85 protein-coding genes, 5 tRNA genes and 1 other annotated feature are annotated in these 92007 nt (G+C 51.4%); of the genes, 65 read left to right on the forward strand and 25 right to left on the reverse strand.

Going from position 1 to position 92007, the window contains the following annotated elements; genetic code table 11:
* Positions 1-11: 11 nt before the first annotated feature.
* Positions 12-131, forward strand: a complete 120-nt coding sequence (locus NR121_RS25375) for an integrase core domain-containing protein (RefSeq protein WP_375162530.1) — start codon at positions 12-14, stop codon at positions 129-131.
* Between the two features lie 273 nt (positions 132-404).
* Here NR121_RS25375 and NR121_RS17025 read toward each other — a convergent pair whose 3' ends face one another.
* Complete coding sequence (locus NR121_RS17025; protein ID WP_062409895.1) at positions 405-1937, reverse strand: family 43 glycosylhydrolase; 1533 nt, start codon at positions 1935-1937, stop codon at positions 405-407.
* 209 nt (positions 1938-2146) lie between these two features.
* Here NR121_RS17025 and NR121_RS17030 point away from each other — a divergent pair, with 209 nt between their 5' ends.
* The 5 genes from NR121_RS17030 to NR121_RS17050 all read left to right on the forward strand — a co-directional run bounded on the left by NR121_RS17030 (position 2147) and on the right by NR121_RS17050 (position 8052).
* Positions 2147-3283, forward strand: coding sequence for an outer membrane lipoprotein-sorting protein (locus NR121_RS17030; protein WP_054820301.1), 1137 nt, complete (start codon positions 2147-2149; stop codon positions 3281-3283).
* Positions 3284-3727: 444 nt separating this feature from the next.
* Complete coding sequence (gene alr, locus NR121_RS17035) at positions 3728-4915, forward strand: alanine racemase (RefSeq protein ID WP_054820303.1); 1188 nt, start codon at positions 3728-3730, stop codon at positions 4913-4915.
* Positions 4916-5117: 202 nt separating this feature from the next.
* A complete protein-coding gene (locus NR121_RS17040; protein WP_062411056.1) occupies positions 5118-5399 on the forward strand; it encodes a CopG family ribbon-helix-helix protein in 282 nt (93 codons plus the stop codon).
* Between the two features lie 3 nt (positions 5400-5402).
* Positions 5403-5753: a type II toxin-antitoxin system PemK/MazF family toxin gene (locus NR121_RS17045; protein ID WP_010494553.1), complete on the forward strand. Its 351-nt coding sequence runs from the start codon at positions 5403-5405 to the stop codon at positions 5751-5753.
* A gap of 73 nt (positions 5754-5826) precedes the next feature.
* Positions 5827-8052, forward strand: a complete 2226-nt coding sequence (locus NR121_RS17050; RefSeq protein ID WP_306274287.1) for a Tex family protein — start codon at positions 5827-5829, stop codon at positions 8050-8052.
* Positions 8053-8159: 107 nt separating this feature from the next.
* On the opposite strand, the gene cmpA is transcribed toward NR121_RS17050, so the two are convergent.
* A complete protein-coding gene (gene cmpA / locus NR121_RS17055) occupies positions 8160-8300 on the reverse strand; it encodes a cortex morphogenetic protein CmpA (protein ID WP_137670414.1) in 141 nt (46 codons plus the stop codon).
* 80 nt (positions 8301-8380) lie between these two features.
* A complete protein-coding gene (locus NR121_RS17060; protein ID WP_054818162.1) occupies positions 8381-8743 on the reverse strand; it encodes a hypothetical protein in 363 nt (120 codons plus the stop codon).
* 149 nt (positions 8744-8892) lie between these two features.
* On the opposite strand from NR121_RS17060, the gene NR121_RS17065 reads away from it, so the two are divergent.
* The 5 genes from NR121_RS17065 to NR121_RS17085 all read left to right on the forward strand — a co-directional run bounded on the left by NR121_RS17065 (position 8893) and on the right by NR121_RS17085 (position 10822).
* Positions 8893-9366, forward strand: a complete 474-nt coding sequence (locus tag NR121_RS17065; protein WP_137670413.1) for a SprT family protein — start codon at positions 8893-8895, stop codon at positions 9364-9366.
* A gap of 37 nt (positions 9367-9403) precedes the next feature.
* Positions 9404-9479 (forward strand) — tRNA-Asn (locus tag NR121_RS17070).
* 10 nt (positions 9480-9489) lie between these two features.
* Positions 9490-9577: transfer RNA gene (locus NR121_RS17075), tRNA-Ser, on the forward strand.
* Between the two features lie 969 nt (positions 9578-10546).
* A tRNA-Glu gene (locus tag NR121_RS17080) sits at positions 10547-10618 on the forward strand.
* A 121-nt stretch (positions 10619-10739) separates the two neighbouring features.
* Positions 10740-10822, forward strand: a tRNA-Leu gene (locus NR121_RS17085).
* 124 nt (positions 10823-10946) lie between these two features.
* Here NR121_RS17085 and NR121_RS17090 read toward each other — a convergent pair.
* The gene (locus NR121_RS17090; protein ID WP_054818165.1) at positions 10947-11339 is read right to left on the reverse strand and encodes a DUF2500 domain-containing protein; all 393 of its coding nucleotides are present in this window, start codon (positions 11337-11339) and stop codon (positions 10947-10949) included.
* Between the two features lie 183 nt (positions 11340-11522).
* Here NR121_RS17090 and NR121_RS17095 point away from each other — a divergent pair.
* A tRNA-Leu gene (locus tag NR121_RS17095) sits at positions 11523-11605 on the forward strand.
* Between the two features lie 145 nt (positions 11606-11750).
* Positions 11751-12344, forward strand: coding sequence for a YitT family protein (locus NR121_RS17100; protein ID WP_074729152.1), 594 nt, complete (start codon positions 11751-11753; stop codon positions 12342-12344).
* Positions 12345-12388: 44 nt separating this feature from the next.
* Here the strand turns inward: NR121_RS17100 and NR121_RS17105 are convergent, their stop codons facing one another.
* Complete coding sequence (locus NR121_RS17105; protein ID WP_054818166.1) at positions 12389-12661, reverse strand: hypothetical protein; 273 nt, start codon at positions 12659-12661, stop codon at positions 12389-12391.
* A 282-nt stretch (positions 12662-12943) separates the two neighbouring features.
* Between NR121_RS17105 and NR121_RS17110 the strand changes: the two genes are divergently transcribed.
* Positions 12944-14344, forward strand: coding sequence for an S-layer homology domain-containing protein (locus tag NR121_RS17110; RefSeq protein ID WP_062409888.1), 1401 nt, complete (start codon positions 12944-12946; stop codon positions 14342-14344).
* Between the two features lie 124 nt (positions 14345-14468).
* On the opposite strand, the gene NR121_RS17115 is transcribed toward NR121_RS17110, so the two are convergent.
* Positions 14469-14918, reverse strand: coding sequence for a DUF2621 domain-containing protein (locus NR121_RS17115; RefSeq protein ID WP_054818170.1), 450 nt, complete (start codon positions 14916-14918; stop codon positions 14469-14471).
* A gap of 166 nt (positions 14919-15084) precedes the next feature.
* On the opposite strand from NR121_RS17115, the gene NR121_RS17120 reads away from it, so the two are divergent.
* The 9 genes from NR121_RS17120 to NR121_RS17160 all read left to right on the forward strand — a co-directional run bounded on the left by NR121_RS17120 (position 15085) and on the right by NR121_RS17160 (position 26211).
* The gene (locus NR121_RS17120) at positions 15085-16212 is read left to right on the forward strand and encodes a deoxyribonuclease IV (RefSeq protein ID WP_062409887.1); all 1128 of its coding nucleotides are present in this window, start codon (positions 15085-15087) and stop codon (positions 16210-16212) included.
* A 31-nt stretch (positions 16213-16243) separates the two neighbouring features.
* On the forward strand, positions 16244-17137 hold the full coding sequence (gene purU, locus NR121_RS17125; RefSeq protein WP_054818171.1) for a formyltetrahydrofolate deformylase: 894 nt from the start codon (positions 16244-16246) through the stop codon (positions 17135-17137).
* 458 nt (positions 17138-17595) lie between these two features.
* The gene (gene nirB / locus NR121_RS17130; protein ID WP_054818172.1) at positions 17596-20031 is read left to right on the forward strand and encodes a nitrite reductase large subunit NirB; all 2436 of its coding nucleotides are present in this window, start codon (positions 17596-17598) and stop codon (positions 20029-20031) included.
* A 59-nt stretch (positions 20032-20090) separates the two neighbouring features.
* The gene (gene nirD, locus NR121_RS17135) at positions 20091-20420 is read left to right on the forward strand and encodes a nitrite reductase small subunit NirD (RefSeq protein ID WP_062409885.1); all 330 of its coding nucleotides are present in this window, start codon (positions 20091-20093) and stop codon (positions 20418-20420) included.
* Between the two features lie 388 nt (positions 20421-20808).
* Positions 20809-22812 (forward strand): transketolase, encoded by a 2004-nt coding sequence (gene tkt / locus NR121_RS17140; RefSeq protein WP_082660880.1) that lies wholly within the window; start codon positions 20809-20811, stop codon positions 22810-22812.
* A 26-nt stretch (positions 22813-22838) separates the two neighbouring features.
* Entirely contained in the window at positions 22839-23156 is a 318-nt protein-coding gene (ppnP, locus tag NR121_RS17145) for a pyrimidine/purine nucleoside phosphorylase (RefSeq protein WP_054818173.1), read from the forward strand.
* 281 nt (positions 23157-23437) lie between these two features.
* Positions 23438-24793, forward strand: a complete 1356-nt coding sequence (locus tag NR121_RS17150; RefSeq protein ID WP_054818174.1) for a glucose-6-phosphate isomerase — start codon at positions 23438-23440, stop codon at positions 24791-24793.
* Positions 24794-24914: 121 nt separating this feature from the next.
* Positions 24915-25553 carry a YigZ family protein gene (locus tag NR121_RS17155; protein WP_062409884.1) on the forward strand — a complete coding sequence of 213 codons (639 nt, stop codon included), beginning with the start codon at positions 24915-24917 and terminating at the stop codon, positions 25551-25553.
* Between the two features lie 70 nt (positions 25554-25623).
* On the forward strand, positions 25624-26211 hold the full coding sequence (locus tag NR121_RS17160; protein ID WP_054818175.1) for a TetR/AcrR family transcriptional regulator: 588 nt from the start codon (positions 25624-25626) through the stop codon (positions 26209-26211).
* A gap of 62 nt (positions 26212-26273) precedes the next feature.
* Here the strand turns inward: NR121_RS17160 and NR121_RS17165 are convergent, their stop codons facing one another.
* Positions 26274-26675 carry a secondary thiamine-phosphate synthase enzyme YjbQ gene (locus NR121_RS17165; protein WP_054818176.1) on the reverse strand — a complete coding sequence of 134 codons (402 nt, stop codon included), beginning with the start codon at positions 26673-26675 and terminating at the stop codon, positions 26274-26276.
* Positions 26676-26805: 130 nt separating this feature from the next.
* Between NR121_RS17165 and NR121_RS17170 the strand changes: the two genes are divergently transcribed.
* The 6 genes from NR121_RS17170 (at position 26806) to NR121_RS17195 (ending at position 33705) form a co-directional block, all read left to right on the forward strand.
* The gene (locus NR121_RS17170; protein ID WP_054818197.1) at positions 26806-27048 is read left to right on the forward strand and encodes a DUF1128 domain-containing protein; all 243 of its coding nucleotides are present in this window, start codon (positions 26806-26808) and stop codon (positions 27046-27048) included.
* Positions 27049-27181: 133 nt separating this feature from the next.
* On the forward strand, positions 27182-27466 hold the full coding sequence (locus NR121_RS17175; RefSeq protein ID WP_054818177.1) for a hypothetical protein: 285 nt from the start codon (positions 27182-27184) through the stop codon (positions 27464-27466).
* A gap of 314 nt (positions 27467-27780) precedes the next feature.
* Positions 27781-28068 (forward strand): heterocycloanthracin/sonorensin family bacteriocin, encoded by a 288-nt coding sequence (locus NR121_RS25380; protein WP_074729158.1) that lies wholly within the window; start codon positions 27781-27783, stop codon positions 28066-28068.
* 168 nt (positions 28069-28236) lie between these two features.
* Positions 28237-30153 carry a putative thiazole-containing bacteriocin maturation protein gene (locus tag NR121_RS17185; RefSeq protein WP_062409882.1) on the forward strand — a complete coding sequence of 639 codons (1917 nt, stop codon included), beginning with the start codon at positions 28237-28239 and terminating at the stop codon, positions 30151-30153.
* Positions 30150-32096, forward strand: coding sequence for a TOMM precursor leader peptide-binding protein (locus tag NR121_RS17190; RefSeq protein WP_256831545.1), 1947 nt, complete (start codon positions 30150-30152; stop codon positions 32094-32096). The genes NR121_RS17185 and NR121_RS17190 overlap by 4 nt, the downstream gene beginning before the upstream one ends.
* A 22-nt stretch (positions 32097-32118) precedes the next feature.
* The gene (locus NR121_RS17195; RefSeq protein WP_062409880.1) at positions 32119-33705 is read left to right on the forward strand and encodes a SagB family peptide dehydrogenase; all 1587 of its coding nucleotides are present in this window, start codon (positions 32119-32121) and stop codon (positions 33703-33705) included.
* Between the two features lie 67 nt (positions 33706-33772).
* Here the strand turns inward: NR121_RS17195 and NR121_RS17200 are convergent, their stop codons facing one another.
* Positions 33773-34081: a hypothetical protein gene (locus NR121_RS17200; protein ID WP_145862548.1), complete on the reverse strand. Its 309-nt coding sequence runs from the start codon at positions 34079-34081 to the stop codon at positions 33773-33775.
* A gap of 187 nt (positions 34082-34268) precedes the next feature.
* Positions 34269-35789 (reverse strand): acetamidase/formamidase family protein, encoded by a 1521-nt coding sequence (locus tag NR121_RS17205; RefSeq protein WP_137670406.1) that lies wholly within the window; start codon positions 35787-35789, stop codon positions 34269-34271.
* 358 nt (positions 35790-36147) lie between these two features.
* Here NR121_RS17205 and NR121_RS17210 point away from each other — a divergent pair, with 358 nt between their 5' ends.
* The 6 genes from NR121_RS17210 to NR121_RS17235 all read left to right on the forward strand — a co-directional run bounded on the left by NR121_RS17210 (position 36148) and on the right by NR121_RS17235 (position 43304).
* Positions 36148-37566 (forward strand): PTS mannitol transporter subunit IIBC, encoded by a 1419-nt coding sequence (locus NR121_RS17210; RefSeq protein WP_062409878.1) that lies wholly within the window; start codon positions 36148-36150, stop codon positions 37564-37566.
* A 74-nt stretch (positions 37567-37640) separates the two neighbouring features.
* Positions 37641-39713, forward strand: a complete 2073-nt coding sequence (locus NR121_RS17215; protein WP_062409877.1) for a BglG family transcription antiterminator — start codon at positions 37641-37643, stop codon at positions 39711-39713.
* Entirely contained in the window at positions 39713-40150 is a 438-nt protein-coding gene (locus tag NR121_RS17220; protein WP_062409876.1) for a PTS mannitol transporter subunit IIA, read from the forward strand. Before NR121_RS17215 ends, NR121_RS17220 begins: the two co-directional genes overlap by 1 nt.
* Entirely contained in the window at positions 40147-41304 is a 1158-nt protein-coding gene (locus NR121_RS17225) for a mannitol-1-phosphate 5-dehydrogenase (protein ID WP_062409875.1), read from the forward strand. The genes NR121_RS17220 and NR121_RS17225 overlap by 4 nt, the downstream gene beginning before the upstream one ends.
* 12 nt (positions 41305-41316) lie before the next feature.
* Entirely contained in the window at positions 41317-43044 is a 1728-nt protein-coding gene (gene ptsP / locus NR121_RS17230) for a phosphoenolpyruvate--protein phosphotransferase (protein WP_062409874.1), read from the forward strand.
* A complete protein-coding gene (locus NR121_RS17235) occupies positions 43041-43304 on the forward strand; it encodes an HPr family phosphocarrier protein (RefSeq protein WP_054818181.1) in 264 nt (87 codons plus the stop codon). Before ptsP ends, NR121_RS17235 begins: the two co-directional genes overlap by 4 nt.
* 75 nt (positions 43305-43379) lie before the next feature.
* On the opposite strand, the gene NR121_RS17240 is transcribed toward NR121_RS17235, so the two are convergent.
* Both NR121_RS17240 and NR121_RS17245 read right to left on the reverse strand, forming a co-directional pair.
* Positions 43380-43724 carry a spore coat protein gene (locus NR121_RS17240; RefSeq protein ID WP_062409873.1) on the reverse strand — a complete coding sequence of 115 codons (345 nt, stop codon included), beginning with the start codon at positions 43722-43724 and terminating at the stop codon, positions 43380-43382.
* Between the two features lie 15 nt (positions 43725-43739).
* Complete coding sequence (locus tag NR121_RS17245) at positions 43740-44030, reverse strand: ferritin-like domain-containing protein (RefSeq protein WP_062409872.1); 291 nt, start codon at positions 44028-44030, stop codon at positions 43740-43742.
* A 164-nt stretch (positions 44031-44194) separates the two neighbouring features.
* Here NR121_RS17245 and NR121_RS17250 point away from each other — a divergent pair, with 164 nt between their 5' ends.
* On the forward strand, positions 44195-45601 hold the full coding sequence (locus tag NR121_RS17250) for an MATE family efflux transporter (RefSeq protein WP_062409871.1): 1407 nt from the start codon (positions 44195-44197) through the stop codon (positions 45599-45601).
* 53 nt (positions 45602-45654) lie between these two features.
* Here NR121_RS17250 and gdhA read toward each other — a convergent pair whose 3' ends face one another.
* From gdhA to NR121_RS17285, 7 genes are all read right to left on the reverse strand, one after another.
* Entirely contained in the window at positions 45655-47031 is a 1377-nt protein-coding gene (gene gdhA / locus NR121_RS17255) for an NADP-specific glutamate dehydrogenase (protein WP_054818182.1), read from the reverse strand.
* Positions 47032-47420: 389 nt separating this feature from the next.
* A complete protein-coding gene (locus tag NR121_RS17260) occupies positions 47421-47864 on the reverse strand; it encodes a (2Fe-2S)-binding protein (RefSeq protein ID WP_062411053.1) in 444 nt (147 codons plus the stop codon).
* Between the two features lie 4 nt (positions 47865-47868).
* The gene (locus tag NR121_RS17265) at positions 47869-48726 is read right to left on the reverse strand and encodes an FAD binding domain-containing protein (RefSeq protein ID WP_062409870.1); all 858 of its coding nucleotides are present in this window, start codon (positions 48724-48726) and stop codon (positions 47869-47871) included.
* Positions 48713-51055: a xanthine dehydrogenase family protein molybdopterin-binding subunit gene (locus tag NR121_RS17270; protein WP_062409869.1), complete on the reverse strand. Its 2343-nt coding sequence runs from the start codon at positions 51053-51055 to the stop codon at positions 48713-48715. The genes NR121_RS17265 and NR121_RS17270 overlap by 14 nt, the downstream gene beginning before the upstream one ends.
* A gap of 253 nt (positions 51056-51308) precedes the next feature.
* Positions 51309-51611, reverse strand: coding sequence for a hypothetical protein (locus tag NR121_RS17275; protein ID WP_054818183.1), 303 nt, complete (start codon positions 51609-51611; stop codon positions 51309-51311).
* Positions 51612-51697: 86 nt separating this feature from the next.
* Positions 51698-52258 (reverse strand): GNAT family N-acetyltransferase, encoded by a 561-nt coding sequence (locus NR121_RS17280; RefSeq protein ID WP_062409867.1) that lies wholly within the window; start codon positions 52256-52258, stop codon positions 51698-51700.
* Positions 52259-52396: 138 nt separating this feature from the next.
* Positions 52397-54049 carry a glycerol-3-phosphate dehydrogenase/oxidase gene (locus NR121_RS17285; RefSeq protein WP_062409866.1) on the reverse strand — a complete coding sequence of 551 codons (1653 nt, stop codon included), beginning with the start codon at positions 54047-54049 and terminating at the stop codon, positions 52397-52399.
* A 311-nt stretch (positions 54050-54360) separates the two neighbouring features.
* On the opposite strand from NR121_RS17285, the gene glpK reads away from it, so the two are divergent.
* The 19 genes from glpK (at position 54361) to NR121_RS17385 (ending at position 74865) form a co-directional block, all read left to right on the forward strand.
* On the forward strand, positions 54361-55848 hold the full coding sequence (glpK, locus tag NR121_RS17290; RefSeq protein ID WP_062411052.1) for a glycerol kinase GlpK: 1488 nt from the start codon (positions 54361-54363) through the stop codon (positions 55846-55848).
* Between the two features lie 18 nt (positions 55849-55866).
* Positions 55867-56427 carry a glycerol-3-phosphate responsive antiterminator gene (locus NR121_RS17295; protein ID WP_062409865.1) on the forward strand — a complete coding sequence of 187 codons (561 nt, stop codon included), beginning with the start codon at positions 55867-55869 and terminating at the stop codon, positions 56425-56427.
* A gap of 193 nt (positions 56428-56620) precedes the next feature.
* Complete coding sequence (locus tag NR121_RS17300) at positions 56621-57553, forward strand: carbohydrate ABC transporter permease (protein ID WP_062409864.1); 933 nt, start codon at positions 56621-56623, stop codon at positions 57551-57553.
* On the forward strand, positions 57550-58371 hold the full coding sequence (locus tag NR121_RS17305) for a carbohydrate ABC transporter permease (RefSeq protein ID WP_082660878.1): 822 nt from the start codon (positions 57550-57552) through the stop codon (positions 58369-58371). Before NR121_RS17300 ends, NR121_RS17305 begins: the two co-directional genes overlap by 4 nt.
* A gap of 27 nt (positions 58372-58398) precedes the next feature.
* The gene (locus tag NR121_RS17310) at positions 58399-59730 is read left to right on the forward strand and encodes an ABC transporter substrate-binding protein (RefSeq protein WP_062409863.1); all 1332 of its coding nucleotides are present in this window, start codon (positions 58399-58401) and stop codon (positions 59728-59730) included.
* A gap of 62 nt (positions 59731-59792) precedes the next feature.
* Positions 59793-60503 (forward strand): glycerophosphodiester phosphodiesterase, encoded by a 711-nt coding sequence (locus NR121_RS17315; RefSeq protein ID WP_054818184.1) that lies wholly within the window; start codon positions 59793-59795, stop codon positions 60501-60503.
* A 16-nt stretch (positions 60504-60519) separates the two neighbouring features.
* Entirely contained in the window at positions 60520-61203 is a 684-nt protein-coding gene (locus tag NR121_RS17320; RefSeq protein ID WP_062409862.1) for an MgtC/SapB family protein, read from the forward strand.
* Between the two features lie 802 nt (positions 61204-62005).
* Positions 62006-62758, forward strand: a complete 753-nt coding sequence (locus NR121_RS17330; protein ID WP_062409861.1) for a DUF2680 domain-containing protein — start codon at positions 62006-62008, stop codon at positions 62756-62758.
* Positions 62759-62929: 171 nt separating this feature from the next.
* Positions 62930-64597 carry an efflux RND transporter periplasmic adaptor subunit gene (locus NR121_RS17335; RefSeq protein WP_062409860.1) on the forward strand — a complete coding sequence of 556 codons (1668 nt, stop codon included), beginning with the start codon at positions 62930-62932 and terminating at the stop codon, positions 64595-64597.
* Between the two features lie 30 nt (positions 64598-64627).
* Positions 64628-65344 carry an ABC transporter ATP-binding protein gene (locus tag NR121_RS17340; RefSeq protein WP_062409859.1) on the forward strand — a complete coding sequence of 239 codons (717 nt, stop codon included), beginning with the start codon at positions 64628-64630 and terminating at the stop codon, positions 65342-65344.
* Positions 65341-66519, forward strand: a complete 1179-nt coding sequence (locus NR121_RS17345) for an ABC transporter permease (protein ID WP_062409858.1) — start codon at positions 65341-65343, stop codon at positions 66517-66519. The genes NR121_RS17340 and NR121_RS17345 overlap by 4 nt, the downstream gene beginning before the upstream one ends.
* A 43-nt stretch (positions 66520-66562) precedes the next feature.
* Positions 66563-68779 (forward strand): hypothetical protein, encoded by a 2217-nt coding sequence (locus tag NR121_RS17350; protein WP_256831554.1) that lies wholly within the window; start codon positions 66563-66565, stop codon positions 68777-68779.
* Between the two features lie 266 nt (positions 68780-69045).
* Entirely contained in the window at positions 69046-69276 is a 231-nt protein-coding gene (locus tag NR121_RS17355) for a permease prefix domain 1-containing protein (RefSeq protein ID WP_062409856.1), read from the forward strand.
* 89 nt (positions 69277-69365) lie between these two features.
* On the forward strand, positions 69366-70313 hold the full coding sequence (locus NR121_RS17360) for an ABC transporter ATP-binding protein (RefSeq protein WP_137670453.1): 948 nt from the start codon (positions 69366-69368) through the stop codon (positions 70311-70313).
* Complete coding sequence (locus NR121_RS17365; protein ID WP_062409855.1) at positions 70310-71437, forward strand: ABC transporter permease; 1128 nt, start codon at positions 70310-70312, stop codon at positions 71435-71437. Before NR121_RS17360 ends, NR121_RS17365 begins: the two co-directional genes overlap by 4 nt.
* Before the next feature lie 168 nt (positions 71438-71605).
* A complete protein-coding gene (locus NR121_RS17370) occupies positions 71606-71836 on the forward strand; it encodes a hypothetical protein (protein ID WP_054818189.1) in 231 nt (76 codons plus the stop codon).
* Positions 71837-71952: 116 nt separating this feature from the next.
* On the forward strand, positions 71953-72669 hold the full coding sequence (locus NR121_RS17375) for an AzlC family ABC transporter permease (RefSeq protein WP_062409854.1): 717 nt from the start codon (positions 71953-71955) through the stop codon (positions 72667-72669).
* Positions 72660-72989: an AzlD domain-containing protein gene (locus NR121_RS17380; RefSeq protein WP_054818190.1), complete on the forward strand. Its 330-nt coding sequence runs from the start codon at positions 72660-72662 to the stop codon at positions 72987-72989. Before NR121_RS17375 ends, NR121_RS17380 begins: the two co-directional genes overlap by 10 nt.
* 109 nt (positions 72990-73098) lie before the next feature.
* Complete coding sequence (locus tag NR121_RS17385) at positions 73099-74865, forward strand: B12-binding domain-containing radical SAM protein (protein ID WP_074729192.1); 1767 nt, start codon at positions 73099-73101, stop codon at positions 74863-74865.
* A gap of 73 nt (positions 74866-74938) precedes the next feature.
* Here NR121_RS17385 and NR121_RS17390 read toward each other — a convergent pair whose 3' ends face one another.
* The 4 genes from NR121_RS17390 to mnmL all read right to left on the reverse strand — a co-directional run bounded on the left by NR121_RS17390 (position 74939) and on the right by mnmL (position 78325).
* Positions 74939-75904 (reverse strand): type I phosphomannose isomerase catalytic subunit, encoded by a 966-nt coding sequence (locus NR121_RS17390; RefSeq protein WP_074729193.1) that lies wholly within the window; start codon positions 75902-75904, stop codon positions 74939-74941.
* A gap of 123 nt (positions 75905-76027) precedes the next feature.
* Entirely contained in the window at positions 76028-76603 is a 576-nt protein-coding gene (gene mnmM, locus NR121_RS17395) for a tRNA 5-(aminomethyl)-2-thiouridylate-methyltransferase MnmM (RefSeq protein WP_062409851.1), read from the reverse strand.
* Positions 76604-76706: 103 nt separating this feature from the next.
* Entirely contained in the window at positions 76707-77300 is a 594-nt protein-coding gene (locus tag NR121_RS17400; protein WP_256831557.1) for a hypothetical protein, read from the reverse strand.
* A gap of 47 nt (positions 77301-77347) precedes the next feature.
* Positions 77348-78325 carry a tRNA modification radical SAM protein MnmL/YtqA gene (gene mnmL, locus NR121_RS17405; protein ID WP_137670396.1) on the reverse strand — a complete coding sequence of 326 codons (978 nt, stop codon included), beginning with the start codon at positions 78323-78325 and terminating at the stop codon, positions 77348-77350.
* A gap of 192 nt (positions 78326-78517) precedes the next feature.
* Here mnmL and NR121_RS17410 point away from each other — a divergent pair, with 192 nt between their 5' ends.
* Together NR121_RS17410 and trmB are read left to right on the forward strand one after the other, a co-directional pair.
* Entirely contained in the window at positions 78518-78982 is a 465-nt protein-coding gene (locus tag NR121_RS17410; RefSeq protein ID WP_256831559.1) for a WGxxGxxG family protein, read from the forward strand.
* A 178-nt stretch (positions 78983-79160) separates the two neighbouring features.
* The gene (gene trmB / locus NR121_RS17415; protein ID WP_256831560.1) at positions 79161-79877 is read left to right on the forward strand and encodes a tRNA (guanosine(46)-N7)-methyltransferase TrmB; all 717 of its coding nucleotides are present in this window, start codon (positions 79161-79163) and stop codon (positions 79875-79877) included.
* A 73-nt stretch (positions 79878-79950) separates the two neighbouring features.
* On the opposite strand, the gene NR121_RS17420 is transcribed toward trmB, so the two are convergent.
* Positions 79951-81069, reverse strand: a complete 1119-nt coding sequence (locus NR121_RS17420; protein WP_256831562.1) for an MGDG synthase family glycosyltransferase — start codon at positions 81067-81069, stop codon at positions 79951-79953.
* 57 nt (positions 81070-81126) lie between these two features.
* Positions 81127-81654, reverse strand: coding sequence for a phosphatase PAP2 family protein (locus NR121_RS17425; protein ID WP_062411050.1), 528 nt, complete (start codon positions 81652-81654; stop codon positions 81127-81129).
* Positions 81655-82348: 694 nt separating this feature from the next.
* Here NR121_RS17425 and NR121_RS17430 point away from each other — a divergent pair.
* The 4 genes from NR121_RS17430 (at position 82349) to rplT (ending at position 84968) form a co-directional block, all read left to right on the forward strand.
* Positions 82349-83584 carry a glycosyltransferase family 2 protein gene (locus tag NR121_RS17430; protein WP_062409845.1) on the forward strand — a complete coding sequence of 412 codons (1236 nt, stop codon included), beginning with the start codon at positions 82349-82351 and terminating at the stop codon, positions 83582-83584.
* Between the two features lie 62 nt (positions 83585-83646).
* Positions 83647-83804: a sequence feature (ribosomal protein L20 leader region), on the forward strand.
* A 36-nt stretch (positions 83805-83840) separates the two neighbouring features.
* The gene (gene infC / locus NR121_RS17435) at positions 83841-84341 is read left to right on the forward strand and encodes a translation initiation factor IF-3 (protein ID WP_062409844.1); all 501 of its coding nucleotides are present in this window, start codon (positions 83841-83843) and stop codon (positions 84339-84341) included.
* 26 nt (positions 84342-84367) lie between these two features.
* A complete protein-coding gene (gene rpmI, locus NR121_RS17440) occupies positions 84368-84568 on the forward strand; it encodes a 50S ribosomal protein L35 (protein ID WP_062409843.1) in 201 nt (66 codons plus the stop codon).
* 40 nt (positions 84569-84608) lie between these two features.
* The gene (gene rplT, locus NR121_RS17445) at positions 84609-84968 is read left to right on the forward strand and encodes a 50S ribosomal protein L20 (protein WP_025849278.1); all 360 of its coding nucleotides are present in this window, start codon (positions 84609-84611) and stop codon (positions 84966-84968) included.
* A gap of 127 nt (positions 84969-85095) precedes the next feature.
* Here rplT and NR121_RS17450 read toward each other — a convergent pair whose 3' ends face one another.
* Positions 85096-86100 (reverse strand): globin-coupled sensor protein, encoded by a 1005-nt coding sequence (locus NR121_RS17450; RefSeq protein WP_062409842.1) that lies wholly within the window; start codon positions 86098-86100, stop codon positions 85096-85098.
* A 661-nt stretch (positions 86101-86761) separates the two neighbouring features.
* Here NR121_RS17450 and ilvB point away from each other — a divergent pair.
* The 4 genes from ilvB to NR121_RS17470 all read left to right on the forward strand — a co-directional run bounded on the left by ilvB (position 86762) and on the right by NR121_RS17470 (position 91824).
* Complete coding sequence (gene ilvB, locus NR121_RS17455) at positions 86762-88501, forward strand: biosynthetic-type acetolactate synthase large subunit (protein ID WP_062409841.1); 1740 nt, start codon at positions 86762-86764, stop codon at positions 88499-88501.
* Entirely contained in the window at positions 88502-88990 is a 489-nt protein-coding gene (ilvN, locus tag NR121_RS17460; RefSeq protein ID WP_054818194.1) for an acetolactate synthase small subunit, read from the forward strand.
* A gap of 138 nt (positions 88991-89128) precedes the next feature.
* Positions 89129-90121, forward strand: coding sequence for a ketol-acid reductoisomerase (gene ilvC, locus NR121_RS17465; RefSeq protein WP_054818195.1), 993 nt, complete (start codon positions 89129-89131; stop codon positions 90119-90121).
* A 155-nt stretch (positions 90122-90276) separates the two neighbouring features.
* Complete coding sequence (locus NR121_RS17470; protein WP_054818196.1) at positions 90277-91824, forward strand: 2-isopropylmalate synthase; 1548 nt, start codon at positions 90277-90279, stop codon at positions 91822-91824.
* Positions 91825-92007 lie beyond the last annotated feature (183 nt).

Below are 92007 nucleotides of genomic sequence, written 5' to 3' on the forward strand. Positions count from 1 at the left end.
ACCCTCGCGCGTTGCGTAAAGGGCTGGCTCGCTATGTCCAATTTTACAATGAGGAACGCCCGCACCAGTCACTCGGCGAAGCGCGCCCCATTCAGTTCTACGCCCATGAAGTAAGGCAAATCGCATCCTAAATACCGGAAGGAGGACATAACTTATTTTCTAAAAAATCATGTCTTGACTTTGGGGAGCATTACAAACGTCCTCACCAGTCCCTCGGCGAAACAAGGCCCGTACAATTCTACGCCCACGAAGTAAAGCAAATCGCATCCTAATCAATGGAAGGAGAACATAACTTATTTCTCAAAAAATCGTGTCTTGACATTGGGGAGCATTACAGATTGTCAGCGAAATCGGCGTTAAATAAGTACTACTTTGTAAGGATATTAGAAAGATTTAATTGATTTTTATTGATTCGATGATATACAAATAAATTTATAAATCTTGCCTATAAATTGTGAAGGTTCTACTTCAGACATAGGTTGGTTACCCATCATGTTCGCTAAGGCAAACTCCTCTAAACCTTCAATGGATCCTGAAAGCTTAGCGGATGCCGCTAGATGGTCATCAATATAAAGTTCAATATTGTCCGCCTTTTTCTTCAAGGTTACTATGCTTCGTTTACCAGTGGGAAGGAGAGTATTGCTGTCCATGACAAACTTCGTCGCTTTGTCGTTTACTCTAATTTCAGCTTGGACCCTTTGGTCTGGTGTTATCCATAATCTAATGAACGGTCCTGTCTCCGGTTGCTGAGAGCTGATCCGTCCTAACAATTGAGAATGTTTAATTTTTTGGGAAGCAGGCAAAAAATCAATGGACATTTCAAAATCTGTTAGCTTTGTAAGACTTAAGTGGCCAAAAATCCCACCAAGACTTTCTTGAGTAGTCAAGCTGTCATTGTTGATCTTTGAACTCCCCCATAAATTAGGCGTAATCCCTGTTGCAATATCCTTATTATTTTTAGAGAAATCCAATCTTACGGCATCAAAAGCATTTCTGCCATCTTGCGGAGGTTTGCCGACTTCTAAATATCCCCACCCGGAAGGAACCGCTGTGTCTGAACCAGGGTCGGAGTTATGCGCATAATATATACGATCTTTCTCCGAAGCGATAGTTTGCTCTAGAAATACTGGGTTAAATATTTTGGCTTGTGAATTTCTGGTTTGCCAAGGTTCAATGGGCTCTACCAAAGCTATTGCGGGGGAGGCAGCTTTCATTGTGTTTGAATTCAGTTCCACCAAAGCAACTCTCTGCTTCTTGCCGTCCCAGCCAGCAAATGATACATATACGCGGGATTCATGAAAAAATATGGCAGCGTCTGCTTCCTCTAATGCATGCCAAGGTGCCTGTCCAAGCTCGCTAAAAATAGGACCTAAATCAGTCCATGGACCATACGGAGTATCGGCTCTAGCTATCCCGGCCATTTTCGTGTTGATATCTTTATAGGTGGCATAATATTTTTGATCCAAAGGACTTTTTCTCACATGCCAATCAGCTAGATTAGGGAGAGCAGCATCCCGATAGCTGTAAGGACCTGCTGCATTTGAAGAAGTAAAATGTTGAGTTGTTTTTGTTGGTGGATGATAAACCCAAACATGCCATACTCCCTTTTCGTCTTTATAAGCTGTTGGGTAACGTCCGTTAATTGTCATATCATCTGTTGAACTAGAAAGCTCTTCGATGGTCTTGGCGCTTCGATGCTTGGTAGAGGATTTATCATCGTAAAATAGGTGGTACATCCCGTCTTCATAAAGAAGGTCGAATTCGTTAATTCCTGTAGGAAGGGTAAATAATTCTGGACTAAGTGCTCCTCCTCTTAGGTGATCTGTCAAACTAGCATTTTCAGAAGGTTTATAAGGGTTAGAGAGTAAATAAACTCCCAAGCCGCATATAAAAGCTATAACAATGAAAAAAACAAGAACAACAGACCGATACTTCATCAAAATACTCTCCCATTATTGATAATATAATTTGCAAATATAAGTCGTATATTAATTCTTCCACTATAATTGGATGGACATTGTTATCATACAATAAAATCACTGGAAAACCTATATAAAGAACATCACCTTGTCTGCATAATTGTCCAACCCTCCACATAGACATGTTATCAAGATCAGTTTGATTATGTCGTGGAGGGGATGAAGCTATGCGGCGGTTCACGTGGGTGGTGGCCCTTGTGATGGTTTGCTTGAGCTTGGTGGTCAGCGGATGCGGCCTGATAGGGAAGAAGGATGCGGGATCGGTTGTTAAGGATTTGGATGGGGTAAGAAGCAAGCTGCAAAGTTACCACGGCAAGGGGAAGATGACGCTCAATACGGGGCAGGAGCCGCAGGAGTACGACGTTGAGGTTTGCTACCTGGAGCCTTCTTATTACCGGATTGTGTTGACGAATGCCAAGAAGGACATTACGCAGATTGTGCTTCGCAATGATGATGGGGTGTTCGTGCTGACGCCGCATTTGAACAAGAGCTTCCGCTTCCAGAGCGATTGGCCGGAAAATCAGGGACAAGTTTATTTGTACCAGTCGCTTGTGGACAGCATTCTGATGGATAATGAGCGCCAATTTACGTCCGATGAGAAGTCGTATGTATTTGATGTGGTGGCGAACTACCAGAACGGGTCGCTTGCGCGGCAGAAGGTGTGGCTTGATAAGAGAAATTATGCGCCGCAGCATGTGGAAGTGTCGGATGCGAATGCAAATGTTTTGGTGATCGTGAAGTTTGATGTATTTGAATTCGGTACGAAGTTTGAAAAGGATCATTTTGATATGCAGCGTAATATGACCGGTTGGAACCTGATGACGCAGCCGACGATAGTACATCATGACGATGCGAACGCCGGTGCGGCGGAAGAGGGAACGACAGGTGAGAGCAAAGGCGCCGCGGCGAACGGAACCGGGGCAAAAGGTACGGCTGCGGGTGAGAAAACGGATGCGGCCAAGCAGCAGTCGTTCGGTATTATTGAGCCGAACTATATGCCGAGCGGGGTGAAGAAGCAGGATGTGACGGAGCTGACGCTGGGTGATGATAAAGCTGTAATGCTTCGGTACTCGGGGACTTATAATTACACGCTGTTGGAATCGCGGCCTGTGACGAAAACGGTGACCAATATGCCGGGGGACATCCTGGACCTGGGCTTTACGCTCGGTGTTGTAACGGGGGATGCCAAAAAAACGCTGACCTGGACATATGATGGGGTAGAGTTCCGGTTGTCGACCGCAGATCTGCCAGAAACGGAAATGATTAAGATTGCGCAAGCCGTTCAAGGAGAAATGGGGAAATAACACCTCTATGGCCTATTGGAGTATGGCCCTGCAGGAAAAATTTCTGCGGGGCTATGATTGGCTATCGCCGCTAAAAGGGTAGAATGAGGCTTAAGCATTTGAATTTTCAGTCTCCAAGCGGAGTGGTGGTTTTCTAGGATATCCAATGTAAAATCGTGGAGTTGAGCTCTTGCTTGATTTCGGCGAAGCGATCGTTGATTCCGGCAGAACTCCCTTTTGGCAGCCTGTTAAAATTTGAAGCTCTACCTGTGTTTCTTTCCGAAGGTCTGGGGCGAGTAAACGGAAATTTTGTTTTTGGAATCTTTCCCAAACTGTTAAAAATCCGTGATATCGTTGACAGGACAAGGGTATACGGATTAACATAGTTCTAGTCATTAGGGAAGCTCTTCCCCAAATGGGGTGGCTTCCCTTGCTTTTGTGAGACTTGAGAAGAAGGTGGACCTAGTGGATTCGTTTTACCGGCCGACGCGGGTAGAAATTTCGCTTGATGCACTGCGTCACAACCTGGAGGAGTTTCGAAGAGTACTTCCTGAGCATGTAAGCATGATGGCTGTCGTCAAAGCGGACGCCTATGGCCACGGCGCCGTAGAGGTTTGCAGGGAGGCGCTTAGCAGCGGTGTGAAGTATATTGCTGTAGCTTTTTTGGACGAGGGCCTGGAGCTGAGGCAAGCGGGAATAACAGCGCCGATCCTGGTGTTGGGTTATACGCCGCCTGAAGGGCTGGAGACGGCCTGGGAGAACGATATTACGCTAAATGTTTACACGCATGAGCTGTTGGATGCTTGGGAGCGTTTGGGGCCCAGGGAGCGTCCGCTGAACATTCATATTAAGATTGACTCCGGCATGAACCGGCTCGGGTTGACTGAAGAGCATGAAGCGATTGAACTGATTGAACGGGCGATGCGGATACCCGGGCTGCGGGTGGAAGGGCTGTTCACCCATTATGCTTGCGCAGACGAGACGGATAAAAGCTATACGCTGGAGCAGTACGGTCGCTTTGAACGGGTGGTGGAGCATTTTCACCGTCAAGGAATCCGGTTCCCCTGGGTGCATGCGGGCAACAGTGCCGCGGCGATCGATACGCCGAATTTGACGTATAATATGGTACGGCTCGGGATCAGCATGTACGGCTTGTACCCTTCGGAGGAGGTCAATCAGCAAATCATTGAGCTTCAGCCGGTACTAAGCATCAAATCGGCCGTAGTCATGGTCAAAAAGGTGCCTCCCGGCGCAGGTGTTAGCTATGGCGCGATTTACCGGACAGAGGGCGAAGAAACAATCGCTACGCTGCCGATCGGGTATGCGGATGGATTCTCGCGAATACTGACGGGCAAGGCGCAGGTGCTGATCAAAGGACAGCGTGTGCCGATCGTGGGCAGAATTTGTATGGATCAATGTATGATGAATGTGACGGGTCTTGCCGATATATCTGTCGAAGAAGAAGTCGTCATTCTGGGAAGCCAGGGAGAAGAGCGAATCACGGCGGAGGAGCATGCTCAGTGGCTTGGAACCATCAATTACGAAGTCATCTGCATGATCTCGCACCGCGTTCCGCGAGTTTATATCAAAGAGGGGCGCGTCTCGCATACGGTCAATCCGCTGCTCCGGCATAGGTGGGAGCGGACAGAGTAAGGGGTTCATTTTTCCAAAGGTTTTTTTCTCCGGGTTGAGAGGATTTTCATGTTTTTCCGCGAATATGTATACTAATAGTCTGTGGACGCCAAACGGTATAGCATATTTGCTATACCTTGTGCATATATTGATTTTGTATATTTTTACTGGGATGTTGCCATAATGGAAATAGGTGTTTGTATGTTTTTGGGGGTGTATGTTGGTGGCGGGTGCGCATAATACGAAGCGAATCATGATCAGCTTGCCGGATTACTTGCTGAAGGAAGTCGACCATCTGGTGGAAAAGGAAAATTCCAACCGCAGCGAGTTTATCCGTCAGGCAATGAAGCTGTATTTGATTGAGCGAAAAAAGAGGCATTTGCGCGATTCCATGCAGCGCGGCTATATGGAAATGGCTAAGATCAACCTACACATAGCCTCGGAAGCATTTCAGGCGGAGGAAGAAGCGGATGGCACGCTTGACCGTCTTGTAAGCGGGGTGTGACGATTGATTGTCAAACGTGGCGATGTCTTTTTCGCGGATCTCTCACCGGTCGTGGGTTCCGAGCAGGGCGGCATTCGTCCTGTTCTGATCATTCAGAATGATATTGGCAATCGCTTCAGCCCCACGGTGATCGTGGCAGCGATTACAGCACAGATTCAGAAGGCCAAGCTGCCGACGCACGTGGAGATTGACGCGGAAGCGCACGGTTTTGACAGGGATTCGGTCATTCTGCTAGAACAAATCCGGACCATTGACAAGCAGCGGTTAACGGATAAAATCACGCACTTGGATGAAGAAACCATGCGCAAGGTCGACGAGGCTTTGCAAATCAGCGTAGGACTAATTGAGTTTTAAAAGGTGCTGGCGAGGCGGGGGTGCGTGTGCCCTCGTTTTTTCGTTGTTGGCATATGGAGAGGAGAAACTTTGGATGGCACAAGAGCAAACGGTACAAGCGGAGAATGAACAATCTAAGGCAGAGCTGACCGCAGAGATGAAGTCGGCGATTCAGGAGCGGATTGTGAAGCAGATCGCTTCGGAGCTTCAAATTGCGGTAAGCCGGGTGAAAACGACCGTTGGGCTTTTGGATGAGGGGAATACCATTCCTTTTATCGCACGGTACCGTAAGGAAATGACGGGAGAGCTCGATGAAAATCAACTGCGTGACATTGAGGAGCGGCTGACGTATCTTCGCAATCTGGAGGACCGGAAGCTGGAGGTTGTCCGTTTGATCGACGAGCAGGGAAAGCTGACCGACGAGCTGCGGACTGCCATTGAACAGTCGGTGAAGCTGCAGGAGGTTGAAGATCTGTATCGGCCTTACCGTCAAAAACGCAAGACGCGGGCAAGCGTGGCCAAGGAGAAGGGCCTGGAACCGCTGGCGGAGTGGATTTTGGCTCAGCCCAAGCAGGGCGAGCTGCTGTCGGAAGCGGCGGGCTATATTAGTGAGGAGAAGGGCGTGCAGACGGCTGAGGAAGCCGTTCAGGGCGCTATGGATATCATTGCCGAGCAAATCGCGGATGACGCGAAAATCCGGGCTTGGGTACGCCGCTACACGTTTGAGCAGGGTGTGCTTCGTACGGAAGCGAAAGACGCTCAGCAGGAGTCCGTCTATGAGATGTACTACAGCTATCAGGAGCCGGTTCGCAAACTGCCGCCTCACCGTATTCTGGCGGTAAACCGCGGGGAGCGGGAGGAAGTGCTGAAGGTGACGCTGGATGTGCCTGTGGAGCGTATCCATGAATATATAGCGAAGCAAATCATCCAAGGACCTTCTGTGGTTCAGGATACGCTGCAGGCCGTCATTGAGGATGCGTATAAAAGGCTGATATCCTCATCGATTGAGCGGGAAGTGCGTAACGAGATGACGGAGAAAGCGGAGGAAAAAGCGATCGAGGTGTTCGCGGAGAACCTGCGCAACCTGCTTCTGCAGCCGCCGGTTAAAGGCAAGGTGGTGCTCGGCGTGGACCCCGCTTACCGGACAGGCTGTAAGCTTGCGGTAGTGGACGATACGGGCAAATTGCTCGAAATCGCCGTTACTTATCCGACACCTCCAAACAATAAGGTGGCGGAAGCGAAGGTCATCTTCGGGCGGCTGATCGACAAGTACGGTGTAGAATTGATCGTTATCGGCAACGGAACGGCTTCCCGTGAAACGGAGCAGTTCGTAGCCGAACTGATTGGCGAACTGAAGGGACGGAAGCTGCAGTATTTGATTGTCAGCGAGGCTGGGGCGAGCGTGTACTCGGCGTCGAAGCTGGCGCAGACGGAGTTCCCTGATCTGGACGTGGCGGAACGCAGTGCGATTTCGATTGCCCGGAGGGTCCAGGATCCGTTGGCGGAGCTTGTCAAAATCGAGCCGAAAGCGATCGGCGTTGGGCAGTACCAGCACGACGTTACGCAAAAAAGGCTTGATGAAAGCCTGACCTTCGTTGTCGAGTCCGTGGTGAACCATGTGGGAGTAGATGTGAATACGGCATCCCCGGCGCTGCTGTCCTATGTGTCGGGTGTGAACAGTACACTGGCCAAAAACATCGTGAAATACCGCGATGAGAACGGGAAATTCGAGAGCCGGAAGCAGCTGCAGAAGGTGCCGCGGCTTGGGGCGAAGGCATTCGAGCAGTGCGCGGGCTTTCTGCGTATCCCGGATGGCGCTAATCCGCTGGATAATACGCCGATCCATCCCGAGTCGTACGAGGTGGTGGATAAGCTGTTCCGCGAGCTGAAGCTGGAGCTGTCGCAGCTTGGCACCGCCGAACTGAAAGAAATTCTCGGCAGGCTGGAACCCGAGGAGTTGGCCTTAAAGCTGGATGTCGGGGTACCGACGCTTCGCGACATTCTCGATTCTCTGCAGCGGCCGGGACGCGACCCGCGGGAGGAGCTTCCTGCTCCGATTTTCCGCACCGATGTGCTGCAGATCGAGGATTTGGCTCCGGGCATGGAACTGAAGGGGACCGTCCGTAACGTGATCGATTTCGGCGCGTTCGTCGATATCGGAATTAAGAACGACGGGCTTGTTCACATTTCCCAGATGAGCGATTCCTTCGTAAAGCATCCGATGGATGTCGTTTCCGTAGGCGATGTAGTGACGGTGTGGGTGCTTAACGTGGATGTGAAAAAAGGCCGCGTCGGTTTGACGATGAAAAAGCCTTCTTAAGCAAATAATAGAGCATAGGCCGGAGGCAAGGGGCTTCGCTTGGTTGACATGGCGAGGCGAGTCCCTTTCGACTGGCATATGCTCTATTCGCATTGGTGTGGAGATGTTCAATGAAGCTGGGATTCCGTATAATGCGCGTCTTGTCTGCGTGTCCGGTAAAAGAACCAGCAATCGTTAAGTAAACGGATTTGCCGGTGGTTTTTGTTGTAAAAGGCGCGCATCAGTTGGTTGCATAGCCACTGTGGCAAGCCGATCAGCCCCTTCCCGTCATGCTTCGTACATCTTTAGCATATGGTGAAAGGGACCGTGGGGTGCAGGTCCTTATGAATTACGCAAGTTCTTCTTCCTCTTCGTACCACTGCTCAAGCTGTGCTTGAAGGGCGCGAATTTCCGTAAGAAGGGAAATGAGAGGGTACTCTTTTTCCTGTTCCCTAAGGGTGGAGAAGGCTTTCTCGAGTGCATTGATGTAATCCAGGCCGTGCTGCAGCTTGTATGCCGGATGGACGATCTCAAGCTGTTCGAATTCCGCAATAAATACCGGCAAGGCCGGTTTGGACGGGATGGTCAGCTTATCCAGCTCCTTGTGAAGTCTTTGATTGAGTGCGGCCAATTGGTACATATGCGTTGCCGGCATTTCGACAAATTCCAATTGATCGTTATGTTGAAGTAAAGCGTATTTCATTTTGGGCATTGGAAGGCGGCTCCTCTCATAAGATCAAACGTTAATTCGTGCGCAAGAATGATTTTCATGATTCCTACTTGACAGTTTAGCCTAACCTGCGGTTACAATTCAAGTGATGAAACTTGAGCTAGAAAACGAATAAAGGATGGGAAAAATCAATGGATGACCGGCAGCTTCAGCTGTGGGTGGAGCAAATATCATTGACGTCGTTTGGGCTGCCTTTTGAGCATCAGGCTCGATTTAACCGGCGGCTGCGTTCTACAGGGGGACGGTATTTTACCCGTACGCATGACATTGAAATCAGTTGGCTTCAGTACGAGCAATTTGGTGCCTCCGATGTGGAAAAAATCATTAAGCATGAGCTGTGCCATTACCATCTGCATATTCGGGGCAAAGGTTATCAGCATCGGGACAGTGACTTCAAGCAACTGCTCGCCAAAGTGGGCGGAACTCGATATTGCAGATCACTGCCTCAATCGCTGCGGCGCAAGGAGCCATACCGGTACAAGCTCGTATGTGTGAGCTGCAAGGCGGAGTATTTGCGTAAAAGGAAGGCAGACCCGCGCAAATACGTTTGTGGACATTGCAAAGGGAAATTGAGATTGCTCACAATTGAAATGGCACATGCTTGACTTGGAGCAGCAATCATGATAAATTAAAAATTGTTCTTCCCCGATAGCTCAGTCGGTAGAGCACTCGACTGTTAATCGAGTTGTCACAGGTTCGAGTCCTGTTCGGGGAGCCATTCTTATCTTGGAGAGATACCCAAGTGGCTCAAGGGGACCCTCTGCTAAGGGGTTAGACTGCGTAAGTGGTGCGAGGGTTCGAATCCCTCTCTCTCCGTATATATAGCAAAATAAACCGCCGGAAGGCGGTTTTTGCTATATATGGGAATATGAGAGGGTTCCAACCCGAGAAGAGGGGGCGGCGGAGCAGCGTAGGGAACGCTGCAGAGTCTCGCGGTCTCGTATTTCCAACGGTGAAACCGATCATTAAAATCCATACATTCAATAACCGAAAGGCCAATTCAGTTTGGGAATCCTTTTGAAGTTCATGCCTTAACAATTCGACAATAAAGGTCAGCGGCGGAAAAATGGAGCTAATGATCGTGAGCATTTTCATAATTTCGTTCATCCGATCCGATTAAAAGGCCTGTCAGCGATTCTCTATATATGTCGAGCGGGTCGATTACCCGGGAAATATGATCATCGATGTCGATGACATAAGCTTCTGCTTTCTTGCATAGAAGGTAAGTTTTTGATGTCTTATGGCGTCGAGAAGCGATTTTTCTCCACAAGATGACTCGCCGGAGTTGAACGTTTGAAATGGAAAATTTCATGCGATACGAGAACATAAGGATTGTGGCAAGTGTTCTGCTTCGTACACCTTTGGTAATATTTCTCGACAATGGCAAAAAACGTCAATACAATGTTCCTTATGGCGGTTCATTTTGAGACGCTATTTCAGCATGATGCGGACCTCCACCACCAAGGGCAGCAGTGAAACGGCTTTTCCAGGAATACTCGACCTGCGCCGGAACCGGGTCGGAGATATGTATTCAGTTGCTATCGTCTTGATCCGGAACGCGAATGTCTTGTTCGGTCATTCGGTCGGCGGTTCATCGGTAATTCAGCAGATAACTGGCACCTCATTAAAAGGCTTTATTTTTCCCTGACTGGCATAACGGAATTTCCGTTCCCAAAGCTTGCTTTTGTTCCCGAAAAACTGTCGAAAAAACATCTTGTCAACCTCGAAACATTCCGCTATAATAACTCTTGTCGCTTAAAAGGCAGTCGATTTTCATTATGGCATGGCCCGTTGGTCAAGGGGTTAAGACACCTCCCTTTCACGGAGGTAACAGGGGTTCGAATCCCCTACGGGTCATATTAAAGGGGATTTGAACCCCTGAGGGTTCGTCGGAGGATAAGCTTCGCTAGCATCGGCTTCGCAGTCTCGGAGCGCAGCGAGGAGTATCCCCTGCGGGTCGTTATAATCATTTTAACCTGCGGTTGTGGTGGAATGGCAGACACGCTATCTTGAGGGGGTAGTGAGCGTACGCTCGTGGAGGTTCGAGTCCTCTCAACCGCATTCAATAAGCCTGGTGATCCCAATAGGATCATCAGGCTTATTTTCTGTCGAATGTGGTAAGAGAGAGACGCTCTGGAGGCAAACGCTTGGATGGCGTCTCATCTTTTCCGACGTTGGAGCAGCCTCAATAAATGGATTGCTGCCGGGATCTCTCAAATTCCAGGAAGCGGGTGCCTTGATAGGAAAGCTGCCCCTGATCGCCTTCCGCCAACAGACCGTAATCGCCGGGGCGAACATGGAATTCGCGTCGTTCTCCCTGATCAAATTCAAACGTGACATAATATGAAGTATGGGCTGAAGTATGTTCGCCCCCGCTGACTCTTGTCCGTTTGGAAACGACAAAAGCCGGCTTGGTGATTCGTTCGCTGGCGTTATTGCTCATCCAGGTGTAAACCCCCCGGCCCAATATAAACAAAGCAGCCCCCACAATGAGCGTCGTAATAAGAGTAAACATCATTGAAAAAACAGGCGGCGGACCACCAAAAGAACCGCTAAACGGATCGCCAAAAGAGATCATTCCGTCCACTCCCCATATGGAAATTTGTTCATACGGTTTAAACGTATTTCCGTGCCGGGATGTTTCATGGTTTAAATTTTTAAACCGTTAAAAAGAAATATAGTAAAAAACATTCGGGTATGAAGTGCTGTCAAACGAGCGGGCTTTACTCTTGCTGGAGAACAAGATATAATTATATTATGCGCGGTTGTGGTGGAATGGCAGACACGCTATCTTGAGGGGGTAGTGGGCGTACGCCCGTGGAGGTTCGAGTCCTCTCAACCGCATTTTGGCTTAAATCCGGAAACCCTTGGTATTCAAGGGTTTTTTCTTTTGCGCTTTATCTCTTCGTTAAGAGTAAATAGGGATTAATGCACATTTTTGATGTGTTCAGCATATAAATCAGACATGCCTTAATGGGAGCTGGTTGGGTTGCTGTACCATAAAATCGTTGCAATCATAACGGGAAGCTTGCTAATCGCGATGGGTGTGAATTGTTTTTTGATGCCGTTTAAAGTTTTGGACGGCGGGATTATCGGCATAGCTCTCATTATTAATTATTTGTTCGAATTCAAAGTGGGACTTGTAGTCATCCTGTGCAGCATACCCATCTTTACATTGGCATGGATTTATTACCGGGAGTTGGTCTACAACAGTTTGCATGGCATGCTGCTTTCCTCCTATCTGATTGATATCTTGGAACCGTTCCATTATTATTTTCTCTATTATGTAAATTTGACGCCGGTCAGCAGCAGCGTAATCGGAGGCTTGATTATCGGCGCGGGAATCGGAATCATGCTGCGATATGATACCAGTACCGGGGGAACGGATTTGCTGGCTCAATTTCTTTCGAAGTATGTTACGTTTAATGTAGGGATCATCATTTTTATTCTGGATGCGGTCATTATCAGTTTGGGAGGCCTGCTGATCTCGGCGGAGACATTGGTGCTGTCTGTGATTACGATTACGGTTGGAGGCGTGACGACAACGCTCTGTACGCTTAAATCCGCTGGACGGACGCATTGAAAATGACAAAAACCTCCTTCTCGGGAGGGCTCCTTATGAGTAAGCTATAGGCGCAGCAGGGCCTGCCGTTCGGCTTGAGGACGGCATAATTTGCAGACACCGACCACTCTGCCGCGGCCGGAATAAAAGGTCAGTTCCTTTGGAGGGACTTTCTTTTTACAGTAAGAGCAGCTTTGCTTGGACAGAGGTCGTTTGCTTCGGCCAGAATGGATGTGCTGCGGGCGATTTCGTTTCTTCCTTAAGACGAGCCGGACGGCGGCGGCAGCAATCATAAGAATAAGCCCATACAGGAGTATCTTTTCTTGATCACCGAACATGATGTCCCTCCCTCGTTTTTGAACCGATGATGAATATGGCCTTACTACACCAATATTTCGTCAAACGGGCGTTGATTCCTTTTTTTCGGGTGGACTGTCTATTAACGGAGCATTGAATGCAGCGGCCGCCGGGGATGCCTTGAAACAAGCAATCGGTATTGCTCTCCTCGAAAAGGGAAGAATCTACAGGTCGTGCATTCCGGGACGAATTCAAGGTTTGCTGTAACAAAATATGCCCCTCCTACCGATAAAAAAGGAAAGAGATGGGAGGTATTGCGACTCATGAGAAATGCTAGCAGCCCGATGTGGCGCAAACTCGTGCTTCTGGTGTCATTCACTCTTTTGCTGTCGTTATTGCCGGTTCGGGCATTCAGTGCGGACACCGGCTTCCGGGACGTCGATCCGCAGCGCTACGCCTGGGCGATCAACGCCATACGGTTGATGACCGACAAGCAAGTATTAACCGGTTATCCCGACGGCCTGTTTCGTCCGGATCAAACGGTCAGCAAAGCGGAATGGACGGTGATGGTCCATCGTTTGTTTAATAAGTACCGTCCCAACCAGTATGCGGTGGGGATGGAGAAAATCAGCTATTTTACGGACGTGCCTCCGCTTCACTGGGCACATCGGCCGATTATGGATATGTATAACGCGTCCTTTCGCATCGGCGGATACGGCGTGAGCCGAACCGGGGATTTGGCCTTCCGGCCTGATCAAGCGTTGAACCGGCTTCAGCTGGCGCAGATGCTTTACGCATTCTTCGATCAGCGGCTGATGGACCGCAGGCTGAGTGAAAACGATGTGTGTGCCGTTATGATGGAGTTTAAGGATGTCCCTGTCAGGCTGTTTACGGATCCTGAGGAATATGCTGCCGCCAAGGCGGACGGAAGATACGAAGCGGGAGGGTTGATGGATATTGAAAGCAGCAATGTATATCCATCGCTCTTTATGGGCAACCATTCCAGCAACTGCAAGTTTGGAGACGATCCGCTCTCGAACGTGCAATCTACAGCGCTCGTCAGTCTGAAGGCCAACGGCATCATGACGCCGAACGACGATGGATACTTCCGGCCGAAGGATAGAGTGACACGCGCGGAAGCTGTGACTATTCTTAACCGGATTTACAGCTACCTTAAAAACAACAGCCTGCTCTCGGACTATACGTCTGTCGAGCTTGATGCATCCGGCTCCGGCGGTGGTTCTGCGGGAACAGGCGGAGGAGCGCCATCATCAGGCGGGGGTTCCTTCAATAACAATCCAGGCAGCAGTATCATCGTTCCGCCAAATTCGGGCGGCTCTGCCGGCGGGAATCATCAGAATCCGGAATGGTCGGATAAATCGGTGATTCGTGTAACGGATTATTTTAACGATCAGGGTGTCATTGTGAAAAATGTGAAGCTGTTCGGTGAGATCGAGACGGCGGTGCAGCCGAATGGGAAGAGATTTTTGACCATCGATATGAAATCGCAGGAGAAGGTGGATCTGTACGTTATTCTGGACGGTCGTGTGGGCTTCGTCAAGCAGGAGGAACTGCCGCTTACTCTGCCTTTGGACGGCATTGGGATGGTGGGTCTCCGTTCGCAGAAGCGGGATATGAAATCGCCGCGGACAACGGAGTATCAAACCACATTGAGCGTGGCCCTGTACGACGAGGATCCGGGAAACGGCAAAAAGCGGAAATAGACCGCCGTATGGGAGACCTCCGTTCCCTTTGAGGGACGGGGGTCTTTTTGTTGAACTCTGTCTATAACAGGGGTTCACGCAGCAAAAATCCCTCCCGGCGTATCGGAGAGGGATATCCAAGCTGCTACTGAAGCAGATGCTTATAAGCGGTATAGTCGATTTGCTTTTTGTCGAGAAAGGAGGTCAGACTCTTGTAATCGCGTTTTGGCGTTGCGAGAATGTAACCCTTGATGCAATGATCCTTTGTGATTTCAGTGGCGTTGTCCTCCAGGGCCACTTGTCCGATCCGGGCGGCGATGGAATGCCTGGCGATGTCACGGAAAGGCTTGGGGACCGGTTCAACGAGCATTTCAAGGAAGGCTTTGGATTCCTCCGTCCATAGATGCCGGGATGATTCGACATAATGATTTTGCCAGTCGAGCTTGGATTTGCCGTCATTTCCCATCGGAAGCACCTTCAAAAATTTGCGGAACATAAAATAGCCGCCGATCGACATAAAGAACAGCAGCACGAACACCCAAAACAGGATAAACCACATAAATCCCGAGGGCGGGACGGAACTGGATAAAAGCATCGTACATTTCACCTCGCTTCCATTATACCGTAAATCCGGGCTTCAGGAAAACGGCAGATTGGAGCAGGAGCGCCTTTTGGTTAGAGAAACATTTCCTATTCTAGATTTCCGGACGCAATCCTAGTAAAATAGAGAGATGTGATGTGAAAAGGAGTGAATTCCGGTCATGGTTAAAATTGGATCACACGTATCGTTTTCAGATAAAGGGCTGCTGAATGCTGCGAAAGAAGCTGTTTCGTACGGCTCCGGCACGTTTATGATTTATACGGGGGCGCCGCAAAATACGCGCCGCAAGCCGATTGAATCGCAGTATATCGAAGAAGGCAAAGAGCTGATGGACAAGCATGGCATCGATGAAATTATCGTACATGCTCCCTATATCATTAACCTGGGATCGTATAAAGAGGACACATTCGAGCTGGCGGTACGTTTTCTTCAGGAAGAAATTCGCCGTACGGATTATATAGGCGTAAAGCAGATTGTACTGCATCCGGGCGCTTACACGGACAAGGATGCCGAGTTCGGTATTGCGCGCATCGCTCAAGGCTTGAATGAGGTGCTGGCAGGCGTGAAGGATACGGATGTAAAAATTGCGCTGGAGACGATGGCTGGCAAGGGGACGGAAATCGGCCGCAGTTTCGAAGAACTGGCGCAGATTATCGAGAAGGTGGATGACAACGGCCGTCTGTCAGTGTGCTTTGATACGTGCCACGTGAATGATGCGGGTTACGATATCGTGAACGATCTGGATGGCGTGCTGGAGGAGTTTGATCGTGTGATCGGTCTGGACCGTATTGCGGTGGTTCATCTGAACGACAGCAAAAATCCGATTGGAGCGGGGAAAGACCGCCATGCCACTGTTGGCTCGGGCTGGATCGGTTTCGATGCGATGAACGGCGTGGTTCACCACGAGAAGCTGAAGCATCTGCCGTTTATACTGGAGACTCCGTGGATCGGTAAGCAGGATAGCTACCAGCGTCCGATGTATGAGGCGGAGATTGCTCTGTTGGGGGGCACCGTGAAAGAGCGGTTCGGCGAAGAGTTCCTCTCGGATGTAGAGCGATTGGCGCACTTTTTCTCGAAGCAGGAGCTGAATCCGAGAACGTATGTGCTTCAGACGTGGGAAGTTCTCAAGACGGATGCCAAAGCCAAAAAAGCGGATGGCCGCGAGCCGATGGAGCGACTTTATGACATGGTTGTTGCAGAAGGCTTGTTCCCCGAATTAACCGAAGAACAGATTAATCACCGTTTGACTGCGTGGTTTGCCGGTGAGCATTTGTTTGCCGCCGTATAATGGTCAGTTTAATGAAGGAGTAGAAAATGTAATGGTTCCAAAAATCACCCCTAAGAGAACAAGTACAGATTTACAAAATCGTGCCCGCATGCTGGTATCCTGTCCGGACAGGCCGGGTATCGTGGCCGCGGTTTCGCGGTTTTTATACGAGCATGGCGCCAATATCGTTCAATCCGATCAATATACGATGGATCCGGAGGGAGGCTTATTCTTTATCCGGATCGAATTCGATCTCGACAATCTGGATGCACGGATCGAACGGCTCAAAGCCGATTTCGACAACGTGGCGAAGGAATTTGAGATGGACTGGAGGATGACACGCGCAAGCCGCAGGAAGCGCCTCGCCATCTTCGTATCCAAGGAAGACCACTGCCTGCTGGAGCTGCTCTGGCACTGGCAGTCGGGGGATCTCGATGCGGACATTGCGATGGTCATCAGTAATCATGACCACATGCGGGAGCTTGTTGAGCCGCTCGGCATACCTTATCATTATATTCCCGTAACACCGGATACGAAGGCTGAAGCGGAGAAGCGTCAGCTTGAGCTGGTGGCCGGGAAGGTGGATGTGGTCATCCTGGCCCGCTACATGCAGATTATCTCGCCGAAGTTTATAGAGCATTTTCCGAACCGGATTATCAACATCCACCATTCGTTCCTTCCGGCTTTCATCGGCGGCAAGCCGTACGCTCAGGCATATAACCGCGGCGTAAAAATCATTGGAGCTACGGCGCATTACGTCACGGAGGAGCTGGATGGCGGGCCGATCATCGAGCAGGACGTGCAGCGGGTAAGCCACCGCGACAATGTGGATGACCTGAAGCGCATCGGGCGCCATATCGAAAGAACGGTGTTGGCGCGGGCCGTCGGTTGGCACGTGGAGGATCGCGTCATTGTGCATCAAAATAAAACGGTAGTGTTCAGTTAAAAAAACGTGAAAGGGTCAGGAGGCCCGGATGCGGTTGAATCATGAAGGTCGACACGTCTTCTTTGAAGTAAAGAAGCGGGTCGGCCTTATTTTTGTACTATGAAAGATGTTTATGGAGACTAGGGATATTGAAGTAACCTATCAGCTTTGATTTATATGTAATATAATATAACATAAAATTGAAGTTTATATATTCATTTGAAGGGAAATTTTTATAAAAAACGAACAATAAAATAAATTAAATCATTTAATATTCGGTTTTTTAAAAATAAATGCATAAAAAATCAATAAATTTCAGAAGAATATATTGTATGATACGGATTTATCGTGTATATTGGTTTTACATAAGTAAATGTAAATAAACATTACACAAAATAGGATTTCCGGATGAAAATATTCAATAATTTCTTAAATATAACGTTTTGTGTAATGAATTTTAGGATGAGGAGTGGAGAGGCATGAAACGGAAGCTGGTGCTGGTTGGCAATGGGATGGCGGGCGTACGGTGTGTAGAGCATATTTTAAAGCTGGCCCCTCAGATGTTCGATATTACGATTTTCGGGGCGGAGCCATATCCGAATTACAATCGGATTTTACTTTCGTCGGTGCTTGCCGGGGATTCCGGATTGAAGGACATCGTCCTGAACGACTGGGACTGGTATCGGGACAACAACATTACGTTCCATGCAGGGCATACCGTGACGAAGATCGATACGGCCAACCAGAAGGTTGTTTCCGATAAAGGCGTGACCGCAGCTTATGATGAGCTGATCCTGGCAACAGGCTCGCTGCCGTTCATGCTTCCGATTCCCGGGGCGGACAAGGAAGGGGTTATCGCTTTCCGGGATATCAAGGACTGCGAAACGATGATGGAGACGGCCAAGCAATATAAGAAAGCGGTCGTCATCGGCGGAGGTCTGCTCGGACTGGAAGCGGCGCGCGGACTGCTCAATCTGAATATGGAGGTATCGGTTGTCCATATTAACCATTATTTGATGGAGCGCCAGTTGGATGAAACGGCTTCGAGAATGCTGCAGGCCGAGCTGGAGCGTCAGGGCATGAAGTTTCTTTTGGAGAAGCAGACGGAACAAATCGTGGGCAAGAAGAGGGTAACCGGGGTCAAGTTCAAGGACGGCGGCTTTGAGGAAGCCGACCTCGTCGTGATGGCGGTTGGGATACGGCCGAACGTTGCGCTTGCCAAGGAAAGCGGGATTGAGCTGAATCGCGGCATCGTGGTAAACGATTACCTGCAAACCAGCGTCCCGAATATCTATGCGGTCGGGGAGTGCGCTGAGCACCGAGGCGTTGCTTACGGACTTGTAGCCCCGTTGTATGAACAGGGGGATGTGCTTGCCAAGAAGCTGTGCGGCCTTGAGTGCGAAGGGTACCGGGGATCGGTCACGTCCACCAAGCTCAAGGTGTCGGGCGTTGACGTCTTCTCCGGCGGTCAATATAACGAAGAGCCGGGAACGCGCGCCATTAGGATTCAAGATGAAATTGACGGCATTTACAAAAAGATTTTGATCCGGGATGGGAAAGTGGTCGGCGCCGTGATGTTTGGCGATACAAGCGACAGCTCCCGCATCTTCCAACTGATACGAACGGGGGAAGATATCAGCGGCCGGGAGAAGGAAATCGTGCTGGGCGAAGACTTTGGCAGCAGGAACGGTAACGGCGGGACGGCGGTCGGGGCGATGAGCGATAACGAGATCGTATGCGGATGCAACGGCGTGACCAAAGGAACCATAGTGAAAGCCATTCAAGAAAAGCGACTCACTTCGGTTGAGGAGATCAAGGCTTGTACGAATGCCTCGCGATCCTGCGGGGGATGTAAACCGCTCGTCGCCCAGGTACTGAACTGTACGCTGGGGGAGGATGCCGTCACCGCGGCCAAAGAGGGAATCTGCGGCTGTACGACATTGGACCGGGACGAGGTGGTAGCGGCTATTCGCTCGATGCATTTGACGACGAGCAAAGAGGTTATGCATGTGCTCGAATGGTCGAATCCGGAGGGCTGCTCCAAATGCCGTCCTGCGCTGAACTATTATCTCGGCATGGTTTGGCCTGTAGAGCACGCAGAAGAGCGGGAGTCGCGCTTTGTTAATGAACGGAATCACGCCAACATTCAGAAGGACGGCACTTACTCCGTCATACCGAGAATTTATGGCGGGGTGACTTCTCCCAAGGAATTGAAAAAAATCGCCGAAGTGGCGGAAAAATATGACGTGCCGATGGTCAAAATTACAGGCGGTCAGCGTATTGATCTGCTCGGCGTGAAGAAAGAAGATCTGCCGGGGATGTGGGAAGAGCTCGATATGCCGTCCGGCTATGGTTACGGCAAAGCTCTCCGTACAGTGAAAACTTGTGTCGGTTCGACCTTCTGCCGGTTCGGAACACAGGATTCGATCTCCATGGGTATTGAGCTGGAGCGGCGTTTTGAGCGGTTGAACACACCGGCCAAGGTGAAAATGGCCGTATCCGGATGTCCGCGCAACTGTGCGGAAGCGACAATCAAGGACTTCGGCGTTGTGGCCATCGACGGCGGCTGGGAGCTGTATATTGGCGGCAACGGCGGCGTCAAGGTCAGGGCGTCCGACTTGATGTGGAAGGTCAGGACAAAAGAGGAGGTGCTCGAATACTCGGCTGCATTCTTGCAGTATTACCGGGAGAACGCCAAATGGAACGAACGGACGAGCGAATGGGTACAGCGTGTCGGCCTGGACGTGATTCGGCAGGCTTTGGATACCGAGGAGAAGCGAAAGGCGCTTGTGGCGCGTATCGACGAGACGCTGAAGCTGATGAAGGACCCTTGGAAGGAAATCATTGAGACGCCCGAGCTGCGCGCCATGTTTGAATCGCTTCCGGCGAAGGATGCCGCCGCCGCGGCGGAATAAGAGGGAACCGGACGGGCGCCCGGATTGGGTCGACATTATTTTGAACGAGGTGAGCGCTGATGGAGCGTATTATGGTAGCCCGGGTATCGGATATCCCGGCGCTGCGGTCCAGAACGGTAAAGGTAGCCGGTACGGAGATTGCCGTCTTCAAGCTTTCGAGCGGGGAATTGCACGCCATCGAAAACCGCTGCCCCCATAAGAACGGGAAGCTGTCGGAAGGAATCGTTTGCGATCATCACGTTTTTTGTCCCCTGCACGACTGGAAGATCAATATGAAGGACGGTTTGGTGCAGGCTCCCGATGAAGGCTGTGTGATGACGTTTCCGGTTGAAGTGGATGCGGAAGGGAAAGTGTTTCTGCTGTTGAACAAAGACAGTCTGTCTGCGTAGCAACATATGCGGCAAAAGAAAGACGGTGCTGGCTATGGCTCAGTACCGTCTTGTTTATTTTCCTGCTGCAGCTTGCGCAGAGACCATGCGCCGCAGCGGGCGAGCAGCACAGAATACAAGAAGTGGCTGGCAAGCCACCAGGCCAGCGCCGCTGTGTCAGTGAACAACAATTTTGCAGTAGATTATTTGGTAGAATAGAAGTGTACGGGTTATGGAAAACTCATGCGGAGAATGGTACAATAGGGCAAGTACTTGAAGTGGCCGGAGAATGATGCACACGTGAACAGCTTACGCTGCATAAGGGTAGCTTGCTGTTTGTAATGAAGGCGATTCACGGCTTGACACACTGTTGCGATACAAGACAAAGAGTAGAAGTGGGAGGATAATAATGACGGTAACAAACAAATCGATTGAGCAACTTTCCGTGGATACCATCCGCACCCTTTCCATCGATGCGGTAGAGAAGGCGAAGTCCGGACATCCCGGCATGCCTATGGGAGCCGCGCCGATGGGATATGAGCTGTTCGCCAAGCTGATGAAGCATTATCCGGATCAGCCGAATTGGATCAACCGCGACCGGTTTGTGCTGTCGGCCGGACATGGTTCCATGCTGCTGTACAGCTTGCTGCATCTCTGCGGATATGATTTGCCGATGGAAGAGCTAAAGAATTTCCGGCAATGGGGCAGCAAAACGCCGGGTCACCCGGAAGTGGGCCACACGGTTGGCGTCGATGCGACTACAGGCCCGCTTGGACAAGGTTTCGGTATGGCGGTAGGTATGGCCATGGCGGAAGCTCATTTGTCTGCCGTATATAATCGTGATCAATACCGTGTGATCGACCATTATACTTATGTCATTTGCGGTGACGGCGACCTGATGGAAGGGATCTCTTCGGAGTCCGCATCGCTTGCCGGTCATCTGAAGCTTGGCAAATTGATCGTACTTTACGATTCTAACGATATCTCGCTGGACGGCGAGCTCAATCTGTCCTTCTCCGAGAATGTGGCCAAGCGCTTTGAAGGCTACGGCTGGCAGGTGCTTCGCGTAGAGGACGGCAACGATCTGCAGGCGATTCACAATGCGGTGCTGGAAGCGCAGGCCGATTATCGTCCGACCTTGATCGAGGTGAAGACGGTTATCGGTTACGGCAGCCCGAACAAAGCGGGCAAAGGCGGACATGCGGGCCCGCACGGATCGCCGCTGGGTGCGGAAGAAGTCGCGCTGACGAAGAAGGCTTACGGTTGGGACGATACGCAGCATTTCCACGTGCCGGATGAAGTGCGCAAGCATTTTGAAGACGTGAAAAAGCGCAACAGGGATATATACGAAGGATGGAACGCCATGTTTGCCGAATACGCCAAGGCGTATCCTGAGCTTGCAAAGCAGTTTGAAATTGCCGTGAAGGGCGATCTGCCGGAAGGCTGGGATAAAGACATCTCGATCGCTCCGCCTGCAGAGAAAGGAACCCGGACGGCATCGGGCATCGTGCTCAACGAAATTGCCAAGAATGTGCCGCATCTGATCGGCGGATCTGCGGATCTCGAATCGTCGACGATGACGCATATGAAAGACCTCGGCGTATTGTCGGCCAAGGATTACAGCGGCCGGAACGTTTACTTCGGCGTACGCGAGTTCGGAATGGGCGCGGCAGTGAACGGGATGCTGCTGCACGGCGGCCTGAAAGTATTCGGCGGAACGTTCTTCGTTTTCTCGGATTACCTGCGTCCGGCCATTCGTCTCGCAGCCATCATGAATGTACCGGCGATCTACGTCTTTACGCATGACAGCATCGGTGTTGGCGAAGACGGCCCGACGCATGAGCCGATCGAGCAGTTGGCGGCGCTTCGCGTCATTCCGGGCGTAACGGTGATCCGTCCGGCGGACGGCAGCGAAACTGCGGCGGCATGGCGTTATGCGGTAGAGAACAAGGGCGGTCCGGTCGCGCTGATTCTCTCCCGTCAAGCGGCTCCGAAGCTGGAGGGCTCGGAGAAGGGCGCGGTCGATCGCGGCGCATATGTGCTTGCCGATGCTCCGGATGGCAAGCCGCAAGCGCAAATTATCGCGACAGGTACGGAAGTGCAGCTGGCTGTTGAGGCTCAGAAGCAGCTTGCCGAAGAAGGCGTGGCTGTCCGGGTCATCAGCATGCCGAGCTGGGAGTTGTTCGATAAACAGACGCAAGAGTACAAGGATTCGGTTATTCTGCCGGATGTGAAAGCGCGTTTGGCAGTGGAAATGGGCCATGAGTTTGGCTGGGAGCGTTATGTCGGCGAGCAGGGCGACGTGCTCGGCATCAACAAGTTCGGCGCATCGGCTCCGGGTCCGGTCGTTATCCGTGAGTACGGATTTACCGTAGAGAACGTGGTTGCCCGCGTAAAGCAGCTGTTGAAATAAACCATTCAGAGGGGAACGTTGGCGCGATGTCGCAGTTTGAGAATGTAACGGTAGTAAAAAAAGCAAACGTCTATTTCGACGGGAAGGTCACAAGCCGCGCGGTTCTGTTCGCGGACGGCACGAGGAAGACGCTCGGCATCATGCTGCCCGGCGAGTACGAGTTCGGTACGGACGTGAAGGAAGTGATGGAAATATTGGCCGGTGAGCTGAAGGTGCTGCTCCCCGGTTCAACGGAATGGCTGGAGATTAACGGCACGGGAGAATTCACCGTTCCGGCCGGACAGAAGTTCAAGCTTGACGTCCGTACGGTGACGGATTACTGCTGCTCCTACATTAGCGAATAGTACGGCAAGTCAAACCCCGCTTGTCCGATCCATGATGACATAACGATGGCGGATGGGCGGGGTTTTTATTTTTTCGGCGGCCGGCCTTTCCGCTGCTGCCCTGCAAATCCGTCCGATCGTGTTGATCTCGTCATGGCTGCATGGATTTTTGTATTTTATGGGAGACTGTGAATGTTCTCTTGCGTTATGGACAGAAAGTAAAGTATTCTATGTGATAGGGATTTACGACATAGTCTTCATAAAGAGAGAACCAGATGAATGGATAGGAGGACATGTTTACGATGGGAGCAAAACTTCGTTTTGATTACAGTAAAGCACTGAATTTCATTGGACAACATGAAGTGGATTATTTGGCCGGAGCGGTAGCCGCGGCACATGACCAATTGCATAATAAAACCGGTGCAGGCAATGATTATCTCGGCTGGATCGATCTTCCGGTCAATTACGACAAGGATGAATTTGCCCGCATTCAGAAAGCGGCCCGGCAGATTCAATCGGATTCCGATGCGCTCGTGGTGATCGGTATCGGAGGCTCTTATCTGGGAGCCAGAGCGGCGATCGAGATGCTGTCGCACAGCTTCTATAACCTGCTGCCCAAGGACAAGCGCAAGACGCCTGAAATTTATTTTGTCGGCCAAAACATCAGCTCCACCTATGTTGCTCATCTGCTCCAGTTGCTCGAAGGCAAGGACATCTCGGTAAACGTGATCTCCAAATCCGGAACGACAACGGAGCCGGCGGTCGCCTTCCGCATTTTCCGCGAGCTGCTGGAAAAGAAATACGGCAAGGAAGCGGCGCGCAAGCGTATTTATGCGACAACCGATCAAGCCAGAGGGGCTTTGAAGAAACTGGCCACGGAGGAAGGGTACGAAAGCTTCGTGATTCCGGATGATGTGGGCGGCCGGTATTCGGTGCTGACAGCAGTAGGATTGCTGCCGATCGCAACGGCCGGCATCGATATCGAAGCCATGATGCGCGGCGCGGCGGATGCGCGTGAAGCTTACTCCAATCCGAATTTGAAGGAAAACGAAGCTTACCAGTATGCCGCGGTACGCAATGCGCTCTATCGCAAAGGCAAAACAACCGAAATTCTCGTCAACTACGAGCCATCCCTGCACTATGTGTCGGAATGGTGGAAGCAGCTGTACGGTGAGAGCGAAGGTAAGGATAACAAAGGAATTTACCCTTCCTCGGTCGATTTTTCAACGGACCTTCATTCCATGGGACAGTTTATCCAAGAAGGCTCGCGCAATTTGTTCGAGACCGTGATTCAAGTCGAGGAGGTTGCTGAGAAAATTGTGATCGGCAGCGATCCGCAGGATTTGGACGGACTCAACTTTCTCAGCGGCCAAACGATGGATTTTGTCAACAAGAAAGCGTTCGAAGGGACGATGCTCGCCCATACGGACGGAGGCGTACCGAATCTTATCGTTACCCTGCCGGATATGAGCCCGTACACGTTCGGTTACATGGTTTACTTCTTTGAAAAAGCGTGCGGAATCAGCGGATACTTGCTTGGAGTCAATCCGTTCGATCAGCCGGGCGTGGAAGCATATAAGAAAAACATGTTCGCGTTGCTTGGAAAACCGGGATACGAGAAACAAAAAGCTGAGCTAGAAGCCAGACTGAAACAGTAAGGCCGACGGACTCTGGCACACGCGACAAAGCGGCTCATCCCTTGGGAGAGCCGCTTTTTTTAGATCTAACACGAATCTACACGGGCAGGGCGGTTAGATATAAAGGAGGCACTGAAAGACCATGCTCACACAGTACAGAACGGTAAAGCGTTTCGGTTCGGCGGAGGTCGTCATCAAGAAATCGCGGTTTATCGGTTATGCCAAGCCGGTGGAGACGGAAGACGAGGCGATCGCTTTTATCGAAAGCATCAAGAAGGAGCATTGGAACGCTACGCATAATTGCTCGGCTTACATGATCGGGGAGCGGGATGAGATTCAGAGAGCGTCGGATGATGGAGAACCGAGCGGTACGGCGGGGAAACCGATTCTCGAAGTCATCAAGAACCAGGGGATGAAAAATGTTGCCGTAGTCGTCACCCGGTATTTTGGCGGGATCCTGCTTGGCGCAGGAGGCTTGGTTCGCGCGTATACCGATGGAGCGGTCATTGGACTCGCGGCGGCGGAGCCCGTGTATAAGGTATTGCACACCGAGGTATTGGTGGAAATCGACTACACATGGCACGGCAAAGTGGATAACGAGCTGAGGAACCGGGGGATGCTGATGGGCGATACCTCATTCACCGACAAAGTGACGCTGACCTGCTTGCCTCTGGCTGAAGAGACGGAGCGGTTCATCCATTGGATGACGGATATTACGCAAGGACAGGCAACGATTATTGAAGGGGAATCGCGTTATATAGATCATGACGAGCTTCCGTGAAGAGTGAAGTGGGGGCGCGGCTGATATAGAATAGTCCATGACAACAATGACACAGGGGGGTTGGGAAATTTTGGCCAGGAAGGCGGTTGCACAGGAGCTGAGTCGCGAGCGCATATTGGAGGAGGCGAGACAGCTTTTTATCCAGCACGGTTATCATGCATTAACGATGCGGAGCATCGCAAAGTCAATGGGTTACAGCCATGGGGCATTGTACTATCATTTTAGCGAGAAGGCGGAACTGTTCTATGCATTGGTTAGCGATGATTTCCGAATGCTGCTGGATCGGATGAAGGATATGCTGAGGCGCACCCGCTTAGGAGATCTTGGGCAGCTGGAGAAGCTGATGTTTGAATTTATCCGCTTCGGGTTGGAGAATCCGAACCATTACGAAATCATGTTTATGATCAAGGACCCCGAACTGCAGCGTTATTCACGGACGGAGCAGGCGGAGTGTTTGGAGCTGTTTGCAACTGTTGTGCGGTCAGTCGTCTCTAAGCGGACGGACGGCGATAAAAAGATGTACAGCCTGCCATGGAGCTTGTTCATGTCACTGCACGGATTTATTTCTTATAATATTCGTTATAATCAATCGTTCGAAGATGTCAAAAAGTTGGCGGAACAACATGTCAAATATTTGTGCGAAGGGCTGCAAGGATAGTGTCATCTCGGCATCCGGAGATGCTTTGCAGCCCCCTGCCACATGACGTTGAAACTCCAAAGTTACCCCCGCATAAACTTCACCATACAAGTCCTCTCGCGAGGACCATCGAATTCGCAAAAATAAATGCCCTGCCAACGGCCTAATACCAGACGAGAACCGGCTATGAGTACGGTTTGCGACGAACCGACGGTCATGGCCTTCAAATGGGAAGCCGTATTTCCTTCGGCATGCTTGTATTTCGGGTGCTGCCATGGATAGACTTCGGAAAGCCTCATCAGAACGTCGTGCTTAACATCAGGATCTGCGTTTTCCTGAATGGTGATACCTGCCGTGGTATGCGGGCAATAGATGACCGCAATTCCTTCCTCAAGTCCTTCCTGCTTTAAGAGATTGTACACCAGGTGGGTAATTTCAATCATTTCGTCCCGTTCTTTTGTTTGCAAGTGCAGCATATGTATCATCGAAGCTCTCCTTCCGGCCGGGGGATAAATACTTTTATTTCGTCATCATTATATTATAAGAAGCGTCTGTTCACAAAACATGGTACAATAAGGGCATATGCTAAAAGCGAAAATGGAAAGGGTGATCACGGTGAACTTGACAGCCAATACATTGGAAAATACGGAATTCATGATAGAAGAAATCAAGAAGAAGCTGCGTATGGCGAGCGGCGCCGCGCTCAAAGCATCCAGGCTGAACGATGAACAGTACGATGATCTGCGCGATATCTATGAAATGGTGGCCGGTAAAAGCCAGTTCAGCATCAGTGAGATTGAAGCGATCACGATGGAGCTCGGCCGATTGCGTAAGCCTCAAAGCGCCCCCAAGGCTTAGGATAGCGGCACATTTTGTCTGAAATACGGACAGGGATACAAGCAGGTAAGGGATGCGCCTCGTATGATATAGCGTTAACACCAATGTTGGAGGGCTTTTAAGCCCGACGCTAACGATATGGAGGTGCACGACTATGCAAAAAGCAGTCCGTAAGCAGGATGCAGCCAAGCTGATCGGCAAGCTGATTTATGCGGTGAAAAAAGACGGTACGGTTGTTCAGGGCAAGCTGGTGCGCATCAGTGGCGGCAAGCTGTTTGTTGCTCCGCAAAAAGGCAAACAAGTTCGAACGTCGGCTATTATCCCTCTCGTTCTTTTTGATCTGCTCGCTATTGGAACATCCCCCTTCGCCTTCGGTGGCGGCTTTGGTGGCGGCTTTGGTGGCGGCTTTGGCGGCGGCTTTGGCGGTGGCTTCTGGTGATCGGTTGAAACATGAAAAACCTGCGTTTTGCGCTTCTCCCGCAGAACGCGGGTTTTTATTCATGCCCTCGCATGATTGTGTTTTCTTGTTATAACAAGGATCTCAAGTCAACAGAAGAACGGCCTTGTCTCAAGCATGAACGGGACAAGGGCCGTTTTTTTTGGTTGCAAGTAGGCATTGGAAACAGTAACAAGAGAGGATGATCTAACATAAATTATTTTGTCAAGGGAGATCGGCCTAACTAAGCTTTGATGGATGTCTCCATCAAGGCCGGTGGTTTCCCTCATGAATAGAATTTAGCGGAGGGTGTTAACATGAATGATTTTAAAAAAGATATTCAAAATCTGCAGGTTGCCGAATTCAAGGCGGGCGAGGTAACACCCTGGGACAATCAGGCACAGTACGATAGTGCCCGCTTGTGTGTTGGCTTCGGCGGGTTTTGCGGCGGGTTTGGCCAATGCGGCGGATTTTGTGGCGGGTTTGGCCGATGCGGCGGATTTTGTGGCGGATTTGGCCGATGCGGTGGGTTTTGCGGCGGGTTTCGCTGCGGCGGATTTTGTGGAGGCTGCGCTCGCTGCGGAGGCTGTGCCCGCTGCTTCTAGTTACCTCAAGGAAACTGTCGCCGTTTAAGGAGAAATGGCCCCTGCAGCCGCTGCCCGGCTGGCAGGGGTTTTTCTCGACAAAATCAGGCATGAGGGACAAATAGCCATACATAAGATGAGAGTGAAAGTGACGGCTTTTAAGAGCAGCTTGCGGTAAGGAGGAGTGAAATGACAAAGCTGAATCCTTCTATGCGTCTGAAGGTAAAAGGGGATACCTTTTTTCTCCCCGCCTCGAACGGAAGCGTGTATTTTCGTAATAATTCAGGCTCGTTTCGAATGGAAGGCAGCGCGATTGATCAGTGGATTTCCAAGCTTCTGCCGGCATTAGACGGGCAGTACACCTTGGAGGAGCTGACGGACGGATTGCCGGACGAATACCGTAACCGGGTGGTGGAAATCGCAGAAAAGCTGTACCACAACGGCTTCGTACGCGTTGTAGAAGACCGTCCTCATCAATTACCGGATCCGATTCTGCAAAAGTATGCCTCTCAAATTGAATTTTTGAACAGCTTCGGCGGCTCGGGTGCGTACCGTTTTCAGTGCTACCGCCAGGCCAAAGTGTTGGCGGTAGGCTCGGGCTCATGGTTGGTCTCGTTGGCCGCGTCATTGCTCGAATCCGGGTTGCCCCGATTCCATGTCCTGATAACCGACTCGGTTTCGACCAACCGGCAGCGGTTGACGGAGCTTGCGGCTCACGCCCGCAAAACAGACCCTGAAGCGGCGGTAGAAGAAATTACCCTGCCGAAGGAGGGGGTGAGCTCTTGGCGGGAGGCTGTGCGGCCGTTTGATTCGGTTTTGTATGTATCGCAGGAGGGCGATCTGGAGGAGCTGCGGGCGCTTCATGCGGTTTGCAGAGAGGAGAAAAAAGGATTTCTCTCTGCCATTGGTCTGCAGCAGACAGGTCTGGCCGGTCCGCAGGTGCATCCGGACTCTGAAGCCTGCTGGGAATCGGCTTGGCGCCGCATCCACCGGTCTGCCTTGAACAAAGACCAATCGATTCACTTCCCCTCTCCTACAGCCGGAGCAATGCTTGTGAATGTGATCGTGTTTGAGTGGTTCAAAAAGGTGGCGGGCGTGGATGAACCGGAACGTAATAATAAGTTTTTTCTGCTTGATTTGGAGACATTGGAAGGCAGCTGGCATTCGTTCATCCCCCATCCGCTGGTGACCGGACATGCTGAGGCCCGGAGGATTTACGATCTTGAGCTGCGGTTGGACGAGAGCACGGATGAAGGAAATTCGACCGATTTGCTTACTTATTTCAGCTTGTTAACCTCGGAAGAGTCGGGAATTTTTCATCTTTGGGAGGAAGGGGACTTGAAGCAGCTTCCGCTCGCTCAGTGCCGGATTCAAACCGTTGATCCGCTGTCGGAAGGGCCGGCCGGGCTGCTGCCGGAAAAGATCTTTACGGGTCTGACGCATGAAGAGGCAAGGCGGGAAGCCGGATTGGCGGGAATTGAGGCCTATGTATCACGAATGGCAGGCCTGCTCGTACCCGATGAATTTATCGGCGTCGGAGCGGGGGAAACGATCGCGGAGGGCGTTTGCCGCGGGTTGCACCAATACTTGGCCGAGGAGCTGGGCAAGCGCCAAGGGAATCAGCCGCCTATTGTGGCCCTGGTAAGGCTGAGTGAGGTAGAAGATGAACGCTGCCGGTTTTACTTGCAGGCGTTAACCACAATGCAAGGTGCGCCCACGATCGGCTTGGGAGAGGCAGTGTCCGGTTTCCCCGCGGTTTGGGTCGGTACAGGCGGCCGCTGGTATGGCAGCACAGGCTTGAATGTGACCCTGGCGCTCAGGAAGGCGCTCCAGCGGGCGCTGCTGGATGCCCAACATCCCGAGGCCGGCTCTATCACGAGGGAGTTGGAAGCTTCGCCGGTGCTTCGGGAAGAAGCCGAGCCGCTAAGCCTTACGATCCCGGCGTGCGAACAGAGGGCGCAGCGGGAGACGCTTGAGTCCGCCCTGCAGCTTTTGACACGGAACGGCAAGCAGCTGGTGACCTTTGATCTAGCGGTTGAACCGTTTCTGAAAGAGAAATTGGCAGGCGTGTTCGGCGTGTCGTTACGAGAGGGGGAGTCCCGGTGAGCGGCGCTGTCGTGTTGGTTGTCGGAGAAGGGCTGTTGGCGGATTTCGTGTATTCCCAACTGTCTGCTCAATACGAGATTGTCCGTCAGTCCGATTTCAAAACAGGAGCACCCCAAGCGGCGGATTTGGTCCTGGTGCTGCACGACGGATGGCAGCCTTATGCTCATTACGAAGCGGAAGAGGTGATGCAATCGGCGGGCATCCCTTGGCTGCGCGGCTTCGTTTCCTTTGGCGAGGCCATGGTGGGACCGTTGGTTCGTCCGGGAAAGCCGGGATGCTCCCAATGTGCGGATTCGCGGTATCTGATGGCAGGACGCGACCGCAAGGAGATGTGGGGACTGCGGCAAATGCTGGCCGAGCATGGGGGAGTGCCGCGTGATGCGTGGGCATCCCGTACAGGGCTATTGCAGGCGGCGCACCTGCTTGCGGCGGAGGCGGACAGGGTGCTGCGGGGAGGCCGGGGAGGCCTGGAAGAGAACGTGGTGCTGCTTAATCTGCAAACGCTGAAGAGCTCGCGTCATTTCTTTTTACCCGATCCGCAGTGTGCGGTTTGCGGTCGATTGGCCGACGATACGCCGGAAGCGGCCCGAATACCGTTAAAGCCCAGTCCCAAAATCAACGCCGACAGCTACCGCTGCCGTCCGATCGATGACTTGAAGCCATTTCTGGCCGCGGACTACATTGATTACCGGATCGGTTTGTTGAATGGGAAAATGGTTGATTTCGTATCGCCCTTTGCCGATGTGAGCGTGAATCTGCCGCTGTTTTCGCAGGACGAAGCATGCGGAGGACGAACTCATTCCTATGCGGACAGTGAGCTGACCGGCATTATGGAGGGTTTGGAACGGTACTGCGGTGTGGCGCCTCGCGGCAAACGGACGGTGATCCGCGACAGCTTCCGCCGTCTCGAGGCTCAAGCCCTGGATCCCGTCAAGGTAGGCGTATATGATTTGCAGCAGTATGCGCGGCCCGGATTCCCGTTCAAACCGTTTGATCCGGATCGCCCGATCGATTGGGTATGGGGCTATTCGTTCAGGCAGGGGCGGCCGATCCTGGTTCCTGAGATGCTGGCTTATTACAGCCTGGGGTGCGGGGATAAATTTGTCCATGAAACGTCCAATGGATGCGCATTGGGAGGCAGTCTGGAGGAAGCTGTTTTCTACGGCATCATGGAAGTGGTGGAGCGCGATTCGTTCCTGTTGACCTGGTATGCACAGCTGCCTATTCCACATCTTGATCTTTCTTCCGCCGGCGACCGGGAATTGCAATTGATGATCGGACGTCTGCGGGCGGTGGCGGGTTATGATGTGGCTGTATTTAACGCTACGATGGAGAATGGAATTCCAAGCGTGTGGGCGCTCGCGAAAAACAGGAAACCCAACGGAGTCAATCTGATCTGTGCGGCCGGGGCTCATCCGGACCCGATCCGCGCGGTGAAAGGCGCGATTCACGAGCTCTCGGGCATGATGATGACGCTGGACGAGAAATTTGAAGCGAACCGGCAGGAAATTGAGCAAATGCTCCACGATCCGTTTCGGGTACGCCACATGGAGGACCATTCCATGCTGTACAGCTTACCCCAAGCGGAAGAACGTTTGCGGTTTTTACTGGATGAGAATCGTCCGTTGCGGACCTTTGACGAGGAGTTTAAGCCGAAGGCGGGATCTGCGGATTTGACCGATGATTTGAAGGACATTCTTCAGGTGTTTCACGACTTGAATCTTGATGTGATCGTGGTGGATCAGACTGCACCGGAGTTAAGGCGAAACGGATTGTACTGTGTGAAAGTATTGATTCCAGGGATGCTCCCTATGACGTTCGGTCATCATCTTACCCGTTTGACGGGACTGGAACGGGTATTCACCGTACCGGTGAAGCTGGGATATGCCAAGCAGCCGCTAAAGCCGGAACAGCTCAATCCGCATCCGCATCCGTTTCCATAATCCGTGAAGAGGAGTGAGGAGGATGAACCTGGATGCTTTTATACACCATCTGCATTATGACACGGATAGGGCGAGGCCTCCGGACTGGGAGACGGATTGGGAGGATGCGCCGCTTTCCTATAAGCTTTACCGCGGTTTGCCGGAGGTGCCCTTATCTCCGGAAGTGCCGCTGACGCTCGAAGGACGGCAAAAGCCAGGAAAGACAGGTCTTCGCGAAATCGGCCATTTTCTTTGGTATGCATTCGGGCTCACACAAGTGTGCCAGTCCATTCTGCCTTTCGATTCCGAGCATCAGGCGGTAAGCTCCATGCTGTTTAAGCGCCGGTTTATTCCCTCCGGCGGCGGGTTATATCCCAACGAATTATACATATATCTGAAGCTGGAAGACTTGCCTGCCGGGGTATATCACTACGATGCGGCACATCACCGTTTGGTGCTCCTGCGCGAAGGCCATTTCGATTCTTATCTGGCCAGGGCTCTTGGCAGCCGTTGTGACGTGTCGGCTTGTTTCGGTATGGTATTTGTTTCAACCCTGTTTTGGAAAAACTTCTTTAAATACCATAACTTTGGCTACAGGCTGCAGGGTCTGGATGCCGGCGTGCTGATCGGACAACTGCTGGAGGTGGCTAAACGGTTCGGTGTTTCCTCGGGGGTGTATTTCCAGTTTCTTGATCGGGCGGTGAACCATCTGCTCGGGCTATCCGAATGGGAGGAAAGTGTGTATGCGGTGATTCCTCTGTCGTCCGATCCTGACATCGCATGGTTTGCAAACCGCGGGGACGGAGACGCGATGGTTTCGGCGGCCGAACTGTGCCGGGAGCTGCCGGCAGTTTGGCATCGGCACTATGTCCGGTCACAGAGGATCAGGGGTTATCCGATGCTGGTCCGGATGAACGAAGCGTCCTTGATGGAGTCGCCCCGGTCGTTTCGGCGGATCGGAAAAGAGTGGACAGCTGACGATGCAGGTGAGGGCCCGACGGTAAAATTATCCCCTGTCCGGCGGCTTTCATATGATCTGGCAGCGGTCTGCAAAAAGCGCTATTCGCCGGAAATGGATTTTGTGACGGGACGGGTAAGCGAGCCGAATTTGGCCGCGCTGCTGCGGGAGGCGGCGGAATCTTACGGATATCGCAATGATTTGGATGGAAACTGTGAGGACCCCGCGCCTCGCGTCGTCCTGTATTGTTGTTTATACGGCGTTGAGGGCATCCCGGACGGCGCTTACCGCTATGACAGTGTTCGTCATGTGCTCAGTCAGGTTCGTCCCGGGGACCATCGGCTTTGGCTGCAGCAGGGGATGTCCCTGGACAATGTGAACCTGTACCAAGTCCCGTTATGCCTGCATGTGGCGGGAGACAAGGACCATCTTCATTCGGCACTGGGGTACCGGGGGTATCGTGTCCAACAGATGGAAGCGGGGATGCTCGTTCAGCGCCTGCTGCTCGCGGCGTTCGCCTTGGGGATGGGCGGGCATCCGCTTCTCGGATATGATGTAAGCTTGTGTGACGAGGTCTACCATATGGCTCGGCAAGGACGAACGAGCCTGATTCAAGTTCCGGTCGGCCCTTATCGTGATCGCCCCCGATTATCGGGCGGATTGCATGGTTGAGAGAGGCGGAAAAACATAAATTACAGCCCGAATGCACACGGCATTCGGGCTGTCCTTCTGTACGTGATTAATAATGAATCGGATAAGAGCAAGGATGATGTTGATGTTGGTGGTGATGCGGCCAAGGATGGTGATAGTACCAGGGATCGTAGTGACCGTGGTGTTGCCACGGACTGTACCAGCCAGGATGGAAGCCGTCAAAATAGCCATGATGAACATGAGCATGATGATAGTGGTGGTCGCGATTAGGGTAACCGTACTGATAGTAGTCATAATAAGGGGCATAAGCTTGCGCATCAATTTGAGCCTGCTGCGCAGGGTAATCGAATTCGGCTGCATCTGCCGGTTGTATTACGGATGGGTTTTCCTGAGTCATCTTTGTTCCTCCTTTGTTAACTTACTCTACAATATGCAGAAACGAAAAAAAGGGCACTTGTCTATATCCATTGGCTTGAAAAATTTTATTTTGAACAGCACAACAAAACAGACCTTCCGAAACAGAGGGTCTGTTTGTTATGTAACCGCCGTGCCGGCCTTTCAACGTGTCGGCACGCAGGGATGGTTTATTTACTGCTCAGCGCAACGGCTGCATGTAGTTCTTTGCCCGATGTTGTCCAATTGACGTAAGCCCCGAGAATGTCCCGGACCGTTTTCACGGGAATCATCGTTTTCTCATTGATGATGTGCGGTATTCCTTCATTATATATCTCTTTGCCGTCAACATGATATAGGTTGGAATCGTTCTTCACAGTTATGCTTTTACCCTGCAAAGTGACGACGGCCGATCTTGTCGCGCTGTCCCACGCTACCGTTCCGCCTAATTCTTCGACAATGTCGCGAAGAGGGACATAGAACTTATCGTTGTTAATTACAGTAGGGGAGATGTGTTTCCCGTTGACATTCACATGGATGCTTAGAGACTCCAGAAAATCAGTCTTACGAATGAGACCGTGTATTCCCTTGGTCCGGTCCACAACCTGAGATACTTCATAATCTGTGGCGGCGCTGAGATAAGCGTAAGCCACTTCGCGGCTCATGCCCAGTTTTTCCGACAGGAAGGCAATCGATTCGCGAACCGCTTCTTTCATGGCTTCATCCAGATCGGGATCGAGTCCGATCGGAATCCAGTAATCATCCGTTTCGGCAAAAGGCTGGGTGAATTCGCCGTTGCGGGGAATGGACGGATCTCCCTTTTTAAGTACGGTTAAACGCAAGGTTCCACGCAGGGAAGCTTCTAAAGCGGTTAAAGCGACTTCGCCGTCCCCTTGTGCAAAGTGAGGATCGCCGGTATAGAAAAGGGCGCCGTTGACTTTAACAGGCAGATAAAGCGTTGAGCCTACACCTAATTCATTAATATCGATGTTGCCCCCCGTTTCGGATGGAGGCACCGAATTTATTTTTTCACTCGAGTCGGGGGCCACACCCATGATACCCAGAAACGGGTTGATCGGAAACCGGACTTTTTGATTGTTTTCCGTAGGCAGAACACCGTACCATCTGCCATGGATCTCTTCAATAGGGGTGAAGATAGATACGTTATTATACCGTTCCGGATGTTCAGCGCCGGCCCCTTCTTGTCGCCCTTTATTTTCGGGGAATTCGCCAGGTAATGCTCCTTTGTAGTGACGATTGGAAATAACGCCATAGGGGACTCTTGTCTGCAATGAAAGAACTTCTACTTTTAATACATCTCCAGGCTCCGCCCCTTCGACTGCAACAGGTCCTGTAACGATGTGAGGACCGTCTTTATCGAAATCATGCTCGATGGAGGAGGCGGCAATCGCCTTGGCATCATCCAACACCTGATCCGCAGGAATACCATGAGCTCCAAAGTATTGAACTGGATTTCGTCCCTGGTCTTCGATAATGCCCTCATGAGAGACTGTATCGAATGTCACCGTACTTCCGGAAGGAACGGTGAGTACCGGTTTGCTGTCGCGATTAGGCAAATGCCCCCAACGAATATTTTCTACGGTTGACGGAACATAATATTCCCCTTCCACCTTCTCTAAAGTAGTAGGTTGAAGAGGCATGGCGCTTGCACTGGAAATACCGAAAGATGGTAAGGTTAGTATTGCTGTCATAAATAATAGGAATCCTGTCCGCGAAATCTTACTTTTTTGATCTTTCATCCCAATTTCACTCCCAATTATGTTATTTTATCTAACACATATGAGAGGATTATATAAGATAACTGATTTTTTGACAATATATTTAATTAAAATGTTATAAAACATTACATAAAAATGGGGCGGTATAACTGGAACAGAATCGTTTTCCAAGCGGCGATGTATAAATCTTCTTAAATGTTGTCAACAGTAATCATGACGAAATGAACTTTTCCTTTGGTTGAAACCATCAGTCATCCTGATTTACGATGAAACCATAAGCCTTTATCTGAACAGCGGCAAAGGCAAGTTACAATCAAAGGGGGCTTTTCTAGTGAATACAGCTGCGGCGCAGCAGTCATCGTCCGGCGGGGTTCGGGTAGCTGTACAACGTTTCGGCCGATTCCTGAGCGGCATGGTCATGCCGAATATGGGCGCTTTCATAGCATGGGGTTTGATTACGGCTTTATTTATTCCGACAGGATGGTTTCCTAACGAGTACCTGGCCAAGCTGGTAAATCCTATGATCACTTACCTGCTTCCCATTCTTATCGGGTATACCGGGGGACAGATCATTCACGGTTCCCGCGGCGGGGTCATCGGCGCTGTGGTAACGATGGGAGTCGTAGTAGGTGCGACCATTCCCATGTTTTTGGGGGCTATGATCGTCGGACCGGCTTCGGCGTGGGTTTTGAAGCAGTTTGACAAAGCGGTCGACGGCAAAATCCGTTCCGGTTTTGAAATGCTCGTCAATAACTTTTCAGCCGGGATTATCGGGGGCGCGTTAGCTCTGGTAGCGTATACGGGCGTAGGCCCGGTCGTTCAAGTGATCAGCAATACCTTGGCGGCAGGGGTCCAATTCCTGATCAATGCCGGGTTGCTTCCGCTGGCTAATATCCTGATTGAGCCGGGTAAAGTTCTTTTCCTGAATAACGCGATCAATCATGGCGTCTTGGGTCCGATTGCTTTGGATCAATCGGCCAAAACAGGGCAATCGATCATTTTCATGCTGGAATCGAATCCGGGACCGGGGCTCGGTATTCTGCTCGCTTACTGGCTGGTAGGGCGCGGTACGGCGAAGCAATCCGCACCCGGTGCAGCGGTTATCCATTTCTTTGGCGGAATCCATGAGATTTATTTCCCTTATATTCTGATGAATCCGCGCCTGATTTTGGCTGCGATTACAGGCGGTGTAGTCGGAACGTTCACATTCTCCTTATTTCAAGCCGGACTGGTGGCTACGCCATCGCCGGGGAGTATTTTCGCTTACATCGCGATGGCGCCCAGAGGCGGGCTGTTCCCGGTATTGGCGGGTGTCCTGACGGCAACCGTCGCTTCATTCCTGGTTGCGTCGCTTCTGCTCAAAATGAGCCGTAAGGCAGAGCAGGAAGGCGATTTGGAGCAGGCTGCCGAGAAGATGAAGCAAATGAAAAACGCGGGTAAGGCCGAAGCAGTGGCGGTGGCAGAGAACAAGAAATCCGAAGTGAACAAAATCGTATTTTCTTGTGATGCCGGGATGGGCTCCAGCGCGATGGGGGCATCCATTTTAAGGAAGAAAATGAAAGAAGCGGGCGTTGAAGTGACGGTCATTAATACCGCAATCAGCGAGATTCCGCAGGACGCGGATATCGTGATTACACATAAAACGCTGACCGATCGCGCGAAGGTGCAAGCGCCGAACGCCGAGCACATTTCGATCGACAACTTCCTGAAGAGCCCGGAATACGAAGAGCTCGTCAAGCGGTTAAGCTAATTCAATTGCAGTATATTTAACGCTGGCATTCTGCCGGCGTTATCTCCATTTTGTAAAAGAGGAGATTGTCCGTTATGAACATTTCCAACCGACAACGACAAATCCTGGAGCTGCTGCTGAACCGCAAGGATGAGATCACGGCAGGAGAAATTGCCGCTGAAATCAAAGTCAGCACGAGAACGGTTCACAGAGAGCTGTCGGAGTTGGAGGAAATTCTGGCGGCCTATGACGTCTCACTGCACAAAAAATCCGGCATCGGCATCCAAATTCAAGCTGAACCGGAACAGCTGGAGAAGTTCAAACGGAGTCTCTCCCACATGGGTACAGTGGAATTCTCGGCGGAGGAACGAAAAGCATTGATGCTTTGCCTGCTTTTGGAAGCCGAAGAACCGGTGAAGCTGTTTGCTCTGGCGCATGATTTGCATGTTACCGTACCGACGGTCAGCAGTGATCTGGACGACCTGGAGGATTGGATTCAGAAAAGCGGTCTTACCTTGGTGCGGCGAAGAGGGTATGGCGTGCTTCTCGGCGGATCTGAAGCGAATAAACGCGAAGCCATATGCCGGCTGGCCCGCAAGCATCTGGATGATTCCGATTTGTTCGGAAAAATCGCAAGCGGACCGCTTCATCCGCTTACCGGACGGCTGCTTGCGATGATAGGTAAAGAGCATTGGATGGATGTGGAGCAAGCGCTATGGCAGATGGAGGACCGGTGGCCTCTGGAGCTGTCGGAGGCGGCCTATACCGATCTCTTGATCCGGTTGTCCGTGGCGCTTGCGCGAATCAGGCAGGGCAAGACGATCGAGCCGGACCAAAGGGGAGTCCCGGATACCGGCGAAACCGTCCGTGAGGGTACGGTCAGGGATCAAATGGTGCGTCATTTATCCGAAACACTGCATCTTTCCTTGCCTCCGGAGGAAGCCGATTATATAGCCGGGCTATTCGATGAAAATGGGGAGGCCCGCACCAACAGCCTGCTGCCTCAAGATGATCTGAGCTTGCTGGAGACCGTTCAAAAGCTTATACGCCGCGTAGAGGATCAGACCGGTGTTCCGTTGAGTGAAGACCGTTCCTTGAGGGACGGTCTAATCAAGCACATTGAGCCTGCATTGCAGAGGATCAGGGAAGGCGTGCAGATCCGCAATCCGCTGCTTGCCCAAATCAAAAAAGATTATGAGCATCTGTTTGGATATGTCAGGCAAGCGGTAGACGAAATTATTACCGGATTTGCAGTGCCGGATGAGGAAATCGGATTTCTGGTCATGCATTTCGGGGCGTCCCTGGAACGTCTGAAGCAGTTTTCCCGGAATGTAAGGGCCATCGTGGTGTGTACCAGCGGCATCGGATCCTCAAAGCTGCTGGCTATCCGTCTGGAGAAGGAGCTTCCCCAAATTGACATCGTCGACAATGTATCCTGGTACGAAGCGGCCAGATTTCCCGCAGAGGCTTACGATTTGATCATATCCACCGTGGATCTTCCGCTGGAACCGGATCAATACTTCAAGCTGAGCCCTCTGCTGACCAAAGAAGAGACGGAGAAACTGCGGCAATATGTTCAAAATATCACCTTAAAACGGGCTCCGGCCGACCTTCCCGAACCCTTGCAGGGAACCCCGGCTTTGGACCGTTTAAGATCGTTAAAAGCTTATTTAAACGAAACGGTCTGCCTGATGGATCATTTTGAAGTATATCGCTTGTCCAATAGCCCGGATTTGCGGCAAACGTTACGGCAGGCTTGCGAAGAGGTGCGCAAGGACGGGGCGTTGGCGAGGCCCGAACCGGTCGTCGAGCAGCTGCTTGAGAGGGAACGATACGGGAGTCAAATCATCCCGGATACCGGACTTGCTTTATTTCATACCAGAAGCGAGCATATCACAAGGCCGCTGCTGTCTTTGTTCAGGTTAAGCAATGCTCTGACCCTGGATCCCGAGCATCCCGCGCAGGTTCGCGAGCTTTTGCTGATGCTAGGGCCGCGGGAGCTTTCCAAAGAAGGTCTGGAAGTCCTGAGCGAGATTAGCGCCATGCTGCTTCTGCCGGATATGATTCGGATGCTGGAGAACGGGACGACAGAGCAAATCAGGCAGTTTATATCGAATGAGCTCGCAGGCTTTTTTGAAAATAAAATGGAAATGGAGAGGGTTATCTAGTGAGTATTTTATCGAAGGACAAAGTCAAGCTGAATGCCAAAGTACAGGACAAATATGAAGCGATTCGCATGGCCGGACAGCTGCTCGTCGATGCGGGCCACGCTTCCGTCGAATATATCGATAAAATGATTGAGCGAGAACAAACCTTGTCCACTTATATGGGCGGGGGCTTGGCTATTCCTCACGGCACCAAGGATTCCAAGGAGCTGATCCGCTCCACGGGGCTGTCGATTGTCCAAATTCCCGAGGGCGTCGATTTCGGAGATGGAGAAAAAGCGCATCTGGTCGTGGGCATTGCCGCGGCAGGGGATGATCATCTGGACATTTTGACGAATGTGGCGATGATATGTTCCGATGACGATAACCTGGAGCGTATCCTTAAAGCATCTACGGCGGAAGAAATGATCGCGATCTTCGAAAGCGGGATGGAAGCATGAGGGCGGTCCATTTCGGAGCGGGAAACATTGGCAGAGGGTTTATCGGACTGCTGCTGTCGAGATCGGGATATGAGGTTTGCTTTGTCGACGTGAACGACACGCTCGTTTCCTTGCTTCAGCAAAGAGGCGAATATACGGTAGCCTTGGCGAACGAAGCCCAAGAGGCGGCGGTCGTGAGGGGCGTTACGGCGATCAACGGAAAAGATCTGGAAAGGGTAGCCGAGGCGGTTGCGAATGCGGACCTGGTCACAACGGCTGTCGGAGTTTCGATTCTCAAGCACATTGCCGAAGGAATTGCCAAAGGCATTGAACAGCGCCTTTCGCGCTCCAACGCCCCTCTGCATATTATTGCCTGCGAAAATGCGATCGGCGGAAGCACGCAGTTAAAGGAGCATGTGTATTCCCATTTGAGCGGAGAGATGCGCAGCAAAGCGGATCAATATACAGCTTTTCCGGATGCCGCGGTAGACCGGATCGTACCGATCCAGCATCATGAGGATCCGCTTCACGTAACGGTGGAGCCGTTTTATGAGTGGGTGGTTGACCGTTCTGGGATGATCGAGGGGTTTACCGAAATCCAGGGCGTTCATTATGTGGACGAATTGACGCCTTATATTGAACGCAAACTTTTTACCGTCAATACGGGGCACTGCTGCGCTGCCTATCTCGGATACCTGCAAGGCTTCCAGACGATTCAGGAAGCGATGGCGGACCAGGGTATTACAGCGCAGGTTCGGCAGGTATTGGAGGAAACCGGCGAACTGCTGGTGAAGAAGTACGCTTTTGATTCGCAGGAACATAAGAACTATATTCATAAAATTCTGGACCGCTTCCGTAATCCTTATTTGACGGATGAGGTCATACGGGTAGGGCGTTCGCCTATCCGCAAGCTGTCTCCGAACGACCGGCTGGTTCGTCCGGCCCTTCAGGCGTTTGAGCTGGGAATGACGCCGAATCATCTGGCACGGGCTATGGCTGCCGCCCTGTTGTTCGATCATACGGAAGATCCGGAAGCCGTGGAACTGCAGTCAACCATTCAAGCTATGGGACTGGGCCGGGCGGTGACTCATTATACAGGCATCCCGGAGAATCATCCGGTGCATGGGCTGATTTTGGAGCATGTTCATCAATTAAAGCAGCAGGTTCATTCGTAAGGGAGGTACATCATGTCGAATCAGTTAACGGGTATCGCCGCTTCTCCCGGCTTGGCCATTGCCAAAGTCTACCGACTGAACAACTCAGCTCATATCCCCGTTCGCAGTACCGTGACGGATCCGAAGCAGGAGGTTCAGCGCTTCCGGCAAGCCGTCGAGCAGGCGAAGCAGGAGCTGGAATCCATTCGGGAGCTGACCGAAGCGAAGCTCGGCGCCCAGAAAGCCGAAATATTCGAATCGCATTTGCTTTCGCTTGAGGATCCGGATTTCATAGATGTCATTATGGATAACATCGAGCAGGAAGGAATCAACGCGGAATACGCGCTTTATGAAGTTTCACAAGCATTTATCAATACATTGATGGCCATGGATAACGAGCTCTTAAGGGAGCGGGCGGCAGATGTGCGCGACGTATCCGGCCGCTTGATGAGCGGATTGCGCGGAGAGAAATATACCACCGTTTCAGATATTGCGGAGGAGTCCATCATAATAGCCGAGGATCTTTCGCCGTCGGATACGGCGCAGCTTAACCTGGATGTCGTGCGGGGCTTTATTACGGAAATTGGCAGCCGGACATCCCATTCCGCGATCATGGCCCGTTCTCTGGGCATCCCGGCGATTGTCGGCGTCGGCGCCGCCGCAGGAGACATTCCGGCGGGGGTTACCGTCATTATGGATGCCTCGGAAGGACGTATTGTGGTCGATCCGACTGAAGAGGAACTGAATGCTTACCGTGCGAAGAAAGAACAGTATGACCGCCGTCAGGCCGAACTTAGCAAGCTGAAGGATCAACCCACGGTCTCCAAAGACGGCCGTCAGGTCGAGCTCGCCGCCAATATCGGCAGCGTTGAAGACGTGCAGAAGGCGATTGACAACGGCGCGGAAGCCATCGGACTGTTCCGGACGGAATTTTTATATATGGGACGGAGCTCTTTTCCGACCGAAGAGGAGCAATTCAAGGTTTACAAGTATGTGCTCGAAAAAATGGAGGGAAAGCCTGTCGTGATCCGGACGCTGGATATCGGGGGCGACAAGGAGCTCCCGTACCTGGAGCTTCCGAAGGAGAGCAATCCTTTCCTGGGCCTGCGCGCCGTCCGCCTTTGCCTCGACCGGCAGGAACTATTCCGTACGCAGCTTCGCGCGCTTCTGCGGGCAAGCCGTTACGGCCAGCTGAAGATTATGTTCCCGATGATCGCCGTTCTCGAGGAGCTGCTGGAGGCCAAGCGTCTGCTCCAGGAGGAAAAGGACAAGCTTATTCAAGAAGGCGAGACGGTAGCCGATCGCATTGAAGTAGGCATGATGATTGAAGTGCCAGCAGCGGCGCTTGCGGCGGACAGCTTTGCCGCAGAGGTCGATTTTTTCAGCATCGGGACCAACGATCTGATTCAATATACCATGGCTGCAGACCGGATGAACGAAACGGTATCGTACCTGTATCAGCCGCTGCATCCTTCCATTCTCCGACTCATTCAAATGGTCATTCGGGCGGCCGAGCGGGAAGGCAAATGGGTCGGCATGTGCGGGGAGATGGCCGGCGATGCCACGGCGATTCCTCTGCTGCTGGGACTGGGGCTGCATGAGTTCAGCATGAGCGCCGGTTCGATCCTGCCCGCCAGGGAGCTGATCCGCGAGCTTTCTCAAGAGGAATGGGCCGTTCACGCCGGGCGTGCGCTTGCGATGAGAAGCCAGAATGAAATCAAAGAGGTTGTTCAAATGCTGACAAGGAGTGATTCCAAGTGAAATCCCAAACCTTTACTGTGCTTAATCCTTCCGGATTTCATGCACGGCCTACGAAAATATTCGTTCAGACCGCCGGTGCGTTCCCATGCAAAGTGAATGTGATCAAAAACGGAAAAAAAGTAAACGGAAAAAGCTCGTTGAGCATGCTTACGCTGGGGATTGCCCAAAATGACGAGGTAACGCTGGAAACAGACGGAGAACAAGAAGAGCAGGCGCTTAAAGAATTAGGAGAGCTGCTGGTCAAGATTTACGAAGAATAGATGGCATAAAACAGGACACCTGCTTTTGTGAGCGGGTGTCCTTGTTTTATGTCCATGATATTAAGAGGACGGCGCTTAATAAGGGAATTGCGAGGAATAGCCGCTGAATTGCTGATGCGCTTGTTGCAGCTTTTGCTGCTCTTCAGCCTCCAGCTTATACCAGCCGTTCTGGAACATCAAGTTATACAGCTCTCTCGCGCTCTGGTGCGTTTCGGTCAAGATCTGGAGCATGTCGTCATGGAGCTGCTGATGGCTGGCTTCACGGACAGCGACATTGAAGCCGTCCGTCAAGTATTTACACGTACTGAGGCCGTCGTTCAAAAAGTCGCGGTCATTCATCTGCGGTCCTTTGATATTCGGCAGTTGGCCTGACTGCGGATTGGCGATCTCATTAGGATTTGGGGCTTGCTGCGTTGGCATGGATCCAATCTCCTTTTACTGTGACGTTTGCTGCGGACGAGGCAGATTCGCCATTACGGCGTTATTATTCACCTGCAGGTGAGTCAGCAGCTTTTGGTAATGACGTTGATGCATTTGTCCGGCTTTGTCGAACGCTTGTTTCAATTGCGGATTGATCGTTTGTTGGGCGAAAAAATGAAACTTCTTAAATGCGTTCAGTTCCCAGGACAGCGCATCCTTGAGGTAAAGCAAATCTTTGGTCGTAATCACACGGGGAGGAACGGGTATCGGCACTTGAGCCGGAGGATTCATGGTCGTCGTCGTCATCAAAGTACTCCTTTCCTGATTACGAAGTTTTCACTATATATAATGAACATTCAAAGGCGGATTATGCTCTGGATTAATTTTTTATGAATGAAAATGAATGAAAACTGTGCTAAGATAATAATTCATTGAATGACTACAGGTTCCATAACCAGAAAGGTGACCTCATGAGCTCTATAACATCCGGGAGGACGGCAAAGGCTGCCAGTACCAAAGATTTCAATCTGTTTTTATTAACCTGGCCGATTTTTTTGGAATTGTTTCTTTTTATGCTGATGGGGGCTGTCGATACCTTTATGTTAAGCGCGGTTTCGGACGATGCGGTCTCTGGTGTAGGCGTGGCGCATCAGGTGATTTTTATCGCTATTTTAGTCCTTGAGGTGATTGGGAACGGTGCGGCGATTGTCGTCGCTCAATACATAGGCTCCAGAAAACCGGCCGACGCGGCCCGAATTTCAGCGACAGCCGTCACCCTGAACTTAATGATCGGCTTGACGCTGAGCGCAAGCTTTGTTCTCTTTGGAAACCGGCTGCTGCAAGCAGTGAATTTGCAAGGGGATATTTTGCGCTACGCTCAGATCTATATCGTCATTGTAGGCGGCGGCTTATTTCTTCAGGCAATGATCAACACGTTATCCAGCATAATTCGAACGTACGGGTATACCAAGCAGTCGATGTTTGTTTCGTTGGGGATGAACGTCATTCATGTAGCGGGTAACTATCTGTTGATTTTCGGTCATTGGGGTTTCCCGGAAATGGGCGTCGCAGGAGCGGCTTTATCCACGGTCCTCAGCCGCGGGATAGCCGTTATCGTCTTTTTTTGGCTGCTGTACCGCATCATGGAGATCAGGGTGAAAGTAAGAGATTATGTTGTCCTTTCCAAAGTTTATGTAGGTAAAATACTGAAAATCGGAATTCCATCGGCCTTTGAACAACTGACATATCATGCCTGCCAGACGGTCTTTCTATACTATGTTACCTTCTTGGGGGCTGCGGCGCTGGCTTCCAGACAATATGCAATGAACATTTCGATGTTTATCTTTTTGTTTAGTGCAGCCATCGGGATGGGGACGGCGATCATCACCGGCCGTCTAGTGGGTGCGGGACGGAAGGATGAAGCTTATTACAGGGTATGGCAAAGCTTGAAATGGGGCCTGTTCCTTACCGTTCTGGTCGATATCGTCGTGATCCTGTTCCGTGACCCTCTGATCGGCATATTTACGCAGGATCCCGTTATCCTTGGCTTGACTTCACAGGTCATTGTTCTAAGCCTATTGCTCGAAACCGGGCGTACGTTTAACCTTGTGCTGATCAATTCACTGCGAGCAGCCGGGGATGCGAAATTTCCCGTGTATATGGGTCTGATCTCGATGGCAGGAATGAGCTTGCCCTTAGGTTATTTTCTTGTATTCCATTTGAATCTCGGATTAGCCGGGGTTTGGCTGGCGATTGCTGCGGATGAATGGACGCGGGGAATCATTATGTTCTTCCGTTGGCGAAGCAGGACATGGGAAAAGCTGGCGCTGGTCGATTCTTCGGGAAATCCGGTGTCGGCGGCTGCCGGCACATCATAAATAAACGATTAAGAAGGGCTGACCATCCGGTCAGCCCTTTAAACGTATCTGTATTAAATGATTCCTTGTGCCAGCATGGCATCGGCAACTTTGGTAAATCCGGCGATATTCGCCCCAACCAGGAGGTTTCCGGGCTGGCCGTATTCTTCAGCGGCTTGGACGCTGCTTCTGTAGATGTTTTTCATAATAGCATGAAGCTTGTCATCGACTTCGTGGAAGCTCCAGGAATATCTCATGCTGTTTTGAGCCATTTCCAATGCGGATACGGCTACGCCGCCGGCATTAGCAGCTTTCGCCGGTCCAAACAGGACTTTGTTGGCCAAGAATACATCGATAGCTTCCAATGTGGACGGCATATTCGCGCCTTCGCCTACAGCCTTCACCCCATTGGCAACCAGAAGCTTAGCGGAGGCTTCGCTAATTTCATTCTGCGTAGCGCATGGCAGAGCAATGTCACACGGGATCGTCCAAATGCCTTCGCAGCCTTCATGGTATTCGGCGTTAGGATGTTCCTTGACGTATTCGCTGATGCGTTTTCTCTCGACTTCTTTTATCTGTTTTACCGTTTCGAATTTAATGCCGTCCGGATCATAAACATATCCGTTGGAATCGCTGCAAGCGAGCACTTTGGCGCCCAATTGGGTCGCTTTTTGAATCGCATACAGGGAGACGTTGCCGGATCCGGAAATGACGACCGTGCTGTCTTCAAAGCTTAACCCAATGGACTTCAACATTTCTTCTACGAAGTAGACCGTACCGTAACCGGTAGCTTCTGTACGCGTCAAGCTGCCGCCGTAACCGATTCCTTTGCCCGTCAGCACACCGGCTTCATTGCCTCCGCGGATTCTTCTGTATTGACCGAACATATAACCGATTTCTCTAGCGCCTACGCCAATGTCGCCGGCCGGCACGTCCGTATCCGGACCGATGTATTTAAACAGCTCCGTCATGAAGCTCTGGGTAAATCTCATGATCTCTCCGTCGGATTTCCCTTTGGGATCGAAGTCGGATCCGCCCTTGCCTCCGCCGATCGGCTGCCCTGTCAAGGAGTTCTTGAAAATTTGCTCGAATCCTAAAAATTTAATGATGCTGGCATTGACGGAAGGATGAAATCTTAATCCGCCTTTATAAGGGCCGAGAACGCTGTTGAATTGAACCCGGAATCCGCGGTTAACCTGCACTTTTCCTTGATCGTCCACCCAAGGCACTCTGAACGTGATCATTCTTTCGGGCTCGACAATTCTTTCCAGAATACCGGCCTGCATGTATTTGGGATGTTTTGCAAAAACAGGGACAAGCGAAAATAAAATTTCCTTAATCGCCTGATGAAATTCGCTTTCATGAGGATTGCGCTTGATTACGGTATCATAAACTTCATTGACATATGTTCTTGCTGCTAATTCATTATGCTGTGCTGTTTCTAACGCCATGCTTTAACCTCCGTTATTTATTGTCTTCAGGTCAAATGATCCTTTCCCATTCAAATTATTTTTACATATTTATATTAAGAAAACAATAGCTTTTATACAAAAAATAAGAGGTTGATTTGCATGCAAGTTATATAACATATATTTAACATAATACGTTATAAGCATCTTTTATTTATGGATATATTTTACAACCACATCTATTTGCATGACAAAATTATTTTATGTAGGCACACTAAATAATGAGGCTATTATTACGGACTGGTTCACAGTCAATTTCAAAATGAGCCGGTCTCTTGATCATCGAATCGCCTTCAAGAGAACTCTGCCATCAAGTCGGCAAGCAAACAAACGCCCTTCTATCTTATAGAAAGGCGTTTGGTTTGGCTGTATTATCCCGGGCGCAATATGGAGAGTACGGCCTCCTTGATTTCCTGATAGCCCGTACACCGGCAAATGTTGGACTGCAGCCAATCTTGGATGATTTCATCGCTGGCGTGGGGATGGGTTTGAATTAAGGCATGGCAATTCATGATGAACCCCGGGGTACAGTAACCGCATTGAAAGGCCCCATGCTCGATAAACGCTCTCTGGATGGGAGCATCCGTCAATCCTTCAATCGTGGTGACCTGTTTTCCCGCTGCCTCCACGGCAAGCATGATGCAGGACTTCATCGGCTGGCCGTCGACCAGAACCGTGCAGGCCCCGCAGTCTCCATTGAGACAGCCCGGCTTGGCGCCGGTCAGTCCCAGTCCTTCCCTCAGCACGTGCAGCAGCGTATCCGCCGGTCTGACGGCAGCATCTTTGACTTCCTTATTTATGTTAAGCTCCACCATGACCTTATAGGCGTCGATATCTTTCATGCGATTCTCCTTCCAGTGAAAGGATCGTGTCCAGCAGCGTGTGTTTCAGAACCCATTCCCGGTAAGCCGCCGATCCGTTGAAATCGTCCAGTATCGGAGCGGGCAAATGGACAAGGGCCTGCTCGATTCTCAGCCGAAGCGGAAGCTCCCGCCGGTTTAGCGCGTCTTCCATCATCGGCGACCGAAACGGAAATGCGCACACACCGCTGAAAGCCACGCGGATCATGGCATTCGTCCGGATGGCGGCTACCGTTAGCAGCGGATAACCGATATCGGACACCTTCCGCTTTTTTACCGCGGCATAAGGCATGCCGATATAGCTTGAGTCGGTAAGCGAGTGCACCAGGAATTCCCCCTTTTCCAGCTGCAGCTGTCCATGGAACACCTGATGGATCGACACCTGCTTCCACCCTGCAGGACCGGCGATCCGCACTTCACTGTCGGTCAATAATAAGGGCAGCACCGTCTCCCTATACATCAGCCGGCTGCAAATGTTTCCGCCCAAGGTAATTTTATTCCGGGAGGTCCGGTCGGCCACGCCGGCAGCGGTTTCTCCCAGCAGGGGAAAGGCGAGGGAGTCATGCAGCCGGGACAGACTCAAGGCCGATCCGAGAACCAGCTTTTGATCCTGGACGGCAAGGATCGTGCATTCGGGAATTTTTTTGATATCGATCACGGCGCGAGGCTGGACCGGGAGGGTTCTGCCCATCGTAATGATTTCCGTTCCGCCGGCATAATACATCGGTTCTTTGCCCTGAAGCGCAAGATCATGGAACAGGCGAACGCCTTCAAGCGCGGTGACCGGCTGATAATATTCGAAATTATACGGAATCATGCCGCGCCTCCATGACCGTTTGCCAAACGAGCTCCGGGAAAAGGGGGAGCCGGTTGAGCGGGACCCCGGCGGCTCTGGAGAGTGCGCTTGCAAGGGCCGCAGGCATCCCGATTAACCCGTGCTCGCCCAGTGCCCGTGCCCCGAATGGAGCTTCCAGGCAAGGATTCTCCACGAATTGCACGACATATTCCGGCTGTTCTCCGTAGCGGAACAGATGGTAATCGCGAAGCGTGGCGTTGCCGATGACTCCCTGGTTATCAAAAAGGAAGGTTTCCCGGTTGGCGAAACCCAGACCCATGCTCATCGCGCCCATGACCTGTCCTTCGGCCGTCTTCGGATTCAGCACTTTTCCCGCATCGATCACGGAGACGGCCTTTAGTATTTTATAAGTATAATCTCGGGTATCCAGCTCAATTTCCACCGCTTGCGCCGCCACATTCCATTCCGGTCCGGGATTGCCTTCCCCCGTTTCCGGATTAAGGTAGGTCATCTGTCTTTGGATATAATGGCCTCTCCCGATAATTTGTCCTCCAATCGCGTTCCCGTTAGGATACGTGTAGCCGTAACAGATGTCTTTGATCGCGATTTGAACGGAAGGATCGGCTTTAACAAAAATGTTCCCCTGTCCGACTTCCAGGTCTTCCGGGTCGACCCTGAGCACACAAGCGGCAATATCCAGCAGTTGGCGGATCGCATCGTCCGCTGCTTTCAAAACCGCGCGTCCGGCCATAAACGTGCCGCGGCTTGCCACGGTTTTCCAATGCTCGGGGGTGATCTGAGTATGGATGGGATAACGGACATGAATTTGATCAGGATCCATCCGCATGCGTTCGGCGAGCATCTGCGCGAGCACCGTCTTCGTTCCTGTCCCGATTTCCACGACACCGCATTCCAGATTCATGCTGCCGTCGGGATTGAAAGAAACAATGGCTCCCGAGCCGGCATCCGGATCCATGGAGGAATTTTTCCAGCTGCAGCTGATGCCTTTGGCCCTGATTTTATAAGCGTCAACCCGCCGGACGGTCCAGTCGTCCCATTCGATCAGCGTCCGCAGCCTTCGCATGCATTCCTGTAAATCGCCGAGATTGCTGGAATTCAGGACATTGCGCGTCGGGCTGATATCGCCCGGGGTCACGATGTTCCTCAAGCGAAGCTCCATAGGGTCTAGCTGCAGCTTATCGGCCAAAGCGTCCATTGCCCGTTCTATGGCAAACGTAAGCTCCGAATGGCCGTATCCGCGGTAGGCGGAAGCGTAAGGATGATTGGTATAGACGGTCAAACAATCGCAGTACAGGTTGTCGATCGCATAAGGTCCCGTACAATCTGCCGCCGCCGCTCTGGCAACGTCGCTCGATTTGTCACAGTAGGCGCCTCCGTCAAACCGGTAGATGATCTCTGCGGCAGTAATTTTGCCTTCCTGCGAGCTTCCCAGCTTGACGGTGGCTTCAAGGCCGATATGCCCGGGGGAGGTCACCATATCCTCCTCTCGGGTGTTGACGATTTTGACCTTGCGGCCGCCGACTGCCTTGGAAGCGATATAGGCGACAAGCTCGAGCTGGATGGCTGCTTTCCCGCCATAGCCTCCGCCGACAAAGGGCGTTTCGACGATAATTTTGCCCGGATCTATGCGGAAATAGATCCCCATATATTTTTTAACCGCAAAAGGCGCTTGGGAGGAGGTTTCGATATGGATACAACCGTCCGGCCTTATTTCCGCAACGGCGCTTCGCGTTTCCATCGCGGCATGATCGGACGGGACGAATGCCACGCTGGTTTCGATGACCGTGTTACTCTCATTCCAGCCCTTCTCCATCTCTCCCTTCCGGATTTGGATGATGCTGGCGATATTGGTACCGGGACGGGAAACGACACCGGGCGCTTTATCATATTCCCCGAGCTTTTCGTGCACTAAAGGAGCATCGAACCGCAAGGCTTCCGTGGGGGAATTCACCACCGGCAGGGGATTATACTGCACATCAATGAACAAGGCGGCCCGAAGTGCGCAAGCTTCGCTGTCCGCCACGACAACGGCAACGGTTTCACCGAAAAATCGGACCTTGTCCTTAGCAATAACGGGCCGGTCACGAATTTCTTCTCCTGTCAGCACATCGCAGTCTTCTCCCGTCAGTATGGCGCGGACGCCTCTGATCTGCCAGGCCCGGGACGTATCGATCTTCACGATGGCGGCATGGGCATAGGGGCTGGTCACCATCCTTGCGTGAAGCATTCCGGCTTCCATACGGTCGCCGGTGTATTTGGCCGCTCCCGTTACCTTATCACGCGACTCCTTCTTGGGAATGCTCTTGCCGATGACTTTCAAGTGATCCATGCTCTCCCTCCCGATTCATTCACTTTACCGATTGGCTGATTCCCGAACGTCAGTAAATTATATGAATCCGAGGTCTCTTTAGTACGAATTGCATTTCATGGGGAAGGAGGGGCGGTGGTGAAAGGGGCTTCTGTTTTATACAGATCGGTGTATCATCATGCGGAAGGAATGGCTGCGTCCTGTTGAAAATAAAGTGAAGCGGGGAGTTGCGGCTTGCGGGTCCAAGCGGAGCAGAGCCGGGAGGGGCATCACCTTAAAGCAGTCTGAAACGTTCCAGTTGATCCCACAAGCGTTCTTTTCGCAGAATCTCTATTTGCTTTGCACCGATCAGGTCAAAGTGGGGAAAAGGGTCGCGGTTATGAATATATCTTGGATCTAATCCGTTGGCTGCGCACCACTCGGATAAGCGCTCCAGATTCGAGCAGCCGACTTTGGTTACCGTATGAATGCCCGGAAAACGGGGCTCCAGCCAAAAGTGGGTGATAAAAGCGATCTCTCCCCTGGACACAGCTTCTTTCCACTGCATCAGTTCTTCTCTGGTGATCCCGAATGCCACTGTGTTTCCTCCTTCACCTATCCGGTCGTTCATGATGAATTATGATGTATAATGGCAAGAATGATTGCGACTTCCCATTGGTTCAATTATTTTGCTCCTGCCGGGGACGAATCCCATTCATCCGCCAGCATCCCGTAAACGGCAAGGTCGATATAGCGGTCATACAACCGCTGTCCTCCGCGGGCGACTCCTTCGAAGGAGAATCCGAGCCTCTCCGGCACGGAACGGCTCTTCAGGTTATTCACGCCGGCCCGGATTTCCACCCGGTACAGACCCAGTCCCTTAAAGGCATGAGAGACCATCGCGCGGCAAGCGCGGGTCATGATCCCGAGGCCTTGATGGGATTCGGCCAGCCAATACCCGATGGACGTGCGGCGGTTCAACAGACAAAGCGCATGATGATCGATCGTTCCGCACAGTTCTCCGTGAAACAGGATGCCTGCCGTCATGCCATCTCCCTTGGCCCAACGGATTCGTGCGGACTCGATGAAGGATCGGGTGTCCTGGGGACTTTTGGTTGCATCGACCCAGGCCATCCATTTCCGCAGATAGCTGCGGTTCGCATGAATAAGCCGGTATAGCGCTTCTGCGTCAGCGGGCTCCAACAGCTTTAATTCCAATTCGTCATCGATCCTGTATTTAAACATGCTCCCGGGACCTCCTGCGGAAAGACCGTACATGCGGCCGATTTTTCTCCTTGAACAAAGTCCTCTTTGATCAGAAGATGATTCTATTATATCGCAGAACAGTAAAGGATGCCGAATCCTGAAAACGGTAAATCCGGGTTAAACCGCCTCTTTCGCAAATCTTATGCCGTCTCTTGCTTCCTTTAAATAAAGGAGAGCGGTCTCCTCATCCCAATGGAAGGTGTCTCTCATGAAGCGGACGGTGGGCTCCAGCCACCGCGCGGCGCTTTGGTGGTCGAAATTGACCGCCCCTGTACGGCGATTGAGAAAATCAAGAGGGCGGGTTACCATTTCTTCCTCTATGCCGTAGATGAGCGAAGCCAATGCGTCAATCTCCATTCCGTAGGCCGCGGAGGCTTCGCGCAGGGAGTCAAATTTGGCGTACACCGACGGCACGTTGCTGCCGTAACGACGGACGAGGGCCGCCGCCCGCTTCTCAGACAAGCCCTGGTGGATGCCATGCTGCGTCCACTTGGCGGTAAACGCATCAAAGCCTTCCGGAAAATCTCCGCCGGATAGCTTGATTTGATCGGTACTGCAGCCCGGGAACGTACGGCCGGTTTCTTTGTTCAGCTGCTCCGCTACCAGATCGATAACCCGTTCGGCCATTTTGCGGTAGCCGGTCAGCTTGCCTCCGGCAATGGTGATGAGACCCGAGGGAGAAAGGAAGATTTCGTCCTTGCGGGACAGCTCGGACGGTGATTTGCCGTCTTCGTGGATAAGCGGCCGCAGCCCCGCCCAACTGGCCTCGACATCTGCTTCCGTAAGTCCGATGGAAGGGAACATGTAATTTGCCGCATCGAGTAAATAAGTCAAATCAGCCTTGGTCATCCGGGGATGCTCCAGATTGCCTTCGTAATCGGTGTCCGTTGTCCCAATGTAGGTCTTGCCGTCCCGTGTGACTGCAAACACCATACGGCCGTCCGGTGTATCGAAATAAATCGTCTGCCTCAGCGGGAATCGGCTTTGATCGACGACGATATGGACCCCTTTGGTTAAGTGCAGCCGTTTGCCCTGCTTCGATTGGTCCAGCTCGCGCAGCTTGTCTACCCACGGGCCGGCGGCGTTCACGATCTTGCTTGCCCGAATCTCGAAGGTTTGTCCTGAATTCCGGTCTTCCGCCTTCACGCCGACAACCTTGCCGTTCTCATACAAGAACTGTGCCGCTTTCGTATAATTGACGGCTTTGACCCCGCGGCTTACCGCCGCTTTCATAATCTCGATCGTCAGCCGCGCATCATCCGTACGGTATTCGACATAATAACCGCCCGCCAGCAGCTTATCCTGCCACAACAGCGGTTCTTTGGCGATCGTTTCGCTTTTGGACAGCATTTTGCGGCGTTCCTCCCGCTTGACCCCGGCAAGCCAATCGTACACGTAAAGACCGACGGATGTGGCTAGCTTACCGTACGTGCCCCCTTTGATAATCGGCATCAGCATCCATTCCGGGATGACGACATGCCGGGCATTTTCGTAGACGATAGCGCGTTCGCGCCCGACTTCCCGCACCAGCTTGACCTCGCCCTGCTTCAGATATCTCAATCCTCCGTGAACGAGTTTTGTCGACCGGCTGCTGGTACCTGCCGCGAAATCCTGCATCTCGATCAGAGCAACCTTGAGTCCGCGCACCGCGCCGTCCAGTGCAATGCCCGCACCCGTAATACCGCCTCCAATCACCAGCATGTCGTATGTTTCCCGTGCCAGTTCAAGCTGAATATCGTTTCGTTTTAGGCTGGAAAATGTTTGAGTCATGTGTACTCCTCTCTGGAGACAAATATGCAAAAAAAGGAAAAAGACACACAACAGCATCATTGATACCCGATCAATGAAGGGTTATGGTCTTTTTCCTCGTCTCCGACCCAGTGGTTATTATATTACCTTCATCATAACCCCTTTTTTCGCTGGCTGCAAGAGGGGGCATATCCATTTTTATTTTGGTACATCTTTACAGAAGTTGCGATTTCTTGTATCGTAGTGCTGCGAAAGAAATCGATGGACTCATCGGTTTAAGGAATCCGGAGCAGGTTTATTTTACAGGAGAGGAAGCGATATCCTTGTACGTGATGGCTCTTGATCAAGGTACGACAAGCGCTAGAGCGATCTTGTTCGATAAAGCGGGGCAAATCGTTGCCGATGCACAAAAGGAATTTCGGCAAATCTACCCGAAACCGGGCTGGGTGGAGCATGATCCGGAGGAAATATGGGACGTCCAGCTCGAGATGATTCGCCAAGCGCTGGCGCAGGCAGGCATTGGGCCTCAGCAGGTTTGCGCCATCGGCATTACGAACCAGCGGGAAACCACCGTGGTTTGGAATCGGCGTACGGGCCGGCCGGTGTATCATGCCATTGTATGGCAAAGCCGTCAGACCAGCAACATTTGTCACGAGCTGCAGCAGCGGGGATATGAAGACCTTGTACGGAGCAAGACCGGACTTTTGATCGACGCCTATTTCTCGGGTACGAAACTGAAGTGGATTCTGGATCATGTGGAGGGCGCGCGCGATCAAGCGGAACGGGGCGAGCTCGCATTCGGCACGATCGATACATGGCTTGCCTGGAAGCTGAGCGGAGGAAAGCTGCATGTGACGGATTATTCGAACGCGTCGAGAACGCTTTTGTTCAATATTCATTCCCTGGAATGGGACGACGAGCTGCTGAACATGCTGCAGGTTCCACGTTCCATGCTGCCGGATGTCCGCTCCTCGAGCGAAATTTACGGATACACGGAGGAGAGCCTGCTGGGCGCCGGTATTCCGATTGCGGGCATTGCCGGTGATCAGCATGCGGCCTTGTTCGGTCAAGCCTGCTTTGATGAAGGAATGGTGAAAAATACGTATGGCACCGGCTGCTTCATGTTAATGAACACCGGAACTAAAGCGGTTGCATCCACGCATGGCTTACTGACAACGATCGCTTGGGGATTGGATGGTAAAGTGGAATATGCGCTGGAAGGAAGCATCTTCGTTGCTGGGGCGGCCATTCAGTGGCTGAGAGACGGGCTGAAGCTGATCGGTACCGCGTCCGAATCTGAGGAGAGAGCGGCATCGGTTTCCAGCACGGAAGGCGTATATTTCGTCCCCGCGTTTGTTGGCCTCGGTGCGCCCTATTGGGATATGGAAGCCCGCGGAGCCATATTCGGTCTAACCCGGGGTACGACGGATAACCATTTGATCCGTGCGGCGGTTGAATCGCTGGCGTATCAAACGCGCGATGTGCTGGAGGCGATGGAAGCCGATTCAGGCATTAAGGTACAAAAGCTTGCAGTTGACGGCGGCGCTGCGGCGAATAACTTCTTGATTCAATTTCAAGCGGATTTGCTGGGTACGAAAGTGGAGCGTCCGACGGTCAATGAAACTACGGCGTTGGGAGCGGCCTATTTGGCCGGTCTAGCCGTTGGCTATTGGCGCAGTAAAGAGGACATTATCCATAACCGTGTCGTCGAGCGGACATTTACGGCCGCTGCCAAACCCGAAGAACGCGATCGCTTGTATGCCGGGTGGAAGAGAGCCGTACATGCGACCATGCGCTACAAAGAAGGCGAGCAAAGCTAATTCAGGAGGAGCAATGGGATGAAAGCCATCATAAACCAGTCCATCGTACCCGCAATTCGCAATATGAAGGATTTTGATCAGCTGCTGAAGACAGACTACGAATTTCTCGTCCTGTTAAACGCGCACATCGCTCAGGTGAAGCCGCTTGTACGCCGGGCTGCCGAGCAGGGGAAGAAGATGTTTCTCCATGCCGATCTCATCGAGGGCTTAAAATCGGATGAATACGCAACCGAATTTTTGGCGCAGGAAATCGGGCCCGCGGGCATCATTTCCACACGCAACAATGTGGTGCTCACCGCCAAAAGAAAAGGGCTTATTGCCATTCAGCGCCTTTTTATGCTCGATACCCTCGCGCTGGAAAACAGCTATGTACAGCTTGAAAAAACGAAGCCCGATTACGTCGAGGTGCTCCCCGGCATTATACCGCATATTATCCGGGAGTTTTTGGAGGAAACGAAAATCCCCGTGCTGGCCGGAGGCCTGATCCGCACCGACGAAGATGTGCGGCTGGCGCTTGAAGCGGGGGCGACGGCGGTGACCACATCGAGAAAAGCGCTGTGGCAGAAGCAAGAAGCGTGAGGAAATAGAGGGATTTACCATTTGCAATAAAAATGCTGTTGATTTTTGTGAATTTTTAATTTATACTGAGTACCAAGTTAATAGAAGCGGTTACATGAATTGGAGAAGACCTTCAACTGCTCGTATCGATGGTACATTCGGTACGTGAATTTGAAGGTTCTTCTTTTTTTATTCTCTTAGAGGGGGTTGTCCGATGGAGAAGCTGGCCAAACGCAGTGACGCAAGGATAGGCCTTACCCCTAATGCAAAGCGGAAAGCGGTTTCCAATTTTTTATTAGGGATGTTGTATCTGGGACCGATGCTTTTTCTCATGATTGTGTTCATTTTTTATCCGATTTTAAAAACGCTGTATTACAGTTTTTATTCGACGAATCCGCGAGGTGTTCCGGTATTGTTCGTCGGATTGGACAATTACATCAACCTGGTGACTTCAGACAGCTTTTTGACAAGCATGAAAGCGACGTTTCTTTATGTGCTGTACACGGTGCCTATTGGAGTAGCATTGGCTTTGTTCCTGGCGGTGATAGCAAGCGAAAAATTGAGGGGAATCGAATTTTTTCGGGTCATTTTTTCATCTACCGTCGGTATTTCCGTCGCGGCAGGATCCACCATCTGGCTTTTTATTTTCCACCCAAGCATCGGATTGCTTAATCGTGTGTTGGGTTATGCCGGAATTTCTCCGATTGCCTGGCTGACCGATTCGGACTGGGCGCTCATTTCGGTATCTATCACTTCGATCTGGATGGGTATCGGCTTTAACTTCATCATTCTGCTCGGCGGATTGCAAAGTATTCCAGAGGATATTTACGAGAGTGCTACGATTGACGGGGCCGGTTATTGGACCAAATTGTTCCGTATTACCTTGCCGATGGTATCACCAAGCTTGTTTTTCGTCATTATCGTCACGGTCATTCACTCGTTTCAGTCGTTTGGACAGATCGATATCTTGACGCAAGGCGGCCCGGCGGAATCGACGAACCTGATCGTATACTCGATTTTCCAAAATGCGTTTATTCATTACAAGTTCGGCGTAGCGAGCGCACAGGCGATCATTTTGTTCATCGTTGTGCTTATTGTTACCGTTATTCAATTTAAAGTGGGCGAAAAGAAGGTGCATTACCAATGACAAGGACAATGGCTGGCAAGATCCTCTTCTATGTCATTTTGACGCTCATGGCCGTGCTGCTTTTTTTACCGGTCGTTTATGCGATTTCTGCCAGCTTAATGAGCACGCAAGAGTTGATGACAGGCAAGCTTTTTCCGAGCGTGCTTCATTTCAGCAACTACACGACAGCGCTGGCCAATGTGCCGCTGCTGAAGTTTATGTTTAACAGCCTGGTCGTTTCCACTGCGGTAATGCTGGGACAGCTCGTTGTCTGCAGCTTGGCTGCTTACGCCATCGTATTTATCGATTTCAAGGGCAGAAACGTTGTGTTCTTCCTGCTGATCTCTACGATGATGATTCCATGGGAAGCGACGATTATTCCAAACTACTTAACAATCCTCAATTTGAAGTGGGTCAATACGTATTACGGTTTGACGGTACCGCATTTTGCCATCGCCTTCGGGGTGTTTCTGCTGCGCCAGCATTTTATGACGATCCCGAGGGAACTGTCAGAATCGGCTCAAATCGAGGGCTGTGGCCGGTTCCGCTTCTTCCTGACCTTTGTCCTTCCGCTGTCGCGCTCAATGTTAAGCGCCTTAGGCGTTTACGGGTTCCTGACAACATGGAACATGTATCTGTGGCCTCTGTTAACGACAACTAATGACCGTGTGCGTACGGTCCAAATCGGCATCAAGATGATGCAGGCGCAGGAGACGAGCACGAACTGGCCAGTTGTCATGGCTGGAGTCATGATTGTATTGATACCGACGTTGCTTTTCTTGTTCCTGAGCATGAAGCAGCTAAAGAGAGGCTTAATGGCAGGGGCGTTAAAAGGATAAATTATAATGAAAAGGGGATAAAAAACAATGAAATTGAAATCATTATGGCTCAGCTTATTGTCGCTTGTGATTGTATTTTCCCTTGTAGGCTGCAGTCCGGAGGCATCGACATCCGAAGCCCGTAAAACCGGTGACGGTAAAATCAAGGTTACGTTCTGGCATGCTATGAATGGAACGCCGGGCGACCTCATTAAGAGCATGGTAGACAAGTATAATGCGAGTCAGTCGAAATATTTTGTAGAAGCTTCATACCAAGGGACTTATGAAGAAGCGTTGACCAAGCTGAAGGCGGTAGGTGGGACGAAAGAAGCGCCTACGATTATGCAGGCTCAGGAAATCGCCACCAAATACATGATTGATAGCGGTTTCGTACAGCCCGTGCAGGATTTTATCGTCAAAGACAATTATGATCTTTCCAAGCTCGAAGAAAATATTTTGGGTTATTATCAAGTGAATGGCAAGCTGTATTCCATGCCGTTTAACACTTCTAACTCCATTTTGTTCTATAATAAAGATAAGTTTAAAGCAGCAGGTCTGGATCCGGAGAATCCGCCGACAACGTACGCCGAGATTCGCGAGGCAGCCAAAAAATTGACTAACAGCAACGATAAAGGATTCTCCCTTGTTATTTACGGCTGGTTTGTTGAGCAGCTGTTGGCTAACCAGGGCGCAGATATGGTAGATCACGGCAACGGTCGCGATGCACTGGCTACCAAGTCGCTGTTGGACTCAAAGCAAAGCCTGGAAATTTTCAAATGGCTGGATGACATGAACAAGGATGGTTCCATCGGCAACTACGGCCGTAAGTTCGATGATGTTCGAGCAGCGTTCAGAGCAGGGAAAGTGGCGATGTTCCTGGACTCCACAGCAGGCACGCCGGGGAACGTGAAAGACGTGCCGTTCCAGGTAGGAACGGCATTCATGCCAAGTCCGGACGGCAAAAACAATGGTGTAATCGTCGGCGGCGCTTCGCTATGGATAATGAACAGCGTGGCGGAGGAGGAAAAAGAAGGCGCCTGGGATTTCATGAAGTTTATGACACAGCCGGAAACGCAAGCGGAATGGGCGGCCGGCACCGGTTATTTCCCGATCACGAAAGCCGCCTATGACCAACAAGTGCTGAAAGATACGTATGCCAAGTATCCGCAGTTTACTACGGCCGTTAAACAGCTTCAACAAACGAAATTGTCTTCTGCAACCAAAGGCGCTCTGATCTCCGTATTCCCGGAAGCGAGGCTGGAAGTAGCGACAGCGATCGAACGAGTCTATAAAGGCGAAGATCCGCAGAAAGTCGTAGATGAGCTGAATAAGAAAGTAACGGGCCTGATTGAGGAAAACAACAAGGTATCGCAAAAATAATAATTAAAAATGTGCTGAGACGGACATCGTCTCAGCACATTTTTAAAACAGAGGTGTTAAGGATGCTTATTATTGCGCATCGGGGAGCTTCCGGATATGCCCCGGAAAATACGATCGCTGCCTTTGAGCTGGCGATTAATCAAAATGCAGATGGCATGGAGCTGGATGTGCATCTCACGAAGGACGGCGAGGTGGTCATTTGTCATGACGATGATGTCAAAAGGACAACGAACAGTCAAGGCCTGATTAAGGACATGACGCTTGAGGAACTGCGGCGTTTGGATGCGGGCTCATGGTATGGCGAGTCGTTCAGAGGGATAACGATTCCGACGCTGCAGGAATTTATGGCGCTCGCAGCCGACACCCATATGCTGATCAACCTGGAGATCAAAAATTTACCCTACTACCACAAAGGGATTGAGCAAAAGCTGATTCGTTCCGTTCATGAGCATGACATGCTCGACCGGGTCGTCATTTCCTCCTTTGATCATTACGCGCTTGCGGAAACGGCACGTCTTGAGCCGGCGATGAAGCTCGGGGTGCTGTTCTCCACCAGAGTGATCGATCCTTGGGATTATGTACGCAAGCTGCCGTTTGCTGCATACAGCCTGCATCCGCATTATTCGTTTGTTGATGTGGAATATATTCGTCAATGTCACGCTCATGGCTACAAAGTGTACCCCTATACCGTTAACGAGGCGGAATGGGCAGGGCCTTTAGCCCAAGCGGGGCTGGACGGAGTGATCACTAATTATCCGGATCGTTTCCGGTGAGAGCAGGGTTGCAGATATGTCGTATGTTTTTCTTGGTAAACTGGGCTTTTCTCTCTTACTTGGGCTGTTGATCGGCATCGATCGGCAGCTCAAGCATAAGCCGCTCGGCATGAAAACGAGCATGGTGATCTCCGTCGCCAGCTGCCTGATCACGATTGTCTCCATCGAATCGGTGCACCAATATTCCGTTCCGGGGCATACGAACATGGATCCCCTGCGGCTGGCTGCACAAATCGTCAGCGGCGTCGGCTTTATCGGTGCAGGTGTCATTCTTCGGAGAAACAACGATGTGATTTCAGGTCTCACAACAGCTGCCATGGTATGGGCGGCGTCAGCTTTGGGGATTGCAGCAGGGGCCGGATTTTATTTGGAGGCGGTTACAGCCGTGATTCTCATTATTATGGCCATCAACTTGTTCCCCATGTTTATTAAGCTGTTTGGTCCTCAAAGGCTGAAAGAAAGAGACGTGTCTGTCAACATTATCGTGGAGAACAACGATGAAATGACGGCATTGATCGATGAACTCCAGTGTGAAGAGATGCGGGTGAAGCATATTAAGGTGAAAGATGTCGACGGAGAAAAGCAGCAAATCCAAATGATTATGTCCGCTCCCAATAAACAGCGCACAACCTCGATCTATTACCGCATTAAGCAGTTAAGGCATGTTGTGGCGGTCGAAGTGGAAAATATCAGTTCGTAGCTTAGAAATAGAAACGGCGACCGCAGAGTGTCTGACGATAGCCAGACTTTGTGGCGGTGAGTAAAGCAGATGTTTTTGAGCATTATAAGCTTCTTGTACAAAGCGTCGACCGGATGGGATTCGGCGCTTTTTGGCGTGTTACAGAGAAGACGAAAACCATCTTTAAACCTGGTACATATGGTCGAACCATTCCTATAAGCTTGCCATACACTATTACCATCTCAAAAGAAAGGGTGGTAGATTTGGCAAACAGGGATGTAAGGCTTACTTTGTTCTCAGGCCTTAATTTTACAGGACGTCACCTCATCTTTAGACGCGGAGGGATTGCGGTCCGAAATCTGGGCGTGTTTCGTTTCAACAATATTCTCTCCAGTTTCCGGCTCAGAAAAATTGTCAATCGGAATGAAGTTACACTGGTATTGTTTTCAGGCACGAACTTTCGAGGGGCATTCCGCATTTTTCGGGGGAGTCAGGACGTAGCCGATTTGCGGCGCTTTGTTACCTCTTCTTTTATACTGGTAGGCCGTCGTCTTACGAGCGCTTAAATTAGAGAAATTCAACGCACAGGCAAACTTCCCAGAGACATTATAACGACCTAACGATCAGACCGTAATCCTTTGAATCAGCAATAACCTTGAACCTTAGCCGATGGATCCGTTCCATAAGCTAAGTTTTTTTCATTTTCAGCCAACTTTCAGGAAATGCACAACGATTCTTCAGTTGCCGCTCAGATGCAATTCAGGTAACGGGTCTATACTTCAACTTGTAAGAAAAAATAAAATGAAAAAGGTGGAAAAACGCTATGAAAACAATCGGTAAAAAAATGGTTGCAGGGACGATAATCGCCTCTTTTGTTCTTGGTGTCGGCTTTGTCGGGACGTTACATAATCAGGCCTTCGCGAATGAGTCGGCTGGCGCGAAGATTCAGAAGCCGGACTTCGGATCCGGGTGGGGAGACAAGGGCCGCGGAAAAATAAATCCGGGCGGCTTACGCGGCGGCCATGTCCTCCAAGAGACGGCAACCATACTAGGTGTGGAGCAGAGTGTAATTACAGATGCGATGAAGGAAGGTAAAACGTTACTGCAAATTGCACAGGAAAAAGGCCTGAGCGAGGAAGACTACCTGCAAAAGCTGGTTGACGTTCAAACGGCGGCCATCGACGCTCAAGTGACCGCCGGAACATTGACTCAGGAGCAGGCGGATCAAATGAAGTCCGGCCTATCCGACCGTTTGAAGCAGCAAATTGAAAACAAGGGCTTTGGTCATCCGGGTGAAGACCGCGGCAAAATGCCGTTTGGTCCTATGGGCAATCCGGAGGCATTGACACAGATTCTGGGTGTGACTCAAGAGGAGCTGGCTACAGAGTTGCAGGCCGGAAAGTCCCTGGCCGAATTTGCGGAATCCAAAGGCATCACAAAAGAAGAACTGGTCAGCAAAATAAAAGATAGTATGACCGAGCAGTTAAACCAATTTGTTGATCAAAAGGGAGGCTGGCATGGAAAAGCAAAGTCCGCTTCCGATGCGGCTGCTTCGAGTGCCGAAGCCGTGAACTAATTCATACGAATCGTGCGGTCCGTTTCCGACGGATCGCACGATTTTTTTGCCCTATGGCATTCAGCGAATTTTCAGCATTCATTCAATTAACTTTCAGCTTGCGTTCAGATTGGATTCAGCAACCAATACTAGACTGTTATGGAAGGAAGCCGATGGAGAGGGGAAAGACGAATGGAGTTACGCCGCAGCAAAAAGTGGATGATTGTGATTCTAGCCGTGCTGTTATGCGGAGCGGGCACTTATTATTATGTACATAACTCGGCATCAAAGCCTGCAGCGTCCGGGGCAGCGCAGCGAACAACGATGAAAGTAACCAGGGGCGCCATTACTTCTACGGTATCGGGGACAACCCAGTTCAAAGCTCAGGATATGCAAAATATTGTTGTTCCGGTAGACGGGATGATCAAAACGATGAACCTGACGCAAAATCGGGCCGTAAAGAAGGGGGATGTGCTTGTAGAGCTTTCCGTCCCTTCGACGGAAACCAATTTGAAGGAAGCGCGGGTTGCTCTGCAGCAGATGGAAAAAGAGCTGGCCAAGCTTCGGGAAGAGCAAAATCACATGAGTTTTACCGCGCCGATCAGCGGAAAGCTTACATTGGCCTCCAATCTGGATGTGGGAAGTCAAGTCAATAAGCTGGCCAAGGTGGCGACCATTTCCGACCCGTCGCAATTCAAGGTCAAGCTGCCGTTTTATTTGCAGGAAGCCGTTCAGCTCAAAAAAGGCGATCCGGTGGAACTGACGGTTGACGGTTTTATGCTTACCAAAATGGGAACGGTGGAGACGGTCAGCAGAGACATCAAGGCCGATGCGAATGGAAACAAGCTGGTGGACGTCGAAGTGATCGTGAACAATGACGGGACACTCTCCGCGGGAACGGTAGTAAAGGGAAGCATCGCTTCATCTGACCGGAATAAGGAATCCGTGACGCAGGGTGCTCTTGATTATATACATACAGCCGCAGTTTATGCCGGGGCGAGCGGAAATATTCAAAAGCTGAACTTCAAGGATGGCGAGACGGTAAACCGGGGGGACGTGATTGGGACGATCTATAACGACTCGATCCAGGACGAGATCATCAGTAAGGAAGCGGCGATCGAGAGCCAGAAAATCAAAGTGTTCGATGCGGAGCAAAAGGTAAAGCAGCTGACCATTACAGCGCCGTTCGACGGTGTTTTTTCGTCTGATTTCGCCAACAGCCAGACCAACGTGCTGAACAGCTATCCCGTAGGCGCTCAAATCGAAGCCAACACCATGCTCGGAGCGGTTGCCAGCTTAAGCACCATGCAGCTGCCCATTGCGGTGGACGAACTGGACTTGACCAGCATCAGGGTCGGTCAAAAGGCGCAAGTGAAAGTGGACGCTTTGTCCGGCCGGACATTTGAAGGGGAAGTGACCTCTGTATCCAATGTGGGTACAACGAGCAATGGCGTTACCACTTATGTTGTTGTCGTTTCGGTGAAGAACACCGATCAGAACGAATTGAAGTATGCGATGACCGCCACAGCCGAGATTTATATTCAGGACAAGAAAGATGTTCTGATCCTGCCGATCGAGGCCGTCCAAACCCAAAGAGGAAAGACCTACGTTTCGCTCCAAAAAGCGGATGGAACAGTCGAGGAACAGCATGAAATCCAGATTGGCATTCGGAGTGAAACGCATGTTGAAATCATAAGCGGCCTGAAGGAAGGCGATCAGGTCGTTATGCCGACAAGAAGAGCGACGACGAACAATCCGCAGTTCCCCGGGGGCGGATTTCCTGGCGGGGGCGGCGGATTCAGGATTCAAGGCGGAGGCGGCATGGGAGGAGGAACATTCGGCGGCGGCGGACGAAACTAATGGGTTACATGGCGGAAGGAGTCGTTTCCATTGAATATTATCGAGTTGAATCAGATTACCAAAAGCTATAGGCGCGGAGAAGAGCAGCTTTCGATTTTAAAAGGAATCTCTTTGAATATCGCCAAAGGTGATTTTGTAGCCATTATCGGACCCAGCGGATCGGGAAAATCGACTCTGATGAATACGATCGGGCTTCTCGATTCACCGACGTCGGGGACTTATACCTTGGATGGCGTAGCGACGGAACATTTGTCCGATAACGAGCTTGCCGAGCTGAGAAACCGCAAGATCGGGTTTATTTTTCAACAGTTTAATTTACTCCCGAGGCTGACGGCCCTTGAAAATGTGGAACTGCCCATGATCTATGCGGGGATGGGAGCAAAGGCGCGAAAAGAAAGAGCCCAGGCGATGCTCGAGGCTCTCGGAATGGGGCAGCGCGGCCATCATAAGCCGAGTGAGCTGTCGGGAGGACAGCAGCAGCGGGTAGCCATTGCCCGGGCGCTGGCCATTTCCCCGTCGCTTATCCTGGCGGATGAGCCTACGGGAGCGCTGGACTCGAGAACGGGCATTGAGGTGCTTGAGCTGATCAGAAAGCTTAACGAAGAAGGCAACACGATCGTTTTAATCACCCATGACAATCATATCGCCGATAACGCCAAACGGGTGGTCACCCTGCGGGACGGGGAAATCATCTCAGATGTGCGGAATGCTCCGATGCCTGCGAAGTCACAGGAGGCTGTGGTATGAGACCTTGGGAATTGGTTCGAATGGCGATGGCGACGGTGCTGGCCAATCCGCTTCGGACGGCGCTGACCATGCTGGGGGTCATTATTGGCGTCGCCTCGGTATTTACGCTGGTCTCGATTGGGCGGGGGTCGTCGGAAGCGATCGCCAAGCAGTATGAAAGTCTGGGCACAAATCTGCTCGTGGTCAATCTGATGGGCAATGGCCGGGCTACACAGCTGAACTATCAGGAGCTTATGCAGATGGAGAGCTTGCCCGGGTTTAAAGCGATCGCCCCGACCATGACGAAAAACAACTCGAATATCAAATACGACCGGGAGACGGAAACCTTTAATGTGATCGGGACCAATGACCGTTATTTGGATATGCAGAAGGGAGAAGTGGCGAGCGGGCGATTCCTCGCCCAGGCGGATATCGACTTTCGGAATCACGTGGCTGTCATTGGCAGCGAGGTGGCTGCGAAGTTTTTTGGAACCGGCGATCCGCTCGGGGAGAAGTTGAATATTGACGGATATGTCTATACCATCATCGGATCGCTGAAAAGCAAAGGCTCGAATACGAGCGGAACCTCATTGGACAGTTCCATTTTTGTACCGCTGGATACGCTGAGCAGGGATTTCAAGCTTGGCAGCATTCGGACGACTTATATCGAAGCCGCAACGAGTGAGAATGTGGCCATCGTTCAGTCTATTGTGGAACGGTACCTGCAAAATAAATTTAACAGCACGTCGGGCTACAACATATTTAACTCATCCCAACTCATCAGCGCAAGGCAGTCGGCTTCGAGTACGATGACCAGTCAGCTCGTCAGTGTTGCCGCCATTTCACTGCTGGTAGGCGGGATCGGCATTATGAATATTATGTTGGTCACCGTGAGCGAACGAACGAGGGAAATCGGAATCCGCAAATCGATTGGGGCGAAGCGGCGAAGCATTTTGCTGCAATTTCTGGTTGAGGCCGTCATCATCAGCGGACTGGGCGGATTGATCGGCTTCGTCCTGGGGATTGTGCTTTCCTTGGCATGGCCGTACATCAATCCGAATCAGACCACGAGTCTTTCTCTGGATATCGGGCTGTACGCTTTTTTGTTCTCCGTGCTGGTGGGCGTCGTTTTTGGGCTTTATCCCGCGAACAAGGCTTCCAAGCTCAAACCGATCGATGCGCTCCGTACCGATTGAGCTCGCATGTTTAGTTTTTACTACCCCAGGGAGGTTGTTGGAATTGAAACGTAAATTACCGTCTGTTTCGTGGAAACATACAAGCATGGCCCTCTTATTGTCGGGTTCTCTAACCATCGTGTCGCCGCTAACGCCGGTATCCCTTGCAGCAACGGAAGGGGTATACATTGCAGGCCAATCGTACTTTACGCTGGACCAAGCTGCTCTTTCTACTTCCACCCTGCAGTTTTCGGTTGTCCTGCACAATAGAGAAAGCCGGGCTATCGATTTCAACGCATACGGGGTTCGAGTAACGGACGATTCCGGACGCAGTTACACAGCCCGTCTAAGCGAAAAGAAGAGCGCTGTCGTGCTTCCGGGACAGGATCAGCGTTTCCGTTTTTATTCGGATATCATTCCGGGTATGACTGCGGCGCAGCTCAAGGTGGAGATCTTCCGCTGGGACAGCAGCCAATCTGATTTTATGAAGCATTTGGGGAGGCTGTCCGTAGCTTCTGTTGTACAGGAGGGTCAGGCGGCTGTTCCGGAGGAGATCATGAATTTGCATACAGTGGACAGCGCCCTGGCCAATGATGCCGCGGTCGCCTATCGATTGGGGCAAAGTGTTCGCGTGGTGGAGGACGGCAAGTGGTACTTGTACACGCAGTTGTCCGTAAAAAATATAGGGTCCGCCAGTGTGAAGCTTCCCGCCTCGCTTCAAGTACGACTTAAAGGCGCCGACGGGTTGAAATACTCTGCTTCGTTTGCCGATGGCAGGGATCAAACCTTTTTTCCGAACCAATCGGGCATCGTAACATTAAAAACGGCGGTTTCAAAGGACCTGTCGGAAAAGGGCCTTGGGTTGGAGTTTTATTATATGAATCAGAGCGAAGAAGTATCGCTTAGCACCATGGACATCAGCTCCTCGCTGCGAACGGCCCGGTTGGGCGATACGTTGGATTATGCAAGGCAGCTTGAAGGGGAGCATTTGACCGTCAAAGCGGAGAAAGCGACCTATTCCAAGCAAGCGGACGGAATACATGTCCAAACGGTAGTTACTGTAAGCAATGAAGGGGATTCGATTGCTTCCGTGCCTTCCTTACTGGCTACATATCAGTTTGGGGGGGCCGGAGCGTCCATTACGTCAACCGATAATACATCGCGTATTTCTTACCTGTCTCCCAAAGAAACCGCGTCCTTTTACTTTAATGCGGTGCTTCCCGAAGGGATTGACCCGAATGCCGTCCGGCTCGTGCTCTGGGAGAAGAGTAAGACCGGTTCGTCTGCCAATACGGCTGCAGCAAGCTCTTCATCGAACGGTACATCGGGCAGTGGATCCGGCAATGCATCAAATAACACATCAAGCGATGCATCCGATGCGCCGGCGTCCACCGGGGCGGCAAGCACTTCATCTCAAGCCGCATCCGCTTCGGCAGCGCATGTTCCGGTTGCGGTGTACCTTTGGGAAGGGGCCAGTCAGGCAAGCAGCATGATCTCATCGGCTCCCGCCTACAAGCTGGGGGAAAAATTGATTTTTAAAGATAACGGCGTTGTCGATAAAAATCTGGATGTATCTTTAGTAGAGCTTCATGTTCATGAAAACGATGATTTCGGCTACAAGACAGCCATCGGCAAATATAAAATTACGAATAAGGGTACGAGTTCCATTGCGCTTCCGAAGCTTCAAAACGAGCTGATTGACAAACAAGGAAAGACATACACAGGCAGCAGACAAAGCTCGGTTCCGGAGCTCATCATGCCGGGCACCTCCTATGTGATCAGTTATTCTTACTTGCTGCCGAACTCGGTGGAGGATAAGACGTTTGCTTTGAATGTGTACGATGATCAATCCGTTTCGCAGGGAAAAGTTTCACTGGGTGCCTATCAGGTCGGAATCCAGGAGGAATCGGACAGCGATACGATATCTTTCTACCCGTTCCTGGTTCAGTTCCAAAATTACACGCTGGGCTGGTCTTACAGCAGCGGGTCTTATACGTATACTTTGAATCTTTCCATGGCGATAGAGCATCCGGATCCGGTCATTGTGGATTCAAATTTCTCCAAAATGCAGTTTGATTTGGTCGATGGGATGGATCGAGTCGTCGGTACACAGACGATGACCTTCACGGGAACCGACAGGCTCATAAACGGCAAACAAAAAATATCCTTCACCGGCTTAAAGGATGAGCAGGGTACCAACGGTATCCGAGTGAAAATCTATGAAGTCATCGAGACGGCGAATGGGCCGGCCAAGCGTTTGGTTAAGGAATTAAAATATTAATATGTTCTCCATAGGGCGTCTGCAGTGTGCAGGCGCCCTTTTGGCGTGCAAAGAAGCATTTGCATCATTGCGTCGAATTAGCCATTTATTAAGTATTATTTTGATACACATAGTAATATGCGGAGGGCAGGCGCAAGTATTATAAAGTGACAGAATCGGGGATCCGGGCCTATAAACATAATCTTGCCGCCTGGAAAACCGCCAAAACGTTAATTGATTAGCTTATCGAATAGCAGGAGGTATCTTCATGGACCGTTTAAAACAACATGTTGATCGGTTATTTTCCGGGCACAAGGATCAGCCAAATTAGAGAGCTTAAGGAAGAAATTTTAAGTAATCTGGAAGCCAAAGTTGCGGATCTGACATCTAATGGTATGGAGTATTATCAAGCGGTAAGCACAGCAGTGGAGCAGTTCGATCATATCGATGGTTTAATTGACGATAACAAGGAGGTTTACATGGGGAATGCTTCCAAGCGGAATTGCGGTATCCCTTAGAAGATTCTTCAGGATTAGCAACCTTGTACCGCTGGTGATATACTCAGAGAGAATGACTGAGCCCAAAGGAGCTGAATAGGGTGGCGCAGATGGAAACGATGATCAAAGCCAGCGGCCTGGTCAAAAGATACGGCGACTTTACAGCGGTGAAAGGCGTGAATTTCGAAGTTTATAAAGGCGAGGTGTTCGGACTGTTGGGTCCCAACGGCGCAGGCAAGACGACGACGATGGAGATGATTGAAGGGCTCCGCCGTCCTGACGACGGCTACGCTGTAGTCGCAGGCTATGATACCCGTAAGGATCTGAAAAAAGTGAAAGAGGTGATCGGCGTTCAACTGCAATCCACCTCTTTGTTCGATCTGCTCAAGGTGCATGAAATTGTAAAAATGTACGCGAGCTTTTATCCGGAATCCGTACCGATCGACCCGCTGCTGGAAGATATGATTCTTCAGGAGAAACGGAACGACCGCGTCAGGAACTTGTCCGGAGGCCAAAAGCAGCGGCTGGCGATAGCGCTCGCGCTGGTGAACGATCCTCAGGTGATCTTTCTGGATGAGCCGACAACCGGACTTGATCCGCAAGCACGCCGGACACTGTGGGACATTGTGCTCAGGCTCAAGGAACGGGGAAAGACCATCGTCTTGTCCACGCATTATATGGATGAGGCGCACATGCTTTGCAATCGAATATGTTTAATGGACAGCGGCCAAGTTATTGCGCTCGATGCGCCGAGAAATCTCGTGCGAAGCCTGCAGTCGGAAAGCGCCATCGAATTCCGTTTGGAAGGAACGGAGGAGTGGGAACGGGAGCGCCTGAACCTGGCCCTCGTGTTGTTGGGCAGGGTGAGTGAAGTGAAGCAGGCGGATTACCGCAATGAGCTGTTCGTCCTGTATACCGACGATTTGCAGACATCTTTAGTCGAACTGATCGGTTTGGCTTCCCGGGAGCAGTGGAAGGTGCAGGATTTGCAAACGCGTACGGCGACCTTGGAGGATGTTTTCATTCATATGACCGGAAGGGGCTTGAGAGAGCAGTGAAGGCCTATATTCAATTAACGCTGGCTCAGCTTAGGCTGTTCGGGCGCAACAAACAGGTTTTGTTTTGGACGCTGTTATTCCCGGTATTTTTCATGGTCATGCTTGGGGCATTCCTCGGCAAAGATACCCCGGTCACGGTGTCGGGAGCGGTCATCGACCAGGACCGGACGGCGTCTTCGCAGGCTTTGATCCAAGCCTTGGAGGATCATCCGGTCCTGCAGCTTAAGGCCGCTCAGGATCTGGATGCGGAAGTGGAGGTGCTCAAGCGCGGGGATCATCAGCTTGTGATCGTCATTCCCCAAGGTTTTGCCAAACACTTGGAGGCGAGGACGGGACCCGCCGCAGGGACGCCGAACCCGGAAAGCCGGACTTCTACAGCCATTAAGGTATATTATGACGAGACGAACGCCGCCGCATCGCAGATCGGTCTGCAGCTGATCACGCCCATTGTGGACGGCATCGACAAACAGCTGTCCGGCTATGTACCGGCCATCAAGATTGAGCCGGAAGGCGTGCAGTCGTTGAAGCTCCGTTATATTGATTTCCTCGTACCGGGCATTCTGGCGATGATGATCATGTCCAACAATTTGAACGGCGTCGCCGCGCAAATATCATCGTGGAGGGAGCGGGGAGTTTTGCGCCGCATGCAGAGTACAACACTGCACGCTTCCACCTTCATTGCGGCGCAAATTACGGCGAGACTTATATTGAACGGGCTTCAGGCCGTCATTGTTCTGCTTGTGGGTTACTTGTTCTTCGGTACGCAGGTGAACGGGTCCTGGCTGACCCTGCTGTTCTTCATCATCCTCGGCACGCTGGCGTTCATGGCGACAGGGTTTATCGTGGCCGGTCTGGCCAAGACGCCGGAAAGCGCGGGACCGATTGCCGGTTTCATCTCGTTTCCGATGCTGTTTGTGGGCGGTGTCTTTTTTCCGATCAAAAATATGCCCGAGTTTCTCCAGCCGTTGGTGAAGCTCATCCCGATCAGCCATCTCACCACCGCACTGCGGCAGGTGATGAACGTCGGCGCGACGATGGGAACGATGTGGGTGGAAGCGGTATTTCTGGGTGCATGGTTAGTGCTTGCGTTTATCGCCGCCAGCCTGACTTTCAAATGGGAGTGAGACGGACACATCTTTTTGCTCAAAATGGGAAATACTAAATTCGTAAAGACGCATATGGTAATGGGGGAACATTTTTTAACAGTGCGTTGATGTTCCGTTAATCTTGTCCTCATGTTGGCAGAGTACCATGAAAGCAAGAACACCAAAAGCGAAGGGACGACGTTTAGCATGATCCTGTACCAAATGGCCAAAAGGCTGGAAGAGAGAAACCGGCTGCAGCAGACGATCAACAATCGGACGGAAGGCGATGTCGCCGATCTCACGACGCTAAAGGAGCAGGTCGAAGCCCAACTAATATCGCAAGCCAGCGTATGGTCGGAAGAAGGGGAAGATGAATTCAGGCTGACCGTGTTGAGTCCGGAGACGGAATGGATGCAGTCGAACTCCCATATGCAATAACGGAAACAATGGATCCTGACGGTTCCATTTTTTTTGTTTTGTAGGTACAATTGATATGCAGACCATATCATCATGAGTCGCTGCCATACTTTTGTACGTGATAGGGGCTGGAGATCATGCCTACCCATGTGTCGGTTATCGAGGCAAAAGGGGATTTCGTTCAGGGGATTAAAGATTGTATCCCTACCCTGCTGGGATATTTAAGCATCGGATTTGCCGCAGGCATTATTGGAAAAACGGCGGGCTTAAGCACAGCTGAAGTCGCATTGATGTCCTTGCTGCTGTATGCCGGTTCGGCTCAATTCATTTTGGCTGGAATGGTCGCCGCGGGCCATTCGGCTACCGCCATTATTATTACCGTTTTCTTTGTCAATCTTCGCCATTTTTTGCTTAGTGCGGCCTTATCGCCTTATTTCCGCCATCTCACCCCGTTCAGAAACATGCTGATCGGTTCCCTGCTCACGGATGAAACCTTTGGCGTGGCGATAGGGCAGACGGCGAATCGAAAGGCTCTCGGCGAAAAGTGGATGCACGGCCTCAACTTGGCCGCTTACAGTAACTGGTTTGCAGCCAATGTAGCCGGGGCGATCCTGGGCCAATGGATTGCGCGGCCGGAGCAATTCGGGTTGGATTTTGCTCTGCCAGCCATGTTTATAGGCCTTCTGGTATTGCAGATGTTAAGCCGCGGCACCATTGCGATAGATATTAGCGTGGCGGTATTTGCGGTTATTGTGGTGGTAGGCATCGGCTGGATGTGGTCGGGAAGCATCGCGATCATCGTGGCTACGGTGGCAGGAGCGACCTTGGGGATGGTGATCGAACGATGGAAGTAAGATGGGATATTTTATTGATTATTATCGGGGCATCGCTGGTCACGTTCATTCCCCGGGTCGTCCCCCTAATGGTTTTAAGCCGTATTCCACTGCCCGATTGGGCCCTGCAATGGTTAAAGCATGTCCCGATTGCCGTCATGGCCGCCTTGGTCGGGCAAGAGCTGTTCGTATCGGACAGCAAACTTGTATTGTGGAAGAATGTCGATCTGGCGGCCGGCCTGCTCACCTTTATCGTGGCCATCAAGACCCGGAGCCTGTTATGGACGGTGATTGCGGGTACCGCTTGCGCCATGGTACTGCGCATGGTGTTTCATTCATGAAGGGAACGCGGCAGGGGAGGCCGGTGATTTTGTCTTCCCTCCGGTTTGCGTGTACAATAGGTACAAATCGAGTAAGGCCAATTGTAAACAAAGAAGGTTTAAACCCAAGATGAAAAGCATTGTTTTATCCACACTTAATGCCAAATATATTCATACCTCTCTGGCTCTCCGGTATTTGAAGGCATATAGTCAAAAGGATTTTCCCGACATCCAGATTGCCGAATACACGATCAAGGACCCCGCGATGAACATCGTATCGGATTTGTATCAGCGAAAGCCGGATGTGGTCGGATTCTCCTGCTATATATGGAATATCGAAGAAACCATCGTCGTCATCGGCATGCTCAAAAAAATTATGCCCGACTTGGTTGTGGTGCTCGGCGGACCGGAGGTGTCTTACGACACGGACTATTGGATGAACCGTCTTCCGGAGGTTGACTTCATTGTCATGGGCGAAGGGGAAGAAACGTTCCACCATTTGCTGTCGGAGCTGCGGGGGGACCGCGCCTTCTACAGCGTGTTCGGCGCCGCTTACCGCAAGGATGGCCGTGTCGTCATCAACCCGCCGCGTCCGAAGCTGGCGCTGGATGATATACCGTCGCCGCATCGTTTTGCGGAGGACGTGCCGAGTCTTGCCAACCGGGTCGTTTATTTTGAAACCAGCCGCGGTTGTCCTTTCAGCTGCCAATTTTGTCTTTCTTCTATAGAAGTGGGCGTCCGGTATTTTGATATGGAGCGTACGAAAAGCGACTTGTTGTATTTGATCGAATCCGGCGCCAAGCTGATCAAGTTCGTGGATCGGACATTCAACATCAAGCGCGACTATGCCATGGAGATTTTCGAATTTCTCATCCGGAATCATCGCGGCTGCGTGTTCCAATTCGAGATCACTGCGGACATCATGCGTCCCGAGGTGCTGGATTACTTGGCGGAGCACGCGCCGCCGGGGATATTCCGCTTTGAGATCGGCGTACAGTCGACCAACGATCTGACCAACACGCTGGTGAAGCGGCGGCAAAATTTTGCCAAGCTGACTCGTACGGTGACGAAGATCAAAGAGAGCGGCAAGATTGACCAGCATCTCGACTTGATCGCCGGATTGCCGGAGGAGGATTACAGTTCCTTCCGCCGCACGTTCAACGATGTGTTCGAGCTGGAACCCGAGGAGCTTCAGCTCGGATTCCTGAAAATGTTGCGCGGTACCGGGATGCGCCACGATGCGGAAAAATACGGCTACATTTATATGGATCATGCCCCGTATGAAATTCTCGGTAACAACATTCTCCCGTTCAGCGATCTGGTCAGGATCAAGAGGGTCGAGGATGTGCTCGAAAAATATTGGAATGCCCACCGGATGGACCATACCGTAAAGTATTTGATCAAGCATGAGTTCCCGTCGGCGTTTGACTTTTTCCAAGAATTCGGAGATTACTGGGAGGAGCGGGGCTGGCAGAAAATCGGCCATCAGCTGGAGGATTTGTTTACCCGGCTGCACGCTTTCTTGAAGCATCGCGGGACGGAGGAGCTTGAAGTGATCGAAGGCTTCATGAAGCTCGATTATTTTCTGGGTCACAAGTACAGGCCCCGGAAAATTTGGTGGGACTTCACGCTGGATAAGCCCCGGCAGTCAGATTATATGCGGCTGCTCGCGGATCGCCCCCATGCCGTATCGGACGCTTTCGCGGCGCTGGCGATTGGAGAGAAAGAACTGCACAAGCATACGATGATCGAGGTGCTTCCGTTCCGGCTTGACCACTACCTGAAAACAGGCGACATCGACCGTTCCGCCGAGCAGCTGCTGATTGTTCATTACCCGCCGGATGCGGCCGCCCGCGCGCAATATTTCACCATGAATGTAAAGAAGTCCGCTGTGTAATCTTCAAAGCAAGTAAAAATAACACCGCCTCGCAAGGACTAAAACTTTAGTCTTAGAGGCGGTGTTATTTGGTTTATGGCAGATAGCTGCGAAGCACGGTCATGCTGCCGGTAAGCGAATAGCTGCCGAGATTGGCCGGGAGCAGGTAGCATTCGCCCGGTTTCACGGGGAGCTCACCGTCCGCCCAGCGGATGGTACCGGCTCCGTCGCAGATGATATGGATCACGAAGCTGTCCGGTGTCGTTTGCAGGCTCCAAATGCCTTCGACCTGCCCTTTGTCCGTTACGAAGAAAGGAGACCGGGCCAGTGTTAACCATTCATTAGAGGCGGACAGATCAGTTTTCATATAAGTAGCGCCAGAGCCTTCATAGGCGATCACATTCAGGGAATCTTCGATGTGCAGCTCTCTGGGCTTGCCGTCCAGACCCAGACGGTCATAATCGTACAAACGATACGTGCTGTCGGAATTTTGCTGGATTTCCGCCACCAGGATGCCCGCCCCCAGTGCGTGCACCGTACCGGATGGGATATAGAAAGAGTCGCCGGCCTGCACTGTAACTTCATTCAGGCAGTCCATGATGCGGTTTTCATTGATGGCGGCCGCAAGCTGTTCGCGGTTTACGCCGTCTTTCAGTCCGTAGATGATTTTGGCGCCGGGCTTGGCATCCAGAATATACCACATCTCGGTTTTCCCGAGCTCTCCTTGCGGAAGACGTTCATAATGATCGTTCGGATGCACCTGGACGGAAAGGTCGTCCTGGCAATCCAGCAGCTTGATCAGCAGCGGAAAGCGGCCGTTTTTCTCGGAGAAGCCTTTACTGCCGAATAAGACCTTACCGTATTTCTCCCTGATCTGATCCAGTCCCATTCCGGCCAGTTCCCCGTTTACAACGGTGGTTGTTCCGTTGGGGTGATCTCCGATCATCCAGCCTTCTCCGATGCGCCCTTCCGGCAGTTCGAGTCCGAACCGCTCAAGAGCCCGTCCCCCCCAAACTCTTTCTTTAAATTCAGGTTTGCATTGCAGCGGATATGGTTTCATCGTATGACTCTCCTATTTTTTCTATTTTAAATAGAATTATATCAATCCGGATGCATCATTGGCTATAGGTTTGGAGAAGGAGGGAAGGATTAGGAAAAATGGAATGAATCGGATGGGTTGTGCTCATAAACGTTTCTCGACCGCAATCAAATAAGGAGGACGGTTGATTTGATTCATGAAACGATATTGCAGCACTTGAAACTGCTTCTGCGGAAGCTCAGAGGCCCACTGTTCGACGGCGGCCGCTTCTTCCTCCCCGCCGGGGTGCCCGGTATACAGAACTGCGGTTATGATGCCTCCGCGGCGGATCAGCCTGGCGGCCGCTTCCAAGGCGGTGACCGTTGAATCGGGCTGTGTTATCGTAGCGTGATCGGCCCCGGGCAGATACCCCAGGTTGAACATGACCGCGGCCACAAGGCCATGCTGATCCTGAGGAATGACCCGCAGCAGTTCGGCATGGCTGCATCGATGCAGCATCACGTTCGTATCCGGCTGTTCCTTAGCTATGCGCGCCGCCGTATGATCCAATGCCTGCTGCTGAATATCGAATGCATGCACCGTACCTTCCGGCCCGACTATACGGGCCAGGAAGGCGGTGTCCACTCCATTGCCCGCTGTAGCGTCAATTGCCGTTTCCCCGGATTTAACGCGTTCTTCAATGAGTTTGTGGGTAAAGCCGAGAATCGAAACGAATCCCACGAAGGTCAGACCTCCCTGCAGATGAATTAGTTTTATCAAAGAGAACCATACTAATAGAAGGCAGACAATATGATGCCTGCCTTCGTTACTATTCTTGAGCGCCTTATTCCTGGATGCGAAGCGATTCACTTATGCCGGACGGAATCCCCAAGCTGCTCTCCATCCTCTTCCCGGGAACGGCGGAAGATTGCGTCTCTTCAGCCGGTTCAGCGCTTATGGTCGGGGGTGCAATGGGATCCGGCAGCATGGGGGCCGCCCGCTCTCCGTCAGGCTTGGCCGGATCGGCTCCCACCGTGGGCGGATCCACTATTCTCGTCACCGGATCCGTGGGCTTGTTGACAGACTCCGTCGATGGCGCAAAGGCTTTTCCGTTTTCCTGCAGCACCGTGGAGGCGGGAAGCTCAGGAACAGCAGGGGGCTTGGGAGCTATAGGCGCCGAAGATGCAGGTTTTGCCGCTTTCTGCGGCGACTCCGGCCGGCCGGTTTCGCTATCTTCAGCCGAATCCGCTGTCTTGGGAGGATTGGTCGCAGCTGGCGGAGCGTTCAGATCGGCCTTCGAAGTGTCCGTTTCCGCAGCGGGCGCAGGTATCGTTCCGGCCGGTGCCGGAGGAGAAGGCGGCTCGTTCGCACAGCCCGCCGCAATCAGCAGCACAGCGCCTAACGTCGAATATAGGAATTCCTTTGTGCCCCGCTGCATAGCGAACCACTCCTTTCAATGGCCTTTACCGTATTATAACACGTAATCTATGCATTAACCTCCGCAGTCTTCAAGCTTTTCAGCCTTTTTTTGCCCTGCCAGGTATCACGGCGTCGAAGCTCCTCGTCGAAAGCGTTGAGCACCTCCCATTTTTTGAGACTCCACATCGGCCCGATGAGCAGATCGCGCGGAGCATCGCCTGTCAGGCGGTGCACGATCATCTCCGGAGGCAGAATTTCAAGCGTATCGACGACCAGGCTCACATACTCGTCTTTCTCCAAAAATCTCAGCAAACCGGCTTCATACTGCTTGACCATCGGTGTTTTGCGCATCAGGTGAAGCAGGTGGATTTTGATCCCTTGCACGTCCATGTCGGCGACCGCGCGTCCTGTCTCCAGCATCATCTCATGCGTTTCCTGAGGGAGACCGTAAATAATATGTGCGCAAACGCGAATCCCCCTTGCCCGGAGTTTGGCGACCGCATCCAGATAGCACTGCGTGTCGTGTGCGCGGTTAATCAGCTTCGATGTGGATTCATGGATCGTTTGCAAACCCATTTCAATCCATAAGTAAGTGCGTTCGTTCAGCTCGGCCAAGTAATCGATCACATCGTCGGGCAGGCAATCCGGACGCGTAGCGATGGATAAGCCGACTACGCCCGGCTGCTGCAGGATCGCTTCATAATATTCTTTCAGCACCTCTACGGGAGCATAAGTGTTTGTGTAAGCTTGAAAATAACCGATATAATGCGCTTCCGGCCATTTTTGGTGCTGGAGATCACGGATTTTGCCGAATTGTGTCACCAGGTCGTCGCGCCGGCTGCCCGCAAAATCGCCCGATCCCCGAGCGCTGCAAAAGGTGCATCCGCCTGTGGCGATCGTACCGTCGCGGTTCGGACAGGTGAAACCGGCGTCAAGCATGACTTTAAACACCTTGGTTCCGAATTGCTTCCGCATCTCGTAATTCCATGTATGGAAACGTTTATCTCCCCATGTCAGCGGTTCGATCGTTAAGGATGGATTCATAAGGCGTACTCCTTTTCTAGTAAAGCTTCTTTATTATATTTTATCAAAACCGGATGGAAAAGCGAACTGTATCAATTTCTTCCTTTACAAAACACTCCTGTCTTGCGACAGGATAAAAAAAGTCCGCTTGATCCATGCTATATTTGCAAGGCTGCAAAACAACTCAGCTTTAGAAGGGAGAACTCCTATATCATGAACAAGCTTGGTAAAACGGTTCTTGCTCTTGCGTTGACTGCTTCGTTGGGATTTGGCGGCCAAGCCTTTGCTGAGGTATCCTCCACCGGAACAGGATTGTCCTCCACCCAAGGGACCAGCACAGCCACTGCACCCGGCAGTACGACAACGACAGGAACCGGTACGGCAACCTACACGGGCACAACCGGCACCGCGGGTACCGCCGGCAGGGGAACTGCCACTTATAACGATCCCGTTACCGGAACCCGTACGAATAATTACAATGATAATATGCTGGACCGGATGAACACCAACAATACGCGTACCGGATACGGTTATGGGGGGAATTACGACACGACAACCTACCGGACGAATGCGGCGACAGCCGGAAGAGGTATGGATTGGGGCTGGTTAGGTCTGTTGGGTCTTCTCGGGTTAGCCGGCCTGCGCGGACGCAATCATGAAGAGGGCCGGGAGAAATAACCGATCCTTTCGGCTCCATCCCGATCCCGGAAAGTTCCCATTGACCGGTTCAGACCGCTTTAACACGGGCTGACCGGTCTTTTCATTCCTATCGTTTCAGAGTATAATCGTTCAATGACATTACGCAGGCTTGCGGCAAACTGCCGAAAGAAAATGCAAGCAGTTGGAGGACGGTACTATGCGTTTAAGAGGACGTAAGGGAATCAGGGAAGCGATCGAGGCACAGCCGGAGCTGGTAGTGCTGAATCCGGAGCCGTATAAAGGGAAATGGGCTGAAGTATTCGGCAATGACCGGCCGATTCATGTGGAGCTTGGGATGGGCAAAGGCCGTTTTATCAGCCAACTTAGCGCTTTAAACCAGCATATTAACTACATAGGCGTCGATATGTACGACGAGCTGATTCGCCGTGCAAGCGAGAAAGCACGGGAATCACGTGAAGAGCAAGGGGGCGATCTGTCTAACCTGCGGCTGGTGCGAATGAACATAGAATCGATCGAGAACGTGTTTGAAGCTGGCGAAATTGAACGTATTTATTTGAATTTTAGCGATCCGTGGCCCAAAAAAAGGCATGCCCGCCGACGGCTCACCCATGCGAATTTTGTAAAAAAATATAGAACCGTATTAAATGAACGGGGAGAAATTCATTTTAAGACGGATTCCCGCTCTTTGTTCGAGTTTTCGCTGAATTCGTTCGCCGATCTGGGGCTTCGGATGCGCAATATCTCACTTGACCTGCATGCGGAGGGACCGCGTACGGACCTTATCATGACGGAATACGAGACGAAATTCTACGAGAAGGGCATGCCCATTCACCGGCTCGAGGTCGTCATAGGGGAAAAAGCCCTTGCCGAGCACCTTCGGCAGCTTGAAGCTGGCGAGAGCGGGCAGGAATAATTCCTATATGAACGTAAACAACCTGGCGGGAGAGTCCCGGCAGGTTGTTTAACGTCCGTTTGTGCGCGGTGGTTTATCCTTGCAGCATATTTATAATGGCGCGGGAGCAATCCGCCGGATGGTATGCATCCGTTCTGCGTCTCAAGCTTCCGCGGCGCTTCTCCAGATCTGGATAATGCTCAACCAGAAACCGGAACCAATGGGCGACCGTTTCCGCCGATTTGATGGGTTCTCCAAACCCGTGCTGCGTAAAATACTGCAGATTCTCTTCCTCTTGTCCCGGTATCGGCTTATAGAACAGCATCGGAATTCCCTTGGCCAGCCCTTCGGTACAGGTCATACCTCCGGGCTTGGTGATCAGCAGATCGGAAACCTCCATCCATTTGTCGATTTCTTTCGTAAAACCCAAAAGCCGGATATGGGGATGCCGGAACCGTTCGTCTTTTTTCAGCTCGGCAAGAGCCTTCTCGTTACTGCCGAGACAGACGACAAGCTGTATCCGGTCCCGCCAGCGGATCAAATCGGTTAAGAAATCCTCGTTTTTGACAAGACCCCAGCCTCCGCCCATGACAAGAACGGTGGGCAGCCGTTTCAGTCCGAAATGCGAGCGGAGCTCTTCTCTGTTGTGTCGCTCCCAGAAGTTCGGATGAATGGGAATTCCTGTGACTTGAATGCGCTCCGATGGGATGCCGCGGATCAGAAGCTTCCGCTTCACGTCGGGAGTGGAAACCAGGTAGGTGCTTACTTCTTTACTGACCCAAGTCCCGTGCGCATCGTAATCGGTAATAACGGTACACAGCGGAACGGTCAATCCGAAACGCTTCAGCCTGGAAATTACAACGTTCGGGAACGGATGGGTGCATACGATCGCATCCGGCTTCAGCTGGCGTATCACTTCTGCGGCTTGTGCATAAAAAATCCGGTGAAGTGCAAGCTGCGAGAAGCGGTTCAGCGACTTTTTATATTGTGACCGATAGACGAGCCCGTAAAGCTTCGGCTGTTTCGATACGGTTTTGCGGTAGGCGGTCAAAATCCATGGAGCTAAGGTTGGATGTAAAAACGTACCGAGCTCAAGTACATGCGTCTGGATGTCGGGCGAGAGCATGCGAAGACTGTCTGCCAGCGCATAGGCCGCTTGCGTGTGGCCTGCTCCGAAGCCCTCGGATAATAATAAGACCCTCTTATTACGCATAACTCTTCACCATGCCCTTGTTTCTTTTGAACTTATACCGAATTAACATTACTGCTTTTACCCCAAAAATGCAACGGTGGTCAGGGCGGTCGTCGTTCCGATCAGCAAGCCGGCCAGCACGTCGGACGGGTAGTGCAGTCCCAAATAGATCCGCGACATGCCAACGAGCGAAGCCACGGGAAGCAAAATTGCCGTGACCCAGGGAGTAATGAGCATCATGGGTACAGTTACTGAAAAAATGGCCGTCGTATGCCCGGAAGGGAACGAGTGGTCTTTCAGCGGTTTTTTGCATGTGTGGGTGCCTTCAAGTACAAGATAAGGACGCAGCCGCGGATATTTCTTTTTTATGATGGCGACAGGAACATGACTGAGTCCCAACGCGACACAGCTCAGCATTCCGGCCGATTTCCATACTCCCTCGGCAAACAGGGCGATGCAAAGCGCCGTGGCGATGGACGCTGCAGCGCCCCCCAGATGGGTGATGATGTTGAAAAAGAAATCCAGCGCTTGATGCCGAATCTGTTGATTGACAAAACAGAACATCCGGTGCTCATGATACTGAAGCCGCGTGACCAATCTGTTCATCATAGGATATGCCTCCCTGCAGTAAAATAAGCTTTTGTTCGGTTCTTATATGATTGTAAGACGGAATTGTTATTGGAGTATCAACAGGATATGAAAGAATCTTATATTGACGAGGAGTTCATGGCCCTATATTATATTTGACAATGGGTTATCATGGTTCATTTACCATAAATTATGAATCATATGTACAGCTTTGTCCAATTTCCGGCGAGTTCATGTAGGAATAGTTTCGCGTGGCAGCAACATTTTTGCAGACAAGTTCGTCAGTAAAGTTGTCGGTGGCAGATGACTGCCCATACAGGGGAGCATCCGCCGGTATGGAAAATGGCAGCCGGGGCGATTTGGTTTACGGAGCCGCGATGCGGATTCCGGGATGAGGGTTGTACAATCGTCGCCTCTACAAATTGGCAAAGAAAGTTTTTCCAGACGGCGCTTATAAAATAATTGAAAAACGATGAAAATAAGACGTAAAAAGCTGGATAGCAGAGAGTCCGACCGATACCGCTGCTGTTTTTCCCAAAAATGACAAAGAACCGACTTAATCAAGCGGTGTGAAGCTTTTGACAAATGACAGTAAAGAGAGGAAAATCATATTCGGCTACCCTCGCAATTGAAGAGGCATTATCGAATCCGTTATTAAACTGCTAAAGAGAAAAAAGACATAGGGGTACATACAAAAAAAGGGGGATGAATCATGCTGGACAGTATTATGCTAGGCCTTCAGTTTACGCTAATTGTCGTCGGGGCCTATCAACTGGGCCTGACGTTTTTTGGCTGGTATCGCCGTAAGAACAAGGCCCAGCACGCGCCGCAAAAAACGTTCGCCGTCTTGGTGGCGGCTCACAATGAGGAGCAAGTTATCGGAGCGTTAATTGAAAACCTGAAAAATCTGGATTACCCGAAAGAGTTGTACGATATATTCGTAATTGCTGACAACTGTACGGACAAGACTGCGCAAATCGCCCGCGATATGGGCGTATATGCCTGCGAGCGCCATAATCCGAACCTAAGAGGTAAAGGTTATGCGATTGAATGGATGCTCAAGGAGCTGTGGAAGATGCCTCGCCAATACGACGCCGTCGTCATGTTCGATGCGGATAACCTGGCGAGTCCCGATTATCTGAGACACATGAATAACGATTTGTGTGAAGGCTCGAAAGTTATTCAGGCTTATCTGGATACCAAAAATCCTAACGATTCCTGGATTACCGCTTCGTATGCCATATCTTATTTTTTCAGCAACCGGTTCTGGCAGCTGCCCCGAACCAATCTGAAGCTGGCGAACTTTCTGGGCGGCACGGGCATGTGCTTTGAAACAGGACTGCTCAAGCAGATCGGCTGGGGGGCGACAAGTCTTGTCGAGGACCTGGAATTTTCCATGCGATGCGTCAAACTTGGCGTAAAGCCCACCTTCAATCCGGATGCGAAGGTATACGATGAGAAGCCTCTTACGTTTAGGGCATCGGCAAGGCAAAGGCTGCGTTGGATGCAGGGGCATTTTGACGTTTGCCGCCGTTATTTCTTCGTTCTGCTTTGGCAGGGGATTAAAGAACGGAACTGGACGAAAATTGATGCCGCGATTTACTCGGCCAATGTATATAACTTTTTCCTTGGTTCGATTGTCACGATGGCGGTTTGGTTTGATAATATCGTGCTGGGCGGCTCGCATCTCACCAAGCTGTATGAAGTATCGCCTACGCTGTTTAACGTGGTGACGATCTCGATTTACGTCCTGCTGCCGATCTCTATGATCATGGATAAGGCATCTCTGAAAACCTATAAGTATTTGATATTGTATCCTGTCTTTATGTTTTCCTGGTGGCCGATCACGATTTATGCGTTCTTCACTCAAAACAACAAGCAGTGGAGCCATACGGAGCATACCCGCGTGATTCGTCTTGAGGACATGCACAGTAAACAGGCAGGTTGAATCTGTCGGACAAACCGATGTATCCGTTGACTTTTACAAACAGATTGTGGTATATTATTTGAGTGCAAAAGAAGAAGCGCCCGCTTCTCACCTGTCCGACGAAGGTTGGCTGGTTATGAATGATAGTGAGCTTACTTGAATATCTGATGCTTTATCGGATAGATCGATCACTTGAAACAAACTGCGTGGGCGTTTTTAACGCCCGCGCATTTTTTTTAATAACCTTTGGAGGTGGCAGGTTATCAGTACAGAGCACATGATTAATGATGAAATTCGAGCAAGAGAAGTGCGTTTGATTGGTGCGGACGGAGAGCAGCTGGGTATCAAGCCGATTCGTGAAGCGCTGCAGATTGCAATGGATCAGAATTTGGATCTGGTCAATGTGGCTCCGACGGCGAAACCGCCGGTTTGCCGGATCATGGATTACGGGAAGTACCGCTATGAGATGCAAAAGAAAGAGAAGGAAGCCCGTAAGAACCAGAAGATCGTTGAGCTGAAAGAAATTCGTCTGAGCGCGACAATTGACGAGCACGACTTTCAAACGAAGCTTCGCAATGTATCGAAATTTCTCAACGACGGCGATAAAGTAAAGTTGTCGGTTCGTTTCCGCGGCCGGGAGATTGCACATGCCGAAATCGGGCAGCGCGTTCTGGAGCGGATGGCCGCCGAGGTGGAGGATCTGTGCGTTGTGGAGCGCAGGCCGAAGCTGGAAGGCCGGAGTATGATCATGATCTTGTCGCCGAAGCAACAGCAATAATTTTACTCTTTAAGGAGGAACACCCCATGCCAAAAATGAAAACACACAGCAGCCTGAAAGGCCGTTTTAAAATTACAGGTACCGGTAAAGTAACGCGCTACAAAGCGTATAAGAACCACCTGCTGTCCGGCAAGTCCGCCCGCCAAAAGCGCGTGCTCGGCACGAACCCGGTTATGGCTCCCGGCGATGTAAGACGCCTGAAGCAGCAGCTGGCTAACATCAAGTAATTTCGTTAATATACTCAACAATTCTTGGAGGTAGATCGTCATGGCAAGAGTGAAAGGCGGATTTATCCGTACTCGTCGTCGCAAGAAAATTTTGAAGCTTGCTAAAGGGTACTTCGGTTCGAAACATAGATTATTTAAAACAGCAAAAGAGCAGGTTATGAAATCCCTGCTGTACGCATACCGTGACCGCCGTCAAAAGAAACGCGATTTCCGCAAGCTGTGGATCGTGCGTATTAACGCGGCTGCCCGTCAAAACGGTTTGTCCTACAGCAAGCTGATGCATGGTCTGAAGCTGGCCGGCGTAGAAGTTAACCGCAAAATGTTGGCGGATCTCGCCGTTAACGATATCAACGCGTTTAACTCCCTGGCTGAAACGGCAAAGCAAAAAGTCAACGCGTAATGCAAATGCATGAATATAAAAGCACCTGCTGCACAAGATACGTGAGAGCGCATCTTGGACAGCCGGTGCTTTTTTTGTCAGCCAAACGATGGATATGGAAGAAAGCTACTGCGCTCCTTGACCGGATTTAAGCGGATTGCAGCTGCTGAAGATCCGCCGTTACTTTTTCGATCATCTGAACGAACGAGGATAATTCTTCTGCGCTGGCGGCCTGCGTCTGCGCCTGGGTGGTGGTGTGTTTTGACTCCTGCTCTACTTCTTTCAGCAAGCGGGAGATGGTTCCGAGCTTTTCCTGTATTTGTTCCAGGGCCTGTTTGGATCCGCCGGCTAATTTGCGGACCTCGTTAGCGACAACCTCAAAACCGCGTCCTTGTTCCCCCGCACGGGCTGCCTCGATGGCTGCATTGAGCCCGAGCAAGTGAGTTTGATCGGATATCTCCTGAATAAGCGTTCCCATATTTTGAATTTGTTTTACTTCCGCAGTCAGTTCCTGTATCAAGTAGTGGGATTTCTCCTGCGATTCCGCCGAATGAATGGCCGATTCCGCAACCGACTGGCTGCTGCTGCTCAATTGGACCATCATCGAAACCAGCTCCTGTACTGCGGAGTTGATCCCCTGCAGTAAACGCCCTTGTTCATCCACAAGCTCCTGAACCTTTTTCTTTTCATGGTACTCATAGGCTTCCAGAACCAGCTGCGAGTCGAAATTGAACATTTTGGTAAGGGCGTGAATGACCGGGAGCCATGCGTCCGGCAGCATCCTTTGGAAGTGGTTTGTCGCCAATTCGAGATACAGCATATAGGTTCCCAGATACCATTGGGTCGTCAACCCGATCCGGGAGTGCACCTGGCCTATGTAAATTCTTTTTTCAATAAACGCCTCGTCAATCGTACCTTCCGTGAGCGAAAGAAAATACCAGTGCTGCGTTTCTTTTAACCGGTCTACCGTGCTGTGTCTTTCTATGATTTGTTTGAGTTCCGGATGCTGCATGATTCGTTCATAAAGCTCGTCAACCAAATCCCGGACGATTGCCTTAAATTCGTTGGCCTTGCTTTTTAAGAGAAATAAATCTTCGTTGGTGATGCCGATGTAATCCAGTTGTTGTTTTCGTGTCTCGGATAGTTTGTTCATGTTGCTCCCCTCTGCCTGTGTAAATGTGATTGTTATCACAATTAGGATTCGCTATCGGAGTGTAATTTCCTTCAATTGGATATCAACAATTTTTTTAGGCGCGATGCCCCATGATGGGCAAGGTCGGCGCGGAGCCCGCTGCCCCTGAGACCTGTTTTTTTGAACCATGAAAGAATGCCCGCCTGCAAAACAGCTCCACGTAAGGCATGTCAACCGGGCGGAGGGATGGCTTTAATACCGCTTGACTAAAGCAAAGGTTCGGCATATAATAAACAAAAAAGTACAACAGTGTTATCGGCTATGAAGAGGACGAAGTGATAAGGGCTCTTATGTTCAGAGAGCGGCGGAGATGCTGAAACCAATGCCATTAATCCCTTATGTACGAGCTCACCTCGGAGCTGTTTTCCTGAAAAGCGCGGCGCCTTTAAAGCATCGCGGTTATTAGGGAGAATCGGAGTGGCACACGTTACCGTGCCGAGGGTAAGCGACATGCCTGCTAGCGGCGTGCATTACCTGCTAAGGTTATTTGCCGTGAGGCATTTAACAAATCTGGGTGGTACCACGGAAGATCAACCCCTTTCGTCCCGTCAGACGCAACCATTGCGTTTGGGGCGAAAGGGGTTTTTAGTTGTTATCGGACTTTTTGAGAGGAGGGCTACACATGATCGTTCAAACCAAACAAAAGTCGAAAGAGCAGCTGCGTGAAGAGCTGCTGAAGCCGGATGTGATAACAGGATCGGAAATGCTGCTGCGCAGCTTGCTGCTGGAGGATGTAGATTGCGTCTTCGGCTATCCTGGCGGAGCGGTTTTATATATTTACGATGCCATGCACGGCAATCCGGATTTCCGCCATTTGCTGACAAGGCACGAGCAGGGCGCCATTCATGCGGCGGATGGCTATGCCCGTTCGACCGGCAAGGTCGGCGTATGTATCGCCACTTCCGGACCGGGAGCGACCAACCTTGTCACCGGTATCGCTACAGCTTATATGGATTCGGTGCCGCTGGTGGTCATCACGGGAAATGTGGCGACGACGGTGATCGGTACGGACGCGTTCCAGGAGGCGGATATTACCGGCATTACGATGCCGATCACGAAGCACAGTTACCTGGTGCGGGATGTGAAGGATCTGCCGCGGATCATTAAAGAAGCGTTCCATATTGCTTCGACCGGCCGCAAAGGACCGGTGCTGATTGATATACCGAAGGACGTATCGAACGATACCGCGCCGTTCTACTATCCGGAAAAAGTGGACATCCGCGGCTATCACCCGACGGTACAGCCCCATAAGCTTCAAGTGGACCGTATGCTGGAGGCGATTGCGGAAAGCGAGCGCCCGGTCATTATCGCAGGCGGCGGCGTCGTTTACGCGGATGCGTCCAAAGAGCTGATCGAGTTCGTGGAGAAAACCCGCATTCCCGTCGCCACGACGTTGCTTGGCCTGGGAGGCTTTCCAAGCGCGCATGAGCTGTGGCTCGGGATGCCGGGGATGCACGGAACGTATGCGGCCAACCATGCGCTGCAGAATTGCGATCTGCTGATCGGCATTGGCGCGCGTTTTGACGATCGCGTGACGATGAAGGTGAACGGCTTTGCCCCCAAAGCGAAGAAAATCGTCCACATCGACGTGGATCCGGCGGAAATCGGCAAAATCGTTGAAACGGCGATTCCGGTGGTTGGGGACGTGAAAAAGGTGCTGCAGCTGGCCAACCTCAAAGCGAAGCCGTCCCAGTCCAAAGACTGGATCGCCTGGAACCAGGAAAACAAGAAGAACTTCCCGCTGACCTACCAGGATTCGGATACGGAGCTGAAGCCGCAGTATGTCATCGAGATGATCAATGAGACGACCAAGGGAGAGGCCATTATAACAACGGATGTAGGCCAGCACCAGATGTGGACGGCGCAGTACTACAAGTTCAACCATCCGCGTTCCTGGATCACTTCCGGCGGTCTCGGCACCATGGGCTTCGGCTTCCCGTCGGCGATCGGCGCGCAGGTAGCCCATCCGGATCGGCTGGTCATATCGATCAACGGCGACGGCGGCATGCAGATGTGCTCGCAGGAGCTGGCGATTTGCGCCATCAACCAGATTCCGGTGAAGATTGTCGTCATCAACAATCAGGTGTTGGGGATGGTCCGCCAGTGGCAGGAGATTATCTACGATAACCGATACAGCCATATCGATCTTGCCGGCAGTCCGGACTTTGTGAAATTGGCCGAAGCTTACGGCGTGAAGGGACTGAGAGCTGCCAACAAAGAAGATGCCCGCCGCGTATGGCAGGAAGCGTTGGACACCCCGGGTCCGGTGCTTGTCGAATTCATCGTGCCTAAAGGGGAGAACGTCTTCCCGATGGTAACACAGGGCTCGACGATAGACCAAATGATAATGGGGGATTCGTAAATGACTCGCAAACACACCATATCCGTTCTAGTGAACAATCAGCCCGGTGTGCTGCAGCGCGTATCCGGCCTGTTCGGCCGCCGGGGCTTCAATATCGAGAGCATTACTGTCGGCGAATCCGAGGAGCAAGGCTTGTCCCGTATGGTCATCGTTACCACGGGTGATGATCATACGCTGGAGCAGGTATCCAAACAGCTCTACAAGCTGGTAGATGTCATCAAAGTGGTCGATTTGAGCTCGAATCCGATGGTAGCTCGCGAGCTCGCGCTGATCAAGGTCAATGCGGAGCCGAACGTCCGTCCCGAGATTCTCGGCGTGGTCGAGACGTTCCGTGCAGCTGTCGTTGACATCGGTCCGAACACGCTGGTCGTGCAGGTGGTAGGCGATTCGGAAAAAATCGATGCGATGACCGAGCTGCTCAAGCCTTACGGGATCAAGGAATTGTCCCGAACCGGCGTCACCGCAATGATTCGAGGCATGGTGAAATAAGCGTTTGAAGATTTTCCGGAAATCGTAGTACAATGTTCTGTGAGCGGGGGCTCAATCGGATGACATAACTGGAAGACGCTCGTGGTCCGCTTGAGCACCCGCTCACGGGGTTTATATTAAAGGAGGAGCTATTATATCATGGCAGTCACTATGTATTATGAGAAAGATGCTGATTTGAACGTATTAAAGGGCAAGACGATTGCCATCATCGGCTACGGCAGTCAAGGACACGCCCAAGCGCAAAACCTGCGTGACAGCGGTCTGAAAGTGATTATCGGCCTTCGCCAAGGTCGTTCCTTTGATCAAGCGAAAAACGACGGATTTGAAGTATATTCCGTTGCGGAAGCGACCAAGCTTGCTGACGTCGTTCAAATTTTGATGCCGGACGAAACGCAAGCGAGCGTTTACAAGAATGAAATCGAGCCGAACCTGAAGCATGGTGCAACGATCATGTTCTCTCACGGCTTTAACGTCCATTTCGGTCAAATCAATCCATCTGCGGATAAAGACGTTCTGCTTGTCGCGCCAAAATCCCCGGGTCACATGGTACGCCGTGTATTCGTGGAAGGCTTCGGCGTGCCTGGTCTGATCGCAGTTCATCAGAATGCTACGGGTCAAGCCCAAGCCATCGGTTTGGCTTATGCCAAAGGTATTGGTTGTACACGTGCAGGAGTTATTGAAACCTCTTTCCGTGAAGAAACGGAAACCGATCTGTTCGGTGAGCAGGCCGTTCTTTGCGGCGGCGCATCCGCACTGGTAAAAGCCGGCTTTGAAACGCTGGTAGAAGCAGGCTATGCTCCTGAAATGGCTTATTTCGAGTGCTTGCACGAGTTGAAGCTGATCGTCGATTTGATGTATGAAGGCGGTCTGGCAGGCATGAGACATTCCATCTCCAACACGGCAGAGTACGGCGACTATGTAACCGGACCTCGCATCATCACAGACGAAACGAAGCAGGAAATGAAGCGCGTTCTGTCCGATATCCAACAAGGCAAATTTGCTCGCGACTTTATTCTTGAGAACCAATCCGGTCGTGCGTTCCTCACGGCTACCCGCCGTATGGAATCCGAGCATCCGCTGGAGCAAGTCGGTACCCAGCTGCGTGAACTGATGCACTGGATCAAGAAGTAATCGAACTGACAATGAATGATTAGCGGCATAAGGTCAGCTTGGGAAACTGTGGGGAACGGACGGCAGGGCAAGTTCGTTCCCGGAAGTTTCCCGGGCTGTACCTTTTTCTGCTTTAATAAAGTGGTTAAATTTTGATAAAGCGCAGGTGAGACGGCATGAGAAAAATTTATATTTTCGATACGACGCTGCGCGACGGCGAGCAATCGCCGGGCGTGAATTTGAACATGCAAGAAAAGGTGGAAATCGCCCTTCAGCTGGAGAAGCTGGGCGTAGACCGGATCGAAGCCGGTTTTCCGGCGGCCTCCCCAGGCGATTTGGCCAGCGTGAACGCCGTAGCCCGGACTGTGAAGAATGCCACAATCGTGGGTCTCTCGCGCTCCCGTGTGCAGGACATTGATGCGGCGCGCGAAGCGCTCAAGGATGCGCAGGATCCGTGCTTGCATTTGTTCCTTGCCAGCTCGCCGATTCACCGGAAGTATAAGCTGAAGATGGAGAAGCATCAGGTGCTGGAAACGGCGGAAGCGGCTATCCGGTATGCCAAAAAATATTTCGATAAAATTGAGTTTTCGCCCGAGGATGCCGGACGTACCGAGCTGGATTTCTTGTGCGAAGTGACGGAGATGGCCATTCGGGCAGGAGCAACCGTCGTGAATATTCCCGACACGGTTGGCTATATGACGCCTTACGAGTTCGGCAATATCTTCAAGACGCTGAAGGAAAATGTGCCGGGCATCGAGAAAATTCAGCTCAGCGCGCACTGTCACGATGACCTTGGCATGGCGACGGCCAATGCGCTTGCGGCCATTCTGAACGGTGCCGATCAAATCGAAGGAACGATTAACGGGATCGGCGAGCGCGCGGGCAACACGGCAATCGAGGAAGTAGCGCTGGCGCTGGAGACACGTCAGGAGTTCTACCAGGCGAAGACATCGCTTACGTTGTCCGAGATCGCCCGTACGAGCCGTTTGGTGAGCAAGCTGACAGGCATGGTCGTACCGGGCAATAAAGCGATTGTCGGGGCTAACGCGTTTGCCCATGAATCGGGCATTCACCAGGACGGCATGCTCAAGGAAAAAACGACTTACGAAATCATGTCTCCGGAGACAATCGGTCTGAAGGAAAGCAAGCTGACGCTCGGCAAGCTGTCCGGCCGCCATGCATTCCGTGAGAAGCTGGTCGATCTCGGCTATAACCTGAACGATGAGCAGCTTAATGCGGCCTTCGCCAAATTTAAGGATTTGGCCGATAAGAAGAAAAACGTGACGGACGACGATATCCTGGCCTTGATCGAGGAGAAGCTGATCGAGACGCCGGAAGTGTTCTCTCTCGAAACGATTCAAGTTTCTTACGGCAACCAATCGACACCGACCGCAACGATTCGCTTGAAGACGATCGAAGGCGAAACGCTGGAAGAAGTAGCGCTGGGCAACGGTTCCGTCGACGCGATCCTCAATGCGATCGATAAAGCGACGAAGGAAGAGGTCGAGCTCGAAGATTACTCGATCCAATCGGTCACGCAAGGCAAGGATGCGCTTGGTGAGGTGCATGTCGTACTGAACCAGGGCGATTATTCCGTACAGGGCCGCGGCGTAAGCACCGATATTCTCGAAGCAAGCGCGCGGGCCTATGTGGATGCGATCAACCGGCTGATAGAGAAGCGGAAGTCCCCGGCTCGCAGCCGTGATAATGTATCGTTGATCTAGCTATGTTCATGAATAAGGGGGTGTCCCAAAAGTCACCGAGGTGACGGGGATACCCCCTTTTTTAATTTTGTAAAACAATAAAGAAGCCAAACCTTGGTAAAATGGAAGTGACGAGCAACCATTCAAAGGAGGGCTTCTTTTGTACATTCAATATAACATGGATCAACTTTGTCTGCCAATGGA

Source organism: Paenibacillus sp. Pae15 (genome assembly GCF_024519685.1).
GTDB lineage: Bacteria > Bacillota > Bacilli > Paenibacillales > NBRC-103111 > Paenibacillus_G > Paenibacillus_G naphthalenovorans.

Excerpts from the sequence above, each read along its gene's own strand:
- NR121_RS17025 (WP_062409895.1), bottom strand. The coding sequence starts at position 1,937 with ATGAAGTATCGGTCTGTTGTTCTTGTTTTTTTCATTGTTATAGCTTTT.
- NR121_RS17030 (WP_054820301.1), top strand. The coding sequence starts at position 2,147 with ATGCGGCGGTTCACGTGGGTGGTGGCCCTTGTGATGGTTTGCTTGAGC.
- NR121_RS17050 (WP_306274287.1), top strand. The coding sequence starts at position 5,827 with ATGGCACAAGAGCAAACGGTACAAGCGGAGAATGAACAATCTAAGGCA.
- NR121_RS17060 (WP_054818162.1), bottom strand. The coding sequence starts at position 8,743 with ATGCCCAAAATGAAATACGCTTTACTTCAACATAACGATCAATTGGAA.
- NR121_RS17065 (WP_137670413.1), top strand. The coding sequence starts at position 8,893 with ATGGATGACCGGCAGCTTCAGCTGTGGGTGGAGCAAATATCATTGACG.
- NR121_RS17090 (WP_054818165.1), bottom strand. The coding sequence starts at position 11,339 with ATGATCTCTTTTGGCGATCCGTTTAGCGGTTCTTTTGGTGGTCCGCCG.
- NR121_RS17105 (WP_054818166.1), bottom strand. The coding sequence starts at position 12,661 with ATGTTCGGTGATCAAGAAAAGATACTCCTGTATGGGCTTATTCTTATG.
- NR121_RS17110 (WP_062409888.1), top strand. The coding sequence starts at position 12,944 with ATGAGAAATGCTAGCAGCCCGATGTGGCGCAAACTCGTGCTTCTGGTG.
- NR121_RS17115 (WP_054818170.1), bottom strand. The coding sequence starts at position 14,918 with ATGCTTTTATCCAGTTCCGTCCCGCCCTCGGGATTTATGTGGTTTATC.
- NR121_RS17120 (WP_062409887.1), top strand. The coding sequence starts at position 15,085 with ATGGTTAAAATTGGATCACACGTATCGTTTTCAGATAAAGGGCTGCTG.
- purU (WP_054818171.1), top strand. The coding sequence starts at position 16,244 with ATGGTTCCAAAAATCACCCCTAAGAGAACAAGTACAGATTTACAAAAT.
- nirB (WP_054818172.1), top strand. The coding sequence starts at position 17,596 with ATGAAACGGAAGCTGGTGCTGGTTGGCAATGGGATGGCGGGCGTACGG.
- nirD (WP_062409885.1), top strand. The coding sequence starts at position 20,091 with ATGGAGCGTATTATGGTAGCCCGGGTATCGGATATCCCGGCGCTGCGG.
- tkt (WP_082660880.1), top strand. The coding sequence starts at position 20,809 with ATGACGGTAACAAACAAATCGATTGAGCAACTTTCCGTGGATACCATC.
- ppnP (WP_054818173.1), top strand. The coding sequence starts at position 22,839 with ATGTCGCAGTTTGAGAATGTAACGGTAGTAAAAAAAGCAAACGTCTAT.
- NR121_RS17150 (WP_054818174.1), top strand. The coding sequence starts at position 23,438 with ATGGGAGCAAAACTTCGTTTTGATTACAGTAAAGCACTGAATTTCATT.
- NR121_RS17155 (WP_062409884.1), top strand. The coding sequence starts at position 24,915 with ATGCTCACACAGTACAGAACGGTAAAGCGTTTCGGTTCGGCGGAGGTC.
- NR121_RS17165 (WP_054818176.1), bottom strand. The coding sequence starts at position 26,675 with ATGATACATATGCTGCACTTGCAAACAAAAGAACGGGACGAAATGATT.
- NR121_RS17175 (WP_054818177.1), top strand. The coding sequence starts at position 27,182 with ATGCAAAAAGCAGTCCGTAAGCAGGATGCAGCCAAGCTGATCGGCAAG.
- NR121_RS25380 (WP_074729158.1), top strand. The coding sequence starts at position 27,781 with ATGAATGATTTTAAAAAAGATATTCAAAATCTGCAGGTTGCCGAATTC.
- NR121_RS17185 (WP_062409882.1), top strand. The coding sequence starts at position 28,237 with ATGACAAAGCTGAATCCTTCTATGCGTCTGAAGGTAAAAGGGGATACC.
- NR121_RS17195 (WP_062409880.1), top strand. The coding sequence starts at position 32,119 with ATGAACCTGGATGCTTTTATACACCATCTGCATTATGACACGGATAGG.
- NR121_RS17200 (WP_145862548.1), bottom strand. The coding sequence starts at position 34,081 with ATGACTCAGGAAAACCCATCCGTAATACAACCGGCAGATGCAGCCGAA.
- NR121_RS17205 (WP_137670406.1), bottom strand. The coding sequence starts at position 35,789 with ATGACAGCAATACTAACCTTACCATCTTTCGGTATTTCCAGTGCAAGC.
- NR121_RS17215 (WP_062409877.1), top strand. The coding sequence starts at position 37,641 with ATGAACATTTCCAACCGACAACGACAAATCCTGGAGCTGCTGCTGAAC.
- NR121_RS17225 (WP_062409875.1), top strand. The coding sequence starts at position 40,147 with ATGAGGGCGGTCCATTTCGGAGCGGGAAACATTGGCAGAGGGTTTATC.
- ptsP (WP_062409874.1), top strand. The coding sequence starts at position 41,317 with ATGTCGAATCAGTTAACGGGTATCGCCGCTTCTCCCGGCTTGGCCATT.
- NR121_RS17240 (WP_062409873.1), bottom strand. The coding sequence starts at position 43,724 with ATGCCAACGCAGCAAGCCCCAAATCCTAATGAGATCGCCAATCCGCAG.
- NR121_RS17245 (WP_062409872.1), bottom strand. The coding sequence starts at position 44,030 with ATGACGACGACGACCATGAATCCTCCGGCTCAAGTGCCGATACCCGTT.
- NR121_RS17250 (WP_062409871.1), top strand. The coding sequence starts at position 44,195 with ATGAGCTCTATAACATCCGGGAGGACGGCAAAGGCTGCCAGTACCAAA.
- gdhA (WP_054818182.1), bottom strand. The coding sequence starts at position 47,031 with ATGGCGTTAGAAACAGCACAGCATAATGAATTAGCAGCAAGAACATAT.
- NR121_RS17260 (WP_062411053.1), bottom strand. The coding sequence starts at position 47,864 with ATGGTGGAGCTTAACATAAATAAGGAAGTCAAAGATGCTGCCGTCAGA.
- NR121_RS17265 (WP_062409870.1), bottom strand. The coding sequence starts at position 48,726 with ATGATTCCGTATAATTTCGAATATTATCAGCCGGTCACCGCGCTTGAA.
- NR121_RS17270 (WP_062409869.1), bottom strand. The coding sequence starts at position 51,055 with ATGGATCACTTGAAAGTCATCGGCAAGAGCATTCCCAAGAAGGAGTCG.
- NR121_RS17280 (WP_062409867.1), bottom strand. The coding sequence starts at position 52,258 with ATGTTTAAATACAGGATCGATGACGAATTGGAATTAAAGCTGTTGGAG.
- NR121_RS17285 (WP_062409866.1), bottom strand. The coding sequence starts at position 54,049 with ATGACTCAAACATTTTCCAGCCTAAAACGAAACGATATTCAGCTTGAA.
- glpK (WP_062411052.1), top strand. The coding sequence starts at position 54,361 with ATGGCTCTTGATCAAGGTACGACAAGCGCTAGAGCGATCTTGTTCGAT.
- NR121_RS17295 (WP_062409865.1), top strand. The coding sequence starts at position 55,867 with ATGAAAGCCATCATAAACCAGTCCATCGTACCCGCAATTCGCAATATG.
- NR121_RS17300 (WP_062409864.1), top strand. The coding sequence starts at position 56,621 with ATGGAGAAGCTGGCCAAACGCAGTGACGCAAGGATAGGCCTTACCCCT.
- NR121_RS17305 (WP_082660878.1), top strand. The coding sequence starts at position 57,550 with ATGACAAGGACAATGGCTGGCAAGATCCTCTTCTATGTCATTTTGACG.
- NR121_RS17310 (WP_062409863.1), top strand. The coding sequence starts at position 58,399 with ATGAAATTGAAATCATTATGGCTCAGCTTATTGTCGCTTGTGATTGTA.
- NR121_RS17315 (WP_054818184.1), top strand. The coding sequence starts at position 59,793 with ATGCTTATTATTGCGCATCGGGGAGCTTCCGGATATGCCCCGGAAAAT.
- NR121_RS17320 (WP_062409862.1), top strand. The coding sequence starts at position 60,520 with ATGTCGTATGTTTTTCTTGGTAAACTGGGCTTTTCTCTCTTACTTGGG.
- NR121_RS17330 (WP_062409861.1), top strand. The coding sequence starts at position 62,006 with ATGAAAACAATCGGTAAAAAAATGGTTGCAGGGACGATAATCGCCTCT.
- NR121_RS17335 (WP_062409860.1), top strand. The coding sequence starts at position 62,930 with ATGGAGTTACGCCGCAGCAAAAAGTGGATGATTGTGATTCTAGCCGTG.
- NR121_RS17345 (WP_062409858.1), top strand. The coding sequence starts at position 65,341 with ATGAGACCTTGGGAATTGGTTCGAATGGCGATGGCGACGGTGCTGGCC.
- NR121_RS17355 (WP_062409856.1), top strand. The coding sequence starts at position 69,046 with ATGTTGATCGGTTATTTTCCGGGCACAAGGATCAGCCAAATTAGAGAG.
- NR121_RS17360 (WP_137670453.1), top strand. The coding sequence starts at position 69,366 with ATGGAAACGATGATCAAAGCCAGCGGCCTGGTCAAAAGATACGGCGAC.
- NR121_RS17370 (WP_054818189.1), top strand. The coding sequence starts at position 71,606 with ATGATCCTGTACCAAATGGCCAAAAGGCTGGAAGAGAGAAACCGGCTG.
- NR121_RS17375 (WP_062409854.1), top strand. The coding sequence starts at position 71,953 with ATGCCTACCCATGTGTCGGTTATCGAGGCAAAAGGGGATTTCGTTCAG.
- NR121_RS17380 (WP_054818190.1), top strand. The coding sequence starts at position 72,660 with ATGGAAGTAAGATGGGATATTTTATTGATTATTATCGGGGCATCGCTG.
- NR121_RS17385 (WP_074729192.1), top strand. The coding sequence starts at position 73,099 with ATGAAAAGCATTGTTTTATCCACACTTAATGCCAAATATATTCATACC.
- NR121_RS17390 (WP_074729193.1), bottom strand. The coding sequence starts at position 75,904 with ATGAAACCATATCCGCTGCAATGCAAACCTGAATTTAAAGAAAGAGTT.
- NR121_RS17400 (WP_256831557.1), bottom strand. The coding sequence starts at position 77,300 with ATGCAGCGGGGCACAAAGGAATTCCTATATTCGACGTTAGGCGCTGTG.
- mnmL (WP_137670396.1), bottom strand. The coding sequence starts at position 78,325 with ATGAATCCATCCTTAACGATCGAACCGCTGACATGGGGAGATAAACGT.
- NR121_RS17410 (WP_256831559.1), top strand. The coding sequence starts at position 78,518 with ATGAACAAGCTTGGTAAAACGGTTCTTGCTCTTGCGTTGACTGCTTCG.
- trmB (WP_256831560.1), top strand. The coding sequence starts at position 79,161 with ATGCGTTTAAGAGGACGTAAGGGAATCAGGGAAGCGATCGAGGCACAG.
- NR121_RS17420 (WP_256831562.1), bottom strand. The coding sequence starts at position 81,069 with ATGCGTAATAAGAGGGTCTTATTATTATCCGAGGGCTTCGGAGCAGGC.
- NR121_RS17425 (WP_062411050.1), bottom strand. The coding sequence starts at position 81,654 with ATGAACAGATTGGTCACGCGGCTTCAGTATCATGAGCACCGGATGTTC.
- NR121_RS17430 (WP_062409845.1), top strand. The coding sequence starts at position 82,349 with ATGCTGGACAGTATTATGCTAGGCCTTCAGTTTACGCTAATTGTCGTC.
- infC (WP_062409844.1), top strand. The coding sequence starts at position 83,841 with ATGATTAATGATGAAATTCGAGCAAGAGAAGTGCGTTTGATTGGTGCG.
- rpmI (WP_062409843.1), top strand. The coding sequence starts at position 84,368 with ATGCCAAAAATGAAAACACACAGCAGCCTGAAAGGCCGTTTTAAAATT.
- rplT (WP_025849278.1), top strand. The coding sequence starts at position 84,609 with ATGGCAAGAGTGAAAGGCGGATTTATCCGTACTCGTCGTCGCAAGAAA.
- NR121_RS17450 (WP_062409842.1), bottom strand. The coding sequence starts at position 86,100 with ATGAACAAACTATCCGAGACACGAAAACAACAACTGGATTACATCGGC.
- ilvB (WP_062409841.1), top strand. The coding sequence starts at position 86,762 with ATGATCGTTCAAACCAAACAAAAGTCGAAAGAGCAGCTGCGTGAAGAG.
- ilvN (WP_054818194.1), top strand. The coding sequence starts at position 88,502 with ATGACTCGCAAACACACCATATCCGTTCTAGTGAACAATCAGCCCGGT.
- ilvC (WP_054818195.1), top strand. The coding sequence starts at position 89,129 with ATGGCAGTCACTATGTATTATGAGAAAGATGCTGATTTGAACGTATTA.
- NR121_RS17470 (WP_054818196.1), top strand. The coding sequence starts at position 90,277 with ATGAGAAAAATTTATATTTTCGATACGACGCTGCGCGACGGCGAGCAA.